At 73.0% G+C, this 115,343-nt stretch carries 91 protein-coding genes, 3 tRNA genes and 1 pseudogene (2 of these 95 only partly in view); 42 read left to right on the forward strand and 53 right to left on the reverse strand.

The annotated features are described in order from the left end of the window. From GA0070623_RS19140 to GA0070623_RS19170, 7 genes are all read left to right on the forward strand, one after another. On the forward strand, positions 1-1,390 hold the end of the coding sequence (locus GA0070623_RS19140) for a helix-turn-helix transcriptional regulator (RefSeq protein WP_172898426.1). 1,541 nt of this gene lie to the left of the window's left edge; the window shows 1,390 of its 2,931 coding nt (coding positions 1,542-2,931); its start codon lies beyond the left edge, outside the window; the stop codon is at positions 1,388-1,390. Positions 1,391-1,418: 28 nt separating this feature from the next. Further along, a complete protein-coding gene (locus tag GA0070623_RS19145) occupies positions 1,419-3,944 on the forward strand; it encodes a caspase family protein (protein WP_067304482.1) in 2,526 nt (841 codons plus the stop codon). A 61-nt stretch (positions 3,945-4,005) separates the two neighbouring features. Then, entirely contained in the window at positions 4,006-4,233 is a 228-nt protein-coding gene (locus GA0070623_RS19150; protein ID WP_067304479.1) for a hypothetical protein, read from the forward strand. A 236-nt stretch (positions 4,234-4,469) separates the two neighbouring features. Further along, entirely contained in the window at positions 4,470-5,504 is a 1,035-nt protein-coding gene (locus GA0070623_RS19155) for a hypothetical protein (protein ID WP_067304476.1), read from the forward strand. A gap of 28 nt (positions 5,505-5,532) precedes the next feature. Next, the gene (locus GA0070623_RS19160) at positions 5,533-7,932 is read left to right on the forward strand and encodes a CHAT domain-containing protein (RefSeq protein ID WP_067304473.1); all 2,400 of its coding nucleotides are present in this window, start codon (positions 5,533-5,535) and stop codon (positions 7,930-7,932) included. A gap of 21 nt (positions 7,933-7,953) precedes the next feature. Further along, a complete protein-coding gene (locus GA0070623_RS19165) occupies positions 7,954-10,959 on the forward strand; it encodes a CHAT domain-containing protein (RefSeq protein ID WP_067304471.1) in 3,006 nt (1,001 codons plus the stop codon). 2 nt (positions 10,960-10,961) lie between these two features. Beyond that, entirely contained in the window at positions 10,962-11,183 is a 222-nt protein-coding gene (locus GA0070623_RS19170; protein ID WP_067304468.1) for a hypothetical protein, read from the forward strand. A 32-nt stretch (positions 11,184-11,215) separates the two neighbouring features. On the opposite strand, the gene GA0070623_RS19175 is transcribed toward GA0070623_RS19170, so the two are convergent. The 7 genes from GA0070623_RS19175 to GA0070623_RS19205 form a co-directional block, all read right to left on the reverse strand. Continuing rightward, entirely contained in the window at positions 11,216-12,283 is a 1,068-nt protein-coding gene (locus GA0070623_RS19175; protein WP_067304465.1) for a polyprenyl synthetase family protein, read from the reverse strand. After that, positions 12,280-13,422, reverse strand: coding sequence for a DegT/DnrJ/EryC1/StrS family aminotransferase (locus GA0070623_RS19180; RefSeq protein WP_067304550.1), 1,143 nt, complete (start codon positions 13,420-13,422; stop codon positions 12,280-12,282). The genes GA0070623_RS19175 and GA0070623_RS19180 overlap by 4 nt, the downstream gene beginning before the upstream one ends. Before the next feature lie 14 nt (positions 13,423-13,436). Next, entirely contained in the window at positions 13,437-13,985 is a 549-nt protein-coding gene (locus tag GA0070623_RS19185) for a cupin domain-containing protein (RefSeq protein ID WP_067304462.1), read from the reverse strand. A 19-nt stretch (positions 13,986-14,004) separates the two neighbouring features. After that, a complete protein-coding gene (locus tag GA0070623_RS19190) occupies positions 14,005-15,120 on the reverse strand; it encodes a type III polyketide synthase (RefSeq protein WP_084261148.1) in 1,116 nt (371 codons plus the stop codon). Positions 15,121-15,245: 125 nt separating this feature from the next. Further along, positions 15,246-16,007 carry a DUF3050 domain-containing protein gene (locus tag GA0070623_RS19195; protein WP_067304459.1) on the reverse strand — a complete coding sequence of 254 codons (762 nt, stop codon included), beginning with the start codon at positions 16,005-16,007 and terminating at the stop codon, positions 15,246-15,248. Positions 16,008-16,143: 136 nt separating this feature from the next. Next, a complete protein-coding gene (locus GA0070623_RS19200; RefSeq protein ID WP_067304457.1) occupies positions 16,144-17,727 on the reverse strand; it encodes a class I adenylate-forming enzyme family protein in 1,584 nt (527 codons plus the stop codon). 352 nt (positions 17,728-18,079) lie between these two features. Then, on the reverse strand, positions 18,080-19,099 hold the full coding sequence (locus GA0070623_RS19205) for a 4-hydroxy-3-methylbut-2-enyl diphosphate reductase (RefSeq protein WP_067304454.1): 1,020 nt from the start codon (positions 19,097-19,099) through the stop codon (positions 18,080-18,082). Between the two features lie 1,202 nt (positions 19,100-20,301). Between GA0070623_RS19205 and GA0070623_RS19210 the strand changes: the two genes are divergently transcribed. The 6 genes from GA0070623_RS19210 to GA0070623_RS19235 all read left to right on the forward strand — a co-directional run bounded on the left by GA0070623_RS19210 (position 20,302) and on the right by GA0070623_RS19235 (position 29,187). Then, complete coding sequence (locus tag GA0070623_RS19210) at positions 20,302-23,163, forward strand: AfsR/SARP family transcriptional regulator (RefSeq protein WP_084261147.1); 2,862 nt, start codon at positions 20,302-20,304, stop codon at positions 23,161-23,163. A 528-nt stretch (positions 23,164-23,691) separates the two neighbouring features. Further along, on the forward strand, positions 23,692-24,723 hold the full coding sequence (locus tag GA0070623_RS19215; protein WP_089004120.1) for a methyltransferase: 1,032 nt from the start codon (positions 23,692-23,694) through the stop codon (positions 24,721-24,723). A gap of 187 nt (positions 24,724-24,910) precedes the next feature. Beyond that, complete coding sequence (locus GA0070623_RS19220) at positions 24,911-25,942, forward strand: methyltransferase (protein ID WP_089004121.1); 1,032 nt, start codon at positions 24,911-24,913, stop codon at positions 25,940-25,942. Beyond that, on the forward strand, positions 25,939-26,946 hold the full coding sequence (locus GA0070623_RS19225) for a class I SAM-dependent methyltransferase (RefSeq protein ID WP_197700000.1): 1,008 nt from the start codon (positions 25,939-25,941) through the stop codon (positions 26,944-26,946). Before GA0070623_RS19220 ends, GA0070623_RS19225 begins: the two co-directional genes overlap by 4 nt. A gap of 80 nt (positions 26,947-27,026) precedes the next feature. After that, positions 27,027-27,941 (forward strand): aromatic prenyltransferase, encoded by a 915-nt coding sequence (locus tag GA0070623_RS19230; RefSeq protein ID WP_067309254.1) that lies wholly within the window; start codon positions 27,027-27,029, stop codon positions 27,939-27,941. A gap of 55 nt (positions 27,942-27,996) precedes the next feature. Continuing rightward, positions 27,997-29,187 (forward strand): cytochrome P450 family protein, encoded by a 1,191-nt coding sequence (locus tag GA0070623_RS19235; protein ID WP_084261343.1) that lies wholly within the window; start codon positions 27,997-27,999, stop codon positions 29,185-29,187. A gap of 235 nt (positions 29,188-29,422) precedes the next feature. Here GA0070623_RS19235 and wrbA read toward each other — a convergent pair whose 3' ends face one another. Continuing rightward, positions 29,423-30,031, reverse strand: a complete 609-nt coding sequence (gene wrbA, locus GA0070623_RS19240; RefSeq protein ID WP_067309251.1) for an NAD(P)H:quinone oxidoreductase — start codon at positions 30,029-30,031, stop codon at positions 29,423-29,425. Between the two features lie 44 nt (positions 30,032-30,075). Further along, positions 30,076-30,456, reverse strand: a complete 381-nt coding sequence (locus GA0070623_RS19245) for a DoxX family protein (protein WP_067309249.1) — start codon at positions 30,454-30,456, stop codon at positions 30,076-30,078. A gap of 153 nt (positions 30,457-30,609) precedes the next feature. On the opposite strand from GA0070623_RS19245, the gene sigJ reads away from it, so the two are divergent. Continuing rightward, positions 30,610-31,545 (forward strand): RNA polymerase sigma factor SigJ, encoded by a 936-nt coding sequence (gene sigJ / locus GA0070623_RS19250; RefSeq protein WP_067309247.1) that lies wholly within the window; start codon positions 30,610-30,612, stop codon positions 31,543-31,545. A gap of 27 nt (positions 31,546-31,572) precedes the next feature. Here the strand turns inward: sigJ and GA0070623_RS30055 are convergent, their stop codons facing one another. From GA0070623_RS30055 to GA0070623_RS30060, 4 genes are all read right to left on the reverse strand, one after another. Further along, a complete protein-coding gene (locus GA0070623_RS30055) occupies positions 31,573-32,016 on the reverse strand; it encodes a hypothetical protein (protein WP_157517554.1) in 444 nt (147 codons plus the stop codon). After that, positions 31,922-32,992, reverse strand: a complete 1,071-nt coding sequence (locus tag GA0070623_RS19260; protein WP_089004122.1) for a Mov34/MPN/PAD-1 family protein — start codon at positions 32,990-32,992, stop codon at positions 31,922-31,924. The genes GA0070623_RS30055 and GA0070623_RS19260 overlap by 95 nt, the downstream gene beginning before the upstream one ends. A 75-nt stretch (positions 32,993-33,067) precedes the next feature. Further along, complete coding sequence (locus GA0070623_RS19265; RefSeq protein WP_067309238.1) at positions 33,068-34,327, reverse strand: HesA/MoeB/ThiF family protein; 1,260 nt, start codon at positions 34,325-34,327, stop codon at positions 33,068-33,070. Next, the gene (locus GA0070623_RS30060; protein ID WP_157517553.1) at positions 34,324-34,500 is read right to left on the reverse strand and encodes a hypothetical protein; all 177 of its coding nucleotides are present in this window, start codon (positions 34,498-34,500) and stop codon (positions 34,324-34,326) included. The genes GA0070623_RS19265 and GA0070623_RS30060 overlap by 4 nt, the downstream gene beginning before the upstream one ends. A gap of 216 nt (positions 34,501-34,716) precedes the next feature. Here GA0070623_RS30060 and GA0070623_RS19270 point away from each other — a divergent pair, with 216 nt between their 5' ends. From GA0070623_RS19270 to GA0070623_RS30610, 4 genes are all read left to right on the forward strand, one after another. Further along, complete coding sequence (locus GA0070623_RS19270) at positions 34,717-35,775, forward strand: polysaccharide deacetylase family protein (RefSeq protein ID WP_067309234.1); 1,059 nt, start codon at positions 34,717-34,719, stop codon at positions 35,773-35,775. Positions 35,776-35,948: 173 nt separating this feature from the next. Continuing rightward, on the forward strand, positions 35,949-37,982 hold the full coding sequence (locus GA0070623_RS19275; RefSeq protein WP_067309231.1) for a RiPP maturation radical SAM C-methyltransferase: 2,034 nt from the start codon (positions 35,949-35,951) through the stop codon (positions 37,980-37,982). After that, positions 37,973-39,037, forward strand: a complete 1,065-nt coding sequence (locus GA0070623_RS19280; RefSeq protein ID WP_067309227.1) for a nucleotidyltransferase family protein — start codon at positions 37,973-37,975, stop codon at positions 39,035-39,037. The genes GA0070623_RS19275 and GA0070623_RS19280 overlap by 10 nt, the downstream gene beginning before the upstream one ends. Further along, on the forward strand, positions 39,034-41,217 hold the full coding sequence (locus GA0070623_RS30610) for a peptidylprolyl isomerase (protein ID WP_197700001.1): 2,184 nt from the start codon (positions 39,034-39,036) through the stop codon (positions 41,215-41,217). Before GA0070623_RS19280 ends, GA0070623_RS30610 begins: the two co-directional genes overlap by 4 nt. A gap of 24 nt (positions 41,218-41,241) precedes the next feature. Here GA0070623_RS30610 and GA0070623_RS19290 read toward each other — a convergent pair whose 3' ends face one another. The 5 genes from GA0070623_RS19290 to GA0070623_RS30065 form a co-directional block, all read right to left on the reverse strand. Further along, positions 41,242-42,042: an ABC transporter permease gene (locus GA0070623_RS19290; protein WP_067309223.1), complete on the reverse strand. Its 801-nt coding sequence runs from the start codon at positions 42,040-42,042 to the stop codon at positions 41,242-41,244. Then, on the reverse strand, positions 42,029-42,808 hold the full coding sequence (locus GA0070623_RS19295; protein WP_067309219.1) for an ABC transporter permease: 780 nt from the start codon (positions 42,806-42,808) through the stop codon (positions 42,029-42,031). Before GA0070623_RS19295 ends, GA0070623_RS19290 begins: the two co-directional genes overlap by 14 nt. Further along, entirely contained in the window at positions 42,805-43,785 is a 981-nt protein-coding gene (locus tag GA0070623_RS19300; RefSeq protein ID WP_197700002.1) for an ABC transporter ATP-binding protein, read from the reverse strand. Before GA0070623_RS19300 ends, GA0070623_RS19295 begins: the two co-directional genes overlap by 4 nt. Next, positions 43,782-45,599, reverse strand: a complete 1,818-nt coding sequence (locus tag GA0070623_RS19305) for a putative PEP-binding protein (protein ID WP_067309216.1) — start codon at positions 45,597-45,599, stop codon at positions 43,782-43,784. Before GA0070623_RS19305 ends, GA0070623_RS19300 begins: the two co-directional genes overlap by 4 nt. 169 nt (positions 45,600-45,768) lie before the next feature. Then, positions 45,769-45,921, reverse strand: coding sequence for a hypothetical protein (locus GA0070623_RS30065; protein WP_157517552.1), 153 nt, complete (start codon positions 45,919-45,921; stop codon positions 45,769-45,771). 716 nt (positions 45,922-46,637) lie between these two features. Here GA0070623_RS30065 and GA0070623_RS19310 point away from each other — a divergent pair. Both GA0070623_RS19310 and GA0070623_RS19315 read left to right on the forward strand, forming a co-directional pair. Then, positions 46,638-48,059: a poly(ethylene terephthalate) hydrolase family protein gene (locus GA0070623_RS19310; protein WP_084261341.1), complete on the forward strand. Its 1,422-nt coding sequence runs from the start codon at positions 46,638-46,640 to the stop codon at positions 48,057-48,059. A gap of 343 nt (positions 48,060-48,402) precedes the next feature. Next, positions 48,403-50,757, forward strand: coding sequence for a low temperature requirement protein A (locus GA0070623_RS19315; protein ID WP_067309213.1), 2,355 nt, complete (start codon positions 48,403-48,405; stop codon positions 50,755-50,757). 47 nt (positions 50,758-50,804) lie between these two features. Here the strand turns inward: GA0070623_RS19315 and GA0070623_RS19320 are convergent, their stop codons facing one another. Both GA0070623_RS19320 and GA0070623_RS19325 read right to left on the reverse strand, forming a co-directional pair. Further along, positions 50,805-52,004 carry a cellulose binding domain-containing protein gene (locus tag GA0070623_RS19320; RefSeq protein ID WP_067309210.1) on the reverse strand — a complete coding sequence of 400 codons (1,200 nt, stop codon included), beginning with the start codon at positions 52,002-52,004 and terminating at the stop codon, positions 50,805-50,807. Between the two features lie 42 nt (positions 52,005-52,046). Then, on the reverse strand, positions 52,047-52,550 hold the full coding sequence (locus GA0070623_RS19325) for a hypothetical protein (RefSeq protein WP_089004123.1): 504 nt from the start codon (positions 52,548-52,550) through the stop codon (positions 52,047-52,049). Positions 52,551-52,787: 237 nt separating this feature from the next. On the opposite strand from GA0070623_RS19325, the gene GA0070623_RS19330 reads away from it, so the two are divergent. Next, a complete protein-coding gene (locus GA0070623_RS19330; RefSeq protein ID WP_089004124.1) occupies positions 52,788-53,816 on the forward strand; it encodes a hypothetical protein in 1,029 nt (342 codons plus the stop codon). Between the two features lie 170 nt (positions 53,817-53,986). On the opposite strand, the gene GA0070623_RS19335 is transcribed toward GA0070623_RS19330, so the two are convergent. The 3 genes from GA0070623_RS19335 to GA0070623_RS19345 are packed head-to-tail and all read right to left on the reverse strand — an operon-like array spanning position 53,987 to position 56,403. Then, positions 53,987-54,451: a hypothetical protein gene (locus GA0070623_RS19335; protein WP_067304074.1), complete on the reverse strand. Its 465-nt coding sequence runs from the start codon at positions 54,449-54,451 to the stop codon at positions 53,987-53,989. Beyond that, positions 54,426-55,061, reverse strand: a complete 636-nt coding sequence (locus GA0070623_RS19340; RefSeq protein ID WP_067304077.1) for an RNA polymerase sigma factor — start codon at positions 55,059-55,061, stop codon at positions 54,426-54,428. The genes GA0070623_RS19335 and GA0070623_RS19340 overlap by 26 nt, the downstream gene beginning before the upstream one ends. A gap of 28 nt (positions 55,062-55,089) precedes the next feature. Continuing rightward, positions 55,090-56,403 (reverse strand): S8 family peptidase, encoded by a 1,314-nt coding sequence (locus GA0070623_RS19345; protein WP_231932469.1) that lies wholly within the window; start codon positions 56,401-56,403, stop codon positions 55,090-55,092. 187 nt (positions 56,404-56,590) lie between these two features. Between GA0070623_RS19345 and GA0070623_RS31440 the strand changes: the two genes are divergently transcribed. Beyond that, positions 56,591-59,200, forward strand: a complete 2,610-nt coding sequence (locus GA0070623_RS31440) for a CHAT domain-containing protein (RefSeq protein ID WP_067304080.1) — start codon at positions 56,591-56,593, stop codon at positions 59,198-59,200. Between the two features lie 144 nt (positions 59,201-59,344). Here GA0070623_RS31440 and GA0070623_RS19355 read toward each other — a convergent pair whose 3' ends face one another. Beyond that, on the reverse strand, positions 59,345-61,198 hold the full coding sequence (locus GA0070623_RS19355; protein ID WP_067304084.1) for a putative bifunctional diguanylate cyclase/phosphodiesterase: 1,854 nt from the start codon (positions 61,196-61,198) through the stop codon (positions 59,345-59,347). After that, complete coding sequence (locus GA0070623_RS19360; RefSeq protein WP_067304088.1) at positions 61,195-62,001, reverse strand: SAM-dependent methyltransferase; 807 nt, start codon at positions 61,999-62,001, stop codon at positions 61,195-61,197. Before GA0070623_RS19360 ends, GA0070623_RS19355 begins: the two co-directional genes overlap by 4 nt. A gap of 418 nt (positions 62,002-62,419) precedes the next feature. Between GA0070623_RS19360 and GA0070623_RS19365 the strand changes: the two genes are divergently transcribed. Beyond that, the gene (locus tag GA0070623_RS19365; protein WP_084261129.1) at positions 62,420-65,059 is read left to right on the forward strand and encodes an IPT/TIG domain-containing protein; all 2,640 of its coding nucleotides are present in this window, start codon (positions 62,420-62,422) and stop codon (positions 65,057-65,059) included. A 203-nt stretch (positions 65,060-65,262) separates the two neighbouring features. On the opposite strand, the gene GA0070623_RS19370 is transcribed toward GA0070623_RS19365, so the two are convergent. From GA0070623_RS19370 to GA0070623_RS19390, 5 genes are all read right to left on the reverse strand, one after another. Continuing rightward, positions 65,263-66,873 carry a cellulase family glycosylhydrolase gene (locus GA0070623_RS19370; protein WP_067304094.1) on the reverse strand — a complete coding sequence of 537 codons (1,611 nt, stop codon included), beginning with the start codon at positions 66,871-66,873 and terminating at the stop codon, positions 65,263-65,265. 171 nt (positions 66,874-67,044) lie between these two features. After that, positions 67,045-68,169, reverse strand: a complete 1,125-nt coding sequence (locus GA0070623_RS19375) for a sensor histidine kinase (protein WP_067304098.1) — start codon at positions 68,167-68,169, stop codon at positions 67,045-67,047. Beyond that, entirely contained in the window at positions 68,162-68,857 is a 696-nt protein-coding gene (locus GA0070623_RS19380) for a response regulator transcription factor (protein WP_067304100.1), read from the reverse strand. The genes GA0070623_RS19375 and GA0070623_RS19380 overlap by 8 nt, the downstream gene beginning before the upstream one ends. A gap of 9 nt (positions 68,858-68,866) precedes the next feature. Then, positions 68,867-69,580, reverse strand: coding sequence for a VanZ family protein (locus GA0070623_RS19385; protein WP_067304103.1), 714 nt, complete (start codon positions 69,578-69,580; stop codon positions 68,867-68,869). 101 nt (positions 69,581-69,681) lie between these two features. Then, the gene (locus GA0070623_RS19390) at positions 69,682-70,956 is read right to left on the reverse strand and encodes a serine hydrolase domain-containing protein (RefSeq protein ID WP_067304105.1); all 1,275 of its coding nucleotides are present in this window, start codon (positions 70,954-70,956) and stop codon (positions 69,682-69,684) included. 269 nt (positions 70,957-71,225) lie between these two features. Between GA0070623_RS19390 and GA0070623_RS19395 the strand changes: the two genes are divergently transcribed. Further along, on the forward strand, positions 71,226-71,966 hold the full coding sequence (locus GA0070623_RS19395; RefSeq protein WP_067304108.1) for a hypothetical protein: 741 nt from the start codon (positions 71,226-71,228) through the stop codon (positions 71,964-71,966). Between the two features lie 206 nt (positions 71,967-72,172). Here GA0070623_RS19395 and GA0070623_RS19400 read toward each other — a convergent pair whose 3' ends face one another. Further along, positions 72,173-72,817: an O-methyltransferase gene (locus tag GA0070623_RS19400; protein WP_067304110.1), complete on the reverse strand. Its 645-nt coding sequence runs from the start codon at positions 72,815-72,817 to the stop codon at positions 72,173-72,175. Between the two features lie 109 nt (positions 72,818-72,926). Here GA0070623_RS19400 and GA0070623_RS19405 point away from each other — a divergent pair, with 109 nt between their 5' ends. Next, positions 72,927-73,499, forward strand: coding sequence for a TetR/AcrR family transcriptional regulator (locus tag GA0070623_RS19405; protein ID WP_067304113.1), 573 nt, complete (start codon positions 72,927-72,929; stop codon positions 73,497-73,499). 95 nt (positions 73,500-73,594) lie between these two features. Here the strand turns inward: GA0070623_RS19405 and GA0070623_RS19410 are convergent, their stop codons facing one another. Next, the gene (locus tag GA0070623_RS19410) at positions 73,595-74,572 is read right to left on the reverse strand and encodes a hypothetical protein (protein ID WP_157517475.1); all 978 of its coding nucleotides are present in this window, start codon (positions 74,570-74,572) and stop codon (positions 73,595-73,597) included. Between the two features lie 142 nt (positions 74,573-74,714). Between GA0070623_RS19410 and GA0070623_RS19415 the strand changes: the two genes are divergently transcribed. Beyond that, positions 74,715-77,879, forward strand: a complete 3,165-nt coding sequence (locus GA0070623_RS19415) for an AfsR/SARP family transcriptional regulator (RefSeq protein WP_084261130.1) — start codon at positions 74,715-74,717, stop codon at positions 77,877-77,879. Here the strand turns inward: GA0070623_RS19415 and GA0070623_RS19420 are convergent. Next, entirely contained in the window at positions 77,831-78,397 is a 567-nt protein-coding gene (locus GA0070623_RS19420; protein ID WP_067304123.1) for an AAA family ATPase, read from the reverse strand. The genes GA0070623_RS19415 and GA0070623_RS19420 overlap by 49 nt on opposite strands. A 59-nt stretch (positions 78,398-78,456) precedes the next feature. After that, positions 78,457-80,043 carry a DUF6194 family protein gene (locus GA0070623_RS19425; protein ID WP_067304126.1) on the reverse strand — a complete coding sequence of 529 codons (1,587 nt, stop codon included), beginning with the start codon at positions 80,041-80,043 and terminating at the stop codon, positions 78,457-78,459. A gap of 47 nt (positions 80,044-80,090) precedes the next feature. Between GA0070623_RS19425 and GA0070623_RS19430 the strand changes: the two genes are divergently transcribed. The 5 genes from GA0070623_RS19430 to GA0070623_RS19450 all read left to right on the forward strand — a co-directional run bounded on the left by GA0070623_RS19430 (position 80,091) and on the right by GA0070623_RS19450 (position 86,199). Beyond that, positions 80,091-80,816: a TioE family transcriptional regulator gene (locus GA0070623_RS19430; protein WP_231932473.1), complete on the forward strand. Its 726-nt coding sequence runs from the start codon at positions 80,091-80,093 to the stop codon at positions 80,814-80,816. 234 nt (positions 80,817-81,050) lie between these two features. After that, a complete protein-coding gene (locus GA0070623_RS19435; RefSeq protein ID WP_084261131.1) occupies positions 81,051-81,854 on the forward strand; it encodes an ABC transporter ATP-binding protein in 804 nt (267 codons plus the stop codon). Positions 81,855-81,857: 3 nt separating this feature from the next. Next, on the forward strand, positions 81,858-84,368 hold the full coding sequence (locus GA0070623_RS19440) for an ABC transporter permease (protein WP_089004125.1): 2,511 nt from the start codon (positions 81,858-81,860) through the stop codon (positions 84,366-84,368). A 412-nt stretch (positions 84,369-84,780) separates the two neighbouring features. Continuing rightward, positions 84,781-85,872, forward strand: coding sequence for a sporulation protein (locus GA0070623_RS19445; RefSeq protein WP_067304184.1), 1,092 nt, complete (start codon positions 84,781-84,783; stop codon positions 85,870-85,872). Positions 85,873-85,977: 105 nt separating this feature from the next. Next, entirely contained in the window at positions 85,978-86,199 is a 222-nt protein-coding gene (locus GA0070623_RS19450; protein WP_067304132.1) for a hypothetical protein, read from the forward strand. 553 nt (positions 86,200-86,752) lie between these two features. Here GA0070623_RS19450 and GA0070623_RS19455 read toward each other — a convergent pair. Beyond that, positions 86,753-88,765, reverse strand: coding sequence for a hypothetical protein (locus tag GA0070623_RS19455; protein ID WP_067304135.1), 2,013 nt, complete (start codon positions 88,763-88,765; stop codon positions 86,753-86,755). Further along, positions 88,762-90,027: a ferritin-like domain-containing protein gene (locus GA0070623_RS19460; RefSeq protein ID WP_067304138.1), complete on the reverse strand. Its 1,266-nt coding sequence runs from the start codon at positions 90,025-90,027 to the stop codon at positions 88,762-88,764. The genes GA0070623_RS19455 and GA0070623_RS19460 overlap by 4 nt, the downstream gene beginning before the upstream one ends. Before the next feature lie 252 nt (positions 90,028-90,279). Here GA0070623_RS19460 and GA0070623_RS19465 point away from each other — a divergent pair, with 252 nt between their 5' ends. Next, the gene (locus tag GA0070623_RS19465; RefSeq protein ID WP_197700003.1) at positions 90,280-90,594 is read left to right on the forward strand and encodes an HflX-like GTP-binding protein; all 315 of its coding nucleotides are present in this window, start codon (positions 90,280-90,282) and stop codon (positions 90,592-90,594) included. 89 nt (positions 90,595-90,683) lie between these two features. Beyond that, complete coding sequence (locus GA0070623_RS19470) at positions 90,684-91,238, forward strand: HAD domain-containing protein (protein WP_089004126.1); 555 nt, start codon at positions 90,684-90,686, stop codon at positions 91,236-91,238. 247 nt (positions 91,239-91,485) lie between these two features. Here the strand turns inward: GA0070623_RS19470 and GA0070623_RS19475 are convergent, their stop codons facing one another. From GA0070623_RS19475 to GA0070623_RS19485, 3 genes are all read right to left on the reverse strand, one after another. Further along, the gene (locus GA0070623_RS19475; RefSeq protein WP_067304148.1) at positions 91,486-91,764 is read right to left on the reverse strand and encodes a hypothetical protein; all 279 of its coding nucleotides are present in this window, start codon (positions 91,762-91,764) and stop codon (positions 91,486-91,488) included. A 357-nt stretch (positions 91,765-92,121) separates the two neighbouring features. Further along, positions 92,122-92,194, reverse strand: a tRNA-Arg gene (locus GA0070623_RS19480). Positions 92,195-92,229: 35 nt separating this feature from the next. Next, a tRNA-Ser gene (locus GA0070623_RS19485) sits at positions 92,230-92,320 on the reverse strand. Between the two features lie 1,146 nt (positions 92,321-93,466). Between GA0070623_RS19485 and GA0070623_RS19490 the strand changes: the two genes are divergently transcribed. Beyond that, positions 93,467-94,192, forward strand: a complete 726-nt coding sequence (locus GA0070623_RS19490; RefSeq protein ID WP_231932474.1) for a hypothetical protein — start codon at positions 93,467-93,469, stop codon at positions 94,190-94,192. Here GA0070623_RS19490 and GA0070623_RS19495 read toward each other — a convergent pair. Then, positions 94,153-94,926 (reverse strand): CPBP family intramembrane glutamic endopeptidase, encoded by a 774-nt coding sequence (locus GA0070623_RS19495; protein WP_067304191.1) that lies wholly within the window; start codon positions 94,924-94,926, stop codon positions 94,153-94,155. The two genes, GA0070623_RS19490 and GA0070623_RS19495, sit on opposite strands and share 40 nt — an antisense overlap. A 144-nt stretch (positions 94,927-95,070) precedes the next feature. Between GA0070623_RS19495 and GA0070623_RS19500 the strand changes: the two genes are divergently transcribed. Then, a complete protein-coding gene (locus GA0070623_RS19500; protein ID WP_067304151.1) occupies positions 95,071-96,189 on the forward strand; it encodes a globin domain-containing protein in 1,119 nt (372 codons plus the stop codon). Positions 96,190-96,328: 139 nt separating this feature from the next. On the opposite strand, the gene GA0070623_RS19505 is transcribed toward GA0070623_RS19500, so the two are convergent. Further along, complete coding sequence (locus GA0070623_RS19505) at positions 96,329-97,831, reverse strand: peptide deformylase (protein WP_067304153.1); 1,503 nt, start codon at positions 97,829-97,831, stop codon at positions 96,329-96,331. 486 nt (positions 97,832-98,317) lie between these two features. On the opposite strand from GA0070623_RS19505, the gene GA0070623_RS19510 reads away from it, so the two are divergent. Beyond that, complete coding sequence (locus GA0070623_RS19510) at positions 98,318-99,040, forward strand: ferric iron reductase (protein ID WP_067304194.1); 723 nt, start codon at positions 98,318-98,320, stop codon at positions 99,038-99,040. Positions 99,041-99,052: 12 nt separating this feature from the next. On the opposite strand, the gene GA0070623_RS19515 is transcribed toward GA0070623_RS19510, so the two are convergent. Next, entirely contained in the window at positions 99,053-100,948 is a 1,896-nt protein-coding gene (locus GA0070623_RS19515) for a hypothetical protein (RefSeq protein ID WP_231932476.1), read from the reverse strand. Positions 100,949-101,158: 210 nt separating this feature from the next. On the opposite strand from GA0070623_RS19515, the gene GA0070623_RS19520 reads away from it, so the two are divergent. Next, entirely contained in the window at positions 101,159-101,869 is a 711-nt protein-coding gene (locus GA0070623_RS19520) for a class I SAM-dependent methyltransferase (protein ID WP_067304159.1), read from the forward strand. 51 nt (positions 101,870-101,920) lie between these two features. On the opposite strand, the gene GA0070623_RS19525 is transcribed toward GA0070623_RS19520, so the two are convergent. Continuing rightward, complete coding sequence (locus tag GA0070623_RS19525; RefSeq protein WP_067304162.1) at positions 101,921-102,454, reverse strand: YbhB/YbcL family Raf kinase inhibitor-like protein; 534 nt, start codon at positions 102,452-102,454, stop codon at positions 101,921-101,923. Between the two features lie 135 nt (positions 102,455-102,589). Between GA0070623_RS19525 and GA0070623_RS19530 the strand changes: the two genes are divergently transcribed. Then, complete coding sequence (locus GA0070623_RS19530) at positions 102,590-102,970, forward strand: nuclear transport factor 2 family protein (RefSeq protein ID WP_067304165.1); 381 nt, start codon at positions 102,590-102,592, stop codon at positions 102,968-102,970. 74 nt (positions 102,971-103,044) lie between these two features. Here the strand turns inward: GA0070623_RS19530 and GA0070623_RS31690 are convergent. Further along, a pseudogene (locus GA0070623_RS31690) lies at positions 103,045-103,260 on the reverse strand (hypothetical protein); the annotation flags it as partial. A gap of 249 nt (positions 103,261-103,509) precedes the next feature. After that, positions 103,510-103,596 (reverse strand) — tRNA-Ser (locus GA0070623_RS19540). A 317-nt stretch (positions 103,597-103,913) separates the two neighbouring features. On the opposite strand from GA0070623_RS19540, the gene GA0070623_RS19545 reads away from it, so the two are divergent. Beyond that, on the forward strand, positions 103,914-104,891 hold the full coding sequence (locus tag GA0070623_RS19545) for an NAD(P)H-quinone oxidoreductase (protein WP_089004128.1): 978 nt from the start codon (positions 103,914-103,916) through the stop codon (positions 104,889-104,891). 54 nt (positions 104,892-104,945) lie between these two features. Here the strand turns inward: GA0070623_RS19545 and soxR are convergent, their stop codons facing one another. Then, positions 104,946-105,410: a redox-sensitive transcriptional activator SoxR gene (soxR, locus tag GA0070623_RS19550; protein WP_067304171.1), complete on the reverse strand. Its 465-nt coding sequence runs from the start codon at positions 105,408-105,410 to the stop codon at positions 104,946-104,948. Between the two features lie 45 nt (positions 105,411-105,455). Here soxR and GA0070623_RS19555 point away from each other — a divergent pair, with 45 nt between their 5' ends. Both GA0070623_RS19555 and GA0070623_RS19560 read left to right on the forward strand, forming a co-directional pair. Next, on the forward strand, positions 105,456-106,226 hold the full coding sequence (locus GA0070623_RS19555) for a transketolase (RefSeq protein WP_084261134.1): 771 nt from the start codon (positions 105,456-105,458) through the stop codon (positions 106,224-106,226). 2 nt (positions 106,227-106,228) lie between these two features. Continuing rightward, the gene (locus GA0070623_RS19560; RefSeq protein ID WP_067304197.1) at positions 106,229-107,137 is read left to right on the forward strand and encodes a transketolase family protein; all 909 of its coding nucleotides are present in this window, start codon (positions 106,229-106,231) and stop codon (positions 107,135-107,137) included. 142 nt (positions 107,138-107,279) lie between these two features. On the opposite strand, the gene GA0070623_RS19565 is transcribed toward GA0070623_RS19560, so the two are convergent. Continuing rightward, positions 107,280-107,984: a glycosyltransferase family 2 protein gene (locus GA0070623_RS19565; RefSeq protein ID WP_067304200.1), complete on the reverse strand. Its 705-nt coding sequence runs from the start codon at positions 107,982-107,984 to the stop codon at positions 107,280-107,282. Between the two features lie 173 nt (positions 107,985-108,157). Between GA0070623_RS19565 and GA0070623_RS19570 the strand changes: the two genes are divergently transcribed. Continuing rightward, on the forward strand, positions 108,158-110,374 hold the full coding sequence (locus tag GA0070623_RS19570; RefSeq protein WP_089004129.1) for a phospholipid carrier-dependent glycosyltransferase: 2,217 nt from the start codon (positions 108,158-108,160) through the stop codon (positions 110,372-110,374). Between the two features lie 61 nt (positions 110,375-110,435). Here the strand turns inward: GA0070623_RS19570 and GA0070623_RS19575 are convergent, their stop codons facing one another. The 6 genes from GA0070623_RS19575 to GA0070623_RS19600 form a co-directional block, all read right to left on the reverse strand. Further along, positions 110,436-111,032 carry a hypothetical protein gene (locus GA0070623_RS19575; protein ID WP_067309197.1) on the reverse strand — a complete coding sequence of 199 codons (597 nt, stop codon included), beginning with the start codon at positions 111,030-111,032 and terminating at the stop codon, positions 110,436-110,438. A 56-nt stretch (positions 111,033-111,088) separates the two neighbouring features. Beyond that, entirely contained in the window at positions 111,089-112,585 is a 1,497-nt protein-coding gene (locus tag GA0070623_RS19580) for a sensor histidine kinase (RefSeq protein ID WP_067309195.1), read from the reverse strand. After that, positions 112,578-113,273: a response regulator transcription factor gene (locus GA0070623_RS19585; RefSeq protein ID WP_067309192.1), complete on the reverse strand. Its 696-nt coding sequence runs from the start codon at positions 113,271-113,273 to the stop codon at positions 112,578-112,580. Before GA0070623_RS19585 ends, GA0070623_RS19580 begins: the two co-directional genes overlap by 8 nt. 68 nt (positions 113,274-113,341) lie before the next feature. Further along, complete coding sequence (locus GA0070623_RS19590; protein ID WP_067309191.1) at positions 113,342-113,854, reverse strand: hypothetical protein; 513 nt, start codon at positions 113,852-113,854, stop codon at positions 113,342-113,344. Positions 113,855-114,029: 175 nt separating this feature from the next. After that, positions 114,030-115,073: an aminoglycoside phosphotransferase family protein gene (locus GA0070623_RS19595; protein WP_067309189.1), complete on the reverse strand. Its 1,044-nt coding sequence runs from the start codon at positions 115,071-115,073 to the stop codon at positions 114,030-114,032. 81 nt (positions 115,074-115,154) lie between these two features. Then, positions 115,155-115,343, reverse strand: partial view of a thiolase family protein gene (locus tag GA0070623_RS19600; protein ID WP_067309185.1) — the end only. Its footprint extends 984 nt past the window's final position; only the last 189 of its 1,173 coding nucleotides appear in the window; the start codon falls outside the window, past its right edge; the stop codon is at positions 115,155-115,157.

The following is a 115,343-nucleotide window of genomic DNA, read 5'->3' on the forward strand; positions in this document are numbered from 1 at the left end:
GTCGGCGGTGAAGGCGCGGGTGCTGGCCGGGATCGCGCTGGCGCACCTCCAGGCGGGCCACTACCAGGAGGGGCGGGACACCGCGGACGCGGCGCTCGCCCTGGCGACCGAGGTCGGGGCGACGGCCGAGCGGGGCCGGGCGCTCGGCATCTCCGGCCTCGCGCTGGGCATGCTGGGCGACCCCGAGGGCGAGCGCCGGCTGCGCCAGTCACTCGAGATCGCCCGCTCGGCCCAGCACATCGAGGACCTCCTGCGGGCGTACGCGAATCTCGGCCTGATCCTGGAGCACGCCGGACGGCTGCGCGAGTCGGCCACGGTGACCCGGGAGGGCCTGGAGGAGGCCCGCCGGCTCGACCTGGCGGGCAGCCGGCAGGGCATCCTGCTGGCCAACAACTCCAGTGCCGCGCTGGTGCTGCTCGGCGAATGGGAAGACGCCGAGAAGATCATCACCGAGGCGAGCCTGGACCGGTCCCCCGCCGAGAGCCTCTACCCGCGTCTCACGCTCGCCGAGATCAAGGTGGCGCAGGGCGCCTTCGCCCAGGCACACCAGCTGCTCGCCTCGATCGAGAACGTGGAGCACGGTGAGGATCCACGGTTCCTCGGGCCGCTGCACACCGTCCGGGCCGAGCTGGCTCTCGGTGAGGGCGACCTGGCCCGGGCCGCCGACGAGGTGAGCCGTGGCGTGGCGGCTGTCCACAAAGGAGAGAACGCCCTGGAGCTGCTGCGGTTGTTCGCGCTGGGGATGCGCTGTGCGGCCGACCGGGCGGCCACCGACCCGCGGGGCGCGAGCGCCGTCGGCGACCGGCTCGCCGGTCTGACCAAGGACGTCGTACGCCGCTCGTCGACGACGGCGGCCGGGCAACTGACGGCGGAACTCCGGCAGCTCGTCGCGCTCTGCACGGCGGAACGGCAGCGCATCGCACGGGCGGACAGCGCCCTCGGCTGGAAGCGGGTCGCCGTCGGCTGGGTCGAGCTGGACCGGCCGTACCCGGCGGCGTACGCCCGGTGGCGGCAGTCCCTCGCGGCGCTGGCCGCCGACGGGGCCGGCGACAAGACCGGCGCCCGGGAGCCGGCCCGCGACGCCTACCGGATCGCGCAGGCGCTGGGTGCCCGGCCGCTGGCGGAACGGATCGAGGAGCTCGCCCCGAAGATCGGCCTCAGCCTGGGCGAACGACCGGTGCCGGCCCGGCTGCCGTACGGCCTGACGCCGGCCGAGTTCGGGGTGCTGCGGATGCTGTACGACGGGAAGGACGCGGCCCGGATCGCCGACGCGCGCGGCGTGAGTCCGCGGACCGTGCAGACCCAGCTCGCCAGGATCTACCGGAAGCTGGGCGTGCACAGCGCCACCGAGGCGATCGCCCTGGCCCGCCGGGAGCATTTCTTCGACTGAGCACCGCACCTGTCCGTCAGTGCCGGGCATGACGCGGAGAGCCCTCCTGATCGGTGCGCAGACCAACGGACTGGCCGGTGTCCTCAACGACGTCGAGGCGATGGCGCAGGCCCTGGAGCCACGGGACTTCACCGTGCAGCGGCTGGTGACGCCGTACGCCACCCGGGCGGGGATCCTCGACGCGTACGACAAGCTCGTCGCCGACGCCGGCCCGGACGACGCCCTCGTCGTGTACTACAGCGGCCACGGTGGCCGGCTGGTGGTGCCGGACGGTCGGGACCTGCAGTTCATCGTGCCGGACGACTACACCGACTCGGACGACGAGGACTTCCGCGGCATCACCGACGTGGAGCTTTCGGTGCTGCTCGCCCGGCTGACCGACCACACCCCGAACGTCACCGTCGTGCTCGACTGCTGCCACGCCGCGCACATGTCCCGCAACCCCGGTCACCGGGTGAAGGCGCTGCTGCGGACGGCGACGTCCCGCTGGACGCCGACGTACGAGGGCGTCGAGCGGCACGTCCAGGCGCTGGTCGCCGACGGGTTGCCGGTCGACCGCCGGCACCCGGTCGGCAACCCGCACGCGGTGCGGGTGGTCGCCTGCGCGCCGTCGGAGTCGGCGTGGGAGACCGCCAACCGCGACGGTACGCAGATGGGCCTGTTCACCGACGCGCTGGCCCGGGCGCTCGGCGAGGCACAGGGGCAGCGGGTCACCTGGTCCACGCTGCTGGACACGGTCCGGCGTCGGGTGCAGACGTTCGCGTCCGTCCAGCGACCCGAGGTGGAGGGGCCGTCCGGACGCCAGCCGTTCGAGACCACCGAACTGGACGTGCTCGACGCGCTGCCGGTCTCGGTCGAGGGAGCGGACCGGATCCACCTGCTGGGTGCGCCACTGCTCGGCGTCGAGGTGGGCGACGATTTCGCCATCATGCCGGGTGGCGCGGCCGGACCGGGCGACGGGCCGGCGGTCGGCACCGCCACCGTCGAGGGTCTGCTGCCCACCGTCGCGCTCGCCCGGCTGCGGCCCGCCGACCCCGGACGGCCGGTGCCCGCCGACGCCCGTGGCTACCGCACCCGCGCCGCCGCGCCCGCCATGCCGGTGCGCCTGCCGGTCGACCACCCGGCGGGTGCGCTGCTGCGCGCCGCCGTGGCCGCGCGGGCGATGCTGCGACCGGCCGACCCCGACACGGTGGCCCCGGTCGAGGTCGTCGTCGACGCGCGGGGCCGGCTGGCGGTACGGGACGACGCCGGGCCGCTGCACCCGCCCTACCCGGCCACGGCGGCGGGCATCGACGCGGTCGTCGCCAACCTGCAACGGATCGCCCAGGCCACCGCGCTGCGCCGGCTGGCCGGTGACCCGGACCGGCCGCTGCCGCACGCGGTACGGATCGAGTGGGGCCGGGTGCGCGACGGGCGGGAGGAGCCTCTTCCGCTCTCCGGCGGGCTGCTCTTCGCGTACCCGGCCGAGCGCATCTACTTCCGGGTGCACAACGAGGGCGACGACCCGGTGTACGTGTCCCTGCTCGACATCGGCGTCTCGTCCCGGGTGTCGGTGCTCACCCACTCCGACCCGGGTGGCGTCCGGCTCGCCCCGGGCCGGTCCTACACCTACGGCTGGCACGAGGACCTCCAGCGACTCACCGGGGTCGACCTGACCTGGCCGGAGGGGATCGAGACCGCCACCGCGCGACCCGAGACGGTGCTGGCGCTGATCAGCGACGGGCCGGTGGACACCTCGGTGCTGCGGCAGCACGGCGTCCGCGACGGTGGCTCCGGCACCCCGGCCACCGTCCGGTTCGGGCTGGCGGGCCTGCTGTCGCAGATCGCCACCGGCGGGTACCGCGAGGTCGGCGACGCCCCCGCCACCCGGGTCCGGTACGCCGTCGCGCCGATCGACTTCATGGTGAGCCCGACCCCTCCGCCGACCGCCGAGCGGGCGACCTTCCTGGTCGACGACCGGCCGGAGCAACCGGTCCGGCTGCTCGCCCCGCGCGGCGCGACGCCGACCAGGGTCGCCGTCCGCATCGCCGACCTGGTGGTGCACCGCAACCGGGCGTTCGGCGACGCCGACATCCGGGTCGACACGCTCGTGCTCACCGGCGGCCCCGGCGACCGACCGGTGCACTGGACGCGGACCCTGCGGTTCAGCAACATCCGCGACCACGAACGGCTGCCGCTGGAGAACGTGCTGATCTACCACGGGCCGGCGGTGGACTTCCTGGACGTCGCGGTCTGGGTCACCCGGGACACCACCGGCAGCCGCGACCTGAGCGCGTTGCTGGCGGACAGGCTTACCAGCCCGGCCGTGCAGTCCGCCGGTGTCCAGGTGGCCGGGCTGGCGATGGCCGCACCGCAGGCCGCCGTCGCCGTCGCCGTGCTGGGCGCGGCCGCGGTCCTGGTGAACACGGCGTACGAGCTGCTGACCGACCTGGTCGGGCCGAGCATCGGGCTGTACCGCACCTCGCTGCTGGCCCAGGAGCGGTTCGGGATCGGCCGGCACGAGCGGCACCCGCAGGACTTCTCCTTCACCTACTCGGTCGACGGGGTCCGCTGACCCCCCCGACCGCCCACGACCACCCCGTCCACCGACCGCTATCACGCAGAGGAGTACGCGCATGGCCAAGAAACTCGTCATCGGGCACGAGGAATGGACGATCCCGGACGCCACCGCGGAGGCCATCGCCCTGCAGGTGCAGGACGCGATGCTCAACGGCAGGTCCGTCGCGCTGGAGCTGAACGACGCCGACGGCCGCGCCGTCACCGTCTTCCTCAACGGCACGGCCACCTCCAGCGTGGTGCTCGACCTGGACCGCGGGCCGCGTCCGCCCAGCGAGATGTCCTGACCGGACACCGCGTCGACCGGGCCTGCCGGCCGGACGCCGGACAGTCCTGACCGGACGGTGACGGGCCGGGTTCCCGAACGGGAACCCGGCCCGTACGTATCCGCCGTGCCCCGTACGTATTTCGCGGTATCTCCTCCGGCGCACCTCGGCCGGCCGGCTCCCGGCCCCGACGATCGGTGCACATCGGGTCGGTGCGCAGCCGATCGACGCACCCGTCGAGGTACGGAGGATCTCCCGTGGCCGGTACCAGGAAGCAGCAGCACTCCGCAGCGGACACCGTTCGGGAACTGGCCCGGCAGGGGCTGCTCGCCCGGCACTTCCGGGAAGCGTCGGTCGAGGAGGGACGGTGGCTGCGGGCCGGCGCGGTCGAGATCGTCTGGCCGCTGGTCTACCTGCGGGTGACCCGGCCGGTCGAGCACAGGCGCGGCCACCACCACTGCGCCGGCGGGCTGCACCGGCTGGAGCCCGACTGCCTGGACCGCTTCCACGACGACGTCGAGGCGGTGGTCGACGACCTCCTCGTCCGGGCGGATCGGCCGATCACGAACCTGGAGGGCTGGCTCACCGTGCAGCTGCCCCGGGCCACCGTGGACGGCCACCGCCGTCGCCGGGGGCGGCGCGGCGCGGCGCAGCGGCCCCGGGTGCCGAACTGGCTGGCCGACGCGCTCGAGCGGGACACCTGGCTGGTCGAGCTGGCCAAGTCGGTCCTCGACTGGGTCGGCGTGGAGGCGACGGTCAGCGGCGGACTCTGGCCGCTGACCGCCTGGACTGAGCGGCGGATCGTCGTCACCGGGGACCACACCGTCGGTGAGGCGGTGGTCGCGGCCGAGGTCGAACTCGTCCTGACCGCGATGCGGCGTCGCACCCCCTGGTACGAGCGGAACGTGGAACGACCGCTGGGCCACAAGCAGGCGCCGGTCCACTCCCCGGTGGGCGACCCGTCCGGTGGGTACGCCGAACCGGAACCGCTCGCCCTGGTGCCCCGGCACGAGGTCGACGACACGCTGCTGCTGGCGCTGGCCGACCGGGCGATCACCCTGATGGAACGTCGGGTGGCGGCCGGGGAGGAGATCCACAAGGTGGTCGCCGACGTGTTGGGCGTGGTGTTCGGGACGCTTCCGGCGTCATCCGACCTGGACCGCGAGCCGGGGCACGACCCGGTGGACGCCGAGCAGGTCGCCGCCCTGGTCGGCGATCCGGCCCGGCTGGCCCGGATCGTCGCGACCGTCGTAGAGCTGCTGGGCCGCCGGAACCGTCCGTCAGGACGGTAGGAGTCGGAACGAGGGAAGGGACGCACGGATGGGACAGCCGGACAGCTCGCCGCCCGGCCGCCGGGCGGCCCTGGCCCGGATCGCCGCCATCCAGCAGGCGGCGCTCGACTGGACCGTGACCGACGTCCCCGGTGCGCTGGCCGAGCTGGACCGGCTGGCCGGGGAGTTCGCCGACGACCGGCAGGTCCGGGCGCTGGCCGAGGTCACGGCATCGGCGCTGGGGCTCCTCCGCGCCTCCCCGATGCTCGATCCCGGCCGGATGCGCGCGGCCCTGGCGAACCTCGACGACCTGACCGAGGCGGTGCCGAGCGCGGCACCGGCGGCCGAGCCGATGCTCGCGCTGATGCCGGATCTCCTCCGGGCGGCACAGGCCCATCAGGAGGGCGACACCGGGACCGCGCGGTCGCTGTTCGCCGCGTTGCGGGTCCGCGTCGACGAGTTGCCGCCGGGCGACCCGCTGGGTACGGCGCTGGCCGACGTCGCGCCGCTGCTCGACGCGCTCTACGCCGGCATGGCCGACACAGAGGCGCAGTTCCCGGACCCCGGGCCGGACGCGTCCGACACGGTCCGCGCGCTGCACCTGATGGTCCGGGGTGGCCTGGCGATGCGCCCCGACGACGCGGCGGACCCGGAGCGGGTGGAGGCCGGGCTCGACGATCTCCGGGCGGTCGTCGCATCGCTGCCCGGACACCACCCGTACCGGGTCATGTGCCTGGCCTCGCTCGGGCTCGGGCTGGCCCGTCGTGCGGAGATGCGCGGGACGCTGGCCGACGTGGACGAGGCGATCACCGTGCTGGAGGAGGCGCGCACGCTGGCCGGTGACGCGACCCATCCGCAATGGTCGTTCGTCAACGCACTCCTCACCATGCTGCTCCGCCGGCGTGGGCGGGAGCCGCTGGCCCGGCGGGCCGCCCTCGAAGGGCTCCGCGGCTACGCCTGGCAGGTGTTGCGGCAGCCGGAGCCGGCCGCCGCCCGCGCCGCCGCCCGGGAGGCGGTCGAGGCGGCCGTCGGCATCGCCAACGGCTGTCTGGCCAACCACCAGCCCGCGGACGCGCTCCGGGCGCTGGACGCCGGGCGCGGTCTGCTGCTCTTCGCCACGACGGCGTGGCGCGACCCGTACACCCGGCTCGTCGAGGCCGGGGACCGGGACCTGGCCGACGAGTGGCGGGCCACGGAACGCCCCTCGCCCCGGCTGCGCGAGCGGGTCCTGGCGGTGCTGACCCGGGACTCCGGCCTGCTCGACCCGCCCGACCTCGCCGAGATCCGGGACGCGCTGCGCCGGCTGGCGGTGGACGCGCTGGTCTATCTGGTGCCCGCCACCGCGTCGTCGCCGGGCTGGGCGGTGATCGCCCCGGTCGAGGGGCCGCCGCGGTACCTGGCGCTGTCCCTGCTCTCCGTCGGTGCCGGCACGGACGTCGAGCGGTACCTGACCGCCCTGGCCGCCCGGGAGCCCCGTGAGGTCGGGTCGATCGACCCGGACGTCCTCACCGACCGGCTCGACGCGCTCTGCACCTGGGCCTGGAAGGCCGCGATGGGGCCGGTGGTCGGGCCGTACCTCGACGCGGGGCGCGTTCCGCGGCTCGTGCTCGTCCCGATGGGTGACCTGGCCCGGGTGCCGTGGCAGGCGGCCCGCGCCCCCGACGGGACGTACCTGGTGCAGCGGGTCGCCCTCTCCCAGGCCGCGTCGGCCCGGATGCTCTGCGACACCGCCACTGCCGAGCGGGCGCCGACGGCCCGGACCGGGCTGGTGCTGGCCGACCCGGACACCGGCGACCGGGCGGGCGGTCTGCGTTCGGCACGGCTGGAGGCGTACGGCATCCACCAGGTGTTCTATCCCGGCGCCACCTACGTCGGCCGGCGGCCGGACGGCAGCGTCAGCCCCTCCGGCGCGGGCAGCCCCGACGACGTCCGGTCCTGGCTGCGCGCCGACGGCACCCCGGCCGGCAGCCTGTTGCACCTCGCCTCGCACGGTGTGATGGAGACGGCCCCCGCCACCGCCTCGTCGCGGCTGCTGCTGGCCGGCGGTGACCTGACCGCGGACGAGCTGGTCGAGGTCATGGCCGGGGCCGACCGGCGGCCCGTCGGGCTGGTGGTGCTCGCGGCCTGTCACACCGGCCGGTCGGTCCACGGCTACGACGAGGCCTACAGCCTCGGCACGATGTTCCTGGCGGCGGGCGCCCGATCGGTGCTGTCCACCCAGTGGAGCGTCCCGGACGGCGAGACCTCCCTGCTGATGTACATGTTCCACCACTTCCTGGTGGCCGAGCGGCACCCGCCCGGGGACGCGCTGCGCCGGGCGCAGATGTGGATGCTCGACGACCAGCGACGACCACCCCGGCACATGCCGCCCGCGCTGCGCCGGATGCTCGACGACACCGATCCCGTACGGGTGGTGGCCTGGGCCGGATTCACCCACTGGGGACAGTGACCGACCGAGAGGTGCAATGCCATGGACGACGAGGTCGCCAAGCTCCGGGCCGAGATCGCCGAACTCCGCCGCGGGCTCTCCGGGCCGAACGGTCCGGCGCAGCTCCCGAGACTGGTGCAGATCGGGCAGAAACTACAGATGATCTACTGGCGGATCGGGCCGGGTCAGCCCGCGGCGCTCGGTGACCTCTCCGCCGCGATCGAGGTGTGGGACGAGGTGTACTCGCTGATCGGTCCCGACGACCCGGCGCGCGGGGAGGCGGCCTTCCGGCTCGGCCAACTACTGGCCGCCCGGCACAGCACGCACGGCGGCGCGACGAAGGACCGGGAGACCGGCATCTTCGTCCTCGGCGAGGCGCTCACCTATCCCGACCTGCCGCCGACGGCGGCCAGCATGGCGCGGCTCTCGCTCGCCATGCTGCATCTCCAGCGGACGACGGAGGCGCTCAGCCCGGCCAGCGCACGGGCCGGTTTCCTGACCGGGCTGTCGCCCGGTGCGCAGGACGACGCGCTGACCGCGACCCGGCTGCTCCGCGAGGTCCTGGACGGGCCACCGCTGAGCGCCACGGTCACCACCATGGCCCGCACCATGCTCACCATCGCGGAGTCGATCCAGCCGCTGCTCAGCGGTGACCCCACCCGTGTCGACCTCGGCGGGATGATGGCGGCGTTGGCGACGTTGCAGCGGTTGCAGCGCGACGGCCTGCCGTTGACGACGTGGGTCACCGGCGATCCGCTCGACTACCCGGTCGCCGTCGTGCAGGGCGACGAGGACCCCACGCCGACGGTCCCGCCGCGTCGACCGGTGCGACCGCCGGACGTGCCGGTGGCGACCGAGCGGTACTCGGCCCGCCGGGCGGCCCGGGACCGGCTGGCGGCGCTGACCGACGGCGACGGGTCGCCCGGCTGGGAGCAGGCCCGCGCACTCCTGTCGACCGACCCGTCGACGCTGGCCGCCGGCGACCTGGACGCGTTCGTCGGGGCCGCGGTCCACGCCGCCGCCGACGGCGGTGACGCGGCCGACGGCGGTGACGCGGCCGGCGGTGATGGCGCGGCCGGCGGGAACGGTGGGGACGGCGAACCGGCCGAGCGTGGCATCGACCAGTTGCTGGCGGCGATCGGGCTGTGCCTGCGGGAGAGCCGGGACGGCAGCGGCTGGGGGGCCGACGACGAGGAGACGACCAGCGGGGCCTACCGTGCCGCCGCGGCACACCTGCGGACCGCCGCGACCCTCGTCCCGCCGGACCATCCGGCCGCGGCGGTGGTCGTCGAGGCGGTCGGCGGCCTGGTGGACGACGCCCGGCCGCTGTCCGGGGCGGTCGCCGGGATCGCCGACGTGCTCCCCGGGTACGCGGCGGGGATCCCATCCCGGCCGGCCACGGTGACGGCGCTCGCCGAACTGTGCCGGACGGTGGCCGCGCTCCGGGTCGGCGCCCCCGTCGAGCCAGACGCCCTGGCCGCCGCCCTCGCCGTGGTGCCGACCGACCATCCCGTCCGGCAACCGCTCGCCGTCGCCGTCACGCAGGCCCGGCTGGTGGCGGCGGTGCACGCCGGTGAGCCGGTCACCGTGGACCCCGCCCTGGGCCGGCTCGGTGGGTTGCTCGCCGCACTGCACCACGACGACCGGGCGGCGTTGCGCGCGGCGCTCGACGCCGATCCGGGACGGGCCTCGCCACCGGTCTCGGCGGTTCTCGGCGCGGCCCACCTGCGGCTGGCGGATGACCTCGACACCGCGATCGCGCTGCTGTCCGGGGCGGCCCGCACGCTCGACGACGGTGCCCTGCGTACCCGCACCTGGTGGCGGCTGGCCGAGGCGTACCGCAGTCGCGGAGCCGTCGGGGACGACGAGTGCAGCCGGGAGGCCGGCCGGCACGCGCTGGAGGGTGCCGGGTCGGACCGCCGTGACGCGGCCCGGTTCGCCGGGTGGATGCTCGCGGAGGGGCGGGGCGGGGAGGCCTTCCAAGCCCTGGAGACCGCCGCGGCCGCTCCCGGGTCGCCTACCGTCGACCCGCTCGTCCTGGACCTGCTCGCGGTGCTCACCGGGGTCACGCCACCCGCCGGGCCACCGCCGGAGGTGCCGGATCCGGCGACCGTCGCCGCCGCGGTCCGGGAGATCGGCGCGGTCGCCCTGCTCTACCTGCACCCGACCGACGACGCGGGGCGGAGCGCCGGGGTGCTCTGTCTCGATCCGGCCACCGATCGGCTCGACGTGCTCGCCAACGTCCCGGTGACCGATCCGCTGGCCTCGGACGACCCCGGCTGGGCGGCGGTCATGCGACGGTGGTCGCCGGGCAGCCTCCTGCTGGCGGCGACCAGCGGCCTGGACCGGCTGGCGCTGCCCGCGGTACGCGTCGGCGACGGCCGCCAGCTGGTCCAGGAGGCGGTCATCTCGCACGTCTCGTCCGGGGCGCAGGTGGTCCGGCTCGCCGCGCGGTCGGTCGCGTCGGTGGCGGACACGCCCCTGTTCGTGGTCAATCCCCGTGGCGACCGGGACCACGAGATGGCCGAGGTGATGGCGGTACGCCGGTTGTGCTACCCCCGGTCGGTCTGCCTCGGCCGTGCCCTGGAGCCGGTGGAGGGCACCGGCACCCCGGACGACGTCCGCAAACACGTGACCACCGCGTCGGTGGTGCACCTGGCGTGCGGACTGCGGGGCACGGAACTCGACCTGGCCGACGGCGGGGTGCTCGACGTGGCGACCGTCGGGGGCGCGGGCGGCCTGCTGCTGCTCGCGGAGAGCACCGCCGGCCCCGGTCCCGCCCTGCTCGACGCCGGTTTCGTGGGGGTGGTCGGCTGGCGGTGGGCGGTACCCGCGCCGGTCGCCGCCCTCGCGCTCTTCCTGGTCCACCTGCAGCTCGTCGAGCACCGCCGACCACCCGCGGCGGCGGTCGCCGCGGTGCAACGGTGGATGCTGGACCCCGACCGGGTCCTCCCGGCGGCCCTGACCGGCTCCCACCTGAACACCGTCACCACGAGCGACCTGGCCGGGCCGGCGCTCTGGGCCGCTTTGACCTACAGCGGTCGCTGACGGTGGACGACGACATGCCCGCGGAGCTGCGGGAACATCTCCTCAGCGAACTACGTGGGGCGGTCGCGGCCCGGCTCCTGGCCGGCACCGATCCGCGGCGGATGGCCGCCGGGCTGGCCCGCCGGCTGCACCGCCTGGCGACGATGGCCGGCGACGACGTACGACTGACGCCGACGCCGATACCGCCAACGCCGATACCGCCGACGCCGGGCGAGCGGCGGTGACCCGCCGGGCGTTCACGGCCGCGGCGCGCTGCTCACCAGCGGCGTTGCGTCGCGCTGACCGCCATCGCGGCGAGCTGCCGCCGGCCGTGGGGCGTCGCGCCGCTCGCCTCCAGCACGGCCAACGCCCGTTCGGTACGGCGCACGATGTCCCGTTCGACGTGCTCCACCGCGCCGACGTCGGTGAAGATGTCCCGGATGGCGTGCAGCTCGTCGGCGGAGACGTCGGTGCCGATCTTCGCCCGGAGGAACTTCGCCGCGTCCGGGTCGCGCTCGTCCGCGTGGCGCAGCGCCGTCGCGAAGAGCACCGTCCGCTTGCCCTCGCGTACGTCGTCGCCGGACGGCTTGCCGGTCAACGCCGGGTCACCGAACACCCCCAGCAGGTCGTCGCGCAGCTGGAAGGCGATCCCGACGTCGACGCCGAACGCACGGTAGGCGGCGACGAGATCCGCGTCCGCGCCGGCGATGGCGGCGCCGAGGTGCAGCGGGCGCTCCACCGTGTACGCCGCCGTCTTGTACCGGTCGACGCGCAGCGCCGAGTCGACGTCCTCGGCGCAGCTCGCCTCGGCGGTCAGGTCGAGTAGTTGTCCGGCCAGGACCTCGGTACGCATGGCCGACCAGACCGGGCCGACCCGCTGGTAGGCGTCCGCCGGGAGGCCGGCACCCCGGACCAGGTCGTCGGCCCAGCCCTGGGCCAGGTCCCCGGTCAGGATCGCGGTGCCCCTGCCGTACGACTCCGCGCTTCCCGACCAGCACCGGTCCCGGTGCTGGTCGGCGAAGGTCACGTGGGCGGCGGGGAAGCCGCGGCGGGTCGGTGAGGCGTCGATGATGTCGTCGTGGATCAGGGCCGACGCGTGGAGCAGTTCGAGCGCGGCGCAGGCCTGCCGGACCGCCCCGGCGTCGGGGCCGGTCTCGTCGCCGCCCGCGCCGAGCCAGCCCGTCCAGGCGAAGGTGGGCCGGACCCGCTTGCCGCCGCGTAACACGAAGCGCTCCAGCTCGGCGACCGCGGTCGCGAAACCCGGCCCGATCGCCTCGGCCTCCACCCGGCGGTCGGCGAGGAACCGGCGGAGCACGGCGTCGACCGGCTCCGTGTCCGCGGTCACGCCGCTCCCGCCCGGGTGTGCGAGTGCAGGGCGGTACGCAGCGTCTCCGCGACCCGTTCGACCTGGCCGGGGGTGAGTTCGGCGTGCATCGGGATGGCGATGTTGCGCCGGGCGAGGTCGGCGGAGACGGGGCAGTGCTGGCTGCTGTCGTAGACGGGTTGCTGGTGGCTGGCCCAGGTGCCGTGCCCGCAGCCGATGCCATGGGCGCGCAGTTCGGTGGCGATGGCGGCGCGGTCGACGTCCGGGTGCAGGGTCAGCAGATAGGACTGCCAGGCGTGGGTCCGGTCGTCGGGCACCACCGGCAGGGTGACGAGTTCCTCGTCGGCGAGGAGCTGGCCGTAGTGGGCGGCGACGAGGCGGCGGCGGTCGAGGAGCTCCTCCACCCGGGTGAGCTGCACCTGGAGGATCGCCGCGGCGATGTCGGAGAGCTTGTAGTTGTAGCCGATCTCGGTGAACTCGGGGATCGGCAGGCCGACGATCTGGGCCTGGTCGAAGATGCTGCCGATGCCGAAGGAGGAGCGCAGCCGGGCGTCGGCGGCGAGAGCGGGATCGGTGGTGAGCAGCGCGCCGCCCTCGCCGCTGGTGATGCCCTTGCGGCCGTGGAAGGACAGGCAGGCCACGGGGGCCAGGGCGCCGGCGGGTCGGCCCCGGTAGGTGGCGCCGATGGCGCAGGCGGCGTCCTCGACGAGGAACAGCCCGTAGCGGTCGGTGAGGGCGTTCAGCTCGTCGTAGTCCGCCGGCATGCCGAGGGTGTCCACGGCGATGACCCCGACGGTGCGGGGGCCGATCAGATCGGCGACGGCCCGGGGGTCGACGGTGCCGGTGTCGGGACGTACGTCGGCGAAGACCGGGGTCGCGCCGACGTAGCGCACCGCGTGGGCGGGCGCGGGGAAGGTGTAGTCGGCGACGATGACCTCGTCGCCGGCCGTGACCCCGAGGGCGAGCAGAGCCAAATGCAGAGCGGCGCCGCAGTTGCTGACCGCGACCGCGTCGGTCACCCCGTAGCGGGTGGCGAGGTCGGCCTCCAGCGCCTTGCCGCTCGGCCCCTGACCGGCGGGCCAGCCCGAGGAGAACACCCGCGCGACCGCGGCCAGCTCCTGCTCACCCAGACTCGGTCGGACCAGAGGAATCGCATCCACCGTCTTCACCCCCACTACGCCGGATTTCCGTTGGAGCCGAGCAGGGCCGGTAGCCCGTAGCGCAGGGGCGTGATCTGGTGGACGTCGTAGCGGTCGCGGAGCTCCTGTACGGCGTCGGGATCGACGGGTCCACCTGCGGAGAAGATCTCGACGATCTCCTCGAAGTAGTTCTCGTGGTCGGGTGACGGGTAGCTCTGGAACAGCATCCGGGCCGGCTCGTCGGTGGAGTTCCGGAACGCGTGCGGGCAGCCGGCCGGGACGAACATGCAGCTGCCCGCCTGTGCGGTCACCACCCGGTCCCCGGCGGCCGACTCCCAGTCCTGCCAGCCGTCCCCGGTGCGGGTGGTGGGCTCGAACGCCAGCAGGTCGAGCTTCCCCTCGAGGACGTAGAAGAACTCCTGCGCGTGGTGGTGGGTGTGTGCCCCGACGTCGAAGCCGGGCGGCACGACCACCTCGAAGATCGACGCGACCGAGCCGTGCGCCGCGGTCACCTTGAAGGTGACCTCCTGTGCCTTGGTGACCAGTTTGCGTCCCTCGCCGGGTGGGACAATGAGGCCGCTCATGCGGTGGGTTCCCTTTCCCCTAGACCAGTTCCGGGTCGCGGTGCGGAATCGAAGCGTCGTCGCGGGTCAGGTCGAGCACCCCGAGCGGGTCGTCGCTCCAGCTGCCCACCGCCATCTCGGCGGTGATGCCGGGGCCGAAGCCCGCGACGATCCCGCTGGCGCCGGGCTGCGGCGGCTCCTCGTCGAAGAGCCGGCGGGCCGCGTCGAGGACGACCGCGCTGGCGATGTTGCCGTACTCGGTGAGGGTCGCCCAGCTGTGCCGGAACATCTCCCGGTCGACGTCGAGGAACTTGGCGAGGTCGTCGAGGATCCGGGGACCACCGGCGTGGATGAGGTAGAAGTCGAGCTTGCCGACGTCCCAGCCGTGGTCGCTGGTGAACTGGCGCAGCACCGGGGCGAGCGGTTCCATCGTGCCCGGCACCCGGCGGTCCAGTTGGAAGTGGAATCCGGTGGCCCGGACGGCGTAGGAGATCCAGTCCTCGGTGTTCGGGATCAGGTACGAGGCGTTGCGCTCCAGCGCGATGCCGACGCCGCCCCGGCCGCGGACCACGGCCGCCGCCACCGCGTCGCCGAACAGCCCGTCCGACAGCAGGGAGCCGACACCGTCGTCGTCCGGCTGGTAGCACAGCGAGCAGAGTTCGCAGGAGACGATCAGGACGTTGCCCCCGGGGTACGCCGTGCAGAAGTCGTGCGCCCGGTTGATCGCCGCCCCGCCGGCCGCGCAGCCGAGCTGCGCGATCGGGATCTGCCGGGTGTCCGACCGGAAGCCCATCGTGTTGATCAGCCAGGCGGTCAGCGAGGGCATCAGGAACCCGGTGCACGACACGTAGATGATCGCGTCGATGTCGCGGGCGGCCACCCCGGCGTTGGCCAGGGCCTGTTCGATGACCTCCGGGCAGCGCTTCTTCGACTCGACCTCGTAGATCCGGTTGCGCTCCTCGAAGCCGGGGTGGCGCAGCGCCTGCTCGATCGGCTGGACGATGTGTCTCTTCCGGACCCCGGTGTTCTCGATCAGCCGGAGTGCGAGCGGGAGCTGCTCCTTACCGGCGTGGAGCGTCCTGGCGAAGTCCAGAGTCTCTTCCATGGTGACGACATGTTCCGGTACACCCACCGACGGCTTGCACAATGTAGGCATCTCTGGAATCCACTTCTATCGATGTTCGAGGGTCGCCGTGCGCTGGCCCGGTCGCGCCAGCCGGGTACCCAGGTCCCGGTTCCCCGCCGGCCGCACGCGGGCGCGACCGGCGGGGGCGTGATCGATCAACGAACGGCGTCGAACTCCGCGAGCACGCCGTCCCAGAGGCCGATGCGCGCCGTGATCGCCGCGACGCTGACGGCCGTGGCCTCGGCCTCGCGCTGCGGGTCGCCGGCACAGAGCGCGGCCAGCAGGCGCAGTGCCAGTGGCCCGTGCTCGTCGTGGTCGAGGGCGATGTGCCGGTCCAGGTAGTGCCGGAAGACCGGCGCGTTGGCGAGCACCTCGTCGACGTTGGCGCGGACCGCCGAGAAGACGTCGGGCAACAGGTTCTCGCGGCCGTGGCAGAACGAGGACGCCACCTCGTGGGGCGCGCCGTTCAGCGCCACGTCGAGGGTGTGGCCGACGAAGGCGCGGACGCTCGACGGGATCCGGTCGTCCTTGAGCGCCGCCATCGGGCCGACCCCGTTGTCGAGTGCGGCGAGGAACGCGTCGATCGGTCCGGTGTCGGCGCCGATCTCCTCCATCGCCCGCCGGTACAGCTCGAAGTGGCTGATGTAACCCCCGTCGATGTCCTCGTCGGTCTCCTCGGCCAGGACGATCTCCATGATGAACCGGCCGTGGTCGGCGTGCCCCCGGGGCCGCCAGGGCAGGCTCACCGAGGTCACCTCGGTCTGTAGCCGCTTGAGCAGGCTGAAGAAGTCCCACACCGCGAAGACGTGGTGCTTCATGAAGACCCGCAGCCGCTCCTCGGTGGTTATCTGCGCGTAGAGGGGGTGGTCGATCAGCCTGGCCCGTGCCGTTTCGAATTCAGCAAGCGCGGTCAACATCTTCTCCCGGTCAATCGAAGCGACGTCGTGGGTTTACCGATTCGGGTCCGTGGCCCCCGGCAGGCCGGCGACCTGACGGGGACCGGCCGACGGCGCCGACGGTCGGGTCCGCCGCCGTCGGCGGGCTTGGTGGTGGTCAGCTCCGCTTCTCGAGTTCACCCTGGAGCCGGCGCGCCAGCGCGATCCGCTGGACCTTCAGGGTGCCGGTCCGGGGCAGCTCGGCCTGGGGGAGCTGGATCGGTTCGGCCAGCTGCGGGAACCTGGCGGCGGCGGAGCGCCAGCGGTCCAGGTCCAGCGGCCGGTCGTCCTCGGTGCAGATGACCGGGACCGGCTCGGAGTTCGGCCCCGGCACCACGACCAGCTCGGTCAGCTCGTCGAGGGCGCCGAGCATGACGTCCTCGACCTCCAGGGCGCTGCGCAGCCCGGGGATCATGTCGACCTCCCGGTCGAACATGTGCAGGCAGCCGAGCTTGGTCCGGTAACCGACGTCCCCGGTCCGCCACCACTCGTCGGTCCGGTTGGTGTCGTACCGGTCCTGCTCGGCGAAGTAGGTCTTCGCCAGGCCGGGCCAGGCCACCTCGATGTAGCCGGGGTTCGACTCCGACGGCCGCTTGCCGTCCCGGCTGACCACCCGGATCCGGGCGCAGCCCGGCATCGCCCACCCGACGCAGCGGCCGTTCGCCCGGTGGGCGGAGTTGCGGAAGTACGGCCGACCGACGGCCGGGCCGACCTCGCTCTGACCGTAGATCTGGAAGAACAGCGCGCCGCGCCGCTCGGAGGAGCGCAGCAGCCGGCTCATGGTCCTGGGGTGGATCGCGTCGAACGTCGTGCTGAAGTACTTGATCGAGGCGAACGGCTTCCGCCGGTCCTCGGTGAGCCGCTCCCACTCCATCAACGAGTTCGGCAGCACCTCGATGAACCCCGGCCGGTTCTCCAGGAACAGCTCGGCGACCCGTTCCGGATCGGACTCCCGCATCAGCAGTACGGGCATCTCGAAGAACAACGCCAACGCCATCGCCGCGAACATCCGCGAGTGCACGAAGGAGATGTGGATGGCGACGGTCTCCCGCTTGCGCATCAGCGACAGCAGCCGCCACTGCGGCGTGAGCCGGGCGCCCATGGTCTCCGGCGTGTGCACGACGAGCTTGGGCAGCCCGGTGGTCCCGGAGGTGTGGGTGATCATCGCGGCTTCGTCGAACTGCCGGGACACCGGCTCGACCCTCGGGGCCCCGGCGAGGTCGGCGAGCGACACCGCACCGGGGCGGCCACCGGCGACGGTGAGCACCCGGCGGGTGAGGTCGGCGAGCGGCACGTCGGCCAGCTCGTCGAGCTTGCGGTCGTCGGTGAGCAGGTTCGGCTGCTCCAGCCGGCCGAGGAGGGCGCCGATGGTCGCGGCGTCCAGGGCGGGCGAGAGCAGCACCGGCACCGCGCCGATCCGCGACGTGGCGGACGCCAGCACCCAGACGTCGAAGTTGGCGCTCTTGTAGATCGCGACGTGCTCGCCCGGTCGTACCCCGGCCGCCCACAGCCGACCCGCCAGGTCGTCCACGTGACCGGCGATCTGGGCGACCGTCAGCCGCCGGCCGGCGTCCGGGAGGACGTCCAGGTCGTGGTCGAGGGTGAGCAGTGTGGACGCGTTCCTGGCCGCGGCCAGCTGCGGCACGAGACCAAGGTGCAGACCGTCCTTCCGGATCGAGCTGTGGATCACGGAGCCCTTCATCTGAACCGCCTCCTCGGGGATTCCTGACGGCTGTGTGAGCCGTGGTTTCGTGCCGGTGCGTGCGAGGGACCTGTGTCGCGCGCGTCGCGGGCGCACCGGCCGGTGCGGAGCCGGTCGGCTCGGGCCGCCCTGCCGGGTGACCTGGCGAAGTCGTCCGGTCGGCGGGTCGCCCGGCGACCGGGGAGCCGGTCACCCACGCCGGTGGACCGACGGTGTGGATCGATGTAGCGCCCTCTTCCCGCTGCTGGCTGCGCCTGTGTCGCCAAGCATCGAGCACCCTGCTTGACCAGGACTGTCCGGCGGCTTGGCGGCGGCTTGGCAGGCTCTTGGCCCGACCCGGCGGCCAGCCGGTTCATCCCCGCCCACCGGGTGCGCTCGGCCCGGCGCCGGTGCTCCCGCGCGGCGTCGCGAGGCTGCCGGGGAGGGAGAAGGTGATGTTCTCGGTCGCGGTGCGGACGACCTCGATCTCGTCGAAGCCGAGCCCGGCCAGCCGGTCGACCACCTGCTCGACGAGGAGTTCGGGCACGCTGGCGCCGGAGCTGAGCCCGACCGAGCGGGCACCGTCCAGCCAGCCGGGGTCCAGGTGGGTGACGTCGGGCAGCAGGTGGGCCGGGGTGCCGGTCCGGGCGGCGACCTCCACCATCCGTACCGAGTTGCTGGAGTTGGGCGAGCCGACGACGAGCACGACGTCGGCGACCGCGGCGATCTGCTTGACCGCGTTCTGCCGGTTCTGGCTGGCGTAGCAGATGTCGTCGCTGCCCGGCCCCTGGAGGTCGTCGAAGCGTTCCTCGAGCGCGGCGATGACCTCGGCGGTCTCGTCGAGCGAGAGGGTGGTCTGGGTCAGGTAGGCCACCGGTTCGTCGCGGGGCAGCTCCAGCCGGGCCACGTCCGCGACGTCGGCCACCACGATGGTGCGGTCGGGGGCCTCGCCGTAGGTGCCCTCCACCTCCTCGTGGTCGGCGTGCCCGATGAGCAGGATGGTGCGCTCGTCGCGGGCGTAGCGGCGGGTCTGCTGGTGCACCTTGGCCACCAGTGGGCAGGTCGCGTCGATGACGTCCAGGTGCCGGTCGGCGGCACGTTCGCGGACCGTCGGGGACACCCCGTGGGCGGAGAAGACGCAGACGGCGCCGGTGGGCACCTCGTCCTCGGAGTCCACGAACACCACGCCGCGCCGTTCGAAGTCGCGGACCACGTAGTGGTTGTGCACGATCTGCTTCCGCACGTAGACCGGTGGCGGGTACCGGCGGAGGGCCTCGTCGACGATCTCGATGGCCCGGCGCACCCCGGCACAGAAGCTCCGTGGTTCGGCGAGCACGACCCTTCCGCCGCCGTGGTGGCGGCCACCCTCGGGCGTCTTTTCTGCCTGGCGCATGAACGGGTCTCCAGCCGGTGTCGGTGATCGGCGACCAGTGGTCTGGTGCGTCTCGCTTTTCTGCCCGGTGTCCACGTATCTGTTGTCGACACATTTACGCCCGCGATCTCGCCGTGGGTGTCGACCGGACCGCCGGTCGTGAGAAGCGGGGAATGGAGGCGACGCGTCGTCGCCGTGCTCTCGATCTGCACGGTCGACGGAACTGCGTACCGTCGCCTGTTGCCAGCAGTCTCCGTGAGCCTGGCCAGGGGTGTCAAGAGGCTTCCATTGAAGTTGCCGACAACGCCGGGACCTGTTCCCGAACCTTCTTCCGGTGGTCGTGGCGGTCACCTTCGACCAGGAAACAATGGCGATACAACTATCGCTGCCTGTCGATTTGACTGGCTGGCGCGTACAGCGCTGGACCGAAAAGAAGCCACCCTCAAGTCAGCGCCAAGTTGACACCAAGTCGCCGGCAAGCGCGGTGACGGAAGATGGGTTGAGCGCCGGTTCGGTTCGGCGACCGCGAGCGCCGAACCCGGGGGCGGTGGAGTCGGCGGTGCTCGCCGCCCTGCTGACGGCGCGAAGCGTCGTCCCGTGCGGGTCGCGGTCGGTGGCCGTCGTTCCCGCCCGACGGCGACCGCCGTCGGTGGTGACGACCGGACGGCCGAGGCGGTGGGACCGTCGTGCCGCACCGGCGTGGTGCCGGCCGGTGCTGACGCCGAGGTGGTGGCCGGCTTCGCCCGAATGCTGCCAGCTGTTCGGTTCGCCCGCGCCGGAAAACGACCGTCGGAAATGCGTCAGACGGCACGGAGGCCACCGGGCCGATAGTGCGCGACCGCCGATAAGGATGCGCCGAAGTGGCGGCGGATCATCCGCCGGGCAGTGGGAACCCGGCAGTGTCGACCCGGCTAAAACATCGCCGAGCGTCTTTTGGTGATGTGAACGGGTGTCCGCTTCGCGGGACGCCGGGCGGCGATACCGTCGACGACCTGCATCGATTGTCAGGGTCGCGGTTCTTTATTGCCACCACCTCCGGTCGGCGGTAGCGTTTCGCCCGGCAACATGAGCGCAGCCTTGGTAGCCACGGGGAAGGGGCACGTCATGCGGCCTGCGGCCCAGGCCCACGAAGCGGGCAGGCGGGACCATATAACAGCCGGGACCATCGCACTGGACGTCTGTCGTTACAGTTCTTCCGTTGTGCGCGCCGGAAGTGTCGCCGCATGATCAACGTAGCAGTCGCCGGGGCTTCGAGTCGTACCGCGTCGGACTCCCTGCGGTGGGCCGAGGCGCAGGCCGCGAAGGCCCGGGGGGCCGGCCGGGTGCTGGCGGAGTTCCGCGCCCTGGGGCCGCTGGAAGCGGTGGTGGCGGGGCGGCTGGTCGACCTGGGCGCACCCAAGCAGCGCGCGTTGCTGGCGTTGCTGGTGAGTCGGGCCGGTCAGCCGGTGGCGGTCGAGGTGATCCTGGAGGCGTTGTGGGCGGAGCACCCGCCCCCGTCGGCGATGGCCTCACTCCAGGCGTACGTGGCCAACCTGCGCCGGGTGCTGGAGCCCGACCGGGCGCCCCGGACGCCGGCCACCGTGCTGCGCACCTGCCCGCCCGGCTACCTGCTGGACAAGCGGGTCATCGACATCGACGTCCAGCGGTTCAGCGGGCACGCCACGGCGGGTTGGCAGGCGTGGGACCGGGGTGACGCGCAGCAGGCGCTGCGGGAGTTCGAGGTCGCGCTGGCGCTCTGGCGCGGCCAGGCCTACGCGGAGGTGGCCAACGCGCCGTGCGTCGTGCCGGAGGTGGCGCGGCTGGAGGAGCTGCGGTTGTCGGTGGTCGAGGCGCGCTGCGCGGCGCTCCTGGCGGTCGGCGCCCACGAGGTGGCGGTCGCCGAACTGGACGCCTTCGTCCACGCCTACCCGCTGCGGGAGTACGGCTGCGAGCTGTTGAGCCTCGCGTTGTACCGGGCGGGCCGGCAGGCCGACGCCCTGGGGGTGCTGCGGGCGATCCAGCGGCGGTTGGCCGAGGAGCTGGGCATCGATCCCCGGCCGGCGTTGCAGCATCTCGAACGCGAGATCCTCAACCAGGTGCCCGCGCTGGAGTGGCGTCCGGTCCCGCCGGTCGCCGCGCAGGCCGTACCCGATCGGCCCGCCGCCACCGGGCGGGGCCGGACGACCGGAACGCTGCCGCCGACCCCGCCCCCGGCGGCGGACGGCGAGGTCTTCGTCGGCCGGGAGGTGGCCCTGCGCCAACTGATCGAGGCGATGTCCGGGACGGCCGTCCGGGGCCGGGTGGTGACCGTCTCCGGGGAACCGGGCATCGGCAAGACCAGCCTGCTGCGACGGTTCGCCACGCTGGCCGGGGCGCCGGTGCTCTGGGGCAGCTGCCCGGAGCACGTCACCGCGCCACCGCTGTGGCTGTGGGAGCAGATCCTGCGCGCGGCCGGCACCTGCTTCCCGCAGCATCCCGTGCCCGAACCGGTGGCCGAGCTGCTCAACGGCGACCTCCAGCAGATGGTGGACGGCACCGAGGTGGCCACTGCCACCCTGCGCCGGTTCGAGGCGATCGTCCACTACCTGACGGACGCGGCCCAGGCCGCACCGCTGGTGGTCGTCCTCGACCACCTGCACCGGGCCGATCCCAGCTCACTGCGGCTGCTGGCGCACCTGGCCGAGTCGGTGCCGGCGAACCGCCTCCTGCTGGCGGTCTCCTACCGGTCCGGCGAGGCGGCGACCCTGGCCGACACGTTGGCCGCGCTGGCCCGCTCGGAGATGACCCGGATAGCGCTCGACGGTCTGACCACCCGGGAGACCCGGTCGCTGGCGAGCGCGATCCTGCGCCACGAGATCAGCGTGCCGACCGCCGAGGCGCTCCGGGACCGCACCGAGGGCAACCCGTTCTTCCTGCGGGAGCTGATCAAGCTGCTGACCACCGAACAGCGGATCGCCCACCCGCACACGGTGCCGGTGCCGATGCCGGTCCGCGAGGTGGTGCTGCGCCGGGTCGCCTGCCTGCCGCAGCCCGTGGTGGACGTGTTGTCGGTCGCCGCCGTCGCTGGTCGGCACTTCGACATCGAGGTCGTCGCCGAGGCGGCCTCGGTCGAGATCGAGGCGGCACTGGAGATCATGGACACCGCCGGTGCGGCGGGCCTGATCGTCGAGGACCAGCAGCGGCTGGGTTGGTTCCGGTTCACCCACACCCTGGCCGCCGAGGCGCTCTACGAGACGACCGGTCGACTGCGCCGGGTCCGGCTGCACCGACGGATCGGGGTGGCGGCCGCCCGCGCGTGGGCGGGCGACCCGGACCGCACGACCGAGATCGCCCGGCACTGGCTGCTGGCCGCCGAGCTCGACCCCTCCGCCGCCGCCCACGCCGCCGACCATGCCGCCACCGCGGCGCGGGCGGCCGACGCACGGGGCGCGTCCGGGGAGGCCGCGACGCTCTGGCGACAGGCCCTGACCGCCGCCGGCCTGGCCCAGCGGGAGGACACCGACCGGTACCCCCTGCTGCTCGGCCTGGGGTTCAGTCTGTACCGCGCGGGCGACCCGCGGGACGGGCTGCCCGCGTTCATCGAGGCCATCGAGGAGTCCCTGGTGGCGGGGGAGGCCCGCGACGGCACGGACACCTGCCGCCCGGCCGTCGCGGCGGTGGCGGCGGTCGGTGAGCCGCTCTGGCGGCAGGCCGCCGACGGCGAGGTCGGCCGTCGGCTCGTCGAGGTGCTGGAGCGGGCACTGACCCGGGTGACCGGCCGGGCGCAGCGTGCCCTGCTGCTCTCCTGCCTGGCCGTGGCCTGCCCGTCCGACGGTGACCAGGCCCGCCGGGTCGCCCTGTCGGACGAGGCGCTGGCCCTGGCCCGGCTCGCCGACGACCCCGTGGTGCTGGCCCGGGTCCTGCTGCTGCGGGTGTCGGCGCTCGACGGGGCCGGCCACCGCGACCGGCGTCACCAGGCGGTCACCGAGCTGCTGGCGTTGCCCGACCTGCCGCCGGCCCTGGCGATCCGGGTCCGGCAGCTTCGCGCCCAGGCGGATCCTCCGCCCGATGTCGCCGGGGAGGGGCCTGCGGTGGCGTTGGTGACGGGCGAGGCGGCCGGGGCGTGACGGCGGCTCCCCGGCGGGTGGACAGCCGCCAAGCCAACGCCAACCCGTCGGCCAGTGCCGGCCAAGCCCGGTGGCCGATGCTCGACGGGATACGGAGCACGGGAGGGCGCACCATAGCTGGTCACCGATCGACGGGGGCGCTGTCGCGTCGCAGCCGGGGTACCCGTCGGGCCGGCTGTCCACGGCCGGAACCCGTCCGCGCCGGCCGGGCCGGGCCGCAGGCGGATCTCCGGATCCTCCCCGGGCGGGGCGGGGCGGTCCCGCCGCTGCCGTCGTGCACCGCGACGCGCATCCGGGGTGGTGACCGGTGGGTGTCGGCGGGCCGCCGGCCGCCCGGCCGTGAACCCGGCGTCGCCAGACCGGACCGGTGATCCCGGCCGCCTGCGTCCACCCTGCTGGACCGTCGCACGTCGGTGGGCACCCCGTGGTGGGTGCCGGTGTCACCTGTCGCATCGCGTGGAGCAGAAACAAACTCGAAGGGATCAGTACATGACGCCAGAAGCCACTCTCGCCCGGTTTCGCGAGTACATGGTGGGACCGACGCGGTTCATGAATCTGCTGTCCTGTTTCGAACTCGGTCTGGTCGACCGGCTGCGGGACAATCCGGGTCTGACGGCGGTCAAGCTCGGTGATGCGGTCGGGGTGAAGCCGGATGCGGTGGAGCAGTTGTTGCAGTTGATGGTGAAGGAGGGCTTCGTCGCGTACGACGAGGGCTCCGGCGCCTACTCGCTGGCCGCGCTGGGCGACGTCGCCGAGGGCGACCTGCGGCGGGCGCTCGCCTACATGAACCTGATCAAGGTGGTCGCGCTCCGGCAGGTCTACTACCTCACCGAGAGCGTACGGACCGGCCAGGTCGTCGGGCTGAAGGAGCTGTACGGGTTCGACGGCAACCTGTACGGCGCGGTGGCCGAGCACCAGGACCTGCGCGACTCGTGGTTGACGCTGATGAACCGGGTGACCGCCAACATCGATCCCTGGTTCTTCACGAACATCGACGTCCCGGCCGGTGCGCAGGTGCTCGACCTGGCCGGGAACACCGGCCTCGGTGCGATCCACACCTACCAGATGAAGACCTCGCCGGGTCTGCGGGTGACGACGTTCGACCTGCCCGAGAAGGAGGAGGAGTGCCTGCGGAACTTCCGTGAGCACGGCGTCGAGGAGCACTGCTCGTTCGTCGGCGGCGACGTCTTCGCGAGCATCCCCGGGGGCTTCGACGTGGTGCTGATCAAACACTTCCTGGACATGTTCGACAAGGAGGAGGTGTTCCGGATCCTCACCGGGGTGCACCGGTCGCTGAACGTCGGCGGTCAGGTCAACATCCTGGTGCCGGTGTACCCCGAGGACATCACGGACTCGGACAACTACAACGTCGACTTCTTCCCGAGCTTCTTTCTCGGCTGCACGATGGGTCAGGGCGGGCCGCAGAAGCTGTCGACGTACCGGAGCTGGCTGGAGGAGTGCGGGTTCACGGTCACGAAGGCGGTGACCAAGGACTCCGCCGAGGTGCCGCCGGACGTCATCCCCGTGCAGGCCATCCTGTCCGCCACGAAGACCGCCTGACCGGCCCGGATGCCGGCCGACCCCGGTCGCCCGGGTGGCCCCCGCCGACCGGCCCCACCACCGGGTGCCGTCGCCGACCGGGGTGCCCGCCGGTGCGGTCGGCGACGTCGACGTGACCGACCGAACCAACCCGAAGGGAGCTAGCGCAATGACGCCAGAAGCCACTCTCGCCCGGTTTCGCGAGTACATGGTGGGACCGACGCGGTTCATGAATCTGCTGTCCTGTTTCGAACTCGGTCTGGTCGACCGGCTGCGGGACAATCCGGGTCTGACGGCGGTCAAGCTCGGTGATGCGGTCGGGGTGAAGCCGGATGCGGTGGAGCAGTTGTTGCAGTTGATGGTGAAGGAGGGCTTCGTCGCGTACGACGAGGGCTCCGGCGCCTACTCGCTGGCCGCGCTGGGCGGCGTCGCCGAGGCCGACCTCGAACGGGCGCTCGCCTTCATGGGCATGATCAAGGTGGCCATGCTCCGGCAGATGTTCTACCTGACCGAGAGCGTGCGGACCGGCAGCCTGGTCGGGCTCAAGAAGTTCTACGACTTCGACGGCACGCTCTTCGACGCGGCGGCCGTGCACGAGGACATCCGCGACTCGTGGGGCCGGCTGGCGCAGCTGGAGACCGGCAACGTCTACGGCTGGTTCTTCCAGAACCTCGACATCCCGGCCGGCTCGCGGGTGCTCGACCTGCTCGGCGGGAACGGCCTCGGGTCGATCATGACCTACCGGATGAAGGCGTCACCGGGGCTGCACGTGACGAACTTCGACGCGCCCGAGAAGGAAGCGGAGTCGCTGCGCAACTTCCGGGAGCACGGCGTCGAGGAGCACTGCTCGTTCGTCGGCGGCGACGTCTTCACCGACGTCCCGGCGGGCTTCGACCTGGTGCTGATCAAGCACTACCTCGACATGTACGACAGGGACGACGTCCTCAAGATCCTCAAGAGTGCCAACGGGGCGCTGGAGGTGGGCGGTCAGCTCGTCATCCTGGCCCCGGTCTACCCCGAGGACATCACCGACCCCGACGACTCCCAGATCGACTTCTTCCCGACCTTCCTGCTCGGCTGCGCCACCGCCCAGGGCGGGTTGCAGAAGGTGCCGACGTACCGGAGCTGGCTGGAGGAGTCCGGGTTCGCGCTGACCCGGGTGGTCGGCAAGGACCCCGCCGACATCCCGCCGGACGCCATCCCGAAGCGGTTCATCATGTTCGCGACGAAGACCGCGTGACCGGCGTGGACACCCGGCAACCCACCCCCGACCGCATCATGCACATCGCCAACGGCTACTGGGCCACCGGCATCCTCGGCGCGGCGGCGGGCCACGCGATCTTCACCCATCTGGAGGCCGGCGCGGGCACCGCGGCCGAGCTGGCGGTCCGGGCCGACATCTCCGAGCGGGGCGCGCAGACCCTCCTCGACGGGCTGCTCGGCCTCGGCCTGGTCGAGCTGCACGACGGCCGGTACCGCAACACCGCCGAGTCGAGCACCTACCTGGTCGAGGGGCGACCCACCAGCCTGAGCGAGTTCGCCAAGCTCAAGATGACCCACATGGGCAGCCTGGCGGACCTGTCGGAGGTGGTCCGCGCGGGCGGCCCGATCAGGAACGCGACGGTGGAGGTCGCCGACAACCCCCACTGGGAGAAGGTGGTCACGGCCATCGCCGCCCAGTCCACCCCGGTCACGGCGATCGTCGCCGACCTGCTGGGGCTGGCGGACGCCGGTGAGATCTCGATCCTGGACCTGGGTGGCGGCTCGGGGATCTTCTCGGCCGCCTGGCTCGGGCTGAACCCCGCCGCCCGGTCCACCCAGCTCGACTGGGGACCGATCAACGCGATCGCCCGCCGGCTGGTCGCCGAGCGGGGCGTGGCCGACAGGTTCACCTGCGTCGACGGCGACTTCCACCACACCGAGGTGGCGACCGCCGCGTACGACGTCGTGGTGTACTCCCACGTGGCCCACCAGGAGGGGCCGGACGACAACACGGCCCTCTTCGCGAAGGTGCGCGCCGCCCTCAAGCCGGGCGGCACGCTGGTCGTCTGTGACTACGTCGTCGACGACGACCGGAGCGGACCGTCCTTCGCGTTGATCTTCGCCGGGGAGATGCTGCTCAAGAGCAAGCACGGCGGGACCTGGCGGCGCTCCGACTACCGGGACTGGCTGGTCAAGGCCGGCTTCGAGGACGTCACGTTCCACCCCACCCCGTCTCCCACCACGGTGGTCCTCGCCCGCTAGCGAGTACCCACCACCCACGCCTGCGCCGCCGACGGGTCGGCCCGCCCGCGGAGGCGCTGATCTGGACACCTGGAGGATGAATGTCCGAGCCTGCCGAGTCGGCACAACTCTATTCCGCCATCGAGGAATCGGCGCGACTGTTGGAGGTGCCCTGTTCGCGGGAGCGGGTCTGGCCCATCCTGAGCGCGTACGCCGACTCCCTGCCGAAGGCCGTCATCGCGCTCCGGGTGGCCACCGGAGCGCGCTACCGGGGCGACCTGGACTGGCGCTTCACCGTGGGCAGCGACGTCGACCCGTACGCGGTGGCGCTGTCGAACGGGCTCACCGAGAAGACGGACCACCCGGTCGGCACGCTGCTGGCCGAGATCAGCGAGCGCTGCCCGATCGCCAGCTACGGGATCGACTTCGGGGTGGCCGGCGGTTTCAAGAAGATCTACCTCTTCTTCCCGCCGGACGGCATGCAGTCGCTGTCCACCCTCGCCGAACTGCCCTCGATGCCCCGGAGCCTGGCCGACAACGTCGACCTCTTCGCCCGGCGCGGCCTCGGCGACAAGGTGAACACGTTCGGCATCGACTACCGGCACCGCACGGTGAACGTGTACTTCGGCGGGCTGCCCGACGAGTGCCTCGAACCAGCGGGCGTCCTGTCGATGACCCGGGAACTCGGCCTGCCGGATCCGGGTGAGCAGATGCTCCGGCTCGGCCGGCAGGCGTTCGGCATCTACGCCAGCCTGGGCTGGGAGTCCTCGGCGGTGGAGCGCTTCTGTTTCGCCGTGATGGCGTCGGACTCGTCGTCCCTTCCCGTCCCGCTCGAACCGGAGATCGAGCAGTTCCTCAAGGGGCTGCCGAACAACGCCGCCGACAGCAGGTTCGTGTACTACGCGGGGGTGTCGTCGACCGGCGAGGAGAACTACAAGGTCCAGTCCTACTACAACTGGCAGCCCCGGATGCTCGATCAGATGCTCCTGTCCGACTCGGGCGAGACCCGCGCCTGAGTGCTCCGTCCGCCGGGGAGCCGCACCGATTCGCGAGATGAGAAGGAGGAGGCCGATGAGCGAGTCTCCGGCTGTTCTGGAGTTCACGGGCACCGCGCAGGACGTCGTCACGTCGGTGCACACCGCCGGCCCGGTCCGGCAGGTGCGGCTGCCCAACGGCGTGCCGGTCTGGCTGGTCACCCGGCACACCGAGGTGCGCGAGGCGCTGAGCGATCCGCGCCTGTCCAACCACGACCGCAACGACTGGTTCGACCAGGGGGCGCTGAGCCCGCAGGTGCGTTCCGCGATGAACACCTCGATGCTGCGTCTCGATCCGCCGGACCACACCCGGCTGCGCAAGTTGATCGCCAAGGCGTTCGTGCCCCGGCGGATCGAGGCGCTGCGTCCCCGGGTCGGGCAGCTCACCGGTGACCTGCTGGACCGGATGGCGGCCGGGTCCGCCGAGGTCGACGTCATCACCGGGTACGCCTCGCCGCTGCCCATCCAGGTGATCTGCGAGCTGCTCGGGGTGGCGGTGGAGGACCGGGCGAACTACCGGGAGTGGGCGGACGCCTTCGCCGCCGGCCTGGGTGCGCCGGTCTTCCCGGTCCAGGCGGTCACCGACTTCGTGGAGCACCTGCAGGGGCTGATCGCCCGTCGTCGGGCCGAACCGGACGACGCGCTGCTGTCGGCGCTGATCGCGGCGCGGGACCAGGCCGACCGGCTCACCGAGGACGAGCTGATCTCGACGGCCTTCCTGTTCATCGTCGCCGGCCACGAGACCACGACGAACCTGATCGGCAACGGTCTCTACCTGCTGTTGCGGAATCCGGAGCTGGCCGACCGGATCCGGGCGCACCCCGAGGAGCTGCCCCGGGCCATCGAGGAGTTCCTGCGGTACGAGAGCCCGGTGACCGGTGCCTCGCTGCGTACGGCCACCGAGGCGATGAACCTGTTCGGGGCCGAGGTGGCCGCCGGGGACCTGGTGATGATGTCGCTGCACGCGGCCAACCGGGACGGCACCGCGTTCCCCGACGCCGACGGGTTCCAGCCGGGCCGCGAGCGCAACCCGCACCTCTCGTTCGGCTACGGCATCCACTTCTGCATGGGTGCGCCGCTGGCCCGGCTGGAGGCCCAGGTCGCCATCGGGGAGTTCCTGGCCCGCTTCCCGCAGGCCCGCCTGGCGGTGGACGCGGACGCCGTCGAGTGGCGACCGGGCCTGCTCACCCGGGGTCTGGCCGCCCTCCCGGTCCGCCTCGCCGGCTGACCGGCCACCGGCGGCGCGGGGTCGACCCGGGCTGCCTGCTGACCGGTCACCGGCGGCGCGAGGTCGACCGGGCCGGCCGGATCACCGGGAGGTGACCGGTCGGAGCGGGTGGGCACGCGTCGGAACCGGTGCCCGACACGACGACGGGTGCCCCCGCCCGGTCCGGCCGGGATCGCACGGATCCCGGCCGGCGGGACGCGGGGGCACCCGTCGTCGTGTGCCGTCCGGGGCCGGGTCAGGCGGGACGGCCGGCCTTCAGCGCGGCGGCGGTGTCGACCACGCGCCGTGCCTGGTAGCGGGCCGCCTGGAGGGTGACGTCACCGGGCGGGCCGCTGCCGACCACGTGCGAGGTGCCGTAGGGGTTGCCCGACTGGAACTGGATGGGGTCGGTGTAGCCGGGCGGCACGATGATCCCGCCCCAGTGGTAGAAGGTGTTCGACAGCGCCAGGAGGGTCGACTCCTGCCCGCCGTGGGGGGTGTTGGAGGCGGTGAAGGCCGAGTAGACCTTGTTGGAGAGCTTGCCGTGGAACCACAGCGGGCCGAGGGTGTCGATGAACGCCTTGAGCTGGCTGGACACGTTGCCGAACCGGGTCGGGGTGCCGAACAGGGCCGCGTCGGCCCAGTCCAGGTCGTCGCCGCTGACCACGTCGACGTCGGCGGTGTCCCGGATGTGCTGCGCCCACTCCTCCTTGGCGTTGATCGCCTCGGCCGGGGCCGTCTCGGCCACCTTGCGCAGGCGTACGTTCGCGCCGGCCTTCTCCGCGCCCTCGGCCGCGGCCTTGGCCAGCGTGTGCACGGTGCCGGTGGCACTGTAGTAGACGATCGTGAGGTTGACTGGTTCCATGATCGTTTTCTCCCGGTCGGATGCTCGTTCGGTGTGGTCGGGGATCAACTGGTGAAGGAGTGCGGGCCGAAGCGACCCCAGGCGACGACCGCGGCCAGGAGCAGCAGCACGACGTTCACCACGGCGGTCTTGGCGTCCTTGCGACGGAGGCAGGCGATGGCCGCGCCGGCCATCAGCAGCACCAGACCGACCGCCGCCAGCGGCACCAGCACCGGGGCGATGTCGAGCACGGCGGGCAGGATCAGCCCCACCGCGGCCAGGATCTCCAGGACCCCGATGGCCTTGATGACGTTCGGGCTGAAGTCGTCCAGGACCGCGTAGCCGGAGGCGACCAGTTTCTCCTTGGACTGGACCAGCTTCATGACGCCACTGGCCAGGAAGATCACGGCCAACAGCCCGGCAATGATCCACAGGGCGAGGTTCATGAGGGGGTTCTCCTCGCAGGTTGCTGGGATAGTGTTCGGTTCACTGGTACGACGAAGCAGCCCTCCGGAATGTCAGGCGGCGCGTCCGGTCCGCATCCCGGCGTCGACCGTCGCACCGGTGGGCACGCAGCGACCGAGGGAGCCGGCGGCAGCATGACCAACCCCACCGCGCCGGGGCTCGACTGGCCCGATCCGGCCCTCAGCGGGCTCATGAGCGAGCGGGGCCGGCTCCTCGGTCTGGCGTACCGGCTGCTCGGTTCCCTCGCCGACGCCGAGGACGTCGTGCAGGAGACGTACGCCCGCTGGTACGCCCTGTCCCCGGCGCAGCGGGCGGCGATCCGGTCCCCCGGGGCCTGGCTGACCAGGGTCGCCGGTCGGATCTGCCTCGACCTGCTCGGCTCGGCCCGGGCGCGACGGGAACGCTACGTGGGGGAGTGGATTCCGGAGCCGCTGCCCGACCGCGCGGACTGGCCCGGCGACCGGGCCGGTGGCACCCCGGTCGACCCGGTCGACCGGGTGACCCTCGACGAGTCGATCAGCATGGCCTTCCTCGTCGTGCTGGAGTCGACCACCCCGGCCGAGCGGGTCGCGTTCATCCTGCACGACGTCTTCCGCTACTCCTTCGCCGAGGTGGCCGAGGTCGTCGGCCGTACCCCGGCGGCGTGCCGCCAGCTGGCCTCGTCGGCCCGTCGCCGGGTCCGGGCGTCCACTGCTTCGCCCGTGCCGGTCGCCCGTCAGGCCGACATCGTGCGGGCCTTCAAGCAGGCGTGGGAGGCCACCGACATCGACGCGCTCGTGGGTCTGCTGGCCCCCGACGCCACCGCGACCGGCGACGGTGGCGGGCTGGTCCGGGCCGAACTCCGTCCGGTCGAGGGCGCCGAGCGGATCGCCCGGTTCTTCGCCGGTCGGGCCGGCCCGGCGGCCGGTGTCACCATCCTGGAGCGCACGGTCAACGGTCGGCCCGGTCTGGTGGCGCAGCTGGACGGCGGCGTCGGCGCGGTGCTGGCGTTCGACGTCGCGGGTGACCGGATCACCCGCATCTGGACGATCCTCAACCCCGAGAAGCTCCGTTCCTGGGCCACAGCCTGACCTGTGCGGGCCCGCCCACCCGGCCGGTCACATGTGGGGCAGGAAGCTGTCGAGCGGGCGTCCCGTCCGCAGGTGACCCTCGTACGCCTCCAGCCAGATCCGTCCCTTCAACGCGACCAGATAGAGCGTGTTGTTCGGTACCCACAGGTTCTCCTTGAAGTGGCAGATCCTGGTGCGGTCGTCCCGCAGACCGAGGGTGTGCATCGACGCGCTCGCCTCGGTGATCCGCCGGCCGTGGTGGTCGGTCAGCGGGTGCGGAGCGGTGACGACCATGTCGGGGCACCTGTTCGGGAAGGCCGCCGGGACGTGGATCCGCAGGGAGTAGTACCGCCCGGAGTTCGTGTTGACCGGCCCCTCGACGAAGGTCGACTGCGGATCAGTCGGATTGAACCACGTCAGGGTCGGGAAGTAGTGCCCCAGGATCAGCCTCTCCTGCGCCAGCCGCTGCCGCTGGAGCGGGGTCCATGACATCGGTCCTCTCCTCACTGGTCGGGTGCGTGTGCGGGTCCTCGGTCGCGCCCCGACCGGTCAGGCCGCGTACCTCCCGGAGGAGTTCCCCCGGCCGGTCCGGGTGGGCCGTGTCGACCGGCTCGCGTCCGCCGTCGGGGGACACGAGTTCCGGCCGCCGGTCCGGGAAGCCGTCGGGAAAGGCGACCGCATACTGTCCGCCGCCGGTGGTGAAGCGGTACGCCAGCTCCCCGCTGTCGGTGTTGACGGTGATCGCCGTCGACGGGTACGCCCGCCGGCCGATCTCGTCGAGCCGGAGCAGGAAGTCCCGTCCCCAGCCGGTGGAGTACCAGGCCGTCGGCTCCGCGTGCCGGACCGCGGTGCGGGTCGTGCCCGGCACCACCCACCACGGCCCCGTCTGGCGCGGGGTCGGCCGGGTCGCCCCCGCCCGCTCGGCGGTGGTCGAGATCGGGCTCCGCCCGGACAGCACCGACCAGCTCCCCCGACGCGGCTCGGCACGGCCGGCCTCGAACAGGTAGGCGTGCAGCACCACCACCTCGCCGCCCCGACGGGCGGACCGGCCGTCGGATGCGTGGACGCGCCGCACGCCCTCCCCCGGCGGGACGTCGTCCGCGTCGCGGAGGGTGGCGATGCAGGTCAGGAAGCGCGGGAAACCGTTGGTCTGCAACGTCCGGTGGACCGTCGCCGCATCGCCGCCGCTGGGTCGATCCAGGCCGATCCGGTGGTGCGAGTGCCAGTCGCCGATGTGTTGCAGCCCGTGGTCGTGCTGGAGTCGTTCGCCGCTGTCCCGGAGGTAGTCGACGTCCTGGAAGAACGCCGCGCTCTGGTGGCGGGCGCCCGGCCCCGGTCCCAACACGACCTGGATCGCCGGTGACCCGCTGTGCGTCCAGAAGCCGAAGAGGTTGCCGCCGGTCTCGATGGCCGGGTGGTCGAGCACCCAGGCCGCGATGTGGTCGAGGTCGGCTTCGTAGACCGTCACCCGGAAGTCGGTGTCGCCGGCCGCCTGACACGGTACGGAGGTGCGTGTGCGTCCCAATTCCCCGCCGCCTTTCCGCTAGCCGAAGAAGCCCGCCGCGTCGGGGACCGACGCGGGGTCCGGTACGTGGCACGCGCCGCAGTCGGCCCGCCGGCCGACGTTCGCGCCGTACCACCGCAGGACGGCCGGTTTGGTGAACTCGAACCCCATCTGCGGCCAGCTGGCGTAGACGCCCTCCCGGCGGTTCGCCCAGACGTAGAAGTCCGCCCGCAGATCCTCGTCGAGGCTGTCGAGCCCGCCGCCGGCCCCACGGGACAGCTCGACGAGTGCCAGCTTGACCATGAAGTTGGCGACCGGTGCGATGTCCGAGGCCAGCCCGACCTGGATCTGCTGCTCGAGGTCGCCCGGGTCGACGTACGCCTGGGCCTCCTCGCGGGCCTCGCTCAGCCGCGAGTACTCACGTGGCCGCTGGGCGAGGAACTGCGTGGTGTAGACGCAGGCGAGGCAGGGGCCGTCGAACGGGCGGACCCGGAGCACCTCGCCGCCGCAGGCGCGGCTGAGCACCCGGCCGAAGACGGTCGGTATCCGGAGGTCGAGCGCGTACTGGTTGAGCATGAACCGGCTGCGGTCGCTGTCCGTCGCCGCCACCAGCAGGTCGACGCCGTCCACCGCCTGCTGGAGTGCCGGCACGTCCTCGACCACGTCGAGGTCGGCCGTGACCACGTCCAGGTCGGGGTTCTTGCCGAGCACCAGGTCGCGGACCGCGTTGGTCTTGCGCCGGCCGAGGTCCCCGATCCCGCAGGCGTGCCGCGCGACGTTGCCGACCTCGATGCGGTCGCGGTCCACCAGCACCATGCGTCCGATCCCGGACTGGGCGAGGGCGACGGCGATGGCGGATCCGCCGCTTCCCAGCCCCACCACGGCGACCGACTTGCGGGCGAGCGCCGCGGTCGGAACGAGACCTTTCGCGCGGACGTACATCTCTCCCTGGACGGGAACGAACTTCACGTCGATCTCCCGGGTGCCGCCGGCGTCGAGGACGATCCGGCCGCGGGCGGTGAGGTCGTCCCCGGTGATCCCGATGTCGACGACCAACCGGACCCCGGCGGGGATCTCCGCCTCCCGGACGGCCGGTCCCCGGTGCAGCCTGACGGTGGCCCGGCAGGGCTGCCCGGAGAAGTGGATGCGGGGCTCGGTCAGGTAGACGTGGAAGACCTCGCCGCCGTCGATGGCCATGCCGAGGGCGGCGGTCTCCGTGTCCCCGGTCTGCTGGAACTGCCGGAACAGCTCGTTGACGTGCTCCTGGTAGAGGAAGGCCGTCGGCGGGTGCCCGCTCATCCGAAGTACCCGTCCGCCGCGGTGTTGGTGGCGACGACGTCGTCCGGGCTCGGGTTGCTGGTCACGCTGAGCTGCCCGGTCCGGGGGTCGAACACCAGGTCCTGCGAGGGACGCCCCTGGGTGATGTCGGTGAGTGTTTCCTGGATCTTCGCCGGCTGTCGACTCTCGTCCATGGCCGTGTCCTCTCGTCATGCGCCTGCCGGTGGTACCTGACGGACGGCCCGGCCCTCCGGCCCGGTCGCCCGTTCTCGATAATTCGGCTCCGAAAGTTTCCGAAAGTCGTTGACCTTTTCGAAACGTCGCTGCAATACTCCGATTTCACAGCGCCATCAACACATCTCGATGGATGTGCGCGTCTCAGGTGTCACCACCCCAAGGAGGACCTGCGCATGATCGCCAGAATCGGTGGCACCCGCCGCCCGTCCGTTCCCCGAGCATCGCGCCGCGCCGTCCGGTTGGCCGCCCTCGCCACCGCCGTGGCACTGGGCGCCGTCGGGCTCGCGGTCGCCGCGACCCCGTCCAGCGCCGCCGCCTGCAACGGCTACGTCGGTCTCACCTTCGACGACGGGCCGACCGGCAGCACCGGCGCGCTGCTGTCCGTGCTGCGCAACAACAACGTCCGGGCGACCATGTTCAACGTCGGGCAGAACGTGCAGGGCAACCCGTCCGCCGCCCGGGCCCAGGTCGACGCCGGCATGTGGGTCGCCAACCACAGCTGGAACCACGCCCACATGACCTCGATGGGCCAGAGCCAGATGCAGTCGGACCTCTCCCAGACCAACGCGGCGATCCAGTCGGCCACCGGTGTCCGGCCGCAGCTGTTCCGGCCGCCCTACGGCGAGACCAACGCCACCCTCCAGTCGGTCGCCTCGTCGCTCGGCCTGCGCCAGGTGATCTGGGACGTCGACTCCCAGGACTGGAACGGCGCCAGCGTCAGCCAGATCGTCTCCAACGCCGGCCGCCTCCAGGCCGGCCAGGTGATCCTGATGCACGACGGCATCCAGAACACCCGTGACGCGATCCCGCAGATCATGGCCAACCTGAGCAGCCGCAACCTCTGCCCCGGCATGATCTCGCCGAGCACCGGCCGGGCGGTGGCCCCGGACGGCACCCCGCCGACCACCGGCACGCCGACCACCCCGCCCGGCACGCCGACCACCCCGCCGCCCACCGGCGGGTGCACCGCGACGGCGACGTACCCCAACGTCTGGGGCGATCGGTACAACACGTCGGTGACGGTCCAGGGGGCCGCCAACTGGACCGTGGTGGTGGCGGTGACCGCGCCGCAGCGGATCACCACCACCTGGAACGGCACCCCCAGCTGGGACAGCTCCGGCTACGTGATGACGATGCGCTCCAACGGCAGCGGCAACACCTTCGGCTTCACCACGATGATGAACGGCAACAGCGGCGCCAGGCCCCAGATCCGTTCCTGCACCACCGGCTGAGCGCGGGTGGGCCACCCGGGCCGCCGGCACGGCCCGGGTGGAAGGTTCGGCCGGCCCTCCCCGGACGTGACGGGCTCCCGCGACCGGGGAGGGCCGGCCCACCGGGTGCTGGACGCCCGATTCATCGATAGGATCGCCTCTCGCGTTCATGCCGACGGCGGGGGCTGGTGTGTATGGCGATGGAACTGCTGCCGCTGGTGGCGGCGACGCCGGGGGCGTCGGCCCACCCGGAGCCCGAGCCACCACCGGCCCGGTCACTGCGGGTCGCGCTGGTCAACATGCCGTGGGCGCGGGTCGACGCGCCGTCCATCCAGTGCGGGTTGCTCCAGTCGGTGGTCCGCGCCGCGGGCCACCGGTGCGACGGGCACTACCTCAACCTCGACTTCGCCGCCGCGCTCGGGGCGCGGACCTACGACGGGCTGGCGGGGCTGCCCAGCGAGCGCCTGCACCTCATCGGCGAATGGCTCTTCTCGTACGCCGCCTTCGGCGAGGTGCTGCCCGAGTCGGCCTACTACCAGGACTTCCCCGAGGTCGAGAAGCAGTGGGCCGAGCTGACCGGCAAGCCCCTCGACGAGCTGACCGCGCTGCGCCGGGAGGTGATCCCCGGATGGTTGCGGGAGTGCGTGCGTCGTATCGACTGGGCCGGGTACGACGTCGTCGGGTTCACCTCCACCTTCCTGCAGAACACCGCGTCGTTGGGGCTGGGCCGGATGCTGCGGGCGGAGCATCCCGACCTGGTCCAGGTGTACGGCGGCGCGAACTTCGACAGCGTGATGGGCGTCGAGTACGCGGCCACCCTGCCCTGGCTCGACTACGTGGTGACCGGCGAGGGCGACGTGGCGTTCCCCCGCCTGCTGGCGCAGCTGGCCGCTGCCGAGCACCCCGCGACGGCCCGCTGCCGGGTTCCCGGCGTGCTCGCCCACACCGACGCCCCCGGCGTGCCGGCCCCCGGTGTGCCCGGCTCCGCCGACCCCGCCCCCGACCCCGCCCCCGGCGTTCCCGGCTCCCCCGGTCCCGGTGACGACCCCGCGCCGGCCCGCGACGCGCCCCGCACCCAGGACCTGGACCGGCTGCCCTTCCCGGACTACGCCGACTACTTCGCGGCACTGGAGCGCCTCGGCCGGGCGACGATCCTCGGCGACGAACCGGTCAAGCTGCCCGTCGAGTTCGCCCGCGGCTGCTGGTGGGGCCAGAAGCACCACTGCACGTTCTGCGGCCTGAACGCGCTCGGCATGGGCTACCGCTCCAAGAGCCCCGACCGCGCCATGTCGGAGCTGTCGGCACTGCTCAGCGCCTACCCGACGGTGCACGTCGAGGCGGTCGACAACATCCTCGACATGTCCTACCTCTCGTCGTTCTGCACCGTGCTCGCCGACCGCCGCTGGGACATCCACGTCTTCTTCGAGGTCAAGGCGAACCTCACCCGCGAGCAGCTGGCGGTGCTGCGCCGGGCGGGGATCCTGACCATCCAGCCCGGTATCGAGAGCCTCAGCAGCCACGTGCTCAAGCTGATGCGCAAGGGCTCCACCATGCTGCTGAACGTCCGCCTGCTGAAGTGGGCCCGCTACCACGGGATCCGGGTGGCGTGGAACATGCTGACCGGGTTCCCCGGCGAGACCGACGAGGACTACCGCCGGCAGGTCGAGCTGATCCCGCTGCTGCACCATCTGCACCCGCCGGACGGGTGCGGCCGGTTGTGGCTGGAACGCTTCAGCCCCTACTTCACCGACCCCTCGTTCCCGATCTCGGACGTCCGGCCACGGTCGAGCTACCGGCACATCTACCCGGACTCCCTCGACCACTCGCGGATCGCCTACTTCTTCGACTACACGGCGGAGGGGACCGGCAGCGACGAGGCGTTCGAGGCGCTGTCCGCCGCGACCCGACGGTGGCGGCGACGCTGGGCGCAGGACCGGCCGTCCCTGATCTACCAACGGTTGCCGGGGCGGCTGGTGCTGGTCGACACCCGTGGCGAGCAGCCCCGTCGGGCCGTCCTCTCCGGCTGGCAGGCCGAGGCGTACGAGCTGTGCGGGGACCGGCCGCACTCGGCCGACCGGGTGCGGGCCGAGCTGGCCGCTGCCGGGTACCGGGTCGCCACCGCCGAGGTCGGCGTCCTGCTGGACCGGTGCTGCCGCTCCGGGGTGATGGTGTCCGAGGACGGCCACTACCTCTCCCTGGCGATCCCGGAGAACCCCGGATGGTGGTGACGGCGCCCGAACGGCTCGCGCTGGCCCGTGAGGTGGCCGCGCGGCTGGCGGCCCGGCCGGGGGTGACGAGCGTCTTCCTCACCGGCAGCATGACCGTGGGCCTGGGCAACCACACCTCCGACGTGGACGTCTACCTCGTCGGGCCGGATGTCGAGGCGGGTCGGGAGCAGGTCTTCGCCGGCCCGGTACGCATCGACGTGCACCGGCTGTCCACCCGGGCGCTGGAGCAGGCGGTCCGGCGGGTGGTGGGGGCGACCCTGCGCAGCGACGACGGCGCGGACGTGGTCGCCCAGCGGGACGTCACCATCGCACTGCGGCTGCACCTCGGGGAGGTCGTCCGCGACGGTGGGGCGGACGCCCTGCGGGAGACCCTCGGCGGGCACGCGGCCACCCTCCGCCAGCTGTTGATCACCCGATGGCTCGACCTGGCCCACTACGGGCAGGAGGACCTGGCCGGGTTGGTCGACGAGCCCGGGGACGGCGACAGCGCGGTGATGACGGCCCGGCTGCTGCTGCGTACCGCCGGCAAGGCCCTCGCCGCGGGCTGCGGCGACCTGTTCCCCGGCGAGAAGTGGGTCTGGCGGCAGCTCGACCGGTCGGCGCCGGCCGGCTTCCCCCACGACCACTTCCGCCATCTGCTGCGCGCCGACCCGCTGGCCGCCGGCCCGGACCCGGTGCGCCTGGCCGACCTGCGCGGCTTCGCCCAGACCTGTCTCGCCGCCACGGCCACCCTCGGCTGGCACGGGGTGCCGCTGGCCCACCAGCCGCGCTGGCGCGGCGGCGACGGGCCGTTGCGGCGTGCGCCGGAGCTCTCCGTCCGCGCCTACCGGGACGGGGTGGTGCTCACCTCGCCGGAGAGCCGCCGGGTCCGGCTGAGCCACGAGGCGGCGCTGGTCTGGGCGCTGTGTGACGGCGTCGACGAGTCGACGGTGCGGCACGACGTCGACCTGCTCCGGCCGGTGCACGCCGCCGCCCGTCGGCTGGCACCCGAACGGGTGCCCGTGCTCGCCGCCGAACTGCACACGGCAGGCCTGATCCACCGGGTGGCGGCATGAAGGTGACCTATGCCCGCAGCGACACCCTCGACCTCTTCCTGGCCCTGCACCGCGAGCTGGCCGGGCGCTGTTCGTGGGAGGTGTGCCTGCTGCCCCGACCGGTCGAGCCGGCGGTCGCGGCGCTCCGGGACGGGCTGCGGGGGTGGCGGGCGGCCGGCGTGCCGATCCCGCCGGCCGCCCTGGTCGCACCGGACGGACCGGCGGCCACCGACGCGGCCACCCGGACGGTGCTGGCCGCGATGGACGCGGCCCGGCCCCGGCTCGCCCCGGCGATCGCCGCCTTCGCCGAACGCCGTGCCGCCGCCGAGGCCGACCTCGACCAGCGGCTCCGCCTGCCCGAGGTGGGCGGGGCGCTGGCCGCGGCCATGGGGGTCGCCGGGGAGGCGCTGGAGCTACCGGTGCACCTGGTGCCGTTCGCGCCGTACCCGCCGTCGGTGGGGCTGCTCCTCGACGGTTCCCGGGTGGCCGGCACCTACCTGGACTTCCGGCGGTACGTCGGCGCCACCCTGGCGGACGCGACGCTGACCCAGCTGGGCTGGGCGCTGCTGCGCAGCGAGCACGGTCCGGGTCACCTGCTGGGCCGGTTGCGGGCGCTGCTGCCCGGCACCGGGCCGTACCAGCGGCAGCTGCGGTTGCTGCTGACCAAGACGGTGGTGGAGCTGACCGCCGGGCACCTGGTCCGGACGACGGACCCGCAACACCGCCCGTGCGTGGAGGTGCTCGGCACGGCGTGGCGGTTCCCCCGCCTGTACGACCTGGTCCGCCGCCACTGGACGCCCTACCTCGACGGCCACCGGGACCGGGAGGCGGCGCTGGCCGCGATCGCCGCGGAGGCCGCGGCGTACGCCCCCCGGTGGTACACGGAGAACATCGACGGCGCGTCCCTGGCGGCCGACTTCTACCTGCTGGAGTGGTTGGCGGCGCAGGGCGACGCGCCGGCCGCCGAGCGGCTGGCCCGCTGGGCACCCCAGCTCAGCGCCGACTTCGCCGGCCAGCTCGACCTCATCATCGGCACCGAACTCGGCCACTACGAGTGCGCCCGTCCCGACGCGCTCGCCCCGGACCTCGCCGACTTCCTGGCCCGGGTCAACCTCGGCGACAGCCGGGTGGCATGGTGGCGGACCCGCCGCGAGCTCGGCGAGATCCCCGCCCTGGACCTCGCGGTGGACGCGTTCGCCGGGCCGGGTGTCGAGTACGGCGGCGAGGCGTGGGCGCCGATCGCCGCGATGCTCCGCCGGTACGCCGCCGGCGAGCTGCCCGCCCGCGTCTTCATCGACCAGTGCTTCACCCTGCAACACAACAACGGCTGCCTCTTCGACAAGTACTTCGAGGCCGAGCACCTGCTGCCGGTGCTCGAAGCGCAGGCCGCCGGTGACCTGGCCACCCTGGCCCGGCACGCGTCCGCCGAGGTGCGCCGTCGGTGGCAGCGCCACCGGTACCGGATCGAGCGCGGGTACTCCCCGCAGTGGCTGGGTGCCGACCGGGCCGTCGACCTGCCGCCGCCGGACCGGCCGCGTACCGGTCGGCTCGTTCTCGGTGCGCCGCCGCCGGGCAGCCTCGGCTGCGGATCCGCCGAGGAGGCCGAGCAGCTGGCCGCGTCGCCCGCGGACGCCACCGCGCCCGTACGCGACCGGACCTGGCAGTTCCGCCGTCCGTGGCCGGCGGTGCCGCGACGCTACGCCGCCGCGACCGCGGTCCTGCACACCGGGCTGGGTGAGGTGCGGCTGGAGCTGTGGCCGACGGTGGTGCCGTACACCGTCGACAACTTCGTCGCGCTCGCCGGCGGGGCGCGGAGCTGGCGGGATCCGGTCACCGGCGGGCGACGCGACGACCCGTTCTACGACGGCGTCGCGTTCCACCGCCGGGTGCCGGGGTTCGTGATCGAGGCCGGTGACCGCTCCGGCACCGGCCAGGGTGGCCCGGGCTACCGGATCCCCGACGAGGTGCGGGCCGACCAGGTCTTCGACCGGCCGTTCCTGGTGGCGATGGCGAACAACGGGCGGGACAGCGCCGGCTCCCGTTTCTTCGTCACCCTGGCGGCGGCGCGGCACCTGGACGGCGGGTTCGTGCAGTTCGGCGAGGTGGTCGACGACGGCTCGCGGGCCGTGGTGACGGCGGTCGCCGCGGCGTCCGGGCCGGTCCGGCTGCTCCGGGTGACGATCGACGCCACGCCCGCCTGAGGTGACGCCGCGCGGTGCAGCCGCTCAGGCGAAGTCGTCGTGCCCGTGCCGGTGCGCCCGGCGGATCTGCACGGCGACGACGACGGCGGTCGCACCCAGCCAGCCGATCCCCACGAGAGCCTCGGCCACCAGCTGCCACAGCCAGGGGCCGCCGCGCAGCCAGGAGTGCATCGCGGCGAGCCCGTGCCGGCCCGGCAGGAACGCCCCGACGACGTCCAGCACCGGCACCCGCCCCGGCGGCAGGAACGCCCCGCTGCACAGCATCACCAGGTAGCCCATCAGGTTGCTGGCCAGCGTCTCGGCCCGCCGACCCACGACGAAGGCGGCAGCGGCCAGGCCCGCCGCGGTCGCGGTGAAGGAGATCAGCAGGTAGACGAACGCCATCGGGGCGAGCCGCAGCGCCAGGTCACCGACCCCGGCGACCGGAGCCACCACGACGGCGGCGACGAGGATCACGCCGAAGCCGGCGAGCGGGTACGGCAACGACCGGGCGACGAAGAGGACCGTCGGGTGCAGCCGTCCGGTGCGCAGCCGCCAGAACGTGGCGGAGTCCTTGTCGGCCACCGGCACCTGGGAGACGTACAGGATGTTGGTCATCGCGAGCGCGAGCACCAGCCCGCCGACGTAGGCGAACTCCTGGTGCCGGGTGCCCGCGACGACGCCGCCGAGCAGGGTGAAGAAGAGTGTCTGCAACACCACCCGGGGCAGGACGCTGCCGCCGAGCACCCCCGGCGGGTTCATGGCGAGGAACTCGCGCCAGCCGAAGCGGACGGCTTCGCCGAGCCGCCACGACAGCGGGGCGTCGGACAGGCTAGACGAGCTCAAGGCTCCCCCTCCGGCGGCCGGTGTCGACCGCGACGCGCAGGCAGGCGACCGCCGCGACCAGGTAGACCACGGTCAGCGCCACCGCGACCGCCAGCGGCGCGGGGCGGACCGCGCCGGAGCTGAGGCCGACCACGAACTCGTGCACCCAGTGCAGGCTGAGCAGTGTCGGCACCCACCGCAGCCACTGTGGCAGCGCGTCCGGCGGGATCAGCAGCCCACCCAGGATGAAGACCGGATAGATCAACGCGCCGGACCAGGCCAACCCGTGCCGGGTGACCAGGAACAGGCAGGCGAGCAGCATGCCCAGCGCGGTGCCGGACGCGACGACGACGAGCAGCGCGACGAGCAGCCACAGTGGATGCGGCACGGCGACCCGCAGCCCCAGCAGCACGATCACCACTGCCGCACTGGCGAGGATCCCGGCGGTGCTGGAGAGCGTCGCACCGAGGCTCCGGCCGAAGAGCACCAGGCTGGGGGAGAACTGGCTGGTGACGCTGCGGGCCAGGGTGCCGTAGGTGCGTTCGCGTCGCAGCACGCCACCGGCGGTCCACACCGTGGCGCTCCAGATCGCGGTCAGCACCACGGCGGAGACGACGACACTCGCCCGGTCGGCGGTGAGCCGGCGGGTGCCGGCCACGATGGCCAGCAGCGCGACCGGCTGCACGACCGAGACGACGACCACCATCGGCCGGGTACGCATGCCCTGCTGCTCGGCGCGCAGCGCCGTCCAGACCACCCAGGCGGCGGTGGCCAGGCGCTCGTTCACCGGGTGCCCGTCGGGGTGGAACCGTCGGCGGCCGACATGCGGTCCATGACGGTGGCGTAGACGTCCTCCAGGCGTACCGGGGCGACGTCCACCGCCAGCACGTCGAGGCCGGTGAGCGCGGCACCGAGCCGGTCGAAGGTCGCGCCGCCCCACTCCGGCACCCGGAGTCGTACGGTCCAGACCCCGCCCTGCTCCTCGACGTCGTCGAGCGCCGCCCCGGACGCGCCGAGCTGCTGCGGCACCGGCCCGCGCCCCCGGACCGTGACCGTGGCGGCGAAGCCCGCCGAGCGGGCGAACTCGGCCGCCGTGGTGTCCATCGTCACCGTTCCCCGGGACAGGATCAGCACCCGGTCCGCCAACCGCTCGATGTCGAGCAGGTAGTGGCTGGTCAGCAGGATCGACACCCCGGTGTCGCGCAGCCGTGCGACGGTGCCGCGCAGCCGCTCGGCCTCCACCGGGTCGAGGCCGACGGTCGGCTCGTCGAGCAGCAGCAGACGCGGCTCCGCGACCAGCCCCAGCGCGATGTGCAGCCGCTGACGCATGCCCTTCGAGTAGGTCTCCACCGGGCGGCGGGCGGCCTCGGCGAGCCCCACGTCGGTCAGGGCACCGTCCACCTTGTCGCGGATGGCCCGCCGTCCGACCCCGGCGAGCATCGCGAAGTAGCGCAGGTTCTCCCGGCCGGACAGCGCCCCGTAGAAGCCCCGGTCGCCGCCGAACACCACACCGGTCAGTCGCCGGACCGTGCGCAGCTCCCGCCGGACGTCGTGGCCGAAGACCCGGGCGCTGCCCGTGCTGGGCTCCAGCAGGGTGGCCAGGATCTTGGTCAGGGTCGTCTTCCCGGCGCCGTTGCTGCCCAGCAGCCCCACGATCTGCCCCTCGGCGACCTGGAACGACACGTCACGCAGCGCGGTCACCTGGTCCCGACCGCGGCCGAACACCCGTCCCACGCCGGTCACCTCGACCGCCGGTGTGCTCATCGCCCCTCCGTCCCTCGCTCCACGGCGACCGCCACCTGCCCGACGGTCAGCCGGGCCACGGGCAGGCGGGCGGGGGAGCACGACACGTAGTCGGCCCCCAGCCCGACCAGCAGCCGGACCGCCGCCGGGTCGAGTGCGTGTTCGCCGCAGATACCGACGCCGATGTCCGGCCTCACCTTACAAGCGGCGGTGACCGCCTGCCGGACGAGTTCGCCGACCCCGTGGTCGTCCCAGCGGACCATCGGCGACTCGTCGACCAGGCCGAGATCCCGGTAGCGGGGGAGCAGCTCCCGCTCGGCGTCGTCCCGGCACAGCCCCCAGCCGAGCGCGGTCAGGTCGTTGCTGCCGATGGAGAGGAAGTCGGCCCGCCGCGCCAGCTCACCGGCGACGAGCGCGGCGCGCGGTGTCTCGATCATCGCCCCGACCGGCATGGTCTCCGTCCCGGTCCCACCGCACCGCTCGTACGCCTCGGCCAGCCGGTCACGGACCAGGTCCAGTTCGGCCGGCACGGTCACCATCGGCACCAGCAGCTCGGGGCGGGGGTCGCCGCCGTCCCGGCGGACCAACCGGGTCGCCTCGACCAGCGCGGTGAGTTGCGCCGCCAGCAACCGCGGATCGAGGACGCCCAACCGGATGCCCCGGACGCCGAGCATCGGGTTGGTCTCGTGCAGCCGCCGGGCGGCGGCGAGCGTCACCGGGTCGGGTCCGGCCCCGCCGCCGCCCCGCGCCTCGGCGGCGGCGACCTCAAGCCGGGTCAGGTCGGGGAGGAACTCGTGCCGGGGCGGGTCGAGCAGCCGGATCGCCACCGGCAGCCCGTCCATGGCCCGCAGCAGGGCGACGAAGTCGTCGCGCAGCACGTCCCGCAGGCGGTCGAGGGCCTCGGACGTCCCGGCGCTGCCGGTGCCGGTCAACACCCTGGCCAGCAGCGGCTGCCGCTCGCCGAGCAGCATGTGCTCGATCCGGCAGAGCCCGACGCCGGTGGCGCCCGCCCGCCTGCCGGCCTCGGCGTCGGCGGGTGAGTCGGCGTTGACCCGGACGGCGAGGCGGGCGTGCCGGTCCGCCACGGCGAGGATCCGGTCCACCGCCGGTCCGGTGTGGTCGGTGCGGGTGGTCGGCGCGGTGGGCGGGTCACCCCGGTGGACGGTGCCGGCGGAGCCGTCCACGGTCACCCGGTCTCCGGGCCGGACCGGCTCCCCGTCGTCGGGGCGCAGGCAGGGCTCGTCCGGGTCGACAGTGGCGTCGCGGAGCGCGGTCACGCAGACCCGGCCGAGCCCACGGGTGACCACTGCCGCGTGCGAGGTGTTGCCGCCCTGCTCGGTGACCACGGCGGCGGCGGCGAGCAGGCCGGGCAGGTCCTGCGGTCTGGTGACGGGGAGGATCAGTACCGGGTCGGCCCCACCCTGGCGGGCCGCCACCGCGGCGTCGGCGCTGAAGACGGCGACGCCGCCGGCCACGCCCGGCGCGACGCCCCGACCGTGGCAGAGCACCGGGAGGCCGGTGACCCGGCCGGCAGGTGCCAGCACCCGGGTCAGATCGGTCGCGCGGACCATGCCGAGGGCGTCCCGTTCGGTGAGCGCGCCCTCGTCCAGCAGCGCCGCGACGTGGGTGAGCAGCGCGGCGTCCCGGAGTACGAGCGGGGTCACGGCGACGATCCGGAGGCGGTGCGCCCGGACCGTGAACTCGACGCGTACCGGCTGGCCGGCATCGCGGTGGGAGGACTCCACCACGGCGGTCAGCTCCGCGCCCCACGGCTGTCCGGCGGCGGTCGCGGCGAGATCCCGGCCGCCGTGCAGGAGCAGGTGAGCGCCGGTCACGCCGAACTGGAACTGACCCGAGAGCCCGGGTCGCCCCGTGCCCGGGTCGCACGAATAGGCGAGACCACTACCGGAATCGGTGCTCAGCCTGTGTCTCCCGTCATGGACGTGGAGACTCCGGCGAGTGGACGGCCACCCGCCGGATCCCCCGTGATCTGGTGCGTGGTCGTCAGCCCCGGACGGCGTCGACGTGGACGCCGAACAGGTACGTCCGGTCCGCCACCTTGATGGCCTCCTCGTTGCTGATCGGGGCGAAGTCCAGCTCCGCCAGATCCTCCTGGATGTCCTTCGGAAGCGCGTTCTCGCGCGTGTCGTTCGTCATATCGGCGACGATACATGCGCCCGGACAGCCCGGCGAGTCCGGAGAACCGTCCGGCGCTGTTCCGGGCCGGTGTCGGAACATTTCCGGGACGGCCCGGACGGTACGTCGGATCGCTGCTCAGCGGGCTTCCCAACGGGCGTCCGAATCTGTTGCTCCGAGCCGGTCCCGTCGTCCTGCCGGCGGTGTTGCGGCATTGTCCCGAATGACGAGAGACATATCGACGTCAACCGCACTGATCCGGTTCCACCGTGGCGGTCCCGGCGCTTCCGGCCGGTGGGCGGTCGGCGGTGGGCGGCCGGTGTGCGACGGTCGGTCGGCGGTCGGTGGGCGGTGGGTCGAAACTATCGGGGCGGTCGCCCGAAACTACCGGTTGAAAACCCCGGGCCGGTCTGGCACTGTAGTAAGACATTGATGAGTGTGAACGTTAACACGATCTTGGCGACCCCGGAGGCGTCTCATGCCCGTCGGGACGACCCGCACGGGTCCGTGCCCGGCCACCGGCCCGGAGCACGTGTGGACGCCGCCGGCCAGGCCCGGGAGCGACCCGCTCGCCGGCCGGGCCGCGCCCTGAACTCCGGCGGCGACCGACGCCCCGCACCGTCCCGGCCGGTTCCGCCGACGCGGCCCCCGACCGGACGACACCCGCGGGCGGCCCCGGCGCCGGCCGGGGCGTCCGTACCGCACCACCCACCACCCACCACCAGGAGGTACCGACAGTGCGAGGACAGGCATACCACCCCCCGCCCCCGGAGCGAACCCACGCCGCAACGGCGCACCCCGGCCGGCGGGGACGGCTGGTCAAGCTGGCCGCGGCCGGGGTCGCCGCCGCCGTCGCCGGACTGCTCACCATGACGGTGGCCTCCGGATCGGCGTCCGCCGCCGACAACCCGTACCAGCGGGGACCGGACCCCACCCGGAGCAGCGTCGCGGCCGTGAACGGTCCGTTCGCCAACACCTCGGTCGCCGTCCCGACCGGGTACGGCTTCAACGGCGGCCGGATCTACTACCCGACCGACACCAGCCAGGGCACTTTCGGCGCCATCGCGATCTCGCCGGGGTACACCGCGCTGTTCTCCGTCGAACTGGCCTGGATGGGGCCGTGGCTGGCCTCCCACGGCTTCGTCGTGATCGGCATCGAGACCAACAGCCGTAACGACTTCGACACCGCCCGGGGCACCCAGCTGCTCGCTGCGCTGGACTACCTGACCCAGCAGAGCCCGGTGCGCGACCGGGTCGACCCCAATCGGCTGGCCGTCTCCGGTCACTCCATGGGCGGCGGTGGGGCGCTGAGCGCCGCCATCCGGCGCTCGTCGTTGAAGGCCGTGGTCGGCATCGCCCCGTACTCGCCGTCGTCGAACCTGGCCAACGACCGGGTGCCCACGATGGTCTTCGCCGGGCAGGCGGACACGGTGGTCACCCCGTCCTACGCCACCGGCCTCTACAACAGTCTCCCGGCCACCACCGAGAGCGCCTACCTGGAGGTCGCGGGCGCCGACCACGGGTTCATGGTCGGCCGGTCGAACCCGGTGCTGATCCGGACCATGCTGCCGTTCCTCAAGATGTTCGTCGACAACGACGCCCGGTACAGCCAGTTCCTCTGCCCGCTGGCGGACAACAGCGGCGTGGTCAGCTACCGCAGCACCTGCCCGCTGCTGCCGACGACGCCGACCACCCCGCCGCCGACCCCGTCGGACACCCCGCCGCCGACGCCGAGCGGCACCCCGACCACGCCGCCGACCACCGGCCCGCCCGGCACCGCCAGCCTGGTCGTCGGTGCGCAGTCCGGCCGCTGCCTCGACGTGCCCAACGCCTCCCGTGCCAACGGCACCCGGGTGCAGCTCTGGGACTGCAACCGGCAGGCCAACCAGCAGTGGACGTACACCTCGACCAGGCAGCTACGGGTGTACGGCGACATGTGTCTGGACGCGGCGGGCTCCGGCAACGGCGCGGCGGTCCAGATCTACGGCTGCCACGGTCAGCCGAACCAGCAGTGGACCGTCAACGCCAACGGCACCATCAGCGGTGTGCAGTCCGGGCGGTGCCTGGACGTCTGGAGCACGGCCAACGGCGCGCAGGTCCAGCTCTACGACTGCCACGGACAGACCAACCAACGGTTCACCCTCACGCCCGTCGCCTGACGGTCCGGGCGGGTCACCGCCCGGCCCGCCCGGCACGGCCCGGGACTCTTCCGCCGGGCCGGTACCTCCCTGAGCCGGGAGGTGCCGGCCCGGCCCGCGCCGGGGATGTCCCGGGGAGCCGCCCCTGCCGGTCACCGACGCCGCTGCCCGGCCGCGCTGCCCGGTGCGGCGTCGGTGCGTCCGCCGGCGCCCGGCCGGCGTGTTCCCCCGCGCTAATCGACGTTGGCGGGACAAGCTGTGTCCGGTTTGCGAGGCTTAGCGGGTGCGGAGGGACGATCCCGCGCCCCACCCGACAGCCGGGGGGCGGCGTCTGGTGGCCCGTGACCCCGGGGCCATCGGCGATGTGAGCTGGGTCGAGCTCTTCGTCGACCTGCTCTTCGTGTTCGCGTTCCTGGCCGTCACCACGCTGATGGGCGCGCACTTCAGCCCTCTCGGGTTGGCCCAGGGCGTACTCGTGATCCTCTTGCTCTGGCACTGCTGGACACCGTGTGTGTGGCTCGGCAACGTGGTGCACCTCGACCGGGGGATCATGCCCCCGATCATGCTCGGCATCGCCGCCGCCCTGATGGTGATCGGGGTCGCGATACCCGAGGCGTTCACCGACCGGCCGGGCGGGCTGCCCGGCCCGCTGGTGCTGATCTGTGGATACCTGCTGATCCGGGCGACCGCCATGGTCGTCCTCACGTTCGTCAGCCACCGGGGCGAGGGCGGACGGCGGTCGGTGGTGGTCGCATGGTTGATCTTCATCGTCGGCGGGCTGGTGCTGCTCGCCTCCGCCGTGGTGCCGCCCCTGCTCCCGGTGACGGTCGACGCCGCACCGGTGCAGATGGCGCTGTTCGCGGGAGCCCTCCTGATCGACTCGCTCATCCTCGTGGTGGCCAGCCGAGGTGGCTGGCGGGTCGTCTCGCCGTGGCACCTGGCCGAACGGCACGCCCTCATCGTGCTCATCGCGCTCGGCGAGACGATCATCTCGATCGGCGCCAGCGAAGGGCTCGGGGTGGACCGCCCGGTGACCGCCCAGCTGGCGGGCGGTGCCGTACTGGGCATCACCGTGGTCTTCGTGCTGTGGTGGAGCTACTTCGACCTGGCCAAGGTGATCATCGAACGGGCGCTGAACGCCAGTGCCGGGAAGGACCGCGCCCGGGTCGGGCGCGACGTCTACAGCGGGCTGCACCTGCCCATGATCGGCGGGTTGATCTTCTTTGCGCTGGGGCTCAAGCACCTCAACACGCACGGCACCCCGGGCGGCACGCACCCGTGGCCCTCGGCCGGCACCATCATCCTGTACGGCGGGGTGCTGCTCTACCTCGGCGCGCTCGTCGCGGTGGAGTGGCGGGCGGTCCGGCTGCTGGGCCGCGGTCCGCTGACCGGGGTGGCGCTGCTGGCGGTGCTGTTGACGGTGGTCGGACGGCTATCCGAGGTGCAGGCGCTCGTGGTGCTGGTCGTCGCCGCCTGCGCGATGTTGGTGCTGGACAACACCGCCTTCCGGCATCGGCACCGCCGACTCCACGCGTCCGTCGAGGGCGACCTCCCCGTCGGGTCGGTCGAACCCCGGGAACTCTTCGTCGACCTGGTGTTCGTTTACGCCTTCATCGAGGTCACCGCGGTGATGAACCGCTTTCCGACGCTGCTCGGACTGGCCCAGGGCATGATCCTGCTGGCGCTGCTCTGGTGGGCCTGGACGTCGTACACCTGGCTCGCCAACGCGGTCCGGCAGGACAGCACGCTGCTACGACTGAGCACGGCGGGGATCATGATGGCGGTGCTGCTGATCGGGCTGGCGATCCCCCAGGCGTTCGTCCCACTGCCCGACAGCCTGCCCGGACCCCTCCTGGTCATCGGGTGCTACATCGTCATCCAACTCATGCAGGGGCTGATCTTCCGGCAGATCGTCCGCGAGAATCCCGACCTGCGGGGCGGCCACAGCCGGGTGGCCGCCACCACGGCCACCCTCCTGATCCTGACCGGGATCGCCGTCATCGAGGTGATCGCCCCCGAACGGGTGAGCCGCCATCCGGCCATGACGCTGCTCTGGGCCGCCGCGCTGGTCGTACAGTACGTCGGCGGTTACCGGGCCGGTGAGCGGCTGTGGCAGATCCGCCTGGTCCGGCACTGGGCCGACCGGCACGCCCTGGTCATCCTGATCGCCTTCGGCGAAGCGGTCCTCTCCATTGGCGTCGCCTTCGACGACCGGCCGATCTCCGCCCCCACGCTGATCGTCGTCGTCGCGACCGTGGTGGCCCTCGGCACCCTGTGGTGGAGCTACTTCACCGGCATCGACGCGGCCCGGATCGCGCTCGCGGCCCTGGCGGGGGACCGCCGGATACGCACCGCCCGGGACGCCTACACCTACCTGCACCTGCCGATGGTGGCCGGCATCGTCCTGGTCGCCTACGGTCTCCACCAGACCCTGGCCGCCTCCCAGGAGCGGCACAGCGCCCTACTGGGCCACTACACGCTGTTCCTCGGCGTGGCGCTGTACCTGGCCGGCAACCAGTTGTTCTGGCTACGGATCTTCCGGACCACCAGCCGGCACCGGTCCATCGGCGCGGGGGTGGTCACCGTGCTCGCACCGCTGACGGTGGCGCTGCCGTCCGTCGTCTCCCTGCTGCTGCTCACCGTGCTCGGGGTCGGCTTCGCCGTCGTCGAGGCGGTGCAGCAGGGCGACCCGCGTACCCGGCTGCCGGCCCGGACGTGACCCCGGGTCACCGGCCCACGCCCGGGGGCCGCCCCGGCGGCGTGCGCTCAGCCGACGGTGCAGGGCCTGCCGTTGAGCACGAAACCGGTCGGCGGCGCGTTGCTGGTGTTCCATCGTCCCTGCATGCCGAAGCTCGCCGAGCCGTTCGCCGCGAGGACCCGGTTCCAGTCGACGTTGCTGGCCGTCACCGTCGTACCGCTCTGGTCGACCGTGGCGTTCCAGGCGGAGGTGATCTGCTGGTCCCCCCGGAGGTCGAAGGTGAGCGTCCAGCCGTCGACCGGTGTCGCCGTGACGTTCTGGACCGTCACGACGGCGACGAAGCCCCCCTGCCACTCGGACTGGTTCTGGTAGCCCACCCGGCAGGTGGGCGGCGGCGGGGTGGGCGGAGTGGGCGGGGTGGACGTCGTCGGCGCGGTGACGGTGTTGGAGGCGATCGACACGTTGCCCGCCGCGTCGCGGGCCCGCACGTAGAACAGGTTGCGCAGCGGGGTCGACGTCGGGAGCGTGACGGTGTACGTCGTGACGGGGACGGTGGCGACCACGACCGAGGTGAACCAGCCGTCGAAGCGGTAGACGTTGTAGCCGCGGACGCCGACGTCGTCGGTCGACGGCGACCAGGAGAGCGTCGCGGTCGAGTCGGTCACGTCGCCGATGGTCAGGTTCTGCGGAGCGGATGGCGGGGTGGTGTCCGGTCCGGTGTCGGTCACCGGGGTGACCACGGTCAGCGTGTCCGACGAGACGGAACGGTGCCCGACGCTGTCCCGGGCGGAGATCCGGAACGAGTACTGCCGGCCCGCGCCGATGTAGTTGCTGATCGTGGTGGTGGTGACGTTCCCGACGCTGGCCGACATGACGACGTCGTCGAAGGCCATGTAGTACGTGATGTCGTAGCCGACGATGGCGCAACAGCCGGGCGTCGCGGCCGTCCAGGTGAGGGTGACCGATCCCGTCCGCACCTGGCTGGCGGCGACGTTCGTGGGGGCACCCGGCGGGAAGGGCGAGGTGTTCGGGGTGGTGGACGGTGCGGTCGGACCCGGCGGCGTGGCCGTGGCCTGCCCCGGGACGGGCGCCGCGACGCCTGCGGGCGCGGGGTGCCCGATCGCCGCCGGGACGGGCGCCGCGGTGCCCGCACCGGCCGCCGGACCGGCGGTCAGCCCGGCACCGAGCACCGCGATCGACGAGACGACGGCGGCCACCAGGCCGGGCCGGGCGCGCCGGAACGGCGGGGACGAGGGGACGCCAACCATGGCTCAACAATGCGGCAAGACATCGATAAGCGCCAACATGTCTCACTCTTCGGTCGGCATTGCCGCCTTCTCCGTGGGCCAGATCTGAATGAGGTGCCGCTCGACGGGGTGACCGGGGCCGAACGGCAGGTGCCCGACCGCGTGCCCGCCCGCGACGTGGATCCGGATCCGGTACCAGGAGTCGGGGGCGCCGACGAAGGTGGGGAGCTGCGGGGGCGGGTCGGCGAAGTGGGAGTCCACCGACACCATGCCGCTGACCGTGTGCTGGCTGACCTCCACGATGCGGTGCCATCCGTCGGCCCGGACGCGCGGTGACCTGCGGTGGATCTCCAGTCGCACCCGCAACGGGCCGTGGAAGGTGCCGGTGCTGATCAGCGCCCCGGTCGACCCCAGCGCCACCACCCCGTTGCCCGTCGCGGCGTCCGGGAGGATCTCCGGTGCCCCGTCGTGGTCGACGAGTTCGTAGCAACCGTGTGCGCTCACCACCACGTCCTCGCCGTACGCCACGGGTCCGGCGGGCTCGGGCGGGGTGGTGCGGGAGGTCACCCGCCCATCCTGGCGGTCGCGCGGACATGCGCCAACTGCCGCGTCGCCTGGCCGGCGCGGTGGACCCGGCCCAAGCCATCGAAGTGCGTCTCTTTTGCCGGTCCTGGCGTCATCTGCGGGCAGCCCCGGCGGCGGTATTTCCCGGAGCGGCCCCGACTCTTGCTCTACGTCATCGCGCCGACACGGCATGGAAACCCGCCGGACTCGGCGTCCCCCGTCGATGGGAGAGCACCTGTCATGGGCACAAGAGGAACACGGATCCGCCGCTCCACGCTGGCCGTCCTCACGGGCGCGGCGCTGGCCGGCCTGCTGGCGGTCACCGCGGCCGGCGCGGCACCCCGGCAGGCACCGCAGGAGAGGGCCGCCGCTGCGGCCCGTACCGACGTCTACCTCAAGGACGTCGCCGCCGACACCGGCATCCAGCCGCACTCGTACAGTCCGCTGTGGGCCAGCCCCGACATCAAGGTCTGCCCGACGGCGGTGGAGTGCTCGGTCAGCCAGAACCCGAGGGTCGGGGTCACCAACTACCTCTTCCTGAAGGTGCGCAACAACGGCCCGTACGGCTCGGGCATCGACAACGGGGTCCTGCGGGTCTACCGGACGACCCCGGGCGGCGGTGCCACCTGGCCGACACACTGGACCCAGATCGGCGCGGTCAGCGTGCCCGTCTACCCGGGCGTGACCACGGTGACCATCCCGTGGACCGGGGTGCCCGGACCGGGCCACTTCTGCCTGCTGGCGCGCTGGGTGTCGCCCACCGACCCGATGACCTTCGAGGGTCCGAGCACCAGCGTCAACACGCAGTACAACAACAACATCGCCTGGCGCAACGTCGACTCGGTCCGGGTCGTCTCGGGCGGGCCGCGGGTGGTCCGGCCGTTCGCCATCGGCAACGTGACCGCCGTAGAGACCAAGAACGACCTGGTCTTCACCCAGGCGGCGGCGCAGGTGCAGGGGGCCCGGGTCTTCGTCGACCTCGGCCCGACCCTGTTCGAGCGCTGGCAGGCCACGGGCAAGGTCGGCACGGGGATCCGTCAGGTCGGCAAGACCGAGCTGGAGATCGTGGAGCCGGCACGGGCCAGCATCAGCGGGCTGGTGTTGAAGCCCGGTGAGCGCCTTGAGTTCTCCCTGGCCTTCTCGGCCGACACCGATCTCGCCAGGGGCGCCGCGCTCAACGTGACCCAGTTCGGGCCGGACGCCGACGGGACGGAACGGGCCGACCTCGGTGGGGTGCAGTACCTGCTGGAGTCCGAGCAGCGGGGCTAGCGCGATCGTCAGTACACCGGGTGGGGCGTGGGCCGACCGGTCCGCGCCCCACCCGCGTCCTCAAGGCCGGGGCCGACCGGCCACGCGACCGACCGGCCACGCGACCGACCGGCCACGCGACCGACCGGCCACGCGACCGACCGGCCACGCGACCGACCGGGCAGCGACGGTCAGCGCAGGCAGACCCAGGCGGTGGAGACCGCGTACCCGACGGTGCGTGCACACAACTGGACCGGACCCGACGGCGGTACGCCCAACGAGAAGAAACCCACCGCGTCCACCGGCGCCTCGTCGTAGGTGCCGGCGGCGGTACGGGCACTCACCCGTCCACCGCTGGAGGGGGAGAGCTGCCCGACGATCCCGGCGTCGGTCACCTCGATCTCCACCACCACCGATCCGCTGCGGAAGGAGAGCGTCCGGGCGGACGCGGCGGACCGGGTCATGCCGACCAGCTCGGCGTCCACCGCGGAGTCGAAGGTCAGCTCGGCGACGGCCAGCTCGGAATCCACCGTACGCCAGGTGAACGCCGCCAACGCCGCGCTCAGGTACGCCTCCGAGACCGGCCCGGTGTCCCACAGCGCCGCGCCCAGCTCCGTCGTCAGCGCCTCGTCATCGACCGGCGGCCACGGCTCCATCCGGCTCACCCCCGTTCGTACCGATGACTGACGCCCCGAGGAACTCGACGATCGCCGGGCATTCCCGCAGCCTACGCAGGCAACGGGCCTGCGTGGGGCCGATGCTGCCGAGGGGGATGCCCAACCGGGCGGCGACCTCCCGGTAGCTCATCGGCGGATCGGCCGTCAGCAGCGCCAACAGCGCCTGGCAGCGGGACGGGAGCTGCACGAAGCCCGCGCGTAACACCTGCCGCCGCTCCGCCCGCAGCAACTCGTCGTCCGGGGCGACCGCTGCCGCCTCCCGGGCGAAACCGTGGTAGGTCTCCAGCGAATCGTCGTACGGGTCGACGGGCTGTGCCCGCCGGCTCAGCCGGGACACCCGGTAGCACTCGCGCCGGGTCGTGGTGGCCAGCCAGCCCGGCAGCGCCTCGGGTTCCCGTACCCGGCCGAGCTGCTCGACCAGGCGGAGCCAGATGGTCTGGTTGACGTCGGCCGCGTCGGCCGGACCGAGGTCGTACGCCCGGATGACCGAGTACACGAGCGGGGTGAACCGGCGTACCAGCTCGGCCCAGGCCTCCTCGTCGCCACCGGCGGCGGCGGCGAGCAGGCTGGTCACGCTGGTGCCGGTCACCGGGCCACCGCCCGACCCCTGACGCGGCTCATCCGACGAGCACCCCGTAGTCGGGATGCCAGCGGGGAGCGGCGAGCAGGGCCGTGCGGGCCTCGGCCGCGCTGAGGTCCCCGCCGGTCATCAGGGCGGCGAGCCGCCCGGAGACGTGCCCGGTGGCGAACGAGGTGCCGGCCCAGACGGCGAACCCGTGGAACTGCCGCACCGGTCGGCCGGGCAGGAGCAGCTGACCCTCGACGTAGGTGCTGTGGCGCTCACCGAGGGCGCAGGCGTCCACCCAGGGGCCGAAGCAGCTGTCGGCCGCCGGCACCAGCCCGCCGCTCGTCTGGCTGACCGCCGCGACCGCCAGCACCCGGTCCAGGGCGGCGGGCCAGAGCGGACGGCTGGTGCCGGCGTTGCCCGCGGCCGCGACCACGGCGCTCGTCGCCGGCAGCGCGGCCACCGCGTTGGCCAGCGGCAGGGAGGGCTGGTCGTCCAGGGTGAACCCACCCAGCGAGAGGTTGAACACGGAGACCTGCGGGGCGAGCCGGCCCAGGGCGGCCACCACCGTCGACTCGTCCCCCACGCCGGTCGGATCCAGCGCCTGCTCCGGGTCGACGCGTACCCCCGGCGCGGCCTGCCGGACCAGCCCCGCGATGAAGGTGCCGTGCCCGCCCTGGAGGGCGAGCACGTCGGTGTGCAGGTAGAGCGGGTCCTCGTCGTCGGTCTGCGGCAGGTAGGCGCCGCCGAGCCACTGGGGGTGACAGGTGCCGGCCTGCCGCCAGATGCCGGTGTCGCAGATCCCCACGGTGACGCCCGCGCCCTGGTCGAGCCGGGTCGGGTCGGGTGGCGGCAGCGCCGCGGCGGCGCGGGGTGGCGTGCCCGGGTTGCCCATGATGTTGCCGAGACCGAGCAGCACGTGGTGCGGCTGCACCGCCGGGACGGTCTGGCCGGGCCACTGGCGCGGGTCGCGCAGTTTTGTCACCAGGCCGGGGATGTCGGTCTCCCGGTCGAACAACAGGCGGGTGACACCGGCGAAGCCGGCGCCGACCGTCACCGGGTGGTTCTGGTTGCGCAGCCAGGCGGTGACCCGTTTGACGTCGGCGTCGGCGGCGAGCAGCTGGCGGGGCCGGTAGAGGATCTCCCGGCCGGGTGCGGTGTACCGGCGGACGTTCTGGTCGGCCGCCAGCGCCGCCTCGAAGGCCTGCTGGTAGGCGGTGGCGTCGGAGTCGCCGCCGAGGGCCGGGGCCGGGCGTGGCACCACGCCGAACGGGGCCGCCGCCGCCAGCGCGGACAGCGCCAGGATCCGCCGCCGGGACAGCCGGCCGCCCGGCTCCGGCACGGTGGGGTGGTCGGACGGCGGCACGGATCCTCCATGCTCTTGCGAGAAGCGTGCCCACCGATGGCGGGCGCGGCGAATTCCCCGACCGCCAATTATTCCGCACCATCGCCGGTTGTCAATTGGCGCAATCCCGCAGGACACCCATTGACAAGATTCCCGCGATGGATTCCGGACGTTGACTCGCGGCTGTCCGTCGTGGACTCTCTAGGACATGCCCGACAGCACCGGTTCCGGTGCCCCGGCGGCCCAGGCGGCGCTCGACGCCGTCCAGCGATACCCACCCGAAGCGATCACCATCGCCCAGCAGGTGCTCGCCAGCCAGACCGCCACCGACGACGAGCGTTCCACCGCCGAGCGGGCCATCGGCCTGGCCCTGCGCGAGCTCAACGACCTGACCGGCGCGCTGCGTCACCTGCGCCGGGCGGTACGGGCCGCCGGCACCCCCCGGACCCGGGCACTGGCCCGGATGAGCCTCGGGTACGTGCTGGCCAACGCTGGTCGTACCGCCGCGGCACTGCGGGCGGTGACCGCCGCGCTGCCCCAGCTCACCGGTGCCGACGCCGGCCGCGCCCGGATGCAGCGGGGGGTGGTGCTGCACTACCGCGGACGCTACGCCGAGGCGGTGCGCGACTACGGCATCGCCATCGACATCGCCCAGCGCGAGGACGACCCGCTGCTGGAGGCCCGGGCCCGCAACAACCGCGGGCTGCTCAACGCGCACCGCGGCTCCGGAGGCACCGACGACGACCTGTCCCGGGCGGCGGCGGTCTTCCACCGGCTCGGGCTCGACCTCGCGGCGGCGGACGCCCGCTGGAACGGCGGCATCGCCGCCGGGCAACGCGGCGACATCGCGGTGGCCCTGCGGTGCTTCGCCGACGTCGACGAGGAGTACCGGCGGCTCGCCGTGCCCCGCCCGGCGCTCCTGCTGGACCGGTTCGAGCTGCTGCTGTCGGTGCCGCTGCTCGACGAGGCGGTCGAGGTCGCCGCCGTCGCGGTCCGGGAACTCCACCGCAGGGGAATGGCCTCGGACCTCGCCGAGGCGCTGCTGGCCCGGGCCCGGGCCGCGCTGCTCGCCAGCGACCTGGACACCGCGACCGCGGCCGCCGCCCAGGCCCGGGTCCGTTTCCGGCGGCAGGGCCGCCGCACCTGGGCCGCCTTCGCGCGGCACGTCGAGCTGCGCGCGGAGTTCCGCCGGGGCACCCGGACGGCGGCCCTGCTCACCGCGATGGTGCGGACGGCCGGCCAGCTCGACGCCACCGGCTGGCCCGGTCCGGCGCTGACCACCCGCATCGAGGCCGGCCTGCTGGCCGCCGCCACGGGGCGTGTCGACCGGGCCGTGGCCCTGCTGGAGCTGGCCGCCCAGGCCCGTCGCCGGGGCACCGCCCCCCGCCGCGCCCAGGGCTGGTACGCCCTGGCCCGGTCGCGCCGGCTCACCGGGGACGATCCCGGTGCGGCCCGCGCACTGCGCCGGGGGCTGGCCGTCCTCGACCGGCACCGCACGTCGCTCGGTGCCACGGAGCTGCGGGCACACAGCGGGACGTACGGGCAGGAGCTGGCCGCCGAGGGCCTCGACATCGCGATCCGCGCCGGCGCCCCGGCCCGGACCCTGGCCTGGGCCGAACGCTGGCGGGCGAACACCCTGCGGATGCGGCCGGCGCTGCCCCCGGACGACCCGGACCTGCTCGCGGCGCTCACCGAACTCCGGCTGGTCAGCAGCCTGCTGGAGGACGCGGTGCTGGCCGGTCGGCCGGCGCACGCCCTGCGCAGCCGGCAGGCCCGGCTGGAACGGCGCATCCAGGACCTGGCCCGCCGGGTGCCCGGCGGGGTCGGCGTGGTGACCCCGCCCGGGGTGGGCGTGCTCGCCGGGCGGCTCGGCTCCCGGGTGCTGGTCGAACTGGTCGCCCACGGCGACCGGCTCCGGGCGGTGCTGGTCCGCGACGGCCGGGCCGGCCTGCACGACCTCGGCCCGCTCACCGGGGCGGTGCACCTGGCCCGCCGGCACCGGTTCGCGCTGCGCCGGCTGGTCACCACCGGCGACACGAGCACCGCGCGGGCCGGGGCCGACCACGCCGCCGCCGCCCTGGACCGGCAGCTCTTCGATCCGTTGCGGCGGCAACTGGGCGACCGCCCCCTGGTGATCGTGCCGGTGGGTGCCCTGCACGCCGTACCGTGGTCGGGGTTGCCGACCTGCGCCGGACGCCCCGTGACGGTCGCCCCGTCGGCCACCGCCTGGCTGCGGGCGGATGGCCGGCGACCGTCGACCGGCCCCTCCGTCCTGGCCTGCGGTCCGCGGCTGCCGGCCGGCCGGGCCGAGGTACGCCGGCTCGCGCAGGTCCTGCCCGGGGCCACCCTGCTCACCGGCCCGGACGCCACGGCCGACGCGTTGACCGCCGCGCTGGACGGGGCCGGCCTGGTCCACATCGCCGCCCATGGCACCTTCCGCGCCGACAACCCGCAGTTCTCCACCCTGGAGCTGGCCGACGGGCCGCTGTTCGCGTACGAGTGGGAACGGGTCTCCCGGCCGCCCGGCTGCGTGGTGCTCTCCGCGTGCGACTCGGGGCTGACCGGGGTCCGGCCCGGCGACGAGGTGATGGGCTTCACCGCCGTGCTGCTCGCCCTGGGCGCACGGTGCCTGATCGCCACCGTGCTGCCGGTGCCGGCCGAGCCCACCACCGCGCTCATGCTGGACCTGCACCGACGGATGCGGGCCGGTAGCCGTCCGGCCCAGGCGCTCGCCGACGCCCAGCAGGCCTTCGTCGCCCCCGGTGACGGCACCAGCCGGGCCACCGCCGCGGCGTTCGTCTGTCTCGGCGCCGGCTGACGGTGGTCCGGCCGCCCCCTCCGGGACCGCCCGGCCACCTGACGCCGGGCCGGCGGGAAACCGCTCGTCGCCGTCCCGTGCGGGCGGGCCGAATCCGACCGCTGGTCGACGGCCCGGGTGGGGGCGGGCCGAACCGTCCCGGCGTCAGAGCCGCCGGAGGGGAACCGGCGGCGGCCCGGTGTCGTGGGGCACGGTCTCGCGGTGCCCGCGCGCGACGATGCCGGCGGTGATCTCCTGGGGCGGCACCGGACGCCCGAAGTGCCAACCCTGCCCGTTGTCGCAACCGGTCGACGCCAACTGGCGGGCCTGCTGGGCGGTCTCGATGCCCTCGGCGGTCACCACCAGGCCGAGCTTGTGCCCGAGCGACACCACGGTGCTGAGGAACTCGTCGTCCGTGCCGGGGCGGCGGTCCCCCGGCCGCCTGGCCGGCTGCGCCGACGAGCGGGTCAGACTGGCGTCCAGTTTGAGGCCGTGCAGCGGAAGTGACCGGAGATTGGCCAGGTTCGCGTAGCCGATGCCGAAGTCGTCGATGACGACCCGGACGCCGATCGTCATCAGCGCCGCCAGGGTCTCGGTCACCACGCCGCTCGGGTCGATCACGGCCTGCTCGGTGACCTCCAGTTGGAGCAGGTGCGGCGGCAGGCCCGTCCGGTCGAGGATCTGCGCCACCGCGCCGGCCAGGCCGTTCTGGTGGAGCTGGCGGACCGACACGTTCACGCTCACGTACAGGCCGGGTCGGACCCGCTGCCACCGGCTGGCCTGCCGGCACGCCTGCTCCAACAGTTGTGCGCCGAGCGTGACCACCAGGCCGGTCCGTTCGGCCAGCTCGATGAAGCGGGCCGCGCTGAGCAGGCCGAGCCGGGGATGCTGCCAGCGGGCCAGCGCCTCCACCCCGGCCAGCCGACCGGTGCGGAGGTCGGCGATGGGCTGGTAGGCGGCCATGAACTCGCCCCGCCGCAGCGCCGCCGGCATGGCCGCCGACAGCCGGTACCGCGCGGCGTCGGCCTCGCTGCGGTCCGGGTCGAACCGGCGCAGGGTGGCCTTCCCGTCCGCCTTGGCCCAGTGCAGCGCGATCTCGCTGGCGCGCATCAGGGCCGCGGCGGCACCGTCGGCGACGGTGGCCTCGGCCACTCCCGCGCTCGCCGTCAGGGGCACCTCGGTGCCGTTGACCCGGAACGGGGCGGCGACCGCGGCGAGCGCCTGATCGGCGATCTTGACGGTGTCCTCGGCGCAGGTGGTGTCGCGGACCAGGATCGCGAACCGGTCGCTGTCCAGCCGCGCCACCAGGTCGATCCGCCGGTCGGTGAGCGCGCCGAGCCGGTCGGCGATCTCGCGGAGCAGCAGGTCGCCGACCTGGTGGCCGAGCACGTCGTTGACCGCCGCGAAGTCGTCGACGTCGAGGCAGCAGACGCCCACCCGGCCGATCGGCACCTCGGCGGCGGACAGGCGGCCCAACTGCTCGGTGAAGAGTGTCAGGTTGGGCAGCCCGGTCAGCGTGTCGTGGGTGGCGAAGCGGCGGAACCTGGTCTCGCTGACCCGGAGCGCCTCCTCGGCCTTGGTGCGGGCGGCCAGCGCGGCCAGCCGGACCGTCTCCTGGGCGCGGAGGGTGCGGTCGTGCGCGGCCGCCGCGAAGCCCGCCGCGAGCTCGGCCAGCAGGTCGTTCAGCCGGGCGGCGCGGGCCGGATCGGCCCCGACGGCCAGCTCGTCGAGGAACCGCGAGCCGATGACCGCGATCGTGCCGCCGAGCGCCTCCGGTGACCCGAAGCCGGCCGCCACCAGGTCGGCACCGATCCGCCGGCCGTGGCCCGGCTCGGCCGGTTCGGTGAGGACCGCGGTGACCAGGCGGTCCGCCAGCCCGGCCACGATGCGGTGCCGCTGGGCGGCGCTGATCGGCACGTAGTGCGCCCGGTGCAGGGCCACAGCCCACGCCGTGACGAACTGCTCGACGCCCGGCCGGTGCCGGTCGTCGACCCCGTCGGCGTCGGGCCGATCGTTCACCTGCGGCGCCCGACCCCGACGTAGAAGCTCATCCGCTCCGGATGCTCGCCGACCTCGGCCGGTGACTCGGGACGCCACAGCGGTGACCACACCACACCGGGTTCCACCAGGTCGAGGCCGGCGAAGAAGTCCTCCACCTGGGCGCGGGTACGGGCGGTGACCGGGGTGTTCGTCCGGCCGCTGAGCCGGGTGCCCTCGCCCATCTCGTCCGGCCGGCTGTCGGTGGTGACGTGGCTGATCGCCACGCAGCTGCCGGGGGCCAGCGCCGTCCACAGTCGCCTGATCACGCCGTACGGGTCGTCCTCGTCGGCAACCGCGTGCACGACCGAGACGAGCAGCAGGCCGACCGGCTGGTCGAGGTCCAGCAGCCGGCGGACCTCGGGGTGGCCCAGGATGGCGTCCGGGTGGCGCAGGTCCTCCAGCAGGGCGATCGCGTTCGGCTGGCCGGCGAGGATGTGCGTGCTGTGGGTCACCGCCACCGGGTCGATGTCCACGTAGACCACCCGGGTGTCCGGATCCACCTGCTGGGCGATCTCGTGCACGTTGCCCACCGTCGGGATGCCGGACCCGATGTCGAGGAACTGCCGGATCCCCTCGTCGAGCATGAAGCGCACCGCGCGGTGCAGGAACTCGCGGTTCGCCCGCGCGACCAGACGGAGGTCCGGCACCGCGGCCAGGGCCTGCCGGGCGAACTCCCGGTCGACCTCGAAGTTGTGCGAGCCGCCGAGCCAGTAGTCGTAGGCTCGGGCCACGCTCGGCCGACTGAGGTCGACATCTGCTGGTGCCCACTCCGGCCGTTCCATTGCCACCTTTCCCCATCACCACAGTGACGTGACCGCCGCCACTATAATCGGAAGTTTCCCACCCCTGCAGCGCGGCGGGATTCCGCCGCAGGCCAGTGCCGCCGGGGGTTCCGCCCACGATCCGTCCACAGGGCACGGACACTCGACCCGCCGGTGGTCGTCAGGCGGGCGGGGCGACCGCGCCTCCGTGGCGGTGTCCCCGGCGACCGCATCGGTCGATCTCCCCGGGTGTCGACGGCCCCGACCGGCCGGTCGGGGCCGGGCGCGGTTTCGCGGAGCGGTGCCGCCGGGGGCGGGCCGGGGCGCCGATAGTTATAAATCCTTTATGCGTAACTTGTCCGATTCCCTCTCGTTCAGTCGTTGACGGCTGCCGCGACACCGAGCAGACCCGTCATCCGCATCTGAACGGGGGAAATCGGTGAGGCCTGTCCTGCGAAGAATCACGAGCGCGTCCACGGCGGTGCTGGTCGCCGGCCTGGCGACCCTGGGGGTGGGGACGCCGGCCCGGGCGGCACCCGGCGACGCGACCGCCCGCGGTGTCGTCGTCGACCTGTCCGCCGAGGTGCTCGGCACAGCGGTGATCTCCGCCGCCGCCACCATCGGCACCGCCACCGCGCCGGCCGCCGGTGGCACCGACACCGAGACGTTGCTGGCGGTGTCGGTACCGGGGGCGCTCGGCGTGACCGCCAGCGGCACCGTGGCGGAGGTCACCGCCACCCGGGCGGCGGACGCTTCGTCGGCGTCCGCCAGCGTCACCGCCCTCAACCTGACGGTGCTCGGCATCGACGTGCTGGACACCGCCGAGGCCACCGCCACCGCGGTCTGCCCGCAGGTCGGCGCGACCAGCGCGGACACCACGCTCGTCGGGCTGGAGCTGTTCGGCTCGGCGGTGACCCTGACGGCGAACACCCCCGCCGTCGTGGGCAGCGCCGCAGTGGTGGTGCCGGGGCTGGTCGGCGCGAGCCTGGACGCCGCGTTGACCCGCGTCGAGACGACCACCGCCACCGGCGCGACCGCGATCGCGGTACGGGCCGTCCTCACCCTGTCGGGCACCGTCCTCGGTGTCCCGACCACCATCCCCGTCGGAACCGTGATCGTGGCCGAGGCCAGCTGTGAACGTCCGCCGGCCGCGCCGACCGCCGCGACGATCACCCCCGACGAGGGTCCGCAGTCGGGCGGCCAGACGGTGACGATCACCGGTACGGGCTTCGTCCCGGACGGCACCACGGTCACCTTCGACGGCGTGCCGGCGACCGGCGTCACCGTGGCACCGGGTGGCGGCTCGCTGACGGCGGTCACCCCGCCCGGCGCGGTCGGCCCCGCGCAGGTGGTGGTCAGCACGGTGAACGGCGCGACCGCGCCGCTGGGCTACACGTACCTGGCCGACGGCAGCGGAGCGACGGTCACCGGCCTCACGCCGACCTCCGGACCCACCGTCGGCGGCACGACCGTGACGATCACCGGCACCGGTTTCACCGGCGCGGCCGGCGTGGACTTCGACGGGTTGCCCGGCACCGGGTTCACCGTCGACCCGGCCGGCACCACGATCACGGTGGTGACCCCGCCGAACCCGGCGGGGCCGGCCCTGGTCGAGCTGGTCTTCCCGGACGGTCGGGTGACCGCGCCGACGTTCACCTACGTCGCGCCGACGATCACCTCGATCGTGCCGGACACCGGCCCGACCGCCGGCGGCACCACGGTCACGATCACCGGTACCGGCTTCACCGGGGCGACCGGAGTGACCTTCGGCGACACCCCGGGCACCAACCTCGTCGTGGACCCGGGTGGCACCTCGCTGACCGTGGTCACACCGCCGGGGCAGGTCGGCCCGGTGGACGTCACCGTGCTGCTCCCGGGCGCGAACGCCACCGCCCCGGGCGGCTTCACCTACGTGGCAGCGCCGCCGACCGCCGCGTCGATCACGCCGGACGAGGGTCCGCAGGCGGGCGGCCAGACGGTGACGATCACCGGATCCGGCTTCGTCCCCGGTGGCACGACCGTCACCTTCGACGGGCTGCCGGCCACCGGCGTCACGGTCGCCCCGGGCGGCACCTCCCTGACGGCCGTCACCCCGCCCGGTGCGGTGGGGCCGGCCGTCGTGCTGGTGAGCACCGACGCCGGTACGGCGGCACCGCTCGGCTACACCTACCTCGCTGACGGCAGCGCCGCCGACGTGACCGGGCTGACCCCGACGACCGGGCCGACCTCGGGCGGCACCACGGTGACCATCACCGGCACCGGCTTCACCGGGGCGACCGGGGTGACCTTCGACGGGGTGCCCGGCACCGGGTTCACCGTCGACCCGGCCGGCACCACGATCACCGTGGTGACTTCGCCGAACACGGCCGGGCCGGCGGAGGTGCGACTGGTGTTCCCGGCCGGCACCGCCGGGGCGCCGCCGTTCACGTACGTCGCACCGACGATCACCTCCATCGTGCCGGGCACCGGACCGACCACCGGCGGCACCACGGTGACCATCACCGGCACCGGCCTCACCGGCGCGACCGGTGTGGACTTCGGTGGCACACCGGGCACCAACCTGGTGGTGAGCCCCGACGGGACCTCACTGACAGTGGTCACCCCACCCGGCCCGGTCGGCCCGGTGGACGTGACCGTGCAGCTGCCGGGTGACGACGTCACCGAACCGGGCGGGTTCAGCTACGAGGCCGCCCCGCCGCGCATCGACACGGTCACCCCGGGCCAGGGGCCGACCGACGGCGGTACGACCGTGACGGTCGGCGGCTCCGGGTTCGTGCCGGGCCGGACCACTGTCACCATCTGCGGCGCGGTCATCCCGGCCAGCCAGGTCACCGTGGCGACGGACGGTCGCTCGTTGACCTTCCGCACGCCGCCCTGCGCGGCCGGCGACACCACGGTCGTGGTGAACACCGACGGTGGCGCCTCCAACGGGCTCACCTTCCGCTACGTCCCGCGGAACCTGCCGGTGACCGGTGACGTCGTCACCACGCCGCTGGCCGCCGGGGCGGTGCTCGCGCTCCTCGGCGTCGTCCTCGTCCTGCTGACCCGCCGTCGGCGGCACGCCGGACAGGTCGACTGACCGGGACGTCCCGGCCGGGGTCCGATCGGATCCCGGCCGGGACGCGTACCGACAGCCTCGTCCCGCCGAGCGGCGCACCCGCGCCGGGCGGCCAGCGGCCTGACCGCCGTCGTGGCCGGTCAGGCCCCTGGTCGCACCTCCCGGCCCCGCCGGTTCAGGGTCTGCTCAACCGCCGTGCAGGACAGCGCCGGTCCAGGGCACGCTCAGTTCGCCGTGCAGGACAGCGCCGGTACGCCGTTGGTGCCGCCCGCCGAGGCCAGGAAGCCGAAGGTCGTGCTGCCGCCGGCACCGAGCGCGCCGTTGTAGCTGACGTTGCGGGCGGTGACCGTCGGGCCGCTGCTGGTCAGTGTCGCGCTCCACGCCTGCGTCACCTGCTGCCCGTTGGCGAACGTCCAGGTCACCGTCCAGCCGCTGATCGCGGAGCTGCCGGCGGTCACCCGTACCTCGGCCTGGAAGCCGCCCTGCCACTGACCGGTCACCGTGTACGACGCCGCGCAGGACCGCCCGCCCGACGGCGGCGGGGTCGTGGTCGGCGGCGGGGTGGTGGTCGGCGGCGGGGTGGTGGTCGGTGGCGGCGCGGTGGTGGTCGGCGGCGGGGTGGTCGGCGGGGTGGTGCCGACGGCGCTCATGATGGCGTCGATGATGCCCTGCTGGGTGACGCTGCCGGTGCTGCGGTTGAACAGCCCGAACCCGTACGCCCCGTTGTAGCCGTTGTCCCAGTAGGCGGTGGCGGCCCCGTACTTCTTGGCGGTGGCCACCAGGGTGCGCGCGTAGTCCGCGCGGTACCTGTTGTTCGTCGGGTCGGCGGACGTCTTGTCGACCGATCCGTACTCGCCGACGAAGACCGGGTAGCCACGCGCGACGAAGGTGTCGCGCACCTTCTTCAGCTGCCCGTCCATGAAGTCCTGCTGCCCCCAGGTCGACTTCCGGGCCGGATTGGTGGCGGCCGGCCCCCACTGCGTGATGGTGCCGTTCTCCTCACCGGCGAAGTCCCAGGGGTCGTAGTAGTGCACGGAGATCATCAGCCGCTGCTCGTTGGCCGGGATGGACGACGACCGGTACTGGTCGGTCGGCAGCACGAAGCCGTAGTTGCCGACGGTGTAGTCGATGTTGGTGTTCCAGCCGGGGACGAGCAGCCAACGCGAGGTGTTGTTCCCGCCGGTCCGGCGGACCGTGTCCACGAAGATCTGGTTGTAGGCGTTGATGTTCGAGTAGCACGGCTGGGTGGGGTTGCCGTACTGCCCGTCGAACTCCTCGTTCATGGATTCGAGGACGAGGCGCTCGCCGTAGCTCTGGAACCGGGTCGCGACCTGCTGCCAGACCTTCTGGTACCTGTCTTTGATCGTCGTCTGGTTCGACGCGTCGCAGATCAGCCACGAGCCGTTGATGGTCTTGTAGCCGTCGCCGTGCATGTTGATCAGCACGTACAGGCCGCGACCGTAGGCGTAGTCGACGATTTCCTTGATCCGGTTGAGCCAGCCGGCGTTGACCGTGTAGTTCGGGGCGGAGCCGATGTTTCCGAGGTAGGAGACCGGGATGCGGATCGTCGTGAAGCCCGCCGCGCGTACCCGGTCGATGAAGGCCTGCGTCACGACCGGGTTGCCCCACGCCGTCTCGCTGGGGATCCCGTTGGCGTTGGCTTCCAGGGCGTTGCCCAGGTTCCAGCCGGCCCCCATGCCGGCGACGAGTTGGGTGGCGTTGAGCTGGGTCATGCTGTCGGCCGACGCGGAACTCGTCGTCACGACGGCGGAACCGGCCAGCGCCAGTACGCCGGAGAGGAAGGCGAACTGCACCTTCCGGAGTGTGGATGTCACCAGGATCTCCCGTCTTCGAGCCCACCGTCACGCGGGGTTGTCGAAGCGATTCGACGATCTGTCGACTGTCTGCCCCGGCAGGTGCCGGGCCGCCAAAGAATAGATGTACATGCATGAATGGGCAAGGTGGCCGGGGGTCTCGTGCCGGGTTCGGACCGCCGGGGGAGGACACTACGGCGTGCCGGGCAGTCGGACCGTGACCAGGAGGCCTCCCCGTGGGCTGGGGGCGAGGTCGAGGGTTCCGGCGTGGGCGCGGACGATGCTGTGCACGATGGCGAGGCCCAGGCCGACGCCGGCGTGTTCGTCGGTGCGTACGCGTCTGGTCCCGCGCTGGAAGGGCTCGGTGAAGGTCGGCACCAGCTCGGGCGGGAGCCGGTGGCCCGTGTTCCCGATCCGCAGCACGCTCGTGTCGCCGTGCGCCTCGGTGTGGACCGACACGGTGCCGCCGGCCGGAAGGTTGTGGACGATGGCGTTCTGCACGAGGTTGGTCACCATCCGTAGCAGAAGCTCGGGGGAGCCGCTGGTGCCGGCCGCCCCACCGGAGACGTCCAGGGTGATCCGACGCCGTTCGGCGAGCGGGAGCAGCGTCTCGGTCGCCTCCTCGGCGAGCAGTGAGAGGTCGAGGCGTTCGCGGGCGAAGACACCACGGTCGCCGCGGCTGAGCAGCAGCAGAGCCTCGGTGAGGTCGATCGCCCGCTGGTTGACGGTGTGCAGTCGGTCGATGAGGTCCCCCCGCCCCGCGGCGGGATCCCGGCGGGCGACGTCGAGCAGCGCCCGGGACACCGCGAGCGGGGTCCGCAGTTCGTGGGAGGCGTTCGCGGCGAACCTCTGCTGCTCGGCGACGTGGGACTCGAGTCGTTCGAGCATCGAGTCGAACGCGTCGGAGAGTTCCCGGAACTCGTCGTCGCGTCCCTCCAGGCGAATCCGGTGGGACAGCGACCCGTGCGCGGCCATCCGGGTGGCACGGGTGATCCGGGTCAGTGGCGCGAGCATCCGGCCGGCGAGGAGCCAGCCGCCCAGCAGGCCGAAGAACAGCAGCAGGGCCAGCACCACCACCGCTCTCGGGGCGAAGGCGCGGAGCAGGTCGGAGCGGTTCGGTACGAACATGACGGGGGCGGGCAGCCGGGAACTCCCGGGGGTCGGTGCGGGGGTGGCGGGGGCGTCGATCACCTCGGGTACGTACCGCAGCAGGAACACCCACACGGTGGTGAGGAGCAGGCCACCGGCCAGCACGACGAACCCGGCGTAGCTGAGGGTCAGTTTGAGGCGGACGCTGGGACCGGGCTCCCTAGTCACGCTCCGCTCCCGTGCCCCCGTCGCCGGGGCCGGTGTCGATGCGGTAGCCGACACCCGGCACCGTGCCGATGATCCATGGTTCGCCGAGCCGTTTGCGCAGGGTGGAGACGGTGATGCGGACGGCGTTGGTGAACGGGTTGGCGTTGAGGTCCCAGGCCCGTTCCAGCAGTTCCTCGGCACTGACGACCCCGCCCTCGGCGGCGACGAGGACCTCCAGCACGGCGAACTGCTTCCGGGTGAGCGCCACCGGACGGCCGTCGCGCAGGACCTCCCGGCGGAAGGGGTCGACCCGCAGGCCGGCGGTCTCGCGGACCGGCGGCCGGCAGTACCCGCGTCTGCGGTCGAGTGCCCTGAGCCGGAGCACGAGTTCCCGCAGGTCGAACGGTTTGGTCAGGTAGTCGTCGGCGCCTAGTTGGAAGCCGGACGCCTTGTCGTCGATCCGGTCGGCGGCGGTGAGCATGAGGATCGGGATGCCGCTGCCGGAGGCGACCATGCGCCGGGCGACCTCGTCGCCGGAGGGGCCGGGGACGTCCCGGTCGAGGACCGCGAGGTCGTAGTGGTTGACGCCGAGCAGCTCCAGGGCCGCGTCGCCGTCGGGGGCGATGTCGGCGGCGATCGCCTCCAGCCGCAGGCCGTCCCGGACGGCCTCGGCCAGGTAGGGCTCGTCCTCCACGATCAGTACGCGCATGCGGGCAGCCTATGGTCGGACGAGCGTCGTACCGGTGGGTCCGGATCGCCGGCCCGACGCCGTCGCCGGCCCGGTGCGCCACCAGTGGCGGGACGCCAACCCGGCCAGCACGGCGCCGGTGGTGTTGACCAGTACGTCGTCCACCGAGGAGACCCGGTCCAGCAGCAGGACGTACTGTGCGGTCTCCACCAGAACCGAGCAGCCCGCCCCGAGCGCCAGGATCCGCGGCACCGAGGCCAGCGCCGGGAACCGCACCGGGGCGAAGAACCCCAGCGCCGCGGAGACCAGCAGGTTGCCGCCGATCCCGACCGGCCCCATCGTGACCAGGTCCCGCAACGGGACCAGACTCACCCGGCCGGGGCCGGTGCCCGGTGCCGCTCCCGGCATCAGGACCATCCACACGAACGGCGCCGTCCCGTAGACCATGCCCACCTCGGTCAGCGACCTCCGCCACGCGGAGGTGCCGCCGGTCGCCCGACGCAGGTGGGCCAGCGTCCACACCGCCAGGGCCGCCAGCGGCAGGCCCACCAGCGTCATCAGCACCACCCCGTTGAACGTGTCGTAGCAGCCGTGCCACCGTCCGGCCAGGCACGGGGGAGCGGACATCATGAGCGGCCGTCGGACGGCGAACGCCGCGCCCGCCAGCCCGAGGACACCCAGGCTGGCGAGCGCGACCGTGCGGATCGGGCGCGGCGGTGCGGACGGGGAGGCAGGGTTGCTCATGCCCCCATCGAAGCCGGAGCGTTGTTGCGGCGGCGTATGCGTTTCTCCATGCCCCGGCGCGCCGACCCCGGCAGGTCCCGCTCCCGCGCCCGCCGGACCGCTCAGCCGCCGCCCCCGCCACCGGGCGGTCCGACCGGGCCGCCGGTGACGGCCGCGGCCTCCCGCAGGCAGATGTCCAGCACGGGTACGCCGTCGCTGTTGGCGAGGACGACGCCGACCCACCCGGTGTCGGGGTAGATGCTCCAGTTCGCGCCGACGCCACCGGCCCCGCCGCCCCGGCCGATCACCCACTGACCGTTGACGATGCTCACCGGCATCGTGTAGCCCTCGTAGGCCGTGGGCTCCGGGCCGGGGAGCTTGGCCCCGGCGAACAGATCGGCGTAGGGCCGGTCGAGCACCGTGCCGTCGCGCAGTGCCTCGGCGAACCGGACGAGGTCCGGCGCGGTGGCGAAACCGTCGCCCGAGGCGTACCCGATGAAGCCCCGGCCCGGGTTGCGGCCCAGGATGTTCGGATCCAGGCTGCCCTCGTCCAGGTTGCGGACGGCGTCCACCAGGCTACCGTCGGCCTGCCGCAGGTACGGGTGCGCGATGTGCTCGTCGGTGAGCCACTGGTCCCGCGAGTAGTACGCCGAGCCGGTCATCCCGCAGCGCCCGAAGACATGCTCGTGCACGTAGTCCCAGAACGTCATGCCGGACACCGCCTCCACGACCTGCGCGGCCATGGCCAGGCCCACGCCGCCGCCGGGAAGGTGGCCGTTGGACCCGGTGCCGGGCACGCCCGCCAGCGTCGCCTGCCGCACCCACTGCTCGTGGTACCCGCGCACCTCCTCCCGGCTGTGGAAGACGCGCTGCCAGTCCGGCATCGGGGCGTCCAGCCCGGAGGTGCTGGTGAGCAGGTGGTGGAGGGTCACCTGCTCGGCGATCGGCCCGGCGAGCCCGGTCAGGTGGGCGCCCACCGGGTCGGACAGCGTCACCCGCCCCTGCTGCACCAACCGCAGGACCGCCACCGACAGGAAGGGCTGGCTGCCCGAGGAGAGGTTGAACGCGGTGCCCTCGTGGTTGCGGATCCGCCGCTCCCGGTCGGCCATGCCGTAGCTGCGCGACAGCACCGTCCGGCCCCGGTGGGACAGCAGCACCACGCCGGAGAACCTGCCCTCGGCGGCCAACCGCGCCACGTACCGGTCGTAGGCCCCGCCGGGTCGGGTGTCCGGCGGGATGCGGTCGCGTCCGGCCGGGCCGGGGCGGGCCGGGGCGGCGTGGCCGGTCCCGGCACCCACCAACGGCCCGCCCGCCGCCGCGACCATCCCGGCGGCGGCCATCCCGCCCCAGGTGACGAGCCGTCGCCGGTCGATACCCCGTGCGTCGTCCTGGTTCATGGTCACGCTCCTCGTCCGGTCGACGGGGCGTGCGCTGACAGCGTTGCGCTCTGCTCCATGTCTGCATTCAAGACACGGGGACGTTGCGCGGGCGTATGGAAATTCCCGTGGCGGAGCACGGCCGCCGGTGCTAGCTTCCTGATGCCGTGCGAGAGACCGAGGAGGTGGTACCCGTGAACGTTTCGACATGGGTGCTCCCCTGCGGGGTCACGGTCGGGCGATAGATCGTCCGGGAGCGCCGCCCACGTGCACTCCCGAAGGGCACCACCATGCGATTCACCAGCGAGCAGCGCCTCGAAGACGGCGTCCTCGAACGCGAGTTCACCCTCGATGGGATTCCCGGCATCCTGTGGACGCCCGCGTCGGCCTCCGCGGCCGTGCCGGTCCCGCTGATCATGCTCGGCCACCCCCCGCTCGGGCTGCCCACGATGTACCCCCGGCTGGCGGCCCGGGCCCGGCAGGCCGCGGCGGAGGGCTTCGCCGCCGCCGCCGTCGAACTGCCCGGCAGTGGTGCCAGGCCCCGGTGGGCCGCTGCCGAGCAGGCCCGCGCCGACCTGCGCCGGGCCAGGGAGGCGGGCGGACCGGTCAGCGACGGGATCGTCGACGCCCTCGTCCTTCCCCTCGTCGACCGGGCGGTTCCGGAGACGCGGACCGCCCTGGACGCCCTCCTGGCGCTACCCGAGATCGGCGGCCCGGTCGGGTACTCGGGGGGAGTGATCTCCGTCGGCATCCGGCTCGCGGTGGTCGAGCCGCGCATCGTGGCCGCCGGCCTCTTCGCCGGGAGCCTCGTGCCCCGCGTGATGGTCGAGGAGGCCCGACGGGTCACCATTCCGCTGCACGTCCTGCTCCAGTGGGACGACGAGGGCAATGACCGGCAGGCGGCCCTGGACCTGTTCGACGCCTTCGGCTCGGCAGAGAAGACGCTGTCCGCCAACATGGGCGGACACACCGGTGTTCCGTCGTTCGCCGGGCAGGACGCGGTCGGGTTCTTCGCCCGGCATCTGCGCTAGCTAGCTCCGGGTCGAAGCCCGTACTGGGTGCCCGAGCCGATCCGCCGGCCGGGCACCCACGCCGGGCTGCACCACGGCCGGACGTTGCGCCCCACAGCCCCGTCACGGCCCCGCGTCGCGTTCCGTGGCGCTGCACCGGGCGCTGGAGAAGCGCCCGATCCCGGCCCGGCGACCCGGCGGCGACCTGTCCGATCTGACCTGCGCGATCAGCGGCCCGTCCAGCAGCTGAGCTCCATGCCGTCCTCGACCGGGAAGTCGACGCTGACGTAGCCGTTGTCCGGGTCGCGGACGTAAGCCACGTAGTCGCTCATCGAATCGAACGTCGAGTCGTCGCCGACGACCAGGGCGCCCGGGGCGAGCCGGTCCTCGATCCGGCGCAGGACGGGCAGGCACAGCTCCTTCCAGCCGTCGAGCAGCGCCAGACCGATCGGGCCGCCGACCGTGCCGAGGGTGGTCAGCGCGTCGCCCTCCAGCACGGTCACGAGGTCGCTGAGTCCGGCCGCCTCGATGGTGGCGCGGGCCGCCTTGACCTTGGTCGCGCTGAGTTCGGTCGTCGTGACGTGCCCGACCCCGTTGTCGCGTACGGCTGCGGCGAGGTAGAGCGTCGAGATCCCGTACGAGGTGCCGAACTCGACCACCGTCTGCGGTCGGGCCGCGCGGACCAGGGCGTAGAGCAGGTCGCCGCCGCGCGCCGAGATCGGCATGTAGACGTCTTCGAGCAGGTCGGCACGTTCCTGGGAGGTGGTGGTGGGCGCGGTCCGGCACGGTGAGCGCTCGTCGTCCCGCTCGGCCTCGGTGAACAGCCGGGTGATCAGGTCGCGGACAGCGGGGTCGTACAGTGTCGTCGTCATGAGCACTAGACTAGACGCAACGTTGCGTCTAGTAAAGCGGCGGACCTTGTAACGTCTCGGGGGACGTGGACCCCGCACGGGAAGACGCCTCAGGGGGAAGGAGCGCCCGATGCATCGCGGCAACCGGCACGGCCGCAGCGAGGCGGCCCGCGAGGCCGTGCTCCAGGCGGCGGACGACCTCGTCGCCGAAACCGGCTATGCCAAGGTCACCATCGAGGGCATCGCGGCCCGGGCCGGCGTCGCCAAGCAGACGATCTACCGGTGGTGGCGCTCCAAGACCGACATCCTGGTCGACGCGTTCGTCGCCGACAGCGCCCAGGAGCTCACCCTGCCCGACACCGGCGCCCTCCGCACCGACCTGCGGGCGCACCTCGACGAGCTGGTCCGGTTCCTCGAGGTGTCCGACTCGGGCGCGGTGTTCCGGGCGCTGGCCGGTCAGGCCCAGCACGACCCGGAGCTGGCCGCCCGGCTGCGCGCGGAGGTGCTGCCACGGCTGCGCGCCCGCGACCGGGTGCCGTTCGACCGGGCGGTGGCACGGGGCGAGCTGCCCGCCGAGGTCGACGTCGACCTCCTCGTCGACCAGACGGTCGGGCCGATCCACTTCCGGGTCCTCGTGACGGGTGAGCCGGTGACACCCGCGCTACTGGACGCCCTGGTCACCAGGGCGGACCAGGGGCGGTAGGCGCCCGGGCCGGGGGAGGGATCGCGGCGGAAAGGGCGCGGCCACCGCCCGACAACGATGGGTTGCCGGGCGATGACCGCGGGACGGGTGCGGGATCAGGCGGCGATGGCCTGCAGGTAGGCGGTCCCCCCACAGGAGAGCGTGCTGAGGTTCTTGAACGACATCGTGATCTGGCGCTGGGAGGATCCGTCAGCGTTGATGCGCTGGGCGTAGACCACGCGCGTGACCTCGAACTGGCAGTAGGTGGGGAAGCTGCCCTGGGGCGACGGGCCGATCACGTAGGCCGAGGTGACGGGATTCGCGTTGTTCCAGGTCGTGGACCAGGTGCCGCCGGCACCCACGGTCGCCATCGCGAACTGCGAACCGATGGTGGTCGAGCCGAGCCGGACGTCGGCCTGGCAGGTGACGGCCCCGACGTTCTTGACCTCCACCCAGATCTGCCGGAGCGAACTGCCCGGCTGCACGGTCCAGATGCGGGTCACCTGGAACTGGCAGGCCGTCGAGCTCGTGGCGCCGTTCGGGTTGAGACCGGCCACCCAGATGGTGTTCCAGGGGACGTTCCAGAGGTAGGTCTGGGTGCCCCCCGGGCTGACACCACCGGTCGAGACGAGGGACGTGCTGGTCACCGCCGCCAGTTGCACGGTCGCACCACAGGCGATCGAGCCGACGTTCTTGAGGGTGAAGTGGAACTGCCGCTCCCCACTGGACAGCTGGACGTACTTGCTGCTGATCGTCTCGAACTGGCAGGTGGCCGAGGTGGTGGCGCCGGCCGGGTTGTAGCCGACCACGTAGGCGGCGTCGGCCGGGGCGTTCGTCCAGGTCCAGCCCTGTGTGCCGCCGACCGGGACGGTGCCGGTGAACCACGTCGCGGCGGTGCCGATCCCGCCCTTCGCGGCGGCGCCCAGCCCGTTCGACGCCGCTGCGGCGGCCCGTGCGTCGCGCTGCGACTGCTGCGACGCCTGCGGCGGCTGTGTCTGCTGCGACGACTCGCGGGCCTGCGCGACCCCGGCCGACGCGACGACCATGCCGAGCGTCGTCACCGCGAGGAGAGCCGCGCGGATTCTTCGTCTCATGAAAGCTCCTTCACCCCAGGTTCCGGGCGGTCCGCCCGGCTCCATCAGGCTGCGCGGCCCGGCTTGCCATCGGCTAGCCATCCGATAGCCGCCCTGGCCGCGACGCATAGAATCAGCGTCGATACGTCGATGTGGGGGCTCGATGGCATGGCGCTTGCTCGGCCCGGTCGAGGCCGTGGTGCGGGGCGAGCGAGTACCGCTGGGGCGGCCCCAGCAACGCGCCGTGCTGGCATATCTGTTGCTCAATGCCAACGTGGTGGTGTCGGCGGAGCAGCTGGCCGAAGCGCTGTGGGGCGGAGCCCTCCCCACCCGCGCCCGGGCACAGGTCCAGGTCTGCGTCTCCCGGTTGCGGCGACTGACCCGGGCGGCCGGCATGCCCGAGACGATCCATTCGGATTCCGGGGGATACCGCCTGGAGCTGGCCGGCGACGACCTGGACGTGGTGGCCTTCTCCGGGCTGGCCGAAGCCGCCCGTCGGCACGCCGGCTCCGGCGAGCACGAGCGGGCCACGATCCTGTTACGACAGGCGCTGGCGTTGTGGCGTGGCCCGGCGCTCGCGGGCGCCTCCGGCGCCTTCGTCCCGGGGGCCGCCGCCGGCCTGCACGACAAGCGACTCGCCGCGGCCGAGGACCTGTTCGACGCCGAGTTCGCGCTCGGTCGGCACGCCGCCGCAGTGGCGCCGCTGCGCGAGTTGGTCACCGGCAACCCGTGGCACGAAGGACTCGCCGCGCGGCTGATGACGGCGCTGGCCGGCTCGGGGCACCAGGCCGAGGCGCTGCGGGTGTTCGAGCGGATCCGCCGCCTCCTCGCCGACGAGCTGGGCATCGAGCCGGGAGCCCGGCTCGCGGAGGCCCACCTGCGGGTGTTGCGGCAGCAGCTTCCGCCGAGCCGGCCCGCGCCACCGACCCGGGATCCCGGAACCGGTCCGCGGCCCGCCCAGCTGCCCGCCGGGCTGTCCACCTTCACCGGCCGTGGCGACGCCCTCGCCGCGCTGGACACGATGCTGAGCCGGGCCCGGGAAGGCGGTGCCCTGGCGGTCGTCGCGATCATCGGAACGGCCGGGGTGGGCAAGACGGCGCTGGCGATCCGGTGGGCACACCGGGTACGGCCGCTCTTCGACGACGGGCAGCTCTTCCTGGACCTGCGTGGCTACTCGCCCGGAGCGGCGACAGCGCCGTCGGACGCGTTGTCCCGCTGCCTTCGCGCGCTCGGTGTGCCGCCCACCCAGGTGCCGGACGACATCGACGAGGCGACGGACCTCTACCGCAGCGTGCTCGCCGACCGGCGGATGCTGATCCTGCTCGACAACGCCCGTGACACCGCGCACGTCCGGCCGCTGTTGCCCGGGGGCGCCGGCTGCCTGGTGATCGTGACCAGCCGTGACAGCCTGGGTGGGCTGGCCGCCCGGCACGACGCGCAGCGGCTGTCGTTGGACGTGCTCGCGCCGCAGGAGGCCACCGAGCTGTTGACCCGCGTCATCGGCGCGGAGCGGGTCGCCGAACAGCGGGACGCTCTCGCCGAACTGGCCCACGACTGCGCCCACCTGCCGCTGGCCCTGCGTATCGCCGCGGCGGACCTGCACGGCCGCCCCGACGAGCAGGTCAGCGGGTACCTGGCGCGGCTCCGGGCGGGCGACCCGCTGACCGTGCTGACCGTCCGGGACGACGACCAGATCGCGGTACGTTCGGCGTTCGCCGCCTCGTATCAGACGCTGCCACCGCGACTCCAGCGGCTGTTCCGGCTGTTCGGCCTGGTGCCCGGCTGCGACGTGACAGCGGAGTCGGCCGCCGCGATGCTGCGGTGCGGAGCCGACGAGGCGGCGGACCTGCTCTCCCGCATCGCCGACGCGCACCTGGCACAGGAGCGGACACCGGGTCATTTCGGCACCCACGACCTGCTCGGCCGGTACGTGACCGAGCTGGCAGAGATCGAGGACAACCGGGAGAGCCTGGGCGACCTGCTGTCCTGGTACCTCTTCAGCGTGTACGCCGCCGCCGACCGGCTGTGTCCACAGGTGTTGCGCGTGCCCACACCGCTACCCGCGCCCGCCGCTCCACCGATGCGGTTCGCCACCCACGTCGACGCGCTGGCCTGGCTCGACGCGCACCGGCACAACCTCGTCGCCGTGACCCGCCACGCGGCGCACCAGGAACTGCACACCCTCGCCTGGTCGCTGGCGGACGCGCTGCGCGGATACCTGTGGCTGGGCATGCACACCACGGAATGGTCAGCGGTCGCGAGGATCGGTCTCGCCGCGGCCCGGGCCGACCGGCACGAGCAGGCCGAGGCGGCGGCCCGGCTGAGCCTCGCCGCCCTGCACTGGCGGCTGGAACGGTTCCCCGAGGCGATCGACGACTATCAGCTGGCGCTGCTCTGCGCGAAGCGCTCGGAATGGCGCGACGGCGAGGCGGCCGCGCTGGGCAACCTGGGTCCGGTCTTTCGGATGACCGGCCAGCCGGGTGAAGCTCTGCGGGTGATGGAGCAGGCGCTGGAGTTCAACCGGCGCAACGGCCGGATCCCGGGCGTCGCCGTCAACCACAACAATCTCGGACTGGTCTGCGCCGACCTCGGACGGCTCCGCGAAGCCGTCGACCATCACCACGCGGCGCTCACCCTGGCCCACCAGGGCGGGGCACCCTCCAGCCGGGCACTCATCCTGAGCAACCTGGGCGTCGTCCTCCACCTGCTCGGCCGGTCCGACGATGCGTTGCAGACGTTGACCGAGGCACTGGAACTGCATGAGCAGATGGGCAGCCGGGGCCGTGCGACGACGCTGTGCGCGCTGGCCCGGGTCCACGGCGACCGGGGCGACCATCCGCGGGCGGCCAGCCTCGCCCGGCAGGCGCTGGACATGGCGCGCGCGCCGGCCGAGCCCCGGGTCGAAGCGCTCGCTCTGCACATCCTGGGGATCGCCGAAGGGAGAACCGGCACACTGTTGAGTGCCCTGAGAACGGCGCGCACCACCGCGGACCGGTACATCGAGGCCGACATCACCGTCAGCCTCGCCGAAATCGACGAACCTGCGGCACCTTCCTGGTGCCATGCGGCGCTGTCCGTCACCCGGCAGTGCGGCTACCAGCTGCTCGAAGGCCGGGCGCTCGGCGCCCGCGCCGCAGCCGAGTACCGGGCCGGTGACCTGGCCGCCGCCCGGCGCAGCGCCCGGTTGGCGGCCCGGTCGCACGCCCTGACCGGCCACCAGCCGGGCACGGAGCGCATCGAGAAGCTGCTCGCCCTGCTCGCGTCGGAGCCCCTGCCGGGCTACCTGTCGAACCCCGTTGAGCCCAGCGCTTCCACCAGCGACGCGTAGGTGGCCTGCACCTCGTCCACCACGCTGGGCACCAGCACCGCTCCCGGGCGCAGGCGGACGACCTCCATCAGGTCGTCGTACATGATGCCGAGCACGGTCGACCCGCCGGCTCGCTCGACGAGCCGGTGGTGGTGGCGGATCCACGCGTCGTCGCTGTCGCGGGCGCGGCGGTGGAACCGCTCGATCGTCGTCTCCCGTTCGTCGGCCAGGACGATCTCGTGGAAGCCCGCCCCGTGCTCGCGCGCGATCCTCTCGAGACCGTCGATCTCGTCGCTCGTCGCGAGGTACTGCGGCAGGACGACGTCGTGTCCGCCGGCCAGGTGGACCGCCGCCATCCCCCGCACCAGGGACCACACGGCCGGCCAGGTGTCGGTCTGTTCGTCCCGCCAGCCGCCGACGAGGTGGTGGATGGTGTCGACGTCGAGGTTCAGGGCGCCGGGGTGGCGGTCGGCGTAGAGCGCCGAGAGGGTGGACTTGCCGATGCCCGGCGGGCCGTTCAGGTGGATCAGTCGCGTCATTCTCACCTCGATGCGGTGGAGTCGGTAGAAGGCCGGCGGGCCGGTCGCACCTGCTCCGGTCATCGTCTCCTGCGGTGCTCGCGACCAGCGGCGCGGACACGTGCCCGCTCCAGCAGCCGCTCCACCTCGTCCGCGGTGGCCGGGCCCGGGTTGACCACGCTGGCCCAGCCCTGGACAGCGTAGGCGGGATGGGGCATCAGCCGGTCGGTCCGGGCGAAGTCGAGTCCGTCGCGGTGTGCGGCGAACTCCTCCGGTCCGTAGCCGAACAGGTTGCGGAACTCGGTACGGCCGATCTCGATGTTGAGCCGGTACCGGCCGGGTCCGGACAGCCGGGATCGTTCGTCGAAGCCGGGCACGTCGTGCCCGACGATGGTGGCGAACGGCCGCATCCGGTCCTCACCGGCGAAGAAGAACCGGTCACCCCAGGTGTGGGACGGCATCTCGGAGCCGGCTTCGATCCGGGTCTCGGTCACTGCGGGACGGCCGGCGATCCGGGCCGCGTCAGCCGCGCCGGGCTCCGAGCCGACGTGCAGGATCGCGTCGCAGGTCTCGATCGTGGCCGCGTCCAGCGGGGAGTACCCGAGCAGGTCCGTCACACGTGGGCGCAGGTCGCTGCCGACGGGTGGCGCGAAGATCCCGGTCTGGGGGCCGAGGCGTTCCTCGTAGGTGCCGACTTCCGGTTGGCCGAGGCCGACCGGCCCACTCGCCCCGAGGCTTCCGGCCACGTACAGGTACCTGTCGCCGAGCAGTGGCGACACGATGGAGCCGGCACCGTTCCACAGTGCCGAGAGGTGCTGACCCTCCCAGTGGGTGTCCCACCGGCTCGGGTGGCGCTGGAGGTGGGCGTTGTTGGCCGAGACCAGGACCGGCCCACGGTCGCGCTCCATGGCGAGGATATCGAGCAGGTTCTGTGCCATCACCGCGTCCCGCGCCGCGAGCAGGCGTTCGATCCGCTGGGACCGGGTGCCCGGCTCGGCCATCGCGGCGTGGTAGGTGAGCAGGCCGATCACCGTGGTGGCGAGCACCCTGGCTCGGTTCCACGCCGCGGGGGAGGTGTCGCCGACGAGTCGGGGCGCGTCGGCGTACAACCGGGATCGCAGGTCCTCGGCGAGGCCGCGGAGCGCGGCGGCCTCGGGTGAGCGGCCCGGCGAATACGAGGCGTCGTACATGATCTCCGCGGCGGTCCAGCGGTCTTCCCCGCCGACCAGGCGGTCCAGGTCGGTCGTCGTCACGCCGAGGTATTCGCACAGCTCCCGGAGCAGCGGGCCGGGGCTGGGTGCGCCGGTGATCTCGGTCGGCGCGTCGAAACCGTGGAAGGTGACGCGCTCGGCGGGTGACAGTTTCCCGTTGTGCTCGCGCAGCCAGTCGACCAGTTCGCGGGTCGCCGGATGGGCACCCCAGCCGTGACTGATTCCGGTGCTCAGGTCCACCTCGTCGCGCCGGCCCTGGACGTAGTCGTCGACGGCGAGGCCGGCGGCCCGGTCCGATTCGATCGCGATCGACCGGAAACCGTGCCCGACGAGTGTTTCGAGGATCCGGTTGCGCAGGCGGGGGAATGCCGGCTCACCGTGGTAGGGCTCACCGATCGCGAGCAGGTGCGGCCGGCGGGTGCCGACCAGGGACAGCAACGCGGTGTCGAAAACCATGACCTCGACCGTATCGTTGAACCGACCTGTGAAACTTCACCCCGATCGTGCTCGGAGAACGCCACCTGAAGTCTCAAACCGCGAGGTACCGGCCGGTCGACCTGGGCCGGGCGGTCGGGCTGTCCGCGCAGGCGGTCCGTAACTACGAGCAGGCCGGGATGATCCCGCCCGCCGTCCGCACGCCCAGCGGCTACCGGGTCTACACCGACGACCACCTGGGCGCGTTGACCGCCTACGTCGCGCTCATCGCGGGGTACGGCCACCGTGCCGCCGGAGAGATCATGAAAGCGGTGCTCGGCGGCGACCTGCCGACGGCACTGGCCGTGTTCGACACCGCTCACGTACAGCTCCACCGCGACCGGGAGACCGTGGAACGCGTCGCCTCAGCGGTCGTCCTGCTCGCCTCCGGCCCGCCGGCCACGCTGGCCCCGGAGGTGCCCGTCCCGATCGGCGTCCTCGCCCATCGGCTCGGTGTCACCCCGGCCACCCTGCGCAAATGGGAACGAGCCGGGATCCTCGCCCCGGCCCGGTCACGGACCGCGCGGGTTTACCGCGCCGACGACGTACGTGACGCCGAACTCGCCCATCTGCTGCGCCGGGGCGGCTATCCGCTGCACCACATCGCGGCCGTGATCGGGCAGGTCCACGCTGCCGGTGGACCCGGGCCGCTGGCCGCGTCGATCGACCAGTGGCGCGGACGGATCACCGCCCGGGGCCGGGCCATGCTCACCGGCTCGGCCCGCCTCGCGGACTACCTGTCCTCCGTGAGCTGACGCGGAGCCGGCGCCCGACGATCACGGACGCGACCGGAGCCGGTGGCGACGCGACCACCGCTGCGCGCGGCTCGCCCGCCCACCCACCCTGCCCGCAACGACCTGACGACCGGGCCGGGGTCCGGGCGGTACAGCCAGCGCTACCGCGATCGGCCCGCCACCTGGATTGTTGTCGGCGACTCCCAAAAATATGGTTTCTTCGCGGAGGAAACCAACGAAAATGGGAGTCCGGCGATGTCGGTGAATAGTGCACGACTCGATGTCGTGTCGACGGTCAACAAAGAGACGCCGGTGGCGGCGGTGCGGGTCCAGCAGTTGCGCAAGGTCTATGGCGGTGACCGGCAGGCGGTAACCGCGCTCGCCGGTGTCGACGCGGCCTTTCAGCGGGGGACGTTCACCGCGGTAATGGGGCCGTCCGGCTCGGGCAAGAGCACGTTGCTGCAGACCGCAGCGGGGTTGGACCGCCCGACCAGCGGCCTGGTGTGGGTCGGCGACACGGAACTGTCGCGGCTTTCCGAAACGAAGCTGACCAAGCTGCGACGGTCGGAGATCGGGTTCGTCTTCCAGGCGTTCAACCTCGTCGGAGCGTTGACGGTGCGGGAGAACATCACGCTGCCGTTGCGGTTGTCCGGAAAGCGGGCGGACCCCCTCTGGACACGGCAGATCGTCGACCGGGTCGGGCTCACCGAGCGGCTGTCCCACCGCCCCTCGGAGCTGTCCGGCGGGCAGCAGCAACGCGTCGCGATCGCCCGGGCACTGGCCACCCGGCCCGAGGTCATCTTCTGTGACGAACCGACCGGCGCGCTGGACACCCAGACCGCCGGCGAGGTGCTGGCTCTGCTGCGCTCGGTGGTGGACGAGGCGGGACAGACGGTCATCATGGTGACCCACGACCCGGTGGCGGCGTCCTACGCCGACCGGGTGATGGTGCTGGCCGACGGGCGCATCGTGCACGACATGCCGCAGCCGGGCGCGGCGCGGATCGCCGAGCACCTCGCGACGCTCGGGCGTCGTCCGCAGCCGACGCAGGAGGGCTGACCCGTGCTGAAGCTGGCCGGACAGATGCTGCGTCACCGCAAGGGCAGCGCGGTCGCCACCCTCCTGGCGATGACCGCCGGAGTGCTGATCCTGATGTCGCTGGGCGTCCTCGTGGAGTCCGGCCTGCGCTTCACCGCCGCCCCACAGCGGTACGCGGCCGCCGACGTCGTCGTCGCCAACCGCGACATCACGCTCGCCTCCACCATGCTGGGTGAAAAGGAAACGACCACCCTCGCGCTGCCCGAGGGCGGGACCGTCCCGGCGGAGATGGTCGACCGGATCCGGCAACTGCCGGGGGTGGCCACCGTCGTCGCCGACCGGACGGTGCCGGCGATCCTGCCGAACGGCGCCGCCACCGGCCACGGCTGGAGCAGCACCGCCGTCACCCCGTACCAGTTGACCAAGGGTGCCCGGCCCACCCGCGACACCGAGGTCGCGCTGGACGAACGGCTGGCCGCCTCGGTGGCTCCCGGCGACGAGGTGCCGATCCTGCTGAACGGCAGCGCACGGACGTACCGGGTCAGCGGTCTCGTCCGCCACGCGGGCCCCCGGCCCGACCCGCACGCACCGCCCGAGGTGTTCTTCACCGACGCGCACGCGGAGGTCCTGCACCCACGGCTGGGCCGGGTCGACGCGGTGGCCGTCCTGGCCGAACCCGGTGCCGCCAAGGCCGTGGTGGCCGACGTGCGCCGACTGGCCGCCGAGGCCGGCGTCAAGGCCTACGCCGGCGACGAGCGGGGGCTGCTGGAACAGTCCGCGGACCAGGCGGCCTCCCTCCTGCTGGTGCAGTTGGGCAGTGTGTTCGGCGGCTACGTGGCGCTGCTGGTCATGTTCGTGGTGGCGGGCACCATCGGTCTCGCAGTCCGGCACCGCCGCCGTGACCTCGCCCTGCTGCGCGCCGTCGCCGCCACCCCCGGCCAGGTCGCCTGCCTGGTCCTCGCCGAGGTGGGACTGCTCAGCCTGTTGTCGGTCGTCATCGGGGTGCCCGTCGGTTGGCTGACCAGCCGATGGCTGCACCGGGAGCTGGTGGACCGGGCGTTCATCCCGGACACCTTCCCGGTTCGCGGTGGCGGCTGGGCGGCGGTCGCCGTGGCGGTGGCGACGGTCGCGGTGGCGGTCGGTGCCGCGTTGATCGCGGCCCGCCGGACGGTGCGGATCCGCCCGACGGAGGCGCTCGGTGAGATCGCCGTGGAATCCGTCCGTAACGGCCCCCTCCGCCTGATCTCCGGTTTCGCCGCCCTGGCCGGCGGCGTCATCCTGATCGCCCTCACCGGCGCGGCGAAGGGGACCGCCGCCCTCGGGCCCGCGATGGGTCTGCTGTGCCTGCTCGTCCTCGCGGTCGCCCTGCTCGGGCCGTGGATCAATAGGGCGGCCGCCCGACTGCTCGCCCCGGTGCTGCGGCGGGTGTGGGGCGACAGCGGCTACCTCGCGGCGGCGAATCTGCGCGCCAACGCCCAGGGCATGGTCACGGTGCTGACCGCACTGGTGCTGTCCGTCGGCTTCGGTGGCTCGGTCTGGTTCCTCCAGGACAACCTGGACAAGCAGATCGTCGCCGAGAACCGTGACGGGATGCTGGCCCAGCAGACCGTGGTGTCCGCCACCGGACTGCCCGACACCATGCTGGCGCAGATCCGCGACATTCCCGGCGTGCTCGCGGCCACCGGCGTCCGGAACACCTCGATCATCCCGGACGGAGCCGCCGAGGGCGCGGACGCGCAGGCGGTCGACCCGGCGGGCGTCGACCTCACCATGGACCTCAAGGTCCGCAGCGGGAGCCTGGCGGACCTGCGCGGGGCGGCGATGGCAGCGTCGACCCTGCAGGCCGGGTCGAACGGCTGGCGGGTGGGCGACCAGGTCGCCGTGCGGCTCGGCGACGGCACACCCGCCGATCTGCGCGTCGTGGCGATCTACGACCGGGGCTTCGCGTTCGGCGACGTCACCGTCGCCAAGGACGTCGTCGCCGGGCACACCGCCGTCGCCGGCTACGAGCGGATCCTGGTACGCAGCGAGCCCGGTAAGGACGTCTCCGCCGCGCTGGGCGGGGTCGTCGGCCGGTACCCCGACAGCTCGGTGACCAGCACGGCCGACGTCAGTGGTCAGCTCGCCGACGACCTCGCGCTGAGCGCCTGGCTCAACAAGCTCCTGATCGGCATCATGGTCGGCTACGCCGCTCTTGCCGCAGCGAACACCATGGTCATGGCCGCCCTCGCCCGGGGCCGCGAGCTGGCCCTGCTGCGCCTGGTCGGTGTCACCGGCAAGCAGGTCAAGCGGATGGTCCACGCGGAACAGACCGGCCTGCTCGGCGTATCGCTGCTCATCGGCGGAGCCATCGCCGCCGTCACCCTGATGTCGATCGTGCACACGCTCACCGGCCAGCTGGTGCCCTACGTTCCACCGCTGGGATGGGTGTCCATCATCGGCGGCACGACGCTGCTGGCGCTGTTCACCACGATCCTGCCGGTCGCCCGACTGCTCCGCGTCCCGCCGGTCGCCGGTATCGGCATCAAGGAGTAACCGGCCACCGACAGCCGGTTCCGCGGAACACCCTCGACGGGCGGGCCCGCAGGACGGGTCCGCCCGTCGACGTACCCCGGGAAGGGCCGGCACCGATGCGGGCCGCGGCTGCGGCGGGCCGGCCGCGCGGGCACCCGCCCGGCGCGGCGGTCCGCGAGGTGGCCGCCAGCGGGGCGATTCAACGCGCACCCTACGGAGGGCCTGACCGGCCCGCCCTCTCCTACCAGCCGGTAGTCGTGCGGACGCGTTCAGCTACCTCTCAGGTGGCGTTGGTAATTTTCCGCCGCAACGGCCTCCATCATGGAGGGCATCGATCTCGTTGCGCCACAAGGCTTTCCGGTGGAATCTTCCTCGTATTGCGGTGTCGCGCGACTGTTGTTCGTCAAGGGAGACGCGCGGAGTGTTCAAGAAGATGCTGGGCGCGTTCGGGGTGGGTGGCCCGAGCGTCGACACGGTCCTGTCCAATCCGAACACCCGTCCGGGTTTGCTGCTCGACGGGCAGGTGAACCTGACCGGCGGCAGCCACGACGCGGACATCGACCACATCACCGTCGGCCTGGTCACCCGGGTGGAGATGGAGGGCGTCGAGGAGGAGTACGACGCGTTCGTGGAGTTCCACCGGGTGCAGGTCGCCGGTGGCCTGCGCCTGCGCGAGGGGCAGCAGTTGTCCCTGCCGTTCCAGGTGGCGGTGCCGTGGGAGACGCCGGTGACCGACCTGTACGGGCAGCGCCTGCACGGCATGACGATGGGGCTGCGTACCGAGGTGGCCGTTCGCGGTGCGGTCGACAAGGGCGACCTCGACCCGGTGTACGTGCACCCGCTGCCGGCGCAGGAGCGGATCCTGGAGGCGTTCGGGCGGCTCGGTTTTCCGTTCAAGGGCGCCGACCTCGAACGCGGTCACCTCTCCGGGCTGCACCAGACGCTGCCGTTCTATCAGGAGATCGAGTACTACGCCGCCCCGCAGTACGCCCACGCCGTCAACGAGGTCGAGCTGACCTTCGTGACCAGCGAGCACGGCGTGGACGTGGTGCTGGAGTTCGACAAGCGCGGCGGTCTGTTCACCGGTGGCCACGACTCGTACGGGCGTCACCACGTCGCCCACGGGGGTGCCGAGCACGGTGACTGGACCGCGCAGGTCGACGGCTGGATCCGGCAGGCCCTCGACGGCCGCCAGGGCCTGCACACCGGGCATGGCTACGCGGTGCCCACCCAGGGTTACGGCACCCCCGGATATCCCCCGCCACCCCCGCCGCCCGGCTACGGAGCCCCCGCCTACGGTCAGCCCGCCTACGGTCAGCCCTCGTACGGAGCCCCGGGCTACGGGCACGTCGGGCACGGTTATCCGGGCGACCACCACGAGGAGCACCACGAGCGGCGCGGCCCCGGCATGGGCGGTGTCGCCGCCGGTGTGGTCGGTGGTGCCGCGCTCGGGTTCGCCGGCGGGATGGTCGCCGACGAGGTCTTCGGCGACGACGAGGACGAGGGCGGCGACGACGAGGGCTGAGCCCGTCATCGGTCCACTGTGGGCCTTGGTGGAGTTCCATGATCCAGTTTGCTAGTTTTGACCGCATTCGATCGGAAAGTCCGATCGGGTCTTGAAGGAGGGTTTATGCCCGTCACCGCCGACCTCACCAAGCTGGTCGACAAGGCCTACCAGGACAAGGCGCTCACCGAGCTCGTCGACGCCCCGGTGTCCGCCCTCGCCGGGGTCAGCGACGGCGACGCCAAGCTGCTCAAGCAGGCCTTCGGCATCACCACCGTCGGCGACCTCGGCCGGAACCCCTACTTCCGTACCGCCAGCGCCCTGGTCGCCCTCACCGGCGGCAAGTAACACCCCCGCGGACGCCCGGTGGCCCGAGTTTCTCCGGGCTACCGGGCATCCGCCCGTCGTACCCCCGGTAGCGCGATCGTGGGCGTGCCAGCGGTCGGCAACCCCACTCCGGCCCGGCATCGTGCTGCGGCCGTCCGCCGCGACACCACCGTCACGGCGGCTTGCTGACGACGTACGACCCACCGGTGGTGGCCCCACGGGACGCGTCGGGCCACCGCTGCGTCGGTTTCCTCCGCTGCCGTGGACGTCGAGGGAGCGGTGTCCCGGCGGGCCGGGCCGTGGCCGTCGAGCGACCCACGGCCGGGCAGGTGAGGTCCCTGTCTCGTGTCCGGCCCTGGTCCCCGCCGAAGGTCTCCCCGCCGCCCAGCCCATCAGCGGACTGGTGGGCGCCGTAAGGATTCGGTGGAGGCAAGCCGTCGTCGACGGTGTCCGTCGGCGGTCCACTGGGCTCTCTCGCCATCGGGCCAACCCGCCACCAGGCCGGAAACCGGTGGCGGGTCCTCCGGAACTGTCACGTCGGCGGTGACGGAACCGACGGCGTGGCGGCCTCAGGTCAGATCTTCAGCTCCTTACGGCACCAGCGTCGCACCAGGGCACGTTTGCCCGCGGACAGCTCCCGGGTGATCGGCATCTCCAGGGCGGTGCCTCGACGGCTCTCGTCGATCACGTCCAGCATCAGTCCCGCGAAGTGGGTCACCCGGTTCGGATCGTGGGGGGTGTTGGCCGGCCCCCACGGAATGATCGTCCCCATGATCGGGTAGAGCAGCGCGTAGTAGCTGAACACCTCCCGGTAAACCAGGTCGAAGGTGAGCTGGTCGTCCGGTATGTCGCTGTAGTCGTCGTATGGCAGTGCCCGGACCGTGGAGAAGTACTCCACCGCCCAGGCCGGGTTGTCCGGGTCGGCGTGGGTGTCCGGCGGCAGGTACCGCAGCTTGTAGCAGGCTGGCGCGTCGACCTCGATCGGCACGTCCACCCGGCCGCCGGCCGGCACCCGCACGGTGAACTCGCCGACCTTCTCCTCACCGAGTGAGGTCGCGGTCAGCACCAGCGGGTTCACCGAGTTCACCCGGCCGGGTGTCTGCACGTCCCGCCAGACCTGCACGGTCAGGGTCAGGGGCTCGGTGATCGGCTCGCCCTTGCGGAACAGCCGCAGCGCGGCTGTCCCCTTCGCCCGCTGGCCGCGGCCGTCCGGCACCATGTCCAGGTACACCGCCTGGTCGTCGGTGGCGACCTGGACCGTCCCGATCTCCCGCAGCAGCAGTACGGGACGGTGGTCGACCCAGGCCCGCAGTTGCAGCACGCCGTCATGGATGTGCTGCCCGATCTCGCTGCGCGGACTGAAGTCGAACTCGACCACTCCGCCGTACGTCTCGTAGGGGCCCTGCTCGTAGTCCACCACGCCGATCATCGCGCGCCGCTGCTGGCCCCCGACCTCGTAGAGCAGCTCCAGGAACACGCCCCCGTCGAAGTCGATCTTGCTGAAGTCGCCACCGCCGACCTCAGGGAACGTGGTGCCCAGGTCGAGCACCACCCGGTTCTCGTCGATGTACGCCATGGCCGGGCCGACCAGCTCCGCGTCCGCGCTCGACGCGCTCAGCGCGTTCAGGGTGGTGCCGGGGATTTCGACGCGTTCCACGTCCTCGTGGGTCTTGACCCGCATCCGGGTCACCGCCCGGGGGGCGCCCCCGTCGGCCGGGAAGTAGGGTGGGCCGGGCTGGTGCAGGGCCCGGCCGACCGGGGCGGAGATCATGTCGGTGCCGTTCCACACGCCGACGGTGCCGACCACCCGACCGATCTTCGGGTTCATCGCCCGCTCGCCCCGCTGGAACCTGTCGTACATGGTCATCTGGTCGAAGCTGGTCCGCATCCCGTAGAAGCACCAGCGCAGCAGCAGACCACCGCCGTCGGCAGCGCCCTCGCGCAGAGCACGCAGGCCGTCCGAGTCCGGCGCTCGCTCCGGGTCGACGAAGACCAGCGTGGAGTTCGGGATGACGGCCTGGAAGGAGCCGGCGCCGCCGGGACGGAAGAAGTTCAACCACCTGGTGAACGAGGTGGTCGGCACCCCCCGCACCAGTTCGGTCAGCTCGCCGTCGCGGTCCGGGCCGATGATCCGGAAGCCGGCCGCCACGAACTGGGTGCCGTAGCTGTCGGCCGGGTTCACGTCGACGATCCGGGCGTTGAACGCGAGATACGCGTTGAGCAGCGGATCCCGGGCGGCTCTGGTCACCGGCTGGTCGTCCACCCACACGCTTGTCGCCTTCGCGTTGCCGAACGTGGCGAGGTGGTCACCCCAGTAGTTCCAGTAGCCCGGCATGCCGGACTGCCAGTTGGGGCTGGGCGTGGCCGCCGTGTCCGGGTCCGCGTACACCACCAGGCTGGTCATCCATTCCCGGTACGCGGCGTCGTCCATCGCCGGCAGGCTCGCGCCCTCCACCACCGGCGGATTCAACACCTGGACCCGGTCGTAGTCCAGCAGATGGACGATGTTCTCGTTGTTGGCGGTGGACGGGTTGACCATCGCGTCGGAGCCGAAGAACCCGATTCTGGGCCGGGCCAGATAACTCATGCGGACAACTCCACGGACGACGGGGCGAAGAGCGGGACCAGCGTTTCCAGCCGGGCGGCGATGGTGGCCAGCGCGTCCTGCGCCTCAGCGCCGATCCCGGAGTCGGTGAGGCCGAGCACCCGGCACCGTCCGGCGACCGCGAGCAGTCGTCCGGCCAGCGCGTCGATCGTGGCCGGCGGGCCGGTCGGCTGGGGTTGCGGTAGCTCGAAGCTGGGTCCGGCGTACCGGCCCGGGTGGTCCGCGCCGGCCGGCAGCCGGGTCAGCAGCGCCGCGAGCGGCTTGATGCCCAGCGGCATCAGAGCGGTGATCACGCGCGCCAGGCCCCGCCGCTGTGCGGCGCTCTCGCCGTCCGGCGTGAACAGCCGGGTCAGCATGTCCACGAAGAGCAGGTACAGCTCGTTGAAGGCGACGCCGACCGACCGTGCCGCCGGGTCGGTGATCAGGGTTCCGCCGGTGTTCGTCGCGTCGTAGGCCGGGTTCTCCACGGTCGGCCAGCCTGGGACGAAGTCCGGCTGCGCACGGTTGAGCCCGTCCAACTGGTCGGCGATCTGGTGGAAGTACGCGAAGTGCGAGTTCGACTGCCAGTCCGGCACGCCCTCGCCCTCCAGCACGATGAGGTCGATGTACCGGGCGGCCTGCTCGGCGGTGGTTATCGCTTCCAGCGTCGGGGTCAGCGGAATGAGGGCGCTGGTGACCTGCCGGGTCGCGGACGCCCGGTCGATCCACTCCGGATGACCGAGGATCGCCTTCTTGATCTGGTCGTAGAGTTCGGCGATCGAGCCGTACGGCCGCTCCTGGCTGGCGGGGATCGCCATGTTCAGCCGGGCGTGTGCCTGCCGCCCGCACTCGGCGCAGAAGGCGTCCCACCAGCCGTCCGGTTCCGGCTTTTCCCAGCACAGGAACCGGTTGACGGTGTCGCGGTCGAACGGCGTCAACGTGGACGGCAGGCTTATGTCGGAGTACCGGCTGGCCGGCTGTGGGAAGTTGGGCCGCCACAGCAACGGCGCGGCGCCCAGGGCGATCAGGATGTTGTTGGCCAGGGTGAGGTGGTACATCTCCTGTACCGCGATGCGGGTGAGCTGCTGGCTCCACTGCTCGGTCAGGGCCGCCCGGACCGCGGTGATCCCGGGATCACCGCCCTGGGCCAGGGTCGCCGCCGCGTACAGGTACTGCACGCAGAGCATGTGTTCCAGCTCGCAGGCGTCGTGAAGCATCTTGATGGTCGTGGACTTGTCCAGCAACGCGGGCTCGATAGCCGCCACGCACAACCTCCATAGTGAGCGGAAGGTGTTCCGATGACTACCCGACGCTACAAACGGGGGGTTGGGCTGCCAACCCATTGCCTGAGATCTATCGAATTGTGGGGAAGTCGAGCGCCACGCGTTACAATGCCGCCTGCGTCTGCCGGCGACTGCCTGCAAGGTGGCGGGGCTTTGTAACCTTGCGTAGTGGCAGGAAGGCGAACTGGGCGCCCATGCATCCGTCTGGCGGGCGCCGGCGTGATGCTGGTTGGCTTGTTCTCCGCCAAGGACAAACAGGTTGAGGTGAAACTAGACCTTCTGGCGGCTTCAGTGGAAGCACGTGGTGGACGAGTGGTTGGCCGGCAGATCCAGAGGCGGGGCATCTCCCGCGGCGGTGCGAGCAGGATGACGTCGCCGTTCTCTCGGCGAACCCTGCTCGGCTCGGGCAAGGCCGACGAAGTCGCCGACGCATGCCGGTCGGCTGCGGTCGCCATGGCCGTCTTCGTCAACCCGTTGACCGACCATCAGCGGACAGTTCTCAGCGATCTGTTCGGTTGCCCGGTGGTCAGCGGCGACGACCTCGCCTGAACACCCGCTCGTGCCGTTCTCACGCTGCTTACGGTCATTGGCCGCTGGCGTCAGCGGCCCGGACCGGCCGATCGCGGTACGGTTCCGCAGTGCCTGCCAGCGTCAAACGACCGTTGATCTTTGTCGACATCGACGGCGTGCTGATCCCACTACGGGCCCGACCGCACCAGGTCGGTACTCGTTGGAGCGGCAGAGCAGTAGACGGTGCCGACCGCCACGGCAATCCTCTGTTGGACCGGCTCGATCCCGCCGACGGTCAACGGCTCCGCGCCCTGCCAGGTGAGCTGGCCTGGGCCAGCACCTGGATGGCCGAAGCCAACGAGGTCGTGGCACCCCGGATCGGTCTTCCCGCCCTGCCCGTCGTCGACTGGCCCGACGACGACGAGGAACCACCGCGTGGAGTGCACTGGAAGACCAGACCGTTGGTGTGCTGGGCGGCAGGACGCCCATTCGTCTGGCTCGACGACGAAATCACCGACGCTGACCGGCGATTGGTCGCCGCACATCACCCACAACCGGCACTCCTGCACCACGTCGACCCACACGACGGACTGACCCACATCGACCTCACGGCAGTACGCCGATGGTTGGACCACCACCACGACATCGGCTACTGCCGCGAGTCGAGCGATCCGACCGATTGACCGGAGCGCCGACAAGCGATCAACGTGCCGCCAAGCGCCCCGGGCATGGGCCTGACGTCGCGGTCAGGTATCCAACCGCGGCAATGCCGTCGTATCCGCTGGTCCGCACCGACGAACGCTCACGGGTACGACGCGTCGCCTCCGACCAAGACACCCGGGATCACCTGAACGCGGCGATGCCTGCCTCGGGGGGCCAACCGGTTGAGGGAAGCTTCGGTAAGCACAGCTGCGCCTCTCGGGTGTGGGCTCAGTCCGTTCCCCCTCCGCCGCCGGTATCGAAGTTCGCAGCGTCTCCATACCCGGCGTTCTCCACGATGGCGGCGGAGTGCCGGTCGGGAACACCACGACCCCGGTGAAAGATGTCGCGATCAGGGCGCGGCGAGTTGCGGCGTATCGCCCGCATGGCGGCCCGCGCGGCCGCCGCCTTCTCCGCTGCGCTCTGCGGCCGACGACCTCTGCGCTTGAAGATCAGGACCATGACGCCCGCCACAAGCCCGATGCCAGCCAGCAAGAGATACCACTGCATGTCCTCACGGTAGAAACAGCCCGCATCTGGACGGAGAGAGCTCTCATGCCATGCCGCTGACCGTGCGTGCCGTGATGAATCCGGGTGCGGGTGTCGGTCAGACTCGTGTTGACTTTGCCGGTGGACCGTCAGCGGCTCAGCAGCATCGCGCACTCGCACCACCAGCCCGCACCAACAGGCCGACACGATCAGCCATGATCGAAATGCCTCCGGACCGGATGGAACACCGCCGGACCGGGCCGGACGTGAGGAATGCTCGTCGCACGAGCACCCACCGAGCACCCAACCGACCACAAGGGACAGAAAAGCAAAGGGGCCTGACCGCCGTTTTGGCAGGTCAGGCCCCTCATGATCTTGTGCGCCCGAAGGGACTCGAACCCCTAACCTTCTGATCCGTAGTCAGATGCTCTATCCATTGAGCTACGGGCGCTTGCTGCTCGACCAGTCTACACAACCGGTTTTGCGCGGAGACTCCGGGATTCGAACCCGGGAGGGGCTTTAAAACCCCAACCGCATTAGCAGTGCGGCGCCATAGACCAGACTAGGCGAAGTCTCCCCGGTGACCCTGCGGACCACCGCGGACGAGGATACAGGTTCGCCCCCACCCGGGGCAAAGCGACTGTCGGTGCGGGGCGGACCGCTGGGTGCCAGCCCGACCTGGCGTGGCCGTGCCGGCCTGGACCACGCGCCGCTCGCACCGTGTGCCGGGTCACGTTCGCGACTAGGCTGCATCGGCATGCAGGAGCAGCCGTCGAGCGACCAGCCCACCGGTGACCGGACGCGTCGCCGCTCCCCGGAGACGCCGTTCACCCCGCCGCCGACCCCGCCGCGCCAGCAGCAACCCGCGGACGGCGAGGCGAAGGCCCGGCCGAGGCGGACCCGCCCGGCGAAGGCGGCGCCGGCCGTCCTGTTCCAGCCGCCCGTCGCGGAGCCGGTCGAGGCCCGTCCGCCGACCGTCACCCGACCGCGCGGCGCGGGCGGCGACACCGTGCCGGCGGCCGAGCCGACCGCCGTGGCGGACGACCCGTCGACCATCCCGGCGCAGTCCGCGACGGGCGGTGTGCCCCCGCAGGGTGGTAGCGCGAACCCCAGGAAGTCGACCCCTCGGCGGGCCACCCGCAGCCGGGCGGCGAGTGGGGATGCGGGTAACGCAGCCCCAGCCCTGCCCGACGGGCAGGCACCGTCCGGCCAGGCCAGCTCCGAGCCCACTGAACCCGGCACCGGCAGCACCTCGGAAGGCGTCACCACGCCGCCCCGCAAGCGAACAGCCCGAAAGGCGACGCCGACGGACGACAGCCGCCAGACCGCCCGTATGGCTGCGCCACGCAAGCGGGCGACCCCGACGAAACCGGTCCCGCCGGCACCTACCGCCCCGCCGGTAGCGGTCCACGGCGACGCGACCGCGCCGACGGCGACGCCGAGCAGACCCACTCCCGCCGCGTCGACCACACTCGCCGAAACCGCCACCCCCATGAAACCTGCCACCCCTGCCGAGCCCGTCGGCCCTCCCGGACCAGCCGCCCACGCCGAGTCCCCCGGACCCGCCGCGCCTGCCGCTCCAGAACCTGCCCCCGAACCCGCCGTGCCTGCCGCTCCAGAACCGGCCGCCGAAGCGGTCGAACCCGCCGAAGCGGTCGAACTCATCGCAGCGGTCGAGCCCGTCGAGCCCATCGGGGCACCGTCGACGGCCGCAGCGACCGGCGTGACCGGCGTGACCGGTGCGGGCGGCGCGGAGTCGGGGCGTACCACGGCAGGGGAGCTGGCGGCGCTGCGGACCCGGCTGCTGGCCCACCCGGGGTTCGCGCCGGAACTGCTGGCCATGGCCGCCGTCGAGGGGATCGGGCCGCGCGCCCGGGAGTGGGCGCACGGGCTGCGCGCGGCGTACCCGGACGCCGACCCGGACGGGCTGGCCCGGCTCGCCACCCGGCGGTACGTGCGGCTGGCCGGGGTGGGCGGGGCCGCGGCGGCGGGGGCCGGGGTGTTCGCGCCGCTGGCCGAGCTGGCGGTGGTGCTCTGGACGCAGTCGGCGCTGGTGCTGCACCTGGCCGCGGCGTACGGCCGGGATCCGGTACACCCCGACCGGGCGGTGGAGGTGCTGGTGCTGACCCAGGTGCATCCGGACGCGGACAGCGCGCGTGCCGCGCTGGACGCGGCGCGGGCGGCGGACGGGCCGGGGGAGGGGCCGTGGCCGCGCGCGGTGGAGGCGGCCTGGCGGCTGGCGGCACCGCTGGCCGCGCAGGCCGGCGGCTGGGCCGTGCTGCGCCTGGTGGCCCGGGTGTTGCCGGGGGCGGCGGTGCTGGCTGCGGCGGCGGGTGACGCGGCGGCGACCGAGCGGCTAGCGGCCCGGACGGTGACCGGCTACCGGCGGGGCGGGGCCGACGGCGGCGGTCACAGCCAGTCGAACCACTCCCGGGGCAGCGACGAGTAGCCGACGAAGGCGACCACGTCGAGCAGGGTGTGCGCCACGATCAGCGGCATCACCCGCCGGGTACGCAGGTAGAACAGGCCGAACACCACGCCCATCACGGCGTTGCCGACGAACGCGCCGAAGCCCTGGTAGAGGTGGTAGGAGCCGCGCAGCAGCGCGCTGGCCGCGATGACCGCGCCGAGCCGCCACTGGAGCTGGCGCAGCCGGGTGACCAGGTAGCCGACCACGATCACCTCCTCCAGCATGGCGTTCTGCACGGCGGCGAGGATCAGCACCGGCACCGCCCACCACAGCTCCGGCAGGCCCGCGGGCACCAGGGTGGCGTTGACGCCGAGCTGCGCCGCCGCCCAGAACAGGGCCAGGCCGGGCAGGCCGATCAGCGCGGCCAACCCGGCACCCCGGGCCAGGTCGGAGCCGGGCCGTCGCAGGTCCACCCCGAGGGTCCGCGCCGGGTCACCGGGATCCCGCGCCAGCAGGTGTACGGCGAGCAGCACCGGCAGCAGCGCGAAGACGATGCCGAGCAGCTGGTACGTCAGGTCGAGCCAGGGCCGGGCGGACTGCGAGGTGTTGAGCGAGGCGGTCTGCTTGGACAGCGGCCCGTCGGCGGTCAGCTTCGCGGTCAGCGACACCACGGCGTAGACGGCCGACTGCCCGAGCGACAGTCCGAGCACCAGCAGGGTCTCGGTGCCGAGGACCCGCCGGGACGTCGGGCTGGGGGGCTGCTCAACGGTCACCGCACCACTCTGCCCGACGGCGCGGGTCGCCGGCACCGCCCGGTGGGTCAGATGAGTCGATCGCACATTCTGTGCGACCGGTGGACACGCTCCGTGGACATTCTATGCGTGCCCGATCCGCCGTATGGAGGAGGACCGCCCCCCGTGGACAACTTCGCTCGGTTGCTCAAGCAGAGTTGGACCCTGGTCGAGGAGGACCGGGACCGGCTGAGCGGTCGCTTCTACGCCCGGCTCTTCCTGCTCGACCCCGAGCTGCGCAGGCTCTTCCCGGCGGAGATGACCGGCCAGGGCGACCGGATCCTGGACGCCATCGTCACCGCCACCCAGGTGATGGACGATCCGGAGAGCTTCGACGAGTACCTGCGCTCGCTGGGCCGGGACCACCGGAAGTACCACGTCGACACCGCGCACTACGCGACGATGGGGGTGGCGCTGCTGGACGCCCTGCGCTGCACGGCAGGGGCCGGTTGGAGCCTGGAGTACGACCAGGCCTGGCGGGAGGCGTACGCGGCGATCACGGCGACGATGCTGGCCGGTGCGGAGTCGGACCCCAACCCGCCGTTCTGGCACGCGGAGGTGCTCACCCACGAGCGGTTGGGGGCGGACACCGCCGTGTTGACCGTCCGCGCCCTCCAGCACCCGCTGGTGTGGAAGGCCGGTCAGTACGTCAGTGTCGAGGTGCCCCGGCATCTGCCCCGGGTGTGGCGGACGTACTCGGTGGCGAACGCCCCGAACGACGACAACGTGCTGGAGTTCCATGTCCGTACGCCGGCCGGCGCGGGCTGGGTCTCCGGCGCGTTGGTCCGCCGGACCAGGCCGGGTGACCTGCTCAGGGTGGCCGCGCCGATGGGTTCGATGACGGTGGACCGCGACTCCGGGCGGGACATCCTCTGTGTGGCCGGCGGGGTCGGCCTGGCCCCGGTGAAGGCGATCGTGGAGGAGTTGGCCGGCTGGAACCGGGCCCGCTGGGTGCACGTCTTCTACGGTGCCCGGCACGCCGACGAGCTGTACGGCCTGGCCGGGCTGGAGGAGCTGGTCGCCGCGCACCCCTGGCTGTCGGTGACCCCGTCGTGCAGCGAGGACCCGGACTTCGGTGGTGAGCGGGGGGACGTCTCCGAGGTGATCGCCCGCTACGGCCCGTGGACGACGCACGACTGCTACGTCTCCGGCTCCGCCGCGATGGTCCGGGCGACCCTGCGGGCGCTGGCCGGGGACGACGTGCCGCCGCAGCACATCCGGTACGACACCTTCGGCAACCTGTAGAGCTTTACTCCCCCCGAGACCGGGTCGCGTGCCCCCGCCCCCTGGGGCACGCGACCCGGTCGCCCGTCCGCACCGGTCGCCGTCACCCAGCCCCGCCCCGGCCACTCGCGCCCGGCGACCGGTGGAACCGGCGACGGGGTCAGGCGTTGCTCTCGCGGTACTCCTCGACGGGGACCAGCGGCACGCCGGGCGGCATCCGGTCGGTCCAGGACCGGCCCTCGAGGTGGTCGATCTCGTGGGCCACCAGCCGGGCCATCCCGTACGCGAACGAGGTGATCATCTGGCCGCCGTCCCAGCGGGCGTGTTCGACGTCGATGCGTAGCGGCCGGGGCACCAGGCCCCGGTGGTCGGCGGTGGCGAGACAGCCCTCGTACTGTTCGACGGTGTCCGGGCTCTCGCCGACCACCCGGGGGTTCACCAGGACGACCGGCGGGGCGTCCCGGTCGGCGGGGCGGACCACGGCCACGGCGGCGTCCAGGCCGAGCTGGGGTGCGGCGAGGCCCATCCCGGCGCTGAACGGGTGCAGTTCGTCGGCCCGGGTGAGCAGGTCGGTGAGCCGGTCGACCACCTCACGGGCGGCGGTGGCCTCCCGGGGCAGGTCGAACGGGCGGGCCGGCTGGCCGGCCGGGGTCGCCTCGGGGGCCAGCACGCCGAGCGCCCGCAGCTGCTCGGCGGGGCGGGTCGGCACCGGCGCGGTCGTCTCGGCGGGCTCCTGGCGGAACCGCCACTGGAGGCGGAAGCGGGTGTTGAGCGGCGGGTCCTCGGTGGACCAGTCGAAGACCACCCGGTCGCCCCGGTCGTGTCGGCGTACCGGGGTGCGCAGCGGTCCCTCGTCGGCGGAGAGCGAGGTCTCCACCCCCCACACCCGGGGGTCGAGGGCCGCCGGCAGGTCCAGCCGTACGGCCAGGTGCCGGGTGGGCAGGCGGACGGCGCGTTGGAACCAGGGGCCCCACTTGACCCGACCGACCCGGTAGGCGTACTCGACGTCGGCGCGTTCGCCCGGGTGCAGCGGGAACGGGCCGTCGGCGTTCTCGAACAGCAGCCAGATCTCCTTGTACGCGTCCCGGTCGTGGCGGACCCGCCAGTGCATCGGCTCGCGGGCGCCGCCGTCGTGGTGGACGGCCCGGAAGCGCAGCTCGGCGAAGGTGAGCGGGTGCTCCCGGTGGTGCCGGTTGGAGCGGCTCGGATCGTCGGGCCACCGGTCGACGGCGACCCGGACGAGGTAGCGGGTGACCGGTTCGGTGCCGGCGTTGTGCAGCCGGCGGCGGACCACGCACCGGTACGTCCCGTCGACCAGGGTGAGGCTGGCGGTCTCCCGTTCGACGACGAGCCCGGTGCCCGGTGGGAGCCACCGGCCGGGGGGCGTGGGTTCGCGTTGTCCGGGGGCGGCCCGGGTCTGACGGAGCCGGTCGTACTCGCGGAACCGTTGCCAGATGACGCCGCCGGCGTCGAGGACGGCTTCGGCCCGCCGGGCGAAGTCCTCGGTGGGGCGGTGGCGTCGCCCTTCGACATGGCTCACGTACGACGGGTCGAAGCCCATCATGGTGGCGAGCTGCTTCTTGGTCAGCCCTCGCCCCGTCCGGTGCCGGGCGAGTTCCGCCGCGAACGCATCGGTGGCCCGCTCCAGAGGGGAGGTCGTCATCAGCTTCCTCACGCAGCCGGGATGACAAGTGTTCACGTTTTCCCGCTCGGCTTACAGCGAACTGGCACGTTGCCGACATATGCCTTGACATCACCCCCTCTTCCTCTCTTGCAGGTGCGCCCGGCCGCCGCCCGACCACCACCCCGGCCGCCGCCCGACCACCACCCCCGCCGCCGCCCGACCACCACCCCGGCCGCCGCCCGAACGGTGGTCGGGGTGGTGGGGTCGGCTGGCCCGGATCCGGCGGGCAGGAGGTGACACCCGCCTCCCCGATACCTGGTGAGGAGGGCTTCCCCTCGGCCGTGAGGATGGTTAGGCTATCCTTAGCTTCAAGCGTGATCCCTCCGGTACCCTGAGTGGCCGCGCGAACCGCTGCCACCCCTGGTGGCCCGAGCGAGTGACGGGAGGGTGGTCCAGGTGACAGCGGTGCTCCCGGGCCAGGACCTCGCCGGCCGGCTCGCTCCGGTCACCGCCACCCTGCGCGCCATGTTCGGCACCGACGTGCTGCCCGGCCTCGCGCCCGGCCTGGTGGTGGCGGACGAGGGCGGTTGGAGCCCCGCCACCACCCTGGTCGACGGCTCCCGGATGCCCGATTTCCTGCGCGCCGCCGCCCGTCGCTGGGGTGGCACTCCGCACGCCTGCGCCGCGCTGGCCTGGAAGGCCTACAGCTACTGGACGGCGCTGCCGGTGGTGCTCGGGTGGGCCTCGGCCCGCCGGGTGCCGTTGCTCGACCCGGCCGACGTGCTGATCCACTTCGAGGATCACCGGCAACTGCTCACCATGGGCCTGCGCCGTTCGACGGCCGTCGCGGTGCTGCCCGGTGACCCGCTCGCGCTCACCTGCCAGCCCGGGGTCCGGGTGGTCGCCGACGAGGCGGAGCTGCTCCGCGTCCTGCGGGCCAGCCTGCTCGACGCCCACCTCGCCCCGATGATCGCCGCGCTCCAGGCGGAGGTGCGGGTGGGCGCGCGTACCCTGCTCGGCTCGGTGGCCTCCGGCATCGCGCAGGGCATCCTACGGGCGGCGGACGTCCTGCCGGGCTCGTCGGTGCACACCGTCGACACCCTGCTCGACGCGCTCGACCTGGCGGACCTGGTCGAGCTGGTGCCCGGCCGCACCGGCGAGCCGACCGTGCAGCGGCGCACCTGCTGCCTGGCGTTCACCCTGCCCAGCCCCAAGATCTGCCAGGGCTGCTGCGTCCGCTCGGCCTGACCTTCCGCCGGCTCAGTCGGCGAGCTGCCGGACGTCCCAGAGCCACACCCCACCGGTGCGGACGGGGGTGACACCGGTCAGCGCGGTCATCGCCCGGCGCAGCGCGTCGGCGTACCGGTGCGGGCCGAGGATCACCACGCCGGCCCGCCAGTACCGCAGGTCGGTCCGGGCGGCCCGCCGGTCGGCGGCGGTGACCGGCGGGACGGTCCCGGTCCGCGCGATCCCGCCGAAGAAGTTGCTGGTCCGCCGGTAGGGCGCGGTGAACAGGGCGGCGTCGGGCTCGGGGGACCAGGGTCGGGTGTCCGGGGCGAGGAAGTAGCCCCGGGCCAGCGGCATCTCCAGCCGGGTCCGGGACGACCAGCGCAGCGGGTCGGCGTAGGTGTTGTCGGGCAGCGGCAGGGTCACCACGCTGCGGCCTCCCGCCACGTAGGGACGCCAGCCGCCGGACGTGACGAACTCCGGCACCGGGTCGAGGCGGGTCGTCGGCAGCGGGGTCGGCAGCAGCGGCAGCAGGGCCATCAGCAGCACGGTCACCGTGGCGAAGCGGATCTGTCGCCGGGCGGCCGGGTGCCGGTGGGCGAGGTCCCGGGACCGCTGCACGCCGAGGGCCAGCAGCACCCCGATGATCGGCGTGATCGCCAGTGACCAGCGGGTGGGCACCACGGAGTGCAGCAGGGGCAGCTCCTCCAGCAGCGCCCACGGGGCGGGGACGCCGGTGTTCCGCCCGTTGAGCTGCACCTCCCGCCCCAGCGACAGGACGGCGAAGAAGAGCCCGAGCACGGCCAGGCCGACCACCAGCGCGCTGCGCCGCAGCCACCAGACCAGGGCGACCGTGAGGACGATCAGCGGCCAGCCGAAGAAGGCGTTCTCCTCGGTGGGATTGCGGGCCAGCGGATCGGCGGACCGGGCGTCGCCGGCCAGGGACTCCCGGGACCAGCCCACGAACGCGCCCAGGTCGGTGCGGTAGCCCCGGATCAGCCGGGACAGCCCGTGGTAGGAGCCCGGCCCGAAGAGCTGCACGTGGAGCGGGTAGGCGAGCAGCACGGCGGAGAGGAGCGCGGCCACGCCGAGCCCGGCGAGGAACGGCCGGGCGGCCGTGCGCAGGTGCGGTCGGCCGATGCCGAGGGCGCCGACCACCACGGCCAGCCCGATCGCGGTCATCAGCAGGATCTCCAGGTTGAGGAACGCCTGCCAGACGATCAGTAGGCCGAGCAGGAGTCCGTTGCGCAGCCACCGGCCCGGCTCGGCCAGCCGCAGGGTGCGCCAGATGATGAGCGGCACGACGAACTGGGAGACGATGTTCGGGTGGGCGTTGGCGTGCGACACCATCGCCGGGGCGTACGCGCAGAACGCCGCGCCGAGCCAGGCCGCCCCCCGGAACCGGGTGACCACCCGGGACAGCAGGAAATACCAGGCGGTCCCGGTAGCCGCCATTCCGAGGGTGAGGAAAAGGAGAAACGACCAGTGCGGCCCGAAGAGCAGCGTGACCGGGGTCATCGGTATTGACACGGATAATACCGAGGTATTCGCCATCAGGTTGACGCCGTCGGGCACGTTCATCCGATCCGAAGCGAACGGATAGCTCCATTCCGTGACCACCCGTGCGCCGTGGGCCATCATCCACTCGAACTGCGCCTGATCCGATCGGTTGTCCCGCACCCCCGCCCCGGGGTCGCGCCAGAGTCGGGCGGTCACCCAGAGGGCCAGCAGGAGGTAGCTGCCGACGGCGAGCGCGTCGGCCCGCCACCGGGTGGTGGACCCGACCCGTACCGGTCGGCCCGCCGGTGGTGACGGTCCGGCCGGGAGCACCCGTCGCCAGCTCCGCCGGACGGTCCGCCGGGCCGGCCCCGACCCCGCGTCGGCGACGCCGGACCGGTCGGCCCCGGGGTCCGATTCAGGAGTAGCCATGACAATTCAGAGCGTAGTTGCCCTATGGCGGGCACGTGACATGTTTCGGGTACTGCCGTACTATGTGCCGGGTTCGCCGACCGCCGATCGCGTGCCCTCCCCCGACCACATTCCAGCTCCCACGGTGCCCCGTTTCCTCCGCCCCTCTCGCGGATGATTCACTCTGTCGGTCCAGGCGCGGGTCAGTCATATATCGTGAGGAATCGACGCATGGTAGAAATCCTTGGGGATCAGCGCGTCCAGGCAGAGGTGCTGGAGGGTCTGGCCACCGCGGTCAACCACCGTCGGTGGTTCGTCGAGCTGGCGGTGCCCCATCTCGGTGACGACCCGATCGAGATCGGCAGCGGCCTGGGGGACTACGCCCTGGAATGGGCGCGGCACGTCCCCCGGTTCACCGCCACCGAGGCCGACCCGGACCGGCTCGTCCTGCTGAAGGAGCGGCTGGTCGACGAGCCGACCATCGAGGTCCGCGAGATGCTGCTGCCGCACCCGGGCGGCGGCGACTACAGCGCGGCCGTGTCGTACAACGTGCTGGAGCACATCGAGGACCACGTGGGCGCGCTGCGCAGCATGCGCGACCTGGTCCGGCCCGGCGGCGCGGTGATCATCATCGTGCCGGCGTTCCAGTTCGCGATGGGCCCCGCCGACATCGCCACCGGCCACGTGCGCCGCTACACCAAGAAGACCCTCGGCGACGCGATGACCGCGGCCGGGCTGCGCGTCGAGACGATGCACTACGCCAACGCCCTCGGCCTGATCGGCTACTTCATGGCCACCAAGGTCTTCCGGCTGATGCCGAAGGAGGGGCCGATGGTCAAGGTGTACGACACCCTCGTACTGCCTGCCACCAAGGCCGCCGAGCAGCTCGTCCGGCCGCCGTTCGGCCAGTCCGTCTTCGCCGTCGCCCGGGTGCCCGGCTGACCGTGCCCCGCGCCCGCCGGCCCCGCGAGCGCGGGACCGGCGGGCCACCGGTCACTCCTTGATCTGGTACGTCGGCCGGATGACCGCCCGTGCCAGGGTGTGGAACGCCAGGTTGAAGCCGACGTACGCGGGGCTGGCGTCCGGCCCGACGCCGAGCGTGTCGACGTCGACCGCGTGCACGGCGAAGACGTACCGGTGCGGGCGGTCACCCGGCGGCGGGGCCGCGCCCCCGTAACCGGTGTCGCCGTAGTCGTTGCGGACGCTGAACGCCCCGCCCAGGTCGGCCTCCCGCACACCGGTCGGCAAACTGGTCGTCGAGGCGGGCACGTCGACCAGCACCCAGTGCCAGAAGCCGCTGCCGGTCGGGGCGTCCGGGTCGAAGCAGGTCACCACGAAGCTCTTCGTCTCGGCCGGGAAACCCGACCAGGTCAGCTGCGGGGAGACGTTCTCGCCACCGGTGCTGCCGTGCGCGTACCGGGCGTCCATCGGCTCGCCGTTGCGCACGTCGGCACTGGCCAGGTCGAACGACGGGACGGTCGGCAGCAGCTCGTACGGGTCCGGGGCGATCGGTCGTTCCAGGGTCATCGGGAAGGTCCCTTCCGGTGTGCGCGATTTCCTCTGCCCTTTCTTACCCCGCCGGGCCGGACGATCGAACCGGAAGCACCGCGCACCGTCGGGCCGCCAGAATGAGGGGACGCGGCGGACGACCGGGAGGGCAGAATGCAGGACACCGAACGTGAGGCGGAACTGCTGGAGGCGGAGCGTCGTCTCCAGGTCGCCCAGCGGGCCGGCGATGTGGCCGCGCTCGACGCCCTGCTCGACGACCGTCTGCTCGCCGTGGGGCCGGACGGGCGCACCTTCGGCAAGTCCGACGACCTGGCCGCCCACCGCAGCGGCAGCTCGGTGCTGGACGAGCTGGTGGAGGAGGAGCTGGAGCTGCTGGTCGCCGGGACGACCGGGGTGACGTTCTTCCGGGGGCGGGTCAGCGGCACCTTCGCGGGCGAGCCGTTCGCGGCGCGACTGCGTTACACCCGGACCTGGACCTATGACGAGGGGTACGGCTGGCGCATCCTCGCCGCCCACCTCAGCCCCGTCCCCTGAGCCGGCTGTCCGGACTGCTCGCTGGCCGACGTAGGGCGGCTGCCACCGGCGTCGGGGCGGCGGCGCACACCCGGGGGTCGCCGTTGCTCAGGCCGGCCGACGGGGTGCCTCCTCTCCAGCTTCGCCGGCTGCACGAAGATCGACCGACGGGCGACCGCATCGCCTCTGGCGTCCAGTTGGTAGACGTCCAACCGGCACCACCCGTCGTAGGTGATCCAGTCGGGCACCCGGATGACCCGGCACCAGATCGGCTTGACGAACTGCACGCTGGCGGCGCGGGTGACGTACAGCGAGACGCGACGGCCACCACCCGACGCCCACCCGTCGCCGGCCGAATTCGTGAGCCGCTTGACCCAAGATCGTGCTGGAACCATGTTGTAGTGGCATTCTGCGATTCCGAGGCCACTGCAACATGGTTCCAGCACGATCTTGAGCGGGGCGAGACGAGACGGCACCCAGCGGGACGCGGTTCACCAACCGCGAACCGTCCCCTGGCCGACGTCCGCGCTGGTCGGGGGACGGTTCTGCTGCTATGAAGGCGGAGGGTGTGGGATTCGAACCCACGAAGACATCGCTGCCTTACCGGTTTTCAAGACCAGCGCCATCGGCCACTAGGCGAACCCTCCCGGACCGCCACCCAGAGGTGCACGGCTGTACCTAGTCTGCCACGAACTGCGACCGGACGAGCCGGCCCACCACCGTCCGACGCGCTCCACCGTGCCGGAATCGGGTCGTTCATCCTCGGCGTGACCAGCATGACCTCACCCGGTCGGTCCACTGTGGCCAAAATTCCGGCCGTCCTGGGCGAGCCGTGACCCAGCCGGGGCGACAGGTGGTGGATATTGCCGGCCGAAGGTGGTCATGTTGGCGGATATCGTCGGCCGGGCGTGGCTCGCGGCCCGGATCGGGTAGGACCTCGGCCCGGATCGGGTAAGACTGGGCCATGCATGCGATCACGATCCCGGAACCCGGTGGACCCGACGCGCTCGTCTGGGCGGAGGTGCCCGATCCCGAGCCCGGCGCGGGTGAGGTGGTGGTCGAGGTGGCCGCCAGCGCGGTCAACCGGGCCGACCTGCTCCAGCGGCAGGGGCACTATCCGCCGCCGCCGGGCGCGCCCGCGTACCCCGGGCTGGAGTGTTCGGGGGTGATCGGCGCGGTCGGCGCGGGGGTGACCGGGTGGGCGGTGGGTCAGCCGGTCTGCGCGCTGCTGGCCGGCGGCGGCTACGCCGAGCGGGTGGTCGTGCCGGCCGGGCAGCTGCTGCCGGTGCCGGCCGGGGTCGACCCGGTCGACGCCGCCGCGCTGCCCGAGGTGGCCTGCACCGTCTGGTCGAACCTGGTCCGGGTGGCCCACCTCGGCGCGGGCGAGACGCTGCTGGTGCACGGCGGCGGCAGCGGCATCGGCACGTTCGCGGTGCAGTTCGGCGCGGCGCTGGGCGCGACGGTGGTGGCGACCGCCCGGTCGACCAAGCACGACAGGTTGCGGGAGCTGGGTGCCGCGCACACCGTCGACTACCGCGAGCAGGATTTCGTCAGGGAGGTCCGGCGGGTCACCGACGGGCGGGGGGCGGACGTGATCCTCGACATCATGGGCGCGTCCTACCTGGCCCGGAACGTGGCGGCGCTGGCCGACGGCGGCCGGCTGGTGGTGATCGGCATGCAGGGCGGCCGGCAGGCGGAGCTGGATCTGGGCGCGCTGCTGGCGAAGCGGGCCTCGGTGGCGGCCACCGCGCTGCGGTCCCGCCCGCCGGCCGACAAGGCGGACATCGTCCGGGGCGTACGGGAGCAGGTGTGGCCGCTGGTGGAGGCGGGCGCGGTCCGGCCGATCGTGGACCGGCGGCTGCCGATGCGCGACGCTGCGCAGGCGCACCGGCTGGTCGAGTCGAGCGACCACGTGGGCAAGGTGCTGCTCACCACCGGGTGACGGCCCGACCGGACCACGAGGTGGTGCCGGTGGCGCTGCCGGGCCGGGGGGAGTTCAGCACGGCGCGGGCGGGTCCTCCCGGTGGGGCAGCACCAGGCGGCGGGCGCCGGGGCCCTCGCCGGCCAGCGTGTCGTCCGGGTTGTAGAGGGTGCAGCGCTGCAACGACAGGCAGCCGCAGCCGATGCAGCCGTCCAGGTCGTCGCGGAGCTTGCCGAGCAGCCGGATCCGTTCGTCCAGCCGTTTCCGCCAGGTGCGGGAGAGGGCGGCCCAGTCGTCCGGGCTGGGGGCGCGGGACGAGGGCAGCGAGTCCAGCGCGGCACGGATCTCCTCCAGCGAGATGCCGACCTGCTGGGAGATCCGGACGAACGCCACCCGGCGCAGCTCGGTGCGGGCGTACCGGCGCTGGTTGCCGCCGGTGCGTTCGGCATGGATCAGCCCGAGCCGTTCGTAGTAGCGCAGCGCCGACTGGGCCACCCCGCTGCGCGCGGAGAGCTGACCGATGGTGAGTGACTCGTGCATCAATGCCCTTGAGTTGAAGTCAACTTCAGGTTGCACGCTAGCGACATGACCACACCGACCGCAACCCGCCCACCCGGCCGCGTCCTCCCCGGCCCGGTCGTCGCACCGCTGGAGCGCCTCCGCGCCGGCCGCCACTACGACGCCAACGTGTACTCCACCGTCGACGTGCACTGGACGCTCTACGACCGGGTGCTGCGGGTCACCCCGGCCACCGTCGACGACCCCGACCGGGACCGCTTCCTGCTCTCCAAGGGGCACGCCGTGGCCGGCTACTACGCGGTGCTCGCCGCCAAGGGGTTCATCCCCGCCGACTGGCTCGACGACGAGGGCGGACCGGACAGCCGGCTCGGCGGCCACCCCGACCGGACCCTGGTCCCCGGTGTGGAGATCGGCTCCGGCTCGCTCGGTCACGGCCTCGGGCTGGGCGTCGGCACCGCACTCGGCCTGCGCGCCCAGGGGCGTACCACCCCCCGGGTGTACGTCCTGCTCGGCGACGCCGAACTGGACGAGGGCTCCAACCACGAGGCGATCGCTTATGCCGGGGCCACCGGACTGGCCGGGCTCACCGCGATCGTGCTCGACAACGCGTCGGCCAGTCACGGCTGGCCGGGCGGGGTGGCCAGCCGGTTCGCCGTCAACGGCTGGACCGCCGCCACCGTCGACGGACACGACCACGACGCCCTGTACGCCGCCCTCACCGGCCACGACGGCCACCGCCCGCACGCCGTCGTCGCGGTCGACACGCCCGCCCACCCGGCGGACCGGCCGGACGGGTCGACGGCCGGCGACGTGACGACCCCGGGGAGCCGGCCATGACCATGCGGGACGCCTTCGTCGCCAGCGCCACCCGGTTCCTCGACGACCCCCGGACCACGATCGTGCTGGCCGACATCTCCGCCGACGCCTTCACCGAGGCGGGCCGACGCTATCCGGACCGGGTGGTCAACGTGGGTATCCGGGAACAGCTGATGATCGGGGTGGCCGGCGGGCTCGCCCTCACCGGGCAGCGCCCGATCGTGCACAGCTACGCCCCGTTCCTCGTCGAGCGGGCGTACGAGCAGATCAAGCTGGACCTCGACCACCAGGGCGTCGGTGCGGTGCTGGTCAGCATCGGCGCGTCGTACGACCGGGCGGAGGCCGGCCGGACCCACCTGGCCCCGGCCGACGTCGCCCTGATCGACACCCTCGACGGCTGGACCGTGCACGTCCCCGGCCACCCCGACGAGGTGCCCGACCTGCTGCGGGACGCGGTCTGCGGACGGCACTCGACCTATCTGCGGCTGTCGATGCGCGGCAACGCGCGGGCGTACCCGCAGGCGGGTGGGTTGCAGGTGGTCCGCGACGCCGGACCGGGCGCGGCGCTGCTGGTGGCGGTCGGTCCGGTCCGCGACGACGCGCTCGCGGCGGTGGCCGACCTGCCGGTGACGGTGGCCTACACGCACCGCCCCCGGCCGTTCGACGTGACCGGGCTCCGGACGCTGGCCGGCGGCGAGGTGATCGTGGTCGAGCCCTATCTGGCCGGCACCTCGACGCGGGTGGTGGCCGAGGCGCTGGCCGACCGGCCGCACCGGCTGCTCAGTCTCGGTGTGGGCCGTGCCGAGTTGCGGCGCTACGGCACCGCCGGGGACCACGACCGCTGGCACGGCCTCGACCCGGCCGGGCTGCGCCGCGCGGTCGTCGACTTCCTGACCTCCGGGGACCGGACGCGGGGCGAACCGGCGCGGTGACCGGGCCGACGGCCGCAGCCGGCCCGGTGGTCACGGGCGGGAGTGGCAGCCGACCCGGACGGCCGCGGCCGACCCGGTGGTCACGGGCGGGACGGCGGCGCTGTGGGCTCAGCGGGGGAGGCGGGCGGAACGGCGGCCGGGCTCAGCGGGGGGTGCGGGCGGAACGGCGGCGGGTGCGTTCCCGGCCGAGGATCCAGATCGCCTCGACACCGTCCTTCCAGGTGATCTTCTTGCCCTCCTCGCGACCGCGCGCCCGGTAGCTGATCGGCACCTCGTACGGGCGGATCCGCCGACGTAGCAGCTTGCCGGTCACCTCCGCCTCCATCCCGAAGCCCCGGGACCGGATGCCCAGCGACCGGTACAGCTCGACCGGCATCAGCTTGAAGCAGGTCTCCAGGTCGCCGATGTAGGAGTTGAACAGCACGTTCGCCGCCATCGTGACGCCCTTGTTGCCCATCACGTACCAGAAGCTGTAGGCGCTGTGGCTGCCGAAGGTGCGGTTGCCGTAGACCACCGTGGCCCGCCCGTCGAGCACCGGGGCGAGCAGCCGTGGGATGTCCTGCGGGTCGTACTCCAGGTCGGCGTCGAGGATGACCATGTACTCACCCTCGGCGCTGTCCACGGCCGTCTTGATGGCCGCGCCCTTGCCCGCGTTGCGGGGGTGGGTGATCACCCGCAGCCGCGCGTCGTCCGCCCGGCCGAGGATCTCCCCGGTGCCGTCCCGGCTGCCGTCGTCCACCACGACCAGCTCGATCTCGCACGGGTAATCGACCGCCAATGCCTGCTTGAGGGCATCCGCGATGCGTTCTTCCTCGTTGTAGACCGGCATGAGGATCGAGAGCTTCACGGGAATCTCCACGGTGGCGACAGTGAGTCGGGCCCTAGCCTAGCCTGGCAGGTCAGCCCTGTGAGGGTCGCCACCGTGCCGGCCGGGGCCGTCCGTCCGTCCCTTCCGCGCCACCGACGTCGGTTCGCCGGCCGGCAGCCGGTCGCCGGTCCCGATGGTGTTTACTTCCGCCCATGTCGGCAGCCGGCTGGATGCTCGTGGCGGCCCCCGTCGCCGCGCTCGTGACGCTCACCGCCCTCCTGCGGCCCCGGGCCGCCGCAGCGGTCGCCCCGAACCGCCTCGGCGTGCTCCGGGCCGCCCTGCTGACCGGCGTCTTCGCCGTGCTGACCGTGGAGCTGCTCGGCGCGGTCGGCGCGCTCACCCTGCCCGCCCTCGCCCTCGCCTGGCTGGTCTTCCTGGTCGGCATCGCGGTGCCGGCCGGCCGGCACCGCGGCCGGGCGACGGTCCGGGCCGGGACCACGGTCGCCGAGGACCGCCGGGCGGTGCTGGTCGGCGCGGCCGTGGGCGGCCCGGCGGCGGGCGGCGCGCCCGGGACCGGCCCCGGGCGGCCCACCGCGCACCCGGCCGCCGTCCGGGGTGGCGTCGCGGCGATGCTGTCCGGCTGGTCGGACCGGCTGACCCGGCTCTGGCGTACGGGAACCCGGGGCGAGCGGCTGCTTGCCGGCACGGTGGTCGGGGTGGTGCTGACCGAGCTGGTGGTGGCGCTGCTCGCTGAGCCGAACAACTTCGACTCGCAGACGTACCACCTGCCGAAGGTGGAGCACTGGGTGGCCCAGGGCAGCCTCGACTTCTGGCCCACCGCCATCCACCGGCAGGTGACCATCCCGCCCGGCGCCGAGTACCTGCTGCTGCACCTGCGCCTGTTCACCGGCGGGGACGCGCTGCACAACCTGGTGCAGTGGGCCGCCGGGATCGGCTGCCTGCTGGCGGCCACCCGGATCACCGCCCAACTCGGCGGGGGGCGACGGGCCCAACTGCTCACCGCGTTCCTGGTCGCCACCACGCCGATGGTGGTCCTCCAGGCGACCAGCACCCAGACCGACCTGGTGGCCGCCGCCTGGACCGCCTGCGCCGCCACCCTGGCGCTGGACGGCCTGCGCCGGCGGGCCGGCCTGGGCGACGCGCTGGCGCTGGGCGCGGCCACCGGGCTGACCGCGCTGACCAAGACCAGCGGGCTGCTCGCCGTCGGGCCGCTGCTGCTGCTCTGGGGCCTGGCCCAGCTCCGCCTCGCCACCCGCCCCACCGGGATCGACCGCCCCACCGGGGCCGACCGGCCAGCCGGGGGTGGCCCTGCCGGGACGGCGCCGGGCGGGGTGGCCCGGCAGGTGGCCCGGACGGTGGGCGGCTCGCTGCTGGTGCTGCTGGTCGCGGCGACGGTGGTGGGGCCGTTCCTGGCCCGGGAGACCGCCGAGTTCGGCCACCCGTTGGGGCCGCCCCGGCTGCGGGAGTCCATCCCGATGGAACGGCACGATCCGGCTTCCGTCCTGGTCAACGCGCTGCGGATCGGGCACACCGCGTTCGACACCCCGCTCGCCCCGCTGCGCGCCGGCACCGCCGAGGCGATCATGGCCGGCTCCCGGACGGTCGGCGTGGACCCGCAGGACCGGGCCATCACCTTCGGCCGGGAGGTCTTCCCGGTGCCCTCCTGGTATCCCGACGAGGACCGGGTGGCCTTCCCGCTGGCCGGGGCGCTGGCGCTGCTCGGGGCGGTCGTCGCGCTGGTCCGGCCCCGGCGGGTCAGCCCCGGTCGGCCGGGGGCGCTGCGGGCGTACGCGGCCGTGGTGGTGTGCGCGGTGCTGCTGCACACCGCGATGATCAAATGGCAGCCGTGGGGGAACCGGCTGCTGCTCTACGCGCTGGTGCTGGCCGTACCGCTGGCCGGACTCTGGGTGGACGCGGTGCTGCGGCGGCGGGCCGGGGCGGGCCGCCGGTCGGTGGCCGCCGGGCTGGTGGTGACCGTGCTCGCCACCTCCGCGCTGGCCGGCGTGCTGGCCCTGTCGTACGGCTTCCCGCGCCGGCTGGTCGGTGCCGGCTCGGTCTTCACCACCACGGAGTGGGACACCCGGTTCCTGCGCCGGCCGCAGTGGGCCGCCGAGTTCCGCTGGGCCGCCTCGGCGGTGCGGGCCAGCGACGCCCGGCGGATCGGCCTGGTGCAGCAGAACGACAACTGGGAGTACCCCTGGTGGTTGCTGCTGCGCGACGCCGACGGCCGGTCGCCCGAGCTGGTGGCGTTGCAGTCGGTGCTGCCGGACCGGCCGCCGGCCGACCCGGCCTCGGTCGACGCGATCGTCTGCACCGGCCCCCGGACGGAGTGCGTCCGGCTGGTCCCGGCGGGGTGGACGGTCGAGTACCGGGACCACGTCGGCTACGCGCTGCCCCCGGCCCGCTGAGCCACGGGGAACACCCGTCGGGGCCGGTGGTCCACGCCGGCCCCGACCGGCCCCCCACGGGTCACTTCTGCTTGACCGGCACCACGATCAGCCGGGCGACGCTGGCGTCCCCGTCCTTGGCCCCGGCCACGTTGACCTTGGTGCCCACCTTGACGTCGCTGGCCTTGATGGTGGTGCGCCGCTCGACCACCCGGAGCTGGTCGCCCAGCTTCCAGGTCAGCGAGAAGCCGTCGGTGGACTTCACGGTCACCGAGCCGCCGTCGACCGCGGTCACCTCGCCGCGCTGCACGACGACGGTCTTCGTGCCGCCGTCCTTGGTCTGCACCACCGCCTCACCGTGCAGGCCGTTGCGGCCCAGCTGCACCCGGGCCTGCCGGCGCTGCCGCAGCTCCTGCGCCCGCTCACCGCGCTTGCCCTTGGCCCCGGCCTGCGGGGACGGGGTGGTCGACGCGGCGGGCGCGGCGAGCAGGTCCAACTCGACCGGGTCGAGGCCCAGCGCGGCCAGCGCCTGCCCCTCGACGCCCAGCGCGGCGGCCACGTCGACCGCGGTGGCCTTCGTGCCGTCCGCCGCGACCTGGGCCGCCCCGCAGCCGGCCACGCCGAGCGTGAGCGCCGCGAGCAGCGACGTGGCGGTGACGGCGATTCCCCGATGTGCCATGACTCTTCCTCTCGTCGGTGACGCCACCAGCGTCGCCGAGCGGGATGGGCGCCGGGTCAGGCCCGTGTTCGGGTCAGGTAAGGATCGGCGGGTAGCCGGACGGTGAACGCCGCCCCGCCCTCGGCGGCGTGCCCGGCGACGATCTGCCCGCCGAGCCGCCGGACCAGCCCGGCGGCCAGCGCCAGCCCCACCCCGCTGCCCACCTTCCGTACCCCCTGGTACCGCTGGTGCAGCGCGCCCCGCTCGAAGGCCACCGCCAGGTCGTCGTCGGTGAGGCCGGGTCCGCCGTCGCGGACCTCGACCAGCCCACCGGCGGCCGGGCCGGCACCGGCCGACCGGACCGCGAGCACCACCGGCGCCCCCGGGGGTACGACCCGCAGCGCGTTCTCCAGCAGCCCGTCCACCACCTGCCGGATCCGTCCCGGATCGGTGTACGCGGGCACCGCCGTGCCCGGCGTCTCCAGCCGGAACGGCACCCCGAGCGCCGCGCACCGCTCCGACCAGGTCCGCTCGGCGTCGGCGGCCAACCGGGTGAGGTCCACCGGCACCGGTTCCAGCGGAAAGTCCACCGCCTCCAGCCGGGCCAGCGCCAACAGGTCGGCGACCAGCCGGTCCAGGTGCCGGGCCTCGGTGAGCATGGTCCGGCCGGTGGCTCGGGTCTGGTCCGCGTCGATCACCCCGTCGGCGAGCGCCTCGGCCCACCCCCGGATCGCGGTCAACGGGGTACGCAGCTCGTGCGAGACGGAGAGCAGGAACTCCCGCTGCCGGCCCTCGCTGGTGGCCAGCGCGGCGGCCAGCCCGTTCAGCGCGTACGCCAGGTCGGCGACCTCGTCGGGGGGCTCGACGGGCACCCGGACCGCCCGGTCACCGGCGCGCAGCCGGGCGGCGGCGGTGGCGGCGTGCCGGATCGGCCGGGCCAGCCGGCGGGCGAGCAGCAGCCCGGCCACCACCCCGGCGGTGAGCCCGGCGAGCAGCGGCAGCCAGAGGGTGCGCAGCACCTGCCGCCACGGACCCTGCGGGGTGGCCCGGGTCAGCACCACGCCTTCCCCGCCGGGCAGCGCCCGCCCCTCGACCAGGGTCCGCTGGCCGTTGACCAGCCGTCGGCCGGACACGTCCCGGCCGGCGGAGATCCGGTTCACCACCTGCCGGGGCAGACCGGGGCGGTCGGCCAGCCCGCCCTGGACGACGTACACCTCGATCTGTTGTTCGCGGAGCTGGCGGATCAGCCGGTCGCCGGCCGCGTCGCGCTGCCGGCTGGGGCGTACCCGGAGCACGTCGGCGGCGAGGCGGGCCTGCGCGGCCAGCGCGGCCTGGTCACGGCGCTCCACCCCGCGTACCGCCAGGGGGACGGCGACCAGCGCGGTGACCAGCACCGACACCAGCGCCACCGCGCAGGTGACCAGGACCGCGCGGGCGGTGAGCGTGTGGGTGATCCGGCGGCGGGGCCGCCCGGCGGCCGGTCGGGCGGTGGCCGGTCCGGCGGTGGTGGCCGGCGGCGTGCCGGGTGGGGGCGGCGCGGTGACGGGTGGGCGCGCGGCGGCGGGGTCAGCCATCGGCGGCGTATCCGACGCCCCGGTGGGTCCGGATCACGCTGGCCGGGCCGAGTTTGGCCCGCACCTGGGCGACGTGCACGTCCACGGTACGGGTGCCGGCGTGCGCCGCGTACCCCCAGACCGCCGCCAGCAGCTCCTCCCGGGTGAAGACCCGGCCGGGGCGGGCCATCAGGTGCGCGAGCAGGTCGAATTCGGTGGAGGTGAGCTGGACGGCGGCCCCGTCCGCGAGCACCGTACGGCGGGCCGGGTCGAGGGTGACCGGGCCGACCGAGCGCGGCCGGTCCACCCCCTGTGGGATCCCGGCGGTACGCCGCAGCACCGCCCGGACCCGGGCGACCAGCTCCCGGGGGCTGAACGGCTTGGTGACGTAGTCGTCAGCACCCAGCTCCAGGCCGACGATCCGGTCGACCTCGTCGTCGCGGGCGGTGAGGAAGATGACCGGGGTCCAGTCGCCGGCCTCGCGCAGCCGGCGGCAGAGTTCGGTGCCGGCCAGACCCGGCAGGCTGATGTCGAGGACACAGGCCACCGGGCGCAGCCGGCGGGCGGCGGCCAACCCGGCCGTGCCGTCCCGTTCCAGGTGTACGCCGAACCCGTCCCGGCTCAGGTAGAGCCGGACCAGGTCGGCGATGGCCGGTTCGTCCTCCACCACGAGGACGAGCCCGCGCGGCACGGCGGCGTCGACGGTCACCGGCCCATGATGACCGACCCGGAACCGACTGAAACGTCCGCCGGTGTTCGGGTCAGGTAAGGATGCGGTCAGCGGGCCGGCAGCGGGCGCAGCAGCGGGGCCGGCCCGGTGGCCGGGGTGTCGCCGATGGTGGCGACGACCCGCTCCTCGGGCCTGCGCAGCCGGGTCCGGAAGGCGTGGTGCAGCAGCGTGTCGAGCTGCCACACCTGCTTCGGGTGCTGGGTGCGGATGACGAACCGCTCGCGTGCGCCGTCGATCGCGGTGGCGGCCAGCTCGACGGCCTGCGCCCGGGGGTCGGGGCTCCAGGTGACGTTGCTCAGCTCGCGCAGCTCGGTGTTCAGGTGCAGGCGCAGCCGGTGCAGCACCCGGGTCTGCTGGGTGACCACCAGCCGGCGGTGGGTGAGCAGGAGGAGGTACTCGCCGTCGACCGGCCGGTCGGGGCGGGCGCACCGGGCGACCAGGACGGTGGCGTCACCCGAGCCGACGCACTGGCGGAACACCGGCATGTGTCGACTCACCGTCTGGACGGCCAGCCCGGTGTCGGCGGCGGCCGGGAGGAAGGTGCGCGAGAAGACGTCCATACCCCGCCAACGAGCCGTGACCAGGGGTGATATGGGTCACTGTCGACTTTTGGATGTTCCACTCCTCCGGGTCGCACCAGCGGTGTGTCGTCCCGGCGGGTCGGGTGGGGAGCAGGGGTGGCGGCGGGCAGGGGTGGCGGCGGGCAGGGGTGGGGGCGGGCAGGGTCGGTGGCGGTCAGACGGGCATCGGCGCGAAGAGTTCGCCGAGCCAGCCCGGCACCGCGCTGACGTACTCGGCGCGGCTCGGATCGGTGGTGTCCAGTGCCCGCCGCCAGGACAGCGCGCGGCTCACCGTGGTCACCCGCACCGCCAGGCCGGCGATCTCCCGCAGGGCCGCCCGGTCGTGCCGGTCGGTCCACGGCTCCAGGTAGGCGTCGCGTAGCCGGAGCAGCACCGGATCGCCCTCGGCCAGCGCGAAGGTGTGCGCCACCGAGCGCAGCGTGACCAGCAGCGTGCCGAACGGGTGGGCCACCGAGGCGTCGCCCCAGTCGAAGAAGCGGTAGCCGTCGGCCGCGCCGAACACGTTCCCGTCGTGCAGGTCGTCGTGCTGCACGCTGGCCGGGATGCCGCTGTCGGCGAGCCGCCGGCAGTCCTCGGCGAAGCGCGGCAGGTACGCCCGCAGCCGGTCGTGGGTCGCCGCGTCCATCGCGTCCCCGGCGTCCTGCCCGTCCCCGGCGTCCTGCCCGTCCCCGGCGGGTGGGCCGTCCCCGGGGTCGAGGAGCAGGGCGGCCCGGTCGTCGAGCAGGTCGGCGAGCAGGCCCGGCAGCGCCGCCGGCCGGTGGTCGGGCACCCCGAGCGCGACGAGTGCGTCCGCCCCCGGGGCCACCGCCCGTTGGAGGCCGGCGTACGTGGCCAGCACGTCGACCCAGCGGGCGGGGTCGGGCTCGGCCAGCTCCCGCAGGGACGGGCCACCGTCGGGCAGCAGCGACCAGCCCCGCCGGGTGTCCACGGCCACCGGGTCGAGCACCCGGCCGGGAGCCCGCCGGGCCAGCTCGGCCAGGAGCACCGTCTCGTACGCCGTGCCGGGGTTGTTCGCCTTGAACCAGTACGGCCCGGCGTCGGTGGGCACCCGCCACACCAGCGACCAGGGGCGCAGTCGGGGCTCGACCGGGCCGGTGACCCGCCGGCCGCGCCGGCCGAGCTGCCCGGTCACCCAGTCGAGCGCGGCGGACCGCCACTGCGGATCCGCCCAGCCGGTGGCCTCGGAGGTGGTCGTCACGCAGCGGAGGGTAGATCATCCGCCTGGCCGGGCACCCGCCATTTTCCACCCGCCCCGGCCGACCCGTTCGTCGCCGGGCGGCTAGACCAGCTCCAGGATGGTGGCGTTGGCCATGCCGCCGCCCTCGCACATGGTCTGCAGGCCGTACCGGATGTCGTTGTCCCGCATGTGCTGGAGCATCGTCGTCATGATCCGGACGCCGGACGCGCCGAGCGGGTGGCCGAGCGCGATCGCGCCGCCGCGCGGGTTGAGGCGTTCCGGGTCGGCCTC

Origin of the sequence: Micromonospora rifamycinica (assembly GCF_900090265.1) — a bacterium.
Classification (GTDB): Bacteria; Actinomycetota; Actinomycetes; order Mycobacteriales; family Micromonosporaceae; genus Micromonospora; species Micromonospora rifamycinica.

Coding starts and splice junctions, on each gene's coding strand:
- GA0070623_RS19520 (WP_067304159.1), top strand. CDS start 101,159: ATGGTAGAAATCCTTGGGGATCAGCGCGTCCAGGCAGAGGTGCTGGAG.
- GA0070623_RS19150 (WP_067304479.1), top strand. CDS start 4,006: ATGGCCAAGAAACTCGTCATCGGGCACGAGGAATGGACGATCCCGGAC.
- GA0070623_RS19435 (WP_084261131.1), top strand. CDS start 81,051: ATGTCGGTGAATAGTGCACGACTCGATGTCGTGTCGACGGTCAACAAA.
- soxR (WP_067304171.1), bottom strand. CDS start 105,410: ATGCACGAGTCACTCACCATCGGTCAGCTCTCCGCGCGCAGCGGGGTG.
- GA0070623_RS19450 (WP_067304132.1), top strand. CDS start 85,978: ATGCCCGTCACCGCCGACCTCACCAAGCTGGTCGACAAGGCCTACCAG.
- GA0070623_RS19165 (WP_067304471.1), top strand. CDS start 7,954: ATGGACGACGAGGTCGCCAAGCTCCGGGCCGAGATCGCCGAACTCCGC.
- GA0070623_RS19415 (WP_084261130.1), top strand. CDS start 74,715: ATGGCATGGCGCTTGCTCGGCCCGGTCGAGGCCGTGGTGCGGGGCGAG.
- GA0070623_RS19505 (WP_067304153.1), bottom strand. CDS start 97,831: ATGACGACCTCCCCTCTGGAGCGGGCCACCGATGCGTTCGCGGCGGAA.
- GA0070623_RS30610 (WP_197700001.1), top strand. CDS start 39,034: ATGAAGGTGACCTATGCCCGCAGCGACACCCTCGACCTCTTCCTGGCC.
- GA0070623_RS19190 (WP_084261148.1), bottom strand. CDS start 15,120: ATGCCTACATTGTGCAAGCCGTCGGTGGGTGTACCGGAACATGTCGTC.
- GA0070623_RS19380 (WP_067304100.1), bottom strand. CDS start 68,857: ATGCGCGTACTGATCGTGGAGGACGAGCCCTACCTGGCCGAGGCCGTC.
- GA0070623_RS19235 (WP_084261343.1), top strand. CDS start 27,997: ATGAGCGAGTCTCCGGCTGTTCTGGAGTTCACGGGCACCGCGCAGGAC.
- GA0070623_RS19410 (WP_157517475.1), bottom strand. CDS start 74,572: ATGAGACGAAGAATCCGCGCGGCTCTCCTCGCGGTGACGACGCTCGGC.
- GA0070623_RS19160 (WP_067304473.1), top strand. CDS start 5,533: ATGGGACAGCCGGACAGCTCGCCGCCCGGCCGCCGGGCGGCCCTGGCC.
- GA0070623_RS19230 (WP_067309254.1), top strand. CDS start 27,027: ATGTCCGAGCCTGCCGAGTCGGCACAACTCTATTCCGCCATCGAGGAA.
- GA0070623_RS19330 (WP_089004124.1), top strand. CDS start 52,788: ATGGGCACAAGAGGAACACGGATCCGCCGCTCCACGCTGGCCGTCCTC.
- GA0070623_RS19195 (WP_067304459.1), bottom strand. CDS start 16,007: ATGTTGACCGCGCTTGCTGAATTCGAAACGGCACGGGCCAGGCTGATC.
- GA0070623_RS19510 (WP_067304194.1), top strand. CDS start 98,318: ATGTTCGGCACCGACGTGCTGCCCGGCCTCGCGCCCGGCCTGGTGGTG.
- GA0070623_RS19210 (WP_084261147.1), top strand. CDS start 20,302: ATGATCAACGTAGCAGTCGCCGGGGCTTCGAGTCGTACCGCGTCGGAC.
- GA0070623_RS19560 (WP_067304197.1), top strand. CDS start 106,229: ATGCGGGACGCCTTCGTCGCCAGCGCCACCCGGTTCCTCGACGACCCC.
- GA0070623_RS19200 (WP_067304457.1), bottom strand. CDS start 17,727: ATGAAGGGCTCCGTGATCCACAGCTCGATCCGGAAGGACGGTCTGCAC.
- wrbA (WP_067309251.1), bottom strand. CDS start 30,031: ATGGAACCAGTCAACCTCACGATCGTCTACTACAGTGCCACCGGCACC.
- GA0070623_RS19575 (WP_067309197.1), bottom strand. CDS start 111,032: ATGGCACATCGGGGAATCGCCGTCACCGCCACGTCGCTGCTCGCGGCG.
- GA0070623_RS19360 (WP_067304088.1), bottom strand. CDS start 62,001: ATGGAACGGCCGGAGTGGGCACCAGCAGATGTCGACCTCAGTCGGCCG.
- GA0070623_RS19525 (WP_067304162.1), bottom strand. CDS start 102,454: ATGACCCTGGAACGACCGATCGCCCCGGACCCGTACGAGCTGCTGCCG.
- GA0070623_RS19475 (WP_067304148.1), bottom strand. CDS start 91,764: ATGCAGTGGTATCTCTTGCTGGCTGGCATCGGGCTTGTGGCGGGCGTC.
- GA0070623_RS19455 (WP_067304135.1), bottom strand. CDS start 88,765: ATGAGTTATCTGGCCCGGCCCAGAATCGGGTTCTTCGGCTCCGACGCG.
- GA0070623_RS30055 (WP_157517554.1), bottom strand. CDS start 32,016: ATGTCATGGACCCCGCTCCAGCGGCAGCGGCTGGCGCAGGAGAGGCTG.
- GA0070623_RS19270 (WP_067309234.1), top strand. CDS start 34,717: ATGATCGCCAGAATCGGTGGCACCCGCCGCCCGTCCGTTCCCCGAGCA.
- GA0070623_RS30060 (WP_157517553.1), bottom strand. CDS start 34,500: ATGGACGAGAGTCGACAGCCGGCGAAGATCCAGGAAACACTCACCGAC.
- GA0070623_RS19555 (WP_084261134.1), top strand. CDS start 105,456: ATGACCACACCGACCGCAACCCGCCCACCCGGCCGCGTCCTCCCCGGC.
- GA0070623_RS19390 (WP_067304105.1), bottom strand. CDS start 70,956: ATGAACCAGGACGACGCACGGGGTATCGACCGGCGACGGCTCGTCACC.
- GA0070623_RS31440 (WP_067304080.1), top strand. CDS start 56,591: ATGCCCGACAGCACCGGTTCCGGTGCCCCGGCGGCCCAGGCGGCGCTC.
- GA0070623_RS19445 (WP_067304184.1), top strand. CDS start 84,781: ATGCTGGGCGCGTTCGGGGTGGGTGGCCCGAGCGTCGACACGGTCCTG.
- GA0070623_RS19515 (WP_231932476.1), bottom strand. CDS start 100,948: ATGGCTACTCCTGAATCGGACCCCGGGGCCGACCGGTCCGGCGTCGCC.
- GA0070623_RS19145 (WP_067304482.1), top strand. CDS start 1,419: ATGACGCGGAGAGCCCTCCTGATCGGTGCGCAGACCAACGGACTGGCC.
- GA0070623_RS19335 (WP_067304074.1), bottom strand. CDS start 54,451: ATGGAGCCGTGGCCGCCGGTCGATGACGAGGCGCTGACGACGGAGCTG.
- GA0070623_RS19205 (WP_067304454.1), bottom strand. CDS start 19,099: ATGCGCCAGGCAGAAAAGACGCCCGAGGGTGGCCGCCACCACGGCGGC.
- GA0070623_RS19395 (WP_067304108.1), top strand. CDS start 71,226: ATGCGATTCACCAGCGAGCAGCGCCTCGAAGACGGCGTCCTCGAACGC.
- GA0070623_RS30065 (WP_157517552.1), bottom strand. CDS start 45,921: ATGACGAACGACACGCGCGAGAACGCGCTTCCGAAGGACATCCAGGAG.
- GA0070623_RS19280 (WP_067309227.1), top strand. CDS start 37,973: ATGGTGGTGACGGCGCCCGAACGGCTCGCGCTGGCCCGTGAGGTGGCC.
- GA0070623_RS19265 (WP_067309238.1), bottom strand. CDS start 34,327: ATGAGCGGGCACCCGCCGACGGCCTTCCTCTACCAGGAGCACGTCAAC.
- GA0070623_RS19300 (WP_197700002.1), bottom strand. CDS start 43,785: ATGAGCACACCGGCGGTCGAGGTGACCGGCGTGGGACGGGTGTTCGGC.
- GA0070623_RS19275 (WP_067309231.1), top strand. CDS start 35,949: ATGGCGATGGAACTGCTGCCGCTGGTGGCGGCGACGCCGGGGGCGTCG.
- GA0070623_RS19245 (WP_067309249.1), bottom strand. CDS start 30,456: ATGAACCTCGCCCTGTGGATCATTGCCGGGCTGTTGGCCGTGATCTTC.
- GA0070623_RS19320 (WP_067309210.1), bottom strand. CDS start 52,004: ATGGTTGGCGTCCCCTCGTCCCCGCCGTTCCGGCGCGCCCGGCCCGGC.
- sigJ (WP_067309247.1), top strand. CDS start 30,610: ATGACCAACCCCACCGCGCCGGGGCTCGACTGGCCCGATCCGGCCCTC.
- GA0070623_RS19220 (WP_089004121.1), top strand. CDS start 24,911: ATGGTGGGACCGACGCGGTTCATGAATCTGCTGTCCTGTTTCGAACTC.
- GA0070623_RS19580 (WP_067309195.1), bottom strand. CDS start 112,585: ATGGCTGACCCCGCCGCCGCGCGCCCACCCGTCACCGCGCCGCCCCCA.
- GA0070623_RS19545 (WP_089004128.1), top strand. CDS start 103,914: ATGCATGCGATCACGATCCCGGAACCCGGTGGACCCGACGCGCTCGTC.
- GA0070623_RS19185 (WP_067304462.1), bottom strand. CDS start 13,985: ATGAGCGGCCTCATTGTCCCACCCGGCGAGGGACGCAAACTGGTCACC.
- GA0070623_RS19400 (WP_067304110.1), bottom strand. CDS start 72,817: ATGACGACGACACTGTACGACCCCGCTGTCCGCGACCTGATCACCCGG.
- GA0070623_RS19385 (WP_067304103.1), bottom strand. CDS start 69,580: ATGAGCAACCCTGCCTCCCCGTCCGCACCGCCGCGCCCGATCCGCACG.
- GA0070623_RS19590 (WP_067309191.1), bottom strand. CDS start 113,854: ATGGACGTCTTCTCGCGCACCTTCCTCCCGGCCGCCGCCGACACCGGG.
- GA0070623_RS19405 (WP_067304113.1), top strand. CDS start 72,927: ATGCATCGCGGCAACCGGCACGGCCGCAGCGAGGCGGCCCGCGAGGCC.
- GA0070623_RS19425 (WP_067304126.1), bottom strand. CDS start 80,043: ATGGTTTTCGACACCGCGTTGCTGTCCCTGGTCGGCACCCGCCGGCCG.
- GA0070623_RS19530 (WP_067304165.1), top strand. CDS start 102,590: ATGCAGGACACCGAACGTGAGGCGGAACTGCTGGAGGCGGAGCGTCGT.
- GA0070623_RS19570 (WP_089004129.1), top strand. CDS start 108,158: ATGTCGGCAGCCGGCTGGATGCTCGTGGCGGCCCCCGTCGCCGCGCTC.
- GA0070623_RS19215 (WP_089004120.1), top strand. CDS start 23,692: ATGGTGGGACCGACGCGGTTCATGAATCTGCTGTCCTGTTTCGAACTC.
- GA0070623_RS19420 (WP_067304123.1), bottom strand. CDS start 78,397: ATGACGCGACTGATCCACCTGAACGGCCCGCCGGGCATCGGCAAGTCC.